Origin of the sequence: Burkholderia aenigmatica (genome assembly GCF_048627025.1) — a bacterium.
Lineage (GTDB): Bacteria > Pseudomonadota > Gammaproteobacteria > Burkholderiales > Burkholderiaceae > Burkholderia > Burkholderia aenigmatica.
Map to the genome: position 1 here is coordinate 794,790 of NZ_CP184468.1, position 114,659 is coordinate 909,448.

Here is a 114,659-nt window from a genome sequence, read left to right on the forward strand (position 1 = left end):
CGCGGTCATTGCTCGGGAACTCGCTCTTGCCGGGATGGACGTCGATATCTTTGAAAGTCGTGATCACCTTGCGGGGAACTGCCATTCGGAGCGAGACCCGGAAACCGGGGTGATGCTCCACGTCTATGGTCCGCATATTTTTCACACCAGCAACGAAAAGGTGTGGAACTATATTCGTCAATTCGACGAGTTCATGCCATTTACAAATCGGGTAAAGGCGATTGCCGGCGACAAGGTTTATTCGTTGCCAATCAATCTGTTCACGATTAATAATTTCTTCGGTAAGACTTTTTCTCCTGACGAGGCTAAGGAATTTATTGCCGAGCTTGGGGATAAAGATATTACAGAGCCGGAAACCTTTGAAGAGCAGGCGTTAAGATTCGTTGGCAAGGATCTTTATGAGGCATTTTTCAAGGGCTATACCAAGAAGCAGTGGGGGCTGCATCCATCTGCGCTTCCCGCAAGCATCCTGAAGCGATTGCCAATTCGTTTTAATTACGACGATAATTACTACGCAAGCAAATTTCAGGGGATGCCGAAGAATGGGTACACATATATCGTCGAGCGAATGATTGATCATCCGCGAATTAAGGTGCACCTCGGTACAAAAATTGAAAAAGATGCAATTGAAAAGTACGACCACGTGTTTTATAGTGGCCCGCTGGACGCATGGTACGACTTTGAGCATGGGCGCTTGGGTTATCGGACACTGGATTTTGTGACCGAGAGGCATGTTGGCGACTATCAGGGTAATGCTGTGATAAATTACTGCGAAGAAAATGTGCCCTGGACTCGGATTTCGGAGCATAAGCATTTTTCTCCGTGGGAAGAGCACGAAAATACAGTGATCTATAAGGAACACAGCCGTGCCTGTGGGCCGGATGACATTCCTTATTATCCGGTTCGTCTCGTCGATGACAAGGAACTGCTTGGGCGATACGTTGCACTGGCGCGTGAAGAGCAAAATATAACCTTCGTCGGCCGACTCGGAACTTATCGTTATCTAGACATGCACGTCACGATTGCTGAGGCATTGGATGTTGCAGAACAGTATCTCTCGACCGTTGAATCTGGTGCGCCTATGTCGTCTTTCGTCGTAGATCCGTTGGCGTAATTCAAAAAAATACTGTCTCAGCAAAACCCATCCCCGCAAATTGTTGCGGCACTGATTTGCGGGGTGTCGGTTGATGTGGTGGATCGAGAAACTCTATTTTGTAATTTTATTCGTCTTGGGATATTCCACTGTCGGTCGAAAAAATATACTTGCCAGTGATGCGTGAGTGTTGATAAGAACGGCGGCGAGTCGTGAATCTTTCCGACGCAGCACAATTTTAATATTGTCGATAAATAATCGCTCTACGAGACTCAGAAAAAATGCGGGAAGTCCATTTTTCATTCTTGTTCGAAATAAATTGTTTCTAATCCCGTAGCGGTGTTTTAGAAATGTTTTTCGGTCTGCGTCGAAAAAGTCATCATTCTCGTTTTTCTCTGTATGGTGCTCGACTATGCTCTTGAACGCATAGATGCCTAGCATTCCCCCGGTCGTAATTCGTTCGGTGTATTCGAGGTCGTCACCCCAGATAAACATTTCCTTGATCGGGAGACCGAAATTCAGTGCCGCATCTTTTGAGATGAGTACTGAAACGAACGAGCAGGATCGTATCAGTAGGCAGCTGTGCTCGAGATGCTTGTTAAATGGCTCCCCCGAGGCGTGAAGTCGAACCCCTGGGAGGTTCATTTCGTGCGGAGTGCCGTCTTTCCAGATTACATGGCTACAGACGAATCCTATATTATCAAGCGGGGCGCATGAGACTGTAATTAGTTCGGCGAGTGCTGTTGGCCGCGCCACGCAATCGTCGTCCAGAAGCCATAGCCAATCGTAACCGTCTTCAATTGCTTGCCGAATCCCTCGATGAAATCCACCAGCGCCCCCCTCATTAACGGGCAGGTTCAGTATTTTGAAATTTGGATTCGAATCAAACTTGGCTTCATTGAGATACCGTGAAGTATCGTCGGTACTCGCATTGTTGATGATATAAAAAGCATCCGGCAGAACGGTTTGCTTTGAAAGAGAATCGATGGCTTTTTTTAGATAGTCGCATCTATTATACGTAACCAAAATTACGGCAATTTTTGGTTTAGAGGCAGGTGCATTCGCGTGGATTACTGTACGCATCTTTGATTTTTCGATAGAGTCCAACTTTTCCATGCCACCATTTGCGATAAATATAGATGCTGCTATTGAGTGTTTCGAATTTTTCTTGTGCAACTTGGTACGAGCGAATTATAGATAATAGAGGATCGGTTGCTTCGAACGATGGGAGATGCCTGGAAAATGTCTCTGGGCGTTTGAAATCGAATCCACTGAAATGCATGAATATCAATTCTTCTCCATTGGCCTTGAGTTCGCCGTCCTCCTGGTGAATGTGACGCTCGTGTAAGTTCCAGTAGCCTATATTCATTCCAGGGTGCCGCGAAATCTTGCAACCCGAATACAGTGCCGGCACGAGGTCTAACCATCGCTGATCACCGCACATGCCGTTGTCAGGGTCGTTTCTTCCATGCACTGCTACGTGGTCAGCCCACCAATCCAGAAATGAGATTCCTCGTGAGTTTCCCTGAACTCCGAGGAAACCAGCGTTGAAGACGCCGCCGCGGAGAAGGCTTAGGGCTTTGACGCCAAATGATGTTTTGCAACCGAAGGGTTCGAGATAATGCGGGGTGAGTAGTATGTCGGCTGAACCAAGTTCGCCGAAAATTCCGCTGACTTTTCCCGTGAACCATATATCGGTATCAAAATAAAGCGCCGAGCTATGCACTTGCAGTAGATACTTAAATATCAAAGGCTTGAGTGCCCAGCAAAGCTCGGCGGGAGTGTACCGAGCTGCGATTTTTTGCAGCTTTGTCGCTTCTACGACCGTTTCAACACGGATGACCCTAGCATTGAGAGATTCGGTAATTGGAGGGTCGAATGATGCGCCGACGACAAAAAGATACTTATCGACGTTTTGCGAATTTTCGGCAGACGCGCTAATAAAGCTGCTGAAGAAGGCGGCGGCCTGGCCAATATAATTTGGCGTGCAGATTGAAAAAATTGCATTGTCGGCCACGTGCTGATTTTCCTTCATGAGACGTTCTTGCAAGATGATCAATTGCTTCCGAGGGAGCAATTTTTCGCTCGATGGTCAAAATGCATTCAGCCAAAATTTCAACAAACGACCGTTCGACGAGAAGTTCGAAATTTGAAAGGGAGAAAAAATCGATCTTCCCCATCTGAGATTCTCCGGTTCGAACGCCATTCTTTTTGCAATCGGCAATGCTGGCACCCTTGCGGTTACGTCGCTCGGGTTCGTCATTCGGTATGTCGCGATCGCAAGCTTCGAACTTCTTCAGAATCGACGATAAGTGTCGCGGAATCACGGCGTTGCGTCCAGTGCCTATGCCTTGCAACCGGCTGTCAATTCAGTCCTCGCCAGACAGGGCCTTCGAGCGGAACGCGGACGGTACAGGTCGTCGTTCGGTTGCTTCCATCTTCGGCGTCGGGTATCAGCAAGGGCACATCTTGTGGTGTTGGGGCAATGGATCTTTCGCCCCGCACTACTTCAGGCGCCCCGCTGCGCGAGTATAGATCATCTTGGTTGCTACATTGCCCAAGTACGGGAGGGGGGAGCTGCCGGAGAGCGGGGGAAGATTTCTTGGCGACGTGGTAGCTTGGTCTCTCCGATCGATGATGGATGTCGCGGGAGGGGGGCGGAGCAGGCCGTCTCGCGAGCCAAGTGCGAGAATAACCTGTTCTGCTCGGAAAACTACGCGAAGGGCATTCGTTTGGATCAAAACTGAATTACTATGATGCATGTAAATTGATAGCTGTCGAAGATTGATCGTGCATCTGACGATACATCCAGAATTCACTACGCGGCCCGGTGGGCTACCATGCCGTGACGAGAAAGGTTCACGGCTTGTCAGTCTCAGTGGAGGAGCAAAGGTGAGGCCGATTGGGTGGGATTGTTGAGGTGCTACATGTAATTTATAGTTGGATTATTGTTTTTTGTAATTCAAGTGAGCTGTGTTGAAGGTCGATTGCTTCAACATAAGGGTTGCTGGGAATTACCGAGTTTAAAAAAAGGATATGCGTTAATGATAATCGATTTTTCTGACCAAAACCTGCCGATTGGTGTTAGTGGTGTTTCTTTTACCGAGTCATTTGGGCGTTGGACTGATGGGCCGCAGGTCAGAATGACGGTGCCTATCAGGGCGCTGCCTCTGGATGCTCCGATTTTAAAATTTGATATTACTCTGTCCGCGTTTGTTCCGCCGGCAGTCGGGGTTCAAATCGTCGACGTCTTGGCAAATGGATCTCGAATTGCGTCGTGGACATTTCAAAAACATGCGGAATGGAGTACGAAACACTTCTACCTCGAAAGAAAGCGATATGAAAATGAATTTGAGCTGAAGCTAGAGCTCTTGATTCACTATCCTACGCGTCCAGCTGACCTGGGTGCCAATGATGATCCTCGGATGCTTGGTGTTGCAATCAAGTCTCTGATGATTAACGGTGTCGATTCTTTTGATAATGTGCACGGCCGGGCCGCAAGCCAGTCGGATTTTTCGATTTTGCCTGGAGGAGATGAGTCCGATGCCGAAAAAGCCAGGCGCGACGATCAGAAATGGTTCTTCCCGAACCAACTGACGGTCGGAGGACGGAGCGGAGGGAAGTTTGCGATTTTAGGTACTTGCGTGGCCGAGGCAATGGTCAACGATGTACGGATGTTTACGGGTAATGCGGCTGATCATTATCTTGTCGGCTCATCTTTAAATGACGTGACGCCGGATATTTCGGGGCGTGGCTACAACGCAGCTGTTGTGCATCTCACGTTGCGTCACGTTTGGCATTACATCATTCCTCGACCTTATGATGATTTGATGCATGCCAGAATGTCGGAGGATGAGCAGCGCTCATTGATTGATTCGGCGAGGGAGTTTCTTCATAAATTGGTTGCTAAGTTTATGGCGGAACTCCCTGCAGGTATGCCTGTGTTTTTTATGTCGTTCATAGAACCGCCGGCAACGCTCAGAGGATTGTTTTGGAATAATAGAAGAACGTCGCTATATTATCTCGTGCGATCGATGAACGATGTCTTGGCCGAAATTCTAGATAATATTTCGGGTGGATTTTATTTGGAAGTTAATGATATCCGCCAATATTACGGGGATATGTCTAGCTATGATGGCTATGAATCGTACTTTGTGCATGGCGCGAATTTCAGTGGGGAATTTTCCGCGGCACTCGGCAGTAGAATTGAACAGGCGCTTCGTGTTTTAAATCCAAATCAACCTATTAAGTTAATTGTTACAGATCTCGATAATACCTTGTGGAAGGGTGTTCTTGCGGAAGAGGAGGAAATTATTCCGAGTGAGCTGGTGGACGGTTGGCCGCTTGGATACGCAGAAGCTTTGCTTGAATGTAAGCGAAGAGGAATTTTGCTGGCAATTTCAAGCAAAAACGATGAGAAGTTCATTCGTGAAAATTTCGCCAAGGTATATGGCGAAAGGCTCGTGCTGGATGATTTCTGCTCTATAAAGGTGAGTTGGAATCCAAAGTCGGAAGGCATTCGTGAAATTTTGAGCGAAGTAAATCTTTTGCCGCAGAATGTGCTTTTTATTGATGACAATCCGCTTGAAATCGCTGAGGTGAAGCAGGCACTTCCGGATATTAGGGTTTTAACGGGTGAGCAGCGTTTGTGGAAAATGATTCTACACTACTCGCCTGAAACGCAAGTATCGGTTGTAACTGAGGAGTCTGCCAAGCGTACCGAATTGATTCGCGCGAAAATTGACCGTGAGCATGAGTCAAAGGGAACGGATCGATTGACGTACCTGAATTCACTTGGGATAAATGTAAAAGTATCGATTGTGAATTCGCGGGCTGATGCTCGATTTGCTCGATCTTTCGAATTGATCAATAAAACAAACCAATTTAACACTACTGGGAAGCGATGGAGCGAACAGGAATGTGAAGAATTGTTTACTGACGGTGGAGAGCTCGTTTCTATAAATGCCTCGGATAAACATGCTCAGCATGGGTTAATCGCAGTTGCAATTGTTCGGCATAATCATATTGAGCAGGTTGTGATGTCGTGCAGAGTTTTCGGTTTGGGTATAGAGACTGCCTTGTTGAATATTTTGATGACGAGGATGCTGACGATGTATTCAGAATCCTTCGGCCGCTTTCAGTCCACGGGGCGGAATTCGACTTGTGAAAATTATTTTCCCAATGCCGGATTTGAGCTTGTTAACGGAGTATATCGGGGAAACAAGACCCCTGAGTTCCCCGCCTGGATTGCAGTTGAGGAAATGGCTGGTAGCTGAAGATGTTGGTTTTTGTTTTTCTTGAGTTTCTGCCTGTCTAGGGATAGGTGTGGCCTCGTAAGGGTATATCTTACGATGGAAGCCGGGAAGTCGCATGTGCAGATTTCCCGGCGATGCATGCAGCTTGTGTACGCGACGGTAGCGTGTCGAAGTCCAAGGACTTGTGATCCAACAGAGTCGGTATTGGAATATTGCTCCTGATATTGATACTGTGCGTCAAACACCGATCAGACAGTTTGGTTGGTTATCCGGATACGTCCGGGAATATTTCATTTCGCTGCAGCGGTATATGGAGCAACTGCCCGAAAGGCTGCCACAAGCAATGGATTTCCGAGATGCTTGGCGCGGTGTTGAGTACTGAGCTACAACTGTCGACGAGTAACCGACCGGCAGGGAGCGGCAAAATGCGGCGTAATACGGGAAATGCCGCCTGGCTTAGCGAAAGGTTTTGAGATGAGCGGAGGCCGACGGCGACTCAACGAGTTGACGATAAAAGACTGGCGCAGGTGATATATAAGTGACCTCAGCGGGAAATGGACATTGTTCCGACGCGGAGGGTTGTAATTTCATCAAATTAAGCATATCTGGCATATTAACTGACCATGCGATTGCGGCGTATTTTGGAAAGACTGAAGGAAAGTCGGGCGAGGAAGGAGATGGTGAAAGTTCTGACGATTGATTTTTCTGACGAAATATTGCCGATCGCGAATAGTGGTATATGGTTTGCAGAGGCTTTCGGTCGATGGACCGATGGGCCTACCGCCAGAATTGATTTGCCTGGCAGTGCGATCTCCTCCCACGCTGTTATGCGGTTAGATATAAACGTTTCGGCGTTTATACCACCGAGTATCGGATGGCAAAAAGCAGATGTTTTGCTCAATGGTGTTCGGGCAACAACGTGGTTGTTCTCAAGAGGCGACAAGCCAAAGACTCGAAGTATTTATTTCAAGGTCTCGGCGAGTGGTGGGGATCTAGGCATCTCGCTTGAGTTGGTGATCCATTGTCCGACCAGGCCAATAGATGTTGATAATGCACTTAGTGATTGTCGCTCATTAGGTCTCGCACTCAAATCGCTCGATGTATATCAGGTTAAGTCAGAAGGAAGAATTGAGCATAATATTCTCGATCTTGGACTGTTTGAGGGGGAGAAGTTTTCGCCAAGGGGCGAGTTGAGGCGAGCTGATCCAAAATGGATGTGTCCAACGGATTTGAGGTTGGAGGAAGATGGCGCATCCAGGTATTTTGCTGTTATCGGTACGTGCACCGCCGAGACGTTGGTCGATATTGTCCATCGGACTTCACACAAAGCGGATCATTTTTTGATGAATTCGTGGTTGCCCAACGAGATACCAGATATATCGAGAGGAAAATACGATTCGATAGTGGTTCAGTTGACGCTGCGATTTGTTCTTTATCAAATAATTTCTCGTCATGAAGATGACCTGATGCACGTGAAAATGTCGGAGAGCGAACAGGCGACTGTACTGGGAGATGCGAAGGAACTCCTGAGGCTGTTGGTAGAAAAGTTTATGTCGGCTTTGCCTGTTGGTACCCCCGTTTTCTTTACATCATTCATTGAACCGTTGGCCACTCATCGAGGACTACTTTGGAATAATCGGAAGACATCTTTGTACTCCTTGGTTCGTTCGATGAATGATTTTCTGGCTGAGATTCTAGAAAATACACCGAGCGGCTACTACATCGAGGTAAACGATCTTCGTCAGTATTATGGAGATATGCTTAGCTACGATGGGTATCATAATCATTTTACACACGCGGCCAATGATGACGTCCAATTTTATTTGGCGCTTATTGAGCGTTTCGATCAGGTATTGAGAATTCTTGATTCGAAGCACCCGATCAAGTTGATTGTCACTGATTTGGACAATACGATGTGGAAAGGGGTGTTGGCCGAAGAGGACGAGATTGTCGCGACGTCGCTCGTTGAAGGCTGGCCGATGGGATACGTTGAGGCGCTTATGGAGTGCAAGCGACGTGGTATTTTGCTGGCAATATCAAGTAAAAACGATGAGCAATTCATATTGAAGAATTTCTCGAAGGTTTGGGGTTCGCGAATTACGCTTGATGATTTTTGCTCAATTAAGGCTAACTGGAATCCAAAATCTGATGCCATCGAAGAAATTCTACGGGAAGTGAATTTACTTCCGCAGAATGTGTTGTTTATTGACGACAATCAGCGCGAAGTCGATGAGGTCAAGCAAGCTTTTCCTGAGATTCGGGCGCTTTCAGGTGACCAGCGACTCTGGAAGATGATCCTTCATTATTCACCCGAAACCCAGGTTCGTGTCGTAACGGACGAATCCGCTCGTCGGACGGATTTGATTCGTGCAAAGATCGTTCGAGAGCGAAAATCGGAGGGCGTCGATCGCCTTGCTTATCTCCAGTCGTTGAATATCAAGGTGAAACCCAGCATAATTGCTAACCGTCATGACGCAAAATTCGCTCGCTCTTTGGAATTGATAAATAAAACGAATCAATTCAATACTACTGGAAAGAGGTGGACTGAGCAGGCTTGTGAGGAGTTGTTCGAGGGCGGTGGCGAGTTTGTAGTCTTCGATGTGACGGATAGGCACGCGGGACACGGAATAGTGTCGGTTGGAATTATCAGAGATAGTATAATCGAGCAAGTGGTGATGTCATGCCGTGTCTTTGGCTTAGGCGTCGAAACGGCAGTGCTGAACTTTGTCATGACCAAGCTGCTGAGCGAGCATGCCGAGGTGAAAGCAATATATAATGAGACCGAAAGAAACGCGGCGTGCAGAAATTACTTCGCTGGCAGCGGTTTCCATGTCTGTGACGGCGACTATCGCGGAAGCGTCGCCCCGGAGCTTCCTGCATGGATTGCTCTCGCACTCTTGAAATAATGTTGAGTTTTGCTTAGCTCCGGGATTTCTTCATCGGATGAGGTGGTGTTGCGTGGTATGGTTTAAAACTATTGTAAGTGAGTCCATCGATTTCTTGATCGTCATGCCGATGCCGCATGACGAATTTAAGTAAATTGACAGTTGTTGACGGCGCCTCCGAAGTTGAGGAATGCTGAAGTCGAGTTTACTTTTTGTGCTTGTTGGTTTGTTAAATTGTAATTTTAGCTGAGAGAGGAGCGCGTTATGCAGTCCGATGTTTTTCCGGGGAAAATACGGCAGACAATGGTTGTGGATTTTTCGAAAGATCCAGTGGCAATCGCCAACGAGGGTTTGTCATTTCCCGAGCCGTTTGGTCGTTGGTCTAGAGAGGCGGTGGTGCGATTCGTCATCCCTGGGCACGTGGTTGCGCCACGGACCTTGATGAGAATCGATATCAATATGTCTGCATTTGTGCCGCCGAATTCGAAAGAGCAAAAGGTTGATCTATTTGCGAATGGTGTTCGAGCCGCCGGATTCACATTTGTCGAGAAAGATGTGTGGGTCCAGGAGCAAATATTCTTCAAGCCCGCCGAGACGGATGCGACGAGCGGAATCACGCTTGAATTTCTGATCCATCATGCAACACGTCCCTCGGATATTGGTAAGAGTGATGATGAGCGCGCACTTGGATTGGCGTTTAAATCCCTGGAGGTCTATCAGGTCGAATCGCTCGGAAACAGGAAGGTTGACGTTCTTGATTTCCATCTCCTGAAGAAATTGGGTGCGTCCGTAAAGCGTCCTTTCGATTGATTGAGAGTGCTGATAATCGCTTGGCAATCGCTGTAATAATAAAAAATTGAAGCGGGAAGCGCTGATAAGTAGACTGATGTCTAGCGGGCAATGGAGGTACGTGCGCAGTTTGCCGAACTCGTAAAAATTTACGGTGAGCTCGATTTACTTCCTTTGCTTTTTTTGCGCCTCGTGAGACCACAAGATTGGCTACATCTTGCCAGTTCGAGATATTTCTGGATTCGGTAGAATTTGAATCCGTCGAGGCATGCCGTAACAGTTCACCTGTTTTCACGGCACGCCACGACCTGTTTCGAGCAAGCTATTAGAAAAAATCGACGCGCTGGCTTTGGCGACGTCGAACAGTCTCGAATCGATTCCGCGTTGACTGATGCGGTTTCCCGGGTACGGATTGCGATCGTACCCTTGCAGCCATCCGTTCGGTGCTTGCGCAAATGCTACCCGGAGTGAACTCTCAATCTCGACTCCGTGTGAATACGTTTTCATCTCGCGTGGGCATGTCTGCAACGTTTTCGCCGGTGCTTGAGAGAGTTTATATTTAATGAAATGTGACGAGCGGCGACAGCTCGTAACTCCGTTAATTGTCTAGCATCGATAGCACTTCTCATTGATGGACGCCCAAATCCATCCCTCGAGCAGGCAGAAATTTTTGCCGATGGGCGGTACTTCCAAAAAATTCATAGGTGAATCGCAAACCGGATCGCGAGCATTGCAAGCGGCCAGTTTGGCCGCCCTTGTGATTGCCTTTTAGATCGCGTGTGTCGGGGAAATTCGGCGGCTGACCCCGGAGTTTGGCAGATGCCCGGATTACATCTGACAAATCAAGAATACACAGGGTTATCCCCGAAATGGATTGCGCGATTCCACCACGAGATTGATTTCAGTATGTCAAGAAGCGTGGCGTATCTTTCGCCTTGGCGTGGCTGAATTGCAACATCTATGTGACATTTTGTTTCGTTTTCTTTCCTGTCTGTCGAGAAATCTCCATTTGCTATGTCAATATATGCAAATTGTAAGATTGTGTGCTTGAAAGCATAAGCCTGTAGAAAGCCTGGTTTGTCGAGCGGCCGGGTTACTACGGTCTACGGTAGCCGAACGGGAACGACCACGCAGCGGGCTGCCTGAGCCGGCGCGATCGTGGCAGTCGAGAGATCATGAGCATCAGTGAAATTTTCCGAGTGGTCAGAACCGACCTCACCGGGGGCGAGCAGGCTCCCGTGTCTGCTTTGCGGAAACCTAAAATATTGAGCATCGGTGGATGTGTGACCGAAGTGCTCGCCGGGAGGTTGAGTCTGCTCGCAAATGCCACGCATTTGTGGCGCGTCAGCGTACCTGGCTTGATGTCGAAGAAGGTAGATGGGCGTACTTACTTTGAATCACAAGATCACCGACTGTCTGAGCGCATAAATTTCGAGTTGACAAAGCAGGCGCTGCGAAAACTCAAATCGGGTGGATACGAATTTTTGCTTTTCGATCCAACCAGTGATTTCACTAACGATTTTTTCGAGAAAGACGGTTGCATTATTTCCGACATGGAGTCGGAGGCGCTAGGGCCGAATTGGAAGTGGCCTGATGGATTTATCGATGACGGGTGGGTCAGAATTTCTCCGAAAAGTCATCAATACTTGGAGATTTATTTTCATTATCTCAAAGAATTGATTGAATTATCTGATGAAATTGGTGTTCCGCTTATTATTATGCGGCGGAGAACTTGCGTCAACAAAATCACTGTCGATGGTGTGACTGGTTTGGGGGATCCGGAGTCATCCGAAATCAATTGGTGGGTTGATCTGCTTTGGAAAAAAATTGATAGCTTGCTGGCGAAATTGAACGTTCTTGATTTGAACGGGCGTTTTTCAGTCACATCCTTTGATGCTCCGTATGGTGAAGCGAAATTTCATCCAATTGATGAATTTTACGATTACGCGGCTTATAAATTGATGGGGCTGATGAGGTTTAGCGATGATCTAATTTCGGAAGTCACGTTCAATAAATATAGGGAAAGAGCGAGCCGCCGTTTGGCTATTCATTCAGAGCGAGATAGGCTGGTTCACGAGCGCGACGGGCTGGTTCACGAGCGCGACGGGCTGGTTCACGAGCGCGACGGGCTGGTTCACGAGCGCGACGGGCTGGTTCACGAGCGGGACGGGTTGGTTCACGAGCGCGACGGGTTGGTTCACGAGCGCGATGGGCTGGTTCACGAGCGAAACGGGCTGACCCACGAACGGGATGGGCTGACCCACGAACGGGATGGGCTGACCCACGAACGGGATGGGCTGATTCATGAACGAAATGCGCTGATCCACGAGCGAGACGGGCTGGTTCACGAGCGGGATGGGCTGTTTCACGAGCGGGACGGGTTGGTTCACGAGCGCGATGGGCTGGTTCACGAGCGAAACGGGCTGACCCACGAACGGGATGGGCTGACCCACGAACGGGATGGGCTGATTCATGAACGAAATGCGCTGATCCACGAGCGAGACGGGCTGATTCAAGAGCGCCATAGCTTGGTGCATGATCGGGATGCACTTCATTCGTCTCTCAGCAACCTTGTGACCGAGCGAGAATTCATTTCGGCTCGCGAGATCGAAAACGCGCGTATTGCAAGCGAATGTCATAGGCAGGAACTGACGACGATCTCGGAAGCTCGAGACGAGGCGCTTGCTGAAAATGCTGCGACCATCCTGGCGCTAGAAGAATTGCAAAAATCTTACGACGATCTCTCGCGCAGACATGATGAATTGAGTTCTCGACAGAACCGTCTTTTTAACGAATTGCGATTGGACGAAGGGCCCATGGCCTTGCGCGATGTGCTTCCGCTGGCCAGGGCATGGCGGCCTGTTATCAAGGGGATCGGGAAGACCAAGCGATTCTGGCGGCGATTGATCGCGGTGTAGCGGTAAAGGGGGGGGGCGAGTGTCCCGGTGACCAGTGCGCATCGGGATTTCGTGAGCCTGTCAGAGCGATTTGCTGCGATCGCCAGCCCCTGGGCAGTTCGACTTCAAATGTCATGCGCGATCTCGTTGTCGGCCACACCAGCTGAATAAGCGCTTGCGGCAGGGCGAGGGTGTGCGCCACCATGCCAAAGCCCGCATCGTGCCGGGCGATGCTGCCAGTGTGTTGCGCCGACGCTGGAATCTTGCCGCAACCGGGTATGTCGAGAGGCCCTTCTTGTTCCCCTTGGCTGGCGCGGATTAGTGGCTTGCAATCGTCATAAGAACGAGTGTGGAAGCCAATCGGTAGGGGTGTCGATACCCGGGGCGGCAGCTTCAGTGCCGCCCAATCTAATGCTGGCCGGTCCTCTGTCATGCACCTGATGAGTCCCTCGCCACTCCGTTTGCGAGTCGGCGTCTGGTAATGCATTCGCCAGGATGTGACGCAAATGAGACAAAGATATCTATTAACCCGACTGCAGGGCGCGCTGCCACGCCCGATGCCCGGTTGCGGTGAGCGATAGTGCGTGCAGCCCTAACGGCTCAGGGGCGGAATAAGGCATACTTCAGGGCGCTGCTTGCCGTCACATCCACAGCCTGGCAGTGGCGCTCCACTTACAGATCCACTACAACTCTCCGAATAAAAATAGCCATCTCTCAATGTGACAATCGATGAACAGCGGCAAGTTGAAAGGTGAGACGCGTCAACTCACTGATCTCCACCAAGATCGACACGACTCGGCAAGATGCCGGTTCACCGAACGCACCCATTGATATTGCCTGGATGGCGATGTTTGCCGGTTTTTCCATTACTGCATAGTTGATCTATGAGTCGTTCTTTCCTTGCCTTGCAAGGCACGGCGTCCCCTTTTTTCAGCCAGCTCGCACATGTTCTTGGCAGCCGCGGCCACCATGTGACCCGCGTCAATTTTTGTGGCGGCGACCTGGCCTACGCCGGTGGGGGCGCGGCTTGGAATTATTGTGACAAGGCGGAAGGCTTGTCGGCCTGGTACCGTCACATCGTCGAAGCCAACGACTTTACCGATGTCTTCCTGTTTGGCGATTGCCGCGAAATCCATCGACCGATACATGCAGTCGTTCAGGATCTCGGCCTGCGCGTACACGTTTTCGAGGAGGGCTATGTTCGTCCCCACTGGATCACGATGGAGCATCACGGCGTCAATGGTCGCTCGTTGCTGCCGCGCGACCCGGACTGGTATCGCGACCAACGCAAGCATGTCCCGCCCGCGGGCTTTGGCCACCCGACCGGCTATAACCTGAAGGTACGCGTGTACCACGATATCGCCTACCGTCTGGCGAACGCGTTGCACGCCCGCCGGTTTCCGTACTACCGGAGCCATCGCCCCAAAAATGGTTTCCAGGAATACGCGGGTCTGGCCTATCGCGCCGCCCAGTCGCGCGTTCATGCCTGGGAGGCCGATCGGGTCGTAAGGGAATTGCTGGACGAGAAGCGGGAGTATTACCTGTTCCCGCTTCAACTGAACTCCGACGCGCAGATCGTCGCGCATTCCCCATTCGACGGCATTTGCGCTGCCATTTCTGCCGTATTGCGTTCATTTGCCCGCTACGCCCCGTCGCACGCGTGGCTTGTCATCAAGAACCATCCGCTGGACACGGGCCTGATCGCCTACAAGGAATTCACAGCGACACTGGCTCGGGAACTCGGCATCGACCAGCGCCTGCAATTTATCGATGCCGGTCATCTTCCCACCTTGCTTGACCATTCCCGTGGGGTCGTCGTCGTCAATAGCACCGTGGGTTTGTCTGCGTTGCACCACGAGCGGCCCCTGATCGCGCTTGGCACGGCGATTTACGCGATACCCGGCCTGACCTGGCAGGGTAGTCTCGACGATTTTTGGACGCAGGCGGACGGCCCGGACATGCATCTCTATCGCGCCTTTCTCGATTACGTGATGCATCACACGCAAATCAACGGCGATTTCTACACGAAGTCCGGTATCGAGATGGCCGTGGCGGGCGTCGTCGCCCGTGTGGAGGAGGTGCATGGGTAGCCTTGCCCAACCACGTCATGTCGTCATCACCGGCGCAAGCGCCGGTATCGGCCGTGCGCTTGCACTGGCTTACGCCCGGCCGGGTGTCGTGCTCGGTCTCGTCGGCCGCGATATCGAGCGGCTCGATGCAAGTGCGTCGGAATGTCGTACACGCGGCGCGGTCGTTATTACGGGGCAGTTTGACGTGCGCGATGCCGATAGCGCAAAAGCGTGGCTTGATGGCTTCGACGAGACCTATCCGATTGATCTGCTGATCGCGAACGCGGGTGTGGCGAGTACGCTTGCCACCAAGAACGACTGGGAGGGGCTGGAGCGCACGGCGCGGGTAGTCGACACGAATTTTTACGGCGCCCTGCATGCCGTGTTGCCTGTCATCGACCGGATGCGCGAGCGAGAGCAGGGCCATGTCGTGATGGTCGCGTCGCTGGCCGCGCTGCGCGGGATGGCGATCTCGCCGGCTTATTGTGCGAGCAAGTCTGCGATCAAGGCGTATGCCGATTCCGTCAGGCCGTTGCTCAAGCGCAATGGCATCCGGATGTCGGTGGTCTTGCCCGGATTCGTTGAAACGTCGATGAGCGACGTATTTCCCGGCGACAAGCCATTTCTCTGGACAGCGAACAAGGCAGCGTCATATATCCGTCGCAAACTTGAAGCCGGGCGCACCGAAGTTGCGTTTCCCGGCCTGCTGGCGTTCGGAATGCGCTTGTTGCCGCTGTTGCCGCCGTCACTCGCCGACGCCATTCTCGACAAGTTGTCTTATTTTCCCAGGGAGGAGGACGTCAAGTGACTGCGATGCCCTGGCTGACATGTATTGCCGCCGCTGTCCTGTCGTTCGCGCCCGATCGCATCGCAGTGCCCCGTTTCCCGCAGCGTCGTTCGCTTGCCGGGGCATTCGTCCGTGCGCTCGCAGTTCTGTTCATCGCGTCGCTGCTCCTCTTCGTCACCGCCCGTCCGATTTTTTCCGCGTTCGTCGCGATCGCACTCGTTGGCTTGGTCGAGATAGTCAGCAACGCGAAATACGAATCCTTGCGCGAACCCTTTGTCTTTACCGATCTAAGCCTGTTCAGCCAGTTGTTTTCGCACCCGCGGCTCTACTTGCCGTTCCTGAGCCTCGACAAGGTGATTGCGATCGTGGCAGGCGTGCTGATCGTGCTGATTGGTTACCTGTCCGAGCCCGCTATCTCTCCGCGCCCATGGCTGGCTTTCGCGATTGCCCCCGGCGTCACATTCTTACTGTGTCGAGGGCTTGCCGCCCGCCTGCCGCTGACGCTTGATCCGATAGCCGATCAGCAGCGCCACGGCTTTTTTGCGGTGTTCGTGGCCTATCTGCTCAATGGTCTGCGTCCCGCGACGTTCGATTCGTTCGCGCGTGCCAACGAATCCAGTCCGTTTGCGACCGGCGAGCCGGTGAGGTGTCCCGACGTCATCGTGATCCAGAGCGAGTCGTACTTTGATGTGCGCCATGTCAGCGGGGCGGTGGAGTCGGCGGTGTACACGCGCTTCGATGAGGCGCGGCGCGAGTCGGTGTGCCACGGCAAGTTGACCGTGCCGGCCTGGGGGGCAAACACGATGCGCACCGAATTTGCGGTGTTGACGGGCGTGCCCCAGGCGGCGTTGGGGTATGCGCGTTTCTATCCTTACACTTTCGTGCGCAGTGTCTGCGCATCACTGGCCCGCTGGTTCGGGCGAGGAAATTACGAAACACTTGCGATTCACCCGTACTATGCGGACTTCTTCGGGCGCAATCGCGTATTCCCCATGCTTGGATTCGAGCAATTCCTCGATATCGAACATTTTGCGGCGGCGTCCCGCTCCGGGCCCTATGTTTCCGATGACGCGGTGACGGATGCGATTATTGCCGCGCTCGATGCGCCTGGCGGCCGCCCGCGCTTCATTTTCTCGATGACGATGGAGAACCACGGCCCGCTGCATCTGGAGCAGGTATTACCCGGAGAATCGTGTTCAAGGCATACTCTCGGCGAAGATGCCGCCTGGCAAGACCTTACAGCATACTTGCGGCACATTGAAAATGCGGACGCGATGATCGGACGATTGCTCGATCATTTGCGTACCAGCAATCGTGAAACGGTCGTTTGTTTCTACGGCGATCACGTTCCCGCGCTGCCTCATGTTTTTCATAAACTGGACGTTAATCCGCAACACAGCGATTATTTCATCTGGCGGAATTACGACGCAGTTGCTCCCGAATGCCGAAATTTGCCGGCGGAGGAGTTAGGGGCGGTATTGCTGCACGTGACACAAGACGACGGAAATCGTGCGGAAGAGCCGCGCGCATCCGAGAAAGCGACATAAGAGATGAACAGTAAGATTGCAATAATTGGGATAGCGTGTCGGTTTCCCGGGGGTGCAAACAACCCCGGCGACTTCTGGCAACTGCTGCGCGACGAACGCGACGCAGTGACCGAAATCCCGGCCGACCGGTTCGGCACCGATTTCTACCAGCACCCGTCCAAGCGCGAACCGGGCAAGAGCTACACGTTCTCGGCCGGCGTCCTCGACAACGTCGCCGGCTTCGACGCCGCGTTCTTCGGCATTTCCCCGCGCGAAGCGGCCCAGATGGATCCCCAGCAGCGCCTGCTGCTCGAACTCGCATGGGAAGCGTTCGAGGACGCGGGCGTGCGCCCGGCCGACATGCGCGGCAGCAACTGCGGCGTCTTCGTCGGTGCCGCGAGCATGGATTACGGCAACCGCAACATGGACGATCTGAACGTGATCGATCCGTATTCGGCGACCGGCAATACGCTGAGCATCGCGTCGAACCGCGTGTCCTACCTGTTCGACCTGCGCGGCCCGAGCATGTCCGTCGACACGGCCTGCTCGTCGTCGCTCGTCGCGCTCCACCAGGCGGTCAAGGCGCTGCAGTCCGGCGAAGCCGACGTGGCGCTCGCGGGCGGCGTCAACCTGCTGCTGCACCCGTTCGGCTTCGTCAGTTTCTCCAAGGCGTCGATGCTGTCGCCGCGAGGTCGTTGCCGCGCGTTCGATGCGACCGGCGACGGCTATGTCCGCTCGGAAGGCGGCGCGTTCGTGCTGCTCAAGCCGCTCGATCGCGCGCTCGCCGACGGCGACACGATCCATGCGGTGATCGCCGGCTCCGGCGTGAACTCGGTCGGCCATTCGCCGGGCGGCATCAGCGTGCCGGGCGCGGGCGCACAGGCGTCGCTGCTGCGCAGCGTGTACGCGCGCGCGGGCATCGATCCGCAGTCGCTGGCGTATCTCGAAGCGCATGGCACCGGCACGGCGGTCGGCGATCCGATCGAGGCGCGTGCGCTGATCGACGTCGTGTCCGGTGAGCGCCCGGCGGATCGTCCGCTGCTCATCGGTTCGGTCAAGACCAACATCGGCCACCTCGAGACCGCATCCGGCATGGCCGGGCTGCTGAAGGCCGTGCTGTGCCTGAAGCACCGCGCGGTACCGCGCTCGCTGCATTTCGTCACGCCCAATCCCGGCATCGATTTCGACGGCGGGCGTCTGCGTGTCGTCGATCGCTACATGTCGCTCGACGCGGGCGACGCACCGCTGACGGTGGGCGTCAACTCGTTCGGCTTCGGTGGAACGAACGCACACGTCGTACTGACCGAGGCGCCGGCTACAAACGAGGCGTCGACGGCCGCCCCCGAGCCGATTCACGCGCCGCTGTCTCCGCTCGTCCTGACCGCACGCAGCGCGAACGCGCTCGGCGCACTCGCAGGCCGCTATCTGGCGGCCCTCGACAACGGCGGCGACTGGCAGGCGCTGGCCGCCGCGGCCGCACGTCGTCGCCAATGGCTCGAGCATCGCGCGATCGTCGCGCCGGCCGACGCGGCCGAAGGACGCGCGGCGCTCGCGGCGCTGGCCCAGCCGGCGCCGGAAGGGCTGCCGGCCTGCGTGGCGACCGGCCAGGCGCCGGCTGACGCGGTGCGCACCGCGCTCGTGTTCTCGGGCAACGGCTGCCAGTGGGTCGGGATGGGCAACGAGCTCTATGCCGAGAACGCGGTTTTCCGCGCAGCGCTCGACGAAGTCGACGCGCTGTGGTGTGCCGACGGCAGCCCGTCGCTCGTCGACGTGATGCGCGGCGGCCCGAGCGCGGAATGGCTGGCCGGCGCGGGCGCCGAATGGCTCGCCGCGACGGAGAACGCGCAGCCGCTGCTGTTCGCGATCCAGGTCGGCATGATCCGCGTGATCGATGCTCGCGGGATGCGGTACGACGCGGCGATCGGCCATAGCGTCGGCGAGATTGCCGCGGCGTGGGTGACGGGCGCGCTGTCGCTGGCCGACGCGGTTCGCGTGATCAAGATCCGCAGCCGCGCGCAGGCCATGACGCGCGGCAGCGGCCGGATGGCGGCCGTCGGCATCGGCGACGCGGCGGCGCGCGAACTGATCGCGCGCCACGGGCTGGCGCGGTGCGTCGAGATCGCCGGCATCAACAGCCCCGATGCGGTGACGCTCGCGGGCGAGCTGCAGGGATTGCAGGCACTGGAGGCCGCGCTGCGCGGCAGCGGCAAGTTCTTCCAGATGCTGGATCTCGACTACGCGTTCCACAGCAGTCACATGGATCGCATCGAGCCGGTCGTGCTGGCCGAACTGGCCAGCCTGCGGCCGCAGCCGGGCAACGGCGCATTCGTGTCGACCGTGACCGGCGGCGCGCTTGCCGGCACCGAGCTCGATGCCCGCTACTGGTGGCGCAACATTCGCGAGCCCGTGCGCTTCGGCGACGGCATCGCGCATCTGATCGAGCAGGGCGTCCGGCTGTTCGTCGAGGTCTCGCCGCATTCGATCCTGCGCACGTACGTGAAGCAGGCATTCGCGGCGGCCGGTGCGACCGGCGTGGCGCTGCCGACGCTCAAGCGCGACCACGGCAGCGCGGCGACGCTGCGGCAAGCGATCCTCGCGGCGATCGCGCACGGTGCGAGCGTCGATCCCGACCGCTTCGCGCCGGGCGAATCGCGTGCTGCATTGCCGTCCTATCCGTGGCAGCGCGACCGTTTCTGGCTGACGCCGACCGTCGAAGGCTACGGTCTCGTCAATCGCCGTCGCGAGCATCCGCTGCTCGGCTATCGCCTGCATGAGCACGCATTCGCGTGGGAAAACCAGCTCGATCCGGCGAAGCTGCCGATGCTGGCCGATCACGTCGTCGACGGCGGTGTGGCGTTCCCGGGGGCCGGCTACGTGGAAATGGCGCTGGCCGCGGCACGCACCTTCTTCGACACGCCGGATGCGGCACTCGAAAACGTCGAGATCCGCACGCCGGTGGTGTTCCAGCCGCAGCAGGCGAAACTGTTCCGGCTCGTGATCGAGCCGCGCACCGCAACCTTCACGATCGAGACGCGCGACCGGATGTCCGACGGCTCGTGGACGATGAACGTGACGGGGCGGATGCTGGAAAGCGGCAACGCGCTCGGCGAGGCGAGCGTCGTGCCGTCCGATGCGCTCGCTCGTCTGCTCGCGCTGCCCGCAGCCGACGGCGACACGCTGTACGCAAACACGGCGGCCATCGGCCTCGGCTACGGGCCGGCGTTCCGCTGGGTGCGCACCGTGCGGGTCGCCGCGGACGACGGCGCGGCGCTGGCCGACGTCGCCGCGCCAGCCGCATGTGGCGATGCGCGGGCAGTGTCCGCCTATCTACTGCATCCGGCGCTGATGGACAGCGGGTTTCATCCGCTGTTCGCATTGCTTGCGGCGCACGCGCGCGACGGTGAACATCCGGCTTACGTGCCGGTGCAGATCGGCCGGGTCGACTATCTGCGTGGCGACACGGTCGAGCGGGTGCTCGTGCGAATCGACCGGCACAGCCCGCATTCGATCGTCGCGCATTTCGAATTCCTCGACGCGCGGGGCGCGATCGTCGCACGGCTCGGCGGTTGCCGGTTCCGGCGCGTCGATCTCGTCGGCCGTCGGCAGAACCTGCCCGCGCGCTTCGTCTACCGCCTTGAAGAAGTGCCGTTGCCGGGCGACGTCAACGCAGCCGGTTTGCCGGCTCCCGACGCGCTGCTCGCGCAGGCCGTCGCACGGCTCGATGCGACCGGGCACGACGGTCGCCGGACCCAGCATCTGACCGAAATCCTGCCGCTGCTCGACGTACTGGCGAGCCTCTACGCGCTCCGCGCGTTCGATGCGCTCGGCGCATTCGCCGGCACGTGGCAGCCGGCGGCCGGGCATGCGGCGCTGGCCGCGCGTCTTGCCGACATGCTGATCGAGGATGGTCTCGCTCATCGCGATGGCGCGCTGCTCGTGCGCGACGACGCGGCGTGCGCGGCGTTGCCGCCGCTCGACGAGCTGTGGCGCGGGCTGCTGGCCGAATCGCCGGGGCACGTGGCCGAGCTGACGCTGCTCGCGCATTGCGGCGCGGCATTGCCCGACGTGCTGGGTGGCGCGAAGGATGGCGCCCGCCTGCTGTCGCCGACCGGGCACAGCCTGGTCGAACAACTCCTTGCCGCATCGCCGACGTGGCAGCACGTGCACGCGTTGCTGACCGCAAGCGTCGAGCAGGCCGTCGACGAATGGCAACCGGCGCGCCGGTTGCGCGTGCTCGAACTGGTCGCGACGGACGGCGACGTGCTGCAGACGCTCGGCATGCATCTCGCGGCTGCGCGTTGCGATCACACGATCGCCGCGACTGCCGGCCAACTGGCCGGGTTCGACACGGATGCGGAAGCGGCGGTGCGCACGGTTGCGCTGCAGTCGGGCGAGCGGCTGTCGCTGGCGGCCGACGAAGCCGGCCCTTACGACCTGATCGTCGCGAACCGCGCGTTGAGCGGCCGTCATGACGTGGCCGACGCGCTGAATGCGATGCGCTCATGGCTGGCGCCGGGCGGCTTGCTGCTGCTGGCCGAGTCGCGCCGCGGCCGCTTCTCCGACATCGTATTCGGCGCGCAGTCTGCGTCGACGGAAGCCGACGCGCCGGTGCCGCTGGCGCCGGCGGATCTCGATGCGGCGCTCGAGCGTGCGGGTTACGTCGACGTCGTGCGGCACGTCGAGCAATCGCTCGATCTGGACGGCACGCCGACGTTCGTCATCGCACGTAACGCCGCGAGCGCCGTTGCCGCGCAACGCGGCGACGATCCGAGCGATCTCGATACGCTGGCGCGCAGCGAGCAATGGCTCGTGATGCATGCACCGGATGCCGCCAGCCATTTCGGCGGGCAGCTGGCGGATGCGCTGGCACGCGCGGGCTATCCGGCCGATATCGTCGACATGACGCACGCGGCCGATGCGATCGCGTCGCTGCCGGCCGGGCAGCCGGCGCATGTCGTGTTCTGCGCGCCCGAAACGCCGCTCGCCGAATCGGCGACGGGAGACGGCCTGATGGCCGCGCAGCGTAACGGTGCGATTGCGCTGGCGGCGCTCGTTCGCGCGCTCGGTGCGCAGCCGAACGCGGCCACGCGGCTGACCGTCGTCACGCGTGGCGGCGCGCCATTCGCCGGGACCGCGAATGCGCATCCGGAACAGGCCACGCTGTGGGGCCTCGGTCGCGTGCTGGCGAACGAGCATCCCGAGCTCGCGTGCCGCCTGATCGACGTCGATCGAGCGACTGACCGGATCCCCGCTGCGCTGATTCACGAACTGACCGGCGCAGCGGTCGAGGAAGAAGTCATCCTGGGTGCACACGGGCGGCTGGTGCCGCGCATGCTGACGGCTGCGCAGGCCGCGGCCCGCAACGACGGCGCGATCGCGCGTGCGGCCGTGCTCGCGTTCGATGCGCCGGGCTCGTTGCGCAATCTCGAATGGTTTGCATTGCCGGAAAACCCGCTGGGCGCGGACGAGGTGGAAATCGAGCCCGTTGCAACCGGCCTCAATTTCCGCGACGTGATGTATGCGATGGGGCTCTTGTCCGATGAAGCGGTCGAGACCGGCTTCGCGGGCGCGACGATCGGCATGGAGTTGTCCGGCCGCGTCGTCCGGGTGGGCGGCGCCGTGACGGAATTTGCGCCGGGCGATGCGATTCTCGGCTTCGCGCCGGCCTCGTTCGCGACGCGCGTCAGGACGCGCGCGCAAGGGATCGCGCTGAAACCCGAGCGTCTGTCGTTCGAGGAAGCGGCGACCGTGCCGACCACGTTCTTCACCGCGTATTACGCACTCGTCGAACTCGCGCGTCTGCGTCGCGGCGAGCGTGTGCTGGTGCACGGCGGCGCGGGTGGCGTCGGGATCGCTGCGATCCAGCTCGCGCGCCACTTCGGCGCGGAAGTGTTCGCGACGGCCGGCAGCGACGAGAAGCGCGAGTTCGTGCGCCTGCTCGGCGCCGACCACGTGCTCGATTCGCGCAGCCTGGCGTTCGCGGACGAGATTCGCGTGCTGACGGGCGGTCAGGGCATCGACATCGTGCTGAATTCGCTCGCGGGCGAAGCCATGGTGCGCAGCATCGATACGCTGCGGCCGTTCGGTCGTTTCCTCGAGCTCGGCAAGCGCGACTTCTACGAAAACAGCCATATCGGGCTGCGGCCGTTCCGCAACAACATCAGCTATTTCGGCATCGACGCCGACCAGTTGATGGGGGCGCTGCCGGAACTGACCGCGCGCCTGTTCGGCGAAGTGATGGCGCTGTTCGAGGCAGGCGTGCTGCATCCGCTGCCGTATCGCGCGTTTCCCGCCGAACGGGCGGAGGATGCGTTCCGCTACATGCAGCAGGCGCGCCAGATCGGCAAGGTGCTCGTGACCTATCCGTCCGGCACGCCGGCCCCGACGCGCGGCGTCACGCGCGCGGGTTCGCTCGCGCTCGATCCGCATGGCACGTACCTGGTGGTCGGCGGCACGGGCGGGCTCGGGTTCGCGAGCGCACGCTGGATGGTCGAGCGCGGCGCACGCCGGCTGACGCTGGCGAGCCGCTCCGGCGAACTCGCTGCTGCCGCACGCGAGGAAGTCGAGCAGTGGCGCAAGACGCTCGGCGTCACGGTCGATGTCGTGTCGTGCGATGTGACCGACGCGGCGGCAGTCGACGCGATGATTGCCGCGATCGTCCAGCGCGACATCCCGCTCAAGGGCGTGCTGCATTCCGCGATGTCGATCGACGACGGCCTCGTGCGCAATCTCGACGATGCGCGCATGGCCGCGGTGCTCGCACCGAAGGTGGCCGGCGCGTGGAACCTGCATCGCGCGACGCGCGCGTTGCCGCTCGACCTGTTCGTGGTCTATTCGTCGGCGACGACCTATCTCGGCAATCCGGGGCAATCGAACTACGTCGCGGCCAACAGCTTCCTGGAGGCGCTCGTCGAACATCGCCGCGCGGCAGGCTTGCCGGGCACGTTCATGGCCTGGGGGCCGCTCGAGGACGTCGGCTTCCTCGCGCGCCACGCGGATACGCGCGAGGCGTTGCAGTCGCGGATCGGCGGTGCATCGATCACGTCCGACGAGGCGATGGTCGCGCTCGAGCGCGCGCTGGTGGCGGGTGCGGCCGGCGAAGCCGTGGTCCGGCTCGACTGGCACGCCGTTGCGCGCGGGATGCCCGCCGCGAAGGCGCGCCGGTATTCGCTGCTGCAATCGCATGCGAAGGGCGGCGATGCGCGCGACGGCGGCACGCAGCTGCGGGAAGAGGTGCTGGCATTGCCGCGTGACGAAGCGATCGCGCTGGCGGCCCGGACCCTGCAGGGACAGATCGCACGGATCCTGCACATGACGCCGGATCGCATCGCGCTCGACAAGTCGGTGCTCGACATGGGCATGGATTCGCTGATGGGGATGGAGCTCGGTCTCGCGGTCGAGGAAGCGTTCGAGGTCAAGCTGTCGGTGATGGCGATTGCCGAGGGCGCGTCCGTGACGACGCTGGCCGGACGCATCGTCGATTCGATCGGTGCGTCGACCGACGCCGATACCGATGCCGGTTCCGCAGCCGATGCCGTCGCTGCGCTGGCGGCAAAGCATGCAATCGACGGCGAAGCGCGCGCGATGCTCGATACGCGGCCGGCGCCCGTCGCGGGCCACGCCTCGCCGACGCTGGAGGTCGCGCGATGAGTGCGCCGTCCGGCTGGGCGACGAGTCAGGGCACGCTGGCGCGTCCGCTGGCGATCGACGGTCACGGGCTCCACACCGGGCGCCGGGTGGGCGTGCGGATCCTGCCCGCGCGTCCGGAAGACGGCGTGACCGGCGTCGCGTTCCGTCGCGTCGCGCAGGGGCGCACGCTCGCGACGCTGCCGGTCGATCCCGCGCTGCGCCGCGCCCAGCCGCTGTGCACGATGCTGCGTAATGCCGACGGCGTCGGCGTTCGCACGGTCGAGCATCTGCTCGCGTCGCTGCTCGCGTGCGAGATCGATCACGCGATCGTCGAGATCGACGCCGAGGAAGTGCCGATTCTCGATGGCAGCGCCGCGCCGTGGGTGGACGCCATCCGCGCGTGCGGCCGCGTCGCGCTCGATGCGCCGAAACGCTTCATCCGCGTGCTGCGGCCCCTCGTCGTCACGGACGGCGAGGGCGACCAGCGGCGCGAAATGCGGATCGAACCGGCGCCGCGTTACGAACTGAGCGTGCGCAACGACCTGCGCGGCTTCGGCGACATGCACTGGGATGGTGCGCTGACGCCGGCTGCATTTGCGACTGAAATTGCGCCATCGCGCTCGTATGGCCGCGTGAAGTGGGCGGTACCCGCGATCGTCGCCGGTTATCTGCGCGGGGTACCGATCCTGCGCGGCGCGCGGCCGTCGTGTACGGCATCCATCGTCGGCAATCGCGTGCTGGGCGGGATGCGGCTGCCGGAGGAGTTCGTCCGGCACCGCGTGCTCGACCTGGTCGGCGACCTGGCACTGGCCGGTGCGCCGCTGCTGGCACGTGTGAGCGCGCTGCGGCCGAGCCACGAGATGAATTTCCGGCTGGTGGACGCGCTGTTGGCCGAACCCGATGCGTGGCAATGGGCCGAGTTTCCCGACGCGTGACACCACGCTTTTTCATGACGCGCGGCGTAACATAGCGTCTTTTCGAGAAACAGCGAAGGAAGCAATGGCACTGGGAGAGCATCTTCGCCAGCAACTGGCGGCGAAAGCGCTGAAACGGCAACTGGAGCGCGCGACCGATGCGGCCGCGGCACCGGGCGTGCCCGGCACGCTGGCAGCGCAGACCGCATCGGCGCGCAGCCGCTTCGAGTCGATGCCGCAGTATCAGCAGGTCCGGATCATGCGCGAGATGGGCGAGAAGCTGCGCGTCGACTCGCCGTTTTTCCGCGTGCACGACGGCGTGGCCGGTGCGACGACGCAGATCGGCGGCCGCGAATACCTGAACTTCGCGAACTACAACTACCTCGGCCTCGCCGGCGATCCGGCCGTGTCGTCGCGCGCGAAAGCCGCGATCGACCGCTACGGCACGTCGGCCTCCGCGAGCCGGATGGTCGCGGGCGAGCGCCCGGTGCAGCGCGACCTCGAGCGCGCGCTGGCCGCGTTCTACGAGACCGACGACTGTGTCGCGTTCGTGAGCGGCCACGCGACGAACGTGACGGTGATCGGCGCGCTGTTCGGCCCCGGCGATCTGGTCGTCCACGATTCGCTCGCGCACAACAGCATCGTGCAGGGCGCGCAACTGAGCGGAGCGAAGCGGCTGAGCTTCGCGCACAACGACTGGCAGGCGCTCGATGACCTGCTGTCGCGCGTGCGCCGCGAATACCGGCACGTGCTGATCGCGATCGAAGGGCTGTACAGCATGGACGGCGATTTCCCCGACCTGCAGCGCTTCGTCGACGTGAAGACGCGCCACGGGGCGTTCCTGCTGGTCGACGAGGCGCATTCGCTCGGCGTGCTCGGCGCGACCGGCAAGGGCATCCGCGAGCATTGCGGCGTCGCGCCCGACCAGGTCGACATGTGGATGGGCACGATGAGCAAGACGCTGGCCGGCTGCGGCGGCTTCATCGCCGGCTGCCAGCCGCTCGTCGACATGCTGCGCCACCTGGCGCCGGGCTTCCTGTACAGCGTCGGGCTCGCGCCGACCCTCGCCGAAGCGTCGCTGGCCGCGCTCGAGCGCCTGCAGGCCGAGCCGGAGCGCGTCGCGCAACTGCAGGCGCGCGGGCGGCAGTTCCTGACCGAAGCGCGCGCCGCCGGGCTGAATACCGGCACGAGTGCCGGATTCGCGGTCGTGCCGGTGATCACGGGGAGCTCGCTGAAGGCCGCGCAGTGGGCCAATGCGATGTTCGACGAAGGGATCAACGTGCAGCCGATCTTCTATCCGGCCGTCGAGGAAAAGGCTGCGCGCCTGCGCTTCTTCATCTGCTCGACGCACGAGCCGGAGCAGATCAGCCGGACGGTTGGCGTGTTGTCGCGTCTCGCGGGGCGCGGCGCATGACGCTGGCCGGCGCGTTCGCGCAGGCGGCGCCGCGCGCCGGCGAGCGCGTGCGGTTTCGTGCGGCCGAGGCGGCTGACGCGGCGGCGTGCGCGCCGCTCGTGTTTGCGTCCGGCGTGGCCGAATTCGGGTTCTTTCTCGGCGAAAGCGACGCGCGTTGCATCGCCTTCCTGCAGCAGGCGTTCCGGTCGCGTCACGGGCGCTTCTCGTGGCGCCGTCATCGTGTCGCGATGGCCGACGACGGCGCCGTGCTCGCCGTGATGGCGATTCACGACGGGCGGCAGACGATGTTCGACGACGTGCATGTCGTATGGGCACTGGCGCGCTTCTTTGGCGTGCGCCGCACGATTGGCCAGTTGTTGCGCGGGCTGATCCTCGAAACGGAAATTCCGGCGCCGAAGCGCTCGCAGATCCTCGTCGCGCATTGCGCAACCGACGAGCGGCAGCGCGGCACCGGCATCTTCAGCGCGCTGTTTCGCAACGCGCAGGACACCGGCGCATTGCCCGCCGACGGCAGCCGCGACGTCGTGCTCGACGTGCTGACCCGCAACGTGCGGGCCCGCGCGCTGTACGAACGGCTCGGGTTCACCGCACTGCCGCGGCGGAGCGCTCGTTCGCGCCGGCTGCCCGCCGAACTCGATTCGATCCGGATGCGGTTGTCGCGTCGCGCCTGACGGCGCGTGCGGTGCCCGACGCGCTACTTGTGCCGCGGGCTGAACGGCCGCTGCTGCACGTCGGCGCCCTGCGCGACGATCGCCATCCCCTCCGGCACTTCCTCCCATGCCCCCCGCAGGTCGACGAGCGGCTCGGACACGACCATGAACGCGTCGTCGCCGGCTTCGGCGATGCGCGGGTTATGCGGATACAGCTCGTGCAGGTGCTTGAACGACGTGCTGTGGAACAGCGAACGCGATTGCCGTTCGCTCGAATAACGCACCGCGATGATCCGTTCGCCGTCGGTCGCGCAGATCGTCATGTTGAGCGGGTCGGCGACGCGATGCCGCGCGGCGGTCTCCTCGACTACGCCGACCATCCGCTCGAGCGCCGGCAGCGGCGTCTGCTCGAGGCCGTAGGTCAGCGCGAGGCGGAACATCAGTTCGGAGTCGGTCGAGCCTTCGAGCGTCGGGAACAGCGCGGGGTCGACCTTCAACGTCAGGTCGCGGCGCAGCTTGTGGAAGTCGCGGATCAGCCCGTTGTGCGCGAACAGCCAGCGGCCGTGACGGAACGGGTGGCAGTTGGTTTCCTGCACGGGCGTGTCGGTGGCCGCGCGGATGTGCGCGATGAACATCCGCGAACGGATCGCGCGCGCGGCTTCGCGCAGGTTGCGGTCGTTCCACGCGGGATGCACGGAGCGATAGCGGAACGGGAGTTCGTCAGCGTGCCCGTACCAGCCGATACCGAAGCCGTCGCCGTTGGTGGTCGTCGCCCCCAGCTCCGAATGCAGGCTCTGGTCGATCAGCGAATGTTTCGCGCGGAACAGGACGGTCTCGAGATGAATCGGATTACCCGTATAGGCGAGCCAGCGGCACATGGAGCGCTCCTTCACGATGGATCGTTCGCGCATGGTAGCCGACTTCGCGGCGCGTCCGTGCCGGTGCGTGCCGGGCTGGTCATTCGGGCGGGTACGCTGGCCAATCTTCATACATCGCCTGCCCGGCGGCGCGCTGCGCAACCGGGCAGCCACGCAGCCGTTCGGCCGGGCGCCGCCATGCGACGGCAGCGCCGCGGCCGTCAGCTTCAGTCGCCGAGCGCGTCCATCACGCGTGCCGAATAGACGAGCGCCGCACCTGCGTTCAGCGCAATCGCGACGCCGAGCGCTTCCGCCACTTCTTCCTTGGTCGCACCATGCTTGGCTGCTTCTGCGGTGTGCACGGCGATACAGCCGTCGCAGCGCGTCGTGACGGCGACCGCGAGCGCGATCAGTTCGCGCGTCTTTGCGTCGAGATGGCCCGTCTTGGCCCCGGCGCCGGACAGCGCCTTGTAGCCGGCCAGCGTATCGGGCGACAGCTTGGCGATCTCGCCGATGCGCGTCGAGAGTTCCTTCCGGTATTCGTTCCAGTTCAGCATGATGTGTCCTTTCGAGAAGAGGTGAGGAGAGCGGCGCACGCCGCGATCTCGGGCGATGCAGGGCTATTCTGATCGTTCGCGCTGAGGGTTTCGATACGCTAGAGTGTCAATTTTTAGCGGGATCGTCTCATGGATGCGTTGAGTCAACTGCTGTCGCTGGGCCGCAGCCATGTCGAACTCGACGTGCGCTGCCTGCTCGACGGGCCGTTCGCGATGCCGCACGACCCGTTGCCGCCCGGCGAGGCGGCGTTTCATCTGGTGCTGGCCGGAACCTGCCGGCTGCGTACTGCGGACGGGCGCACGCTGCAGCTCGCCGACGGCGATTTCGTGCTGTTGCCCGCGGGGGGCGCACACGACCTGCTCGACGCAGGGGCAGGCCGGTCGCGGCCGGTTGCGGCGTTGCGCGAGCAGGGCGCCGGCGGCGGCGCGGTGCTGCCGGTCAAGTCGAATCTCGATCCGGTCGAACCGGGCGGCGCGAGCGTGGACCTGCTGTGCGGACGGTTCGTCTATGCGCGCGGCGCGGGCGAACTGCTGATGCGCACGCTGCCGCACGTGCTGCACGTCGGGCTGCGCGAGGCGTCGGGGTTCGCGCCGCTGCAACTGCTGACGAGCGTGCTGCGCACCGAGGCGTCGAACGGGCAGCCGGGCGCCGGCGCGATCGTCAACGCGCTCGGCCAGGCGCTGCTCGCGTACGCGTTGCGCGCCTACGGTCGGGGTGCACGCGTGCCGTCCGGCTGGCTCGCACTTGCGGCCGACGCGCGGCTCGGCCCGTCGGTGCAGGCCGTGCTGCAGGCGCCGGAGAAGCCGTGGACGGTCGAGTCGCTCGGCGACGCCTCGGCGATGTCGCGCGCGACGTACGCACGGCATTTCCGCGAGCGGGCCGGGATGAGTGTCGGTGCGTTCGTTGCGCAGATCCGGATGATGCATGCGTGTGCGCTGCTGCAGGACACGCAGCGCGGGCAGGCGGAGATCGGGCAGGCGGTCGGTTACCAGTCCGAGGCCGCGTTCGGCAAGGCGTTTCGCGCGGTGCTCGGCACGACGCCGGGGCGCTGGCGGCGGGCGCAGCGCGAGTTGTAAGACTGCAAGCCAGCCGTCTTGCCGCGTGCCAAAGCTGCTACCATGCGCGAAACGCAGTTCAACGAAAACGATTTCGAACAAGAAGAAAGAGAGGGCAAAGCAATGAACCAGACCACCATCCAGCAGCCGTCGTTCGCGTTCGTGGCCGCGTCGTGGGCCGCACTGCTCGCCGGTTTTGCAGCATTCCTGATCGGTCTCTGGAACGCCGGCATGCAGCTCAACGAGAAGGGCTACTACTTCACCGTGCTGGTGTTCGGCCTGTATGCGGCGATTTCGCTGCAGAAGAGCGTCCGCGACCGCGCGGAAGGCATTCCCGTCACCGGCATCTACTACGGCCTCAGCTGGATCGCGCTGCTGCTGTCGATCGCGCTGCTGATCGTCGGCCTCTTCAACGCAACGCTGCAGTTGAGCGAGAAGGGCTTCTACGCGATGTCGTTCGTGCTCGCCCTGTTCGGTTCGGTGGCCGTGCAGAAGAACACGCGCGACCTGCAGAATGCGAAGCCGCGCTATACCGACGCCGAATCGGCGCCGTCGGTCCAGGAGTGACGGCACGCGAAGCGGGCGCCTTCGCGGCCGCCCGTTTTGCGACGACGGTCGCGGGCGATCCGCATTCGCCGATGCGCCGCGGGCTCCCTGCCCATTCGTTTCATCGATGCCGATGCGCATGACGATGGAGATATTCCGGATGCCAGACTTCCCAGAAACCACACGGCCCACCCGCGCGGCGGCCCGTTCGGTGGCGGCGCGGGCCGCGCTCGTGCTGGAGACGAACAACCTGCGGGGCGGCGCGGGGCTCGCGCAAGCCGTCGACAGCCTGAAGCGCCTCGTATCGGCGCTGTCGAAGCAGACCGTGCCGCCCGCGGCACTCGCGCAGTGGATCATCACGCACGATGGCCTGCCCGCCGATGCGTGCGCGGAGATCGCCGTGCTGGCCGGCCGCCCGATCGACTTTGTCGAGATCGGCGCGAGCACCGGCTACTACGATGCGAAGAACGACGGGTTCGATCGCGTCGACGCGGCCCGCTGCGACATCGTCGTGTTCGGCGATGCCGATTGCCGGCCGGCCGATGACTGGCTCGAGCACCTGCTCGCGCCGTTCGCGCGCGACGCCGGCGATGCGCCCGTCGCGGTGGCCGGGCGCACCAGCTATGCGCCGAACGTGCTCGGCATTGCGCTGACGTCGATTGACTTCATGTATTTCCCGAGCCCGCTGCGCGATGGCGCGACGCGCAACTTCTACGCGAACAACGTCGCGTTCCGGCGCGATGTGTTCGCGCAATTCCGTTACGAGCCGCTCGACGGCGTCTATCGCGCGCATTGCCAGGTGATGGGGTTGCGGATGCAGGCGGCCGGTGTGGCCGTCGAGTTCGCGCCGGCCGCGCACACCGAGCATCGGCTGCCGGACACGCATCGCGAATCGCTGAAGCTGCGCTGGATGCGCGGCGAGGACAGCGTCGGGCTGACGCCGTATCTCGTGAACGCGTACCTGCCGCGCGGGTGGCAGTGGCTCGGCCGCAGCGGCCCGCTCGGCCCGCTCTGCGTGATGACCATGCGGCTCGGCTACAGCCTGCGCGCGCTCAATCGCCAGCAGTTGCCGCCGCTGGGCGCGGTTCGCTATCTCGCGGCCGTCGGCGTCACGATCGCCGCGTCCGCCGTCGATACGCTCGGCGCGCTCGCGCGCGGGTTCGGTCTCGCCGGGCGCGCGTCGGCCCGGCGCGATCTCGAAGCGCTGTCCTATCACCGTCATTGAACCGGCGCCGCGCATCGCGCGCGGCCATGACACGCCGCCCCCCGGCATCCATTCCGACAACGATCATGTCCTTCCTCGCCACCCGTGTCGCCTGCCTCGCCCTGTTTGCCGCCAGCGCCGGCGTCCATGCCGCGCCGGTCGATCACACTGGGCGCGGGATTTACCACTTCGCGTCGCAAAGCGGCTGCCCGTTCGCAAACGCGGCCGCGACGGACTGCAACCGCGTCGCGCTCGATGCGCCCGACGTTCACGCGCGCATCGATGCCGATGCGCACGCGATCGTCTTCTCGAGCGATGCGACGCGCCGCACGAAGGACGTGCTCGGCGACGTGCTGCTGCAGGGCACGGGCGTCGACGGCGAGGGCCGACGCGTGCCGCTGAGCGTGCACGTGCTGTTGCGTCGCGACGGCGCGAAATGGGACCGCGACGTGTACGTCCATGCGCCCGTGCACGGCACGTTCACCGATGTCCGGATCGATCCATATCGCGTGCGGGTGAAGGAGGGCGAGGGCGAGCGCGACGTGCTCACGCCGGACGAAACGCTGGCGCTGTTCGCGCATCCGTCGCTTGCATCGCGGCTCGCCCGGCATCTCGTGAAGGTGCGTGCGACCGATCCGAAGCAGCCGTCCGCGGACGACATCACGGTCGCGCTCGGCGTCGGCGGCCTGACGAAGTCGGTCGCGCGTGCGAGCTTCACGTCGAACGCGCCGCACGATGCCGACGTCGATCGCGCACTCGCGTCCGGCACGTGGGCGATTCGTTTCGACGCATTGAGCAATCACATTCCGGTGTGGGTCGCACAGCGCGAGCTGTACCTGTTCGGCCTCGACGGCAGCGCGCTCGTGACGGACATGCGCGCGCGCGGCTTCAGGAAGAGCGACCGGATCGAATTCGGCGCACGCGACGGCAACGGCTACCTGCGCGTGAACGGCCGCGAGGAGGCATTCGCGGGTGCGACGGCGTCCGCCCATGCGTTCATGCAGGAAAGCTTCATCGGCCTGATCCTTGGATGGCGTCGCGATCCGGCCGCCGCTGCGGCATCCGCGACGAAATCCGCGTCCGTACCGGGCGTGCCGGCATGAGCGCGGCAGGCGAACTGCCGGCGTCGCCGCAGGCGGCGCACGACGCGTGCTTCGACTGCCTCGATGCGCCCGTGCCGCGCGGCGCGGCGCGGGTGCGTGCGTTCCTCGTCGATCGGCTCAAGCGGGCGGCGATCCGGCAGCTTCATCGCAGCACACATGGCGAGCGCTGGGTGCTGCGCATGTACCTGATCGGCGAGGAGGCGACCGAGTGCGCGTTGCACGAGGACTGGACCGGACAGCCGCCGGACTGGCTCGCGCCGCGCATCGAGCAGCATCTCGCGGACGAGCGCCGCCACGCGGCCGCGTTCGCCGATGCGCTGCGGGTGCGCGGCGTCGCGCCGTCGACCGCGCCGCACGAGCCCGACTGGCTGAGCCGGCGCAAGATCATGCGATGGCGCCGGCTCGCGCAGCGCCATGCGTCGCATTTCGCGCAAGGCGTGCTCGTGCCGGCCTATGCGACGGGGCTCTGCGCGGAACAGATGGCGATGCGCGTGCTCGCGCGCCACTGCGACACGATCGGCGATGCGCACCCGCTGTATCCGCTGCTTTCGCGCGTGCTCGCCGACGAGACGCGGCACGTCAGGCTCTGCGCGGATACGCTGCGGCGTCTCGTTGCACCGTCCGAGGCCGCGCATCTCGCCGTGTTGCTGAACGAGATCCGCGCGATCGAAGCCGGTTTCGGCGTGACGGGTGCGCTGGCGATGGTCGCGGCCGGATGGATCCAGTCGCTTCGTCCGCGCGCATGATGCCGCGGATCGTCTACCTGGCGACGGCCGACGCGCGCGGTCACCTGATGCGCGCGCAACTGCTGGTGCATGCGTTGCGCGCGGCCGGCGCGCGGGTCGACGTGCTGACGACGTCCGATGCGGGGCAGGCATTCCTGGCTGCGTTCGGCATCGATGCGACCGTGCTGTCGCGTCACTACGCGGTGCAGTTCGACGACTGGCAGAACATGTTGCGCGATGCGACCGATCGCAATGTCGCGCACTACGTGTTCAGGCCGACGCGCATGCTGCGCGACATCGCGCGGCTGCGTGCAATCGCGCGCGATGCCGATCTCGTGATCAACGACTCGTTTCATCCGGCGCTGCTGTTCATGGGCGCGATGCCGGGCTGGCGGCGCCGCGTCGTCCACGTGTATGGCGGCAGCCTGCGCCGCGCGTTGACCGCGAATTTCGATGCGCGGCTGCCGCGCGCCCTGGCGCGTGCGTTCGCACGGATCGTCGACTGGCAGATCGATTCGGCGCGGTGCTGCATCGAGCACGATTTTGCGTATGACGCCGCCGACGATGCGCAGCGATCGCACCTCCATTGCCGGCTGCCGACGCCGGTGCCGGTCGTCGCTGAGCGTCCGGCTTCGGAACCGGCTGCCGCAGCCGTCTATCTGAATCCGCACTTCCGCGATATCGCGCTCGCCGACGCGTTGTCGGCCGGCATGCGCGACGCGGGGCTCGCCACGTACCGTGTGGGCGAGGGCTATGCCGGGCACGACGGCTGGACCGGCGTCGACGCCGACTGGGCGACGCGCGCTGCCCATGCACCGTTGATCGTGTCGGCACCCGGCATGGCTGCGTTGTCGATCGCGCGCGTGTATCGCCGCCCGATCCTGCTCGTGCAGTCCGATCAGCCCGAGCAGGCGAGCAACGCCGCGCGCGCCGCGCGGCTGCACCTCGTGCACCGTGTCGTCACGTGGCGCGGCGATGCGGTCGCGTTCCGGCGGGAAGTCGGGCAGGCCGCCGCCGAACTGATGCGCGATCCCGGCACGCAGGCAGGAACGATCGCCGGCCACGAGCATGCGCGAGCGCGGGTGGAAGCGTGGACGTCGCGCCTCCTCGCACTGCGTGCGCGTGCGCAGGTGGCCGATGCGGATACGCGATGCGAGGCGCCGGCACCGCGATGAATTCGCTGTCGTTTCGTGACGATCGCCGGCCCGATATCCGGCAGATGCTGGCCGCGACGTTCGGCATGGCAGCCGGCCTCGCGATCTTCTTTCTGCTGGAGCGCGGCGTCTCGCCGCGCTACGTGTTTGCCACGGCGATCGATGCGCGGATCCCGTTCATCGCGTGGTCGTGGTTCGTCTACGTCGGCTTCTTTCCGTTCGTGATTGCGCTTGCCGCGTATGCGCGGCCGCCCGCGTTCGCCGCGTTCAAGGAGGCCGTGCTGATCGCGTTCGTGTTCGGTGTCGTGTGCTTCCTGCTGTTTCCGGAAGCCGTGCCGCGGCCCGACGTCGCGGAGATCGGCAACGTGTTCGTGCGCCACCGTCTCGCGCGCATGTGGCAGCTCGATCTCGCGGCCAACGGCTTTCCGAGCCTGCATGTCGCGGTGACGTGTCTTGCCTGCCGGATGCTGGCGGACCGGCGGCGGAACGTGACGGTGGCGATCGGCCTGCTGATCTGCACGTCGACGCTGACGCTCAAGCAGCATACGGTTGCCGATGTGCTGGGCGGCGTGGCGCTTGCGGTGGCCAGTGCGCTGTGGGTCGAACGGCGCTCGCTGCGCGGGAGGTTCGCGTGACGGATACCCGCGCTCACCTTGCCGGGCCGGAGGCCGAGCTTGCGCGGTTCGTGCCCGAGCCCGCGCTGTATCGCGTGAGCGCGTTGCGCGTCGGTGCGGCGCTGGCAGGCGACTGGTTGATGATTGCCGCTGCGTTCGCGGTGGCGATCGCGTTTCCGCATCCGCTCGTGTACGTGTTGGCCGCGATCGTGATCGCGCGCAGCCAGCTTGCGCTTGCGGTCATGATGCACGAAGGCTCGCACGGGTTGCTGGCACGGAACCGGCGCGCCAACGATGCGCTGGGCCAACTGTTCGCGGCCGGCCCGCTGTGGCTGTCGCTGCGCACGTATCGTGCAGGCCATCTGAAGCACCATCGCGCACCGATGCAGTCGGACGATCCGGTCGCGCTGCTCTTTGGGGTACGCGACTATCCGGTATCACGCGGGCGACTGATCGGCCGCCTGCTCGCGTACGCGTGCGGGATCGGCTACGTGACGAGCGTCGTGAAACTCGCGCGCGGCGAGTTTGCGCATGCGTTGCCGAAGGTCGCGAAGTCGCGTGCGTATGCCGCGTGGGAAGTCGCGTGGGAAGTCGCGTCGATGCTGGCCGGCAATGGTGCGCTGTTCGGTGCGCTCGCATTGGCCGGACATCCGCTGTTGTACGTCACGTTGTGGATCGTGCCATCCGTCACGCTGCTGCCGCTCGCCGGACAGGTGCGCGCGATCTTCGAGCACGCGGGGCTGCCCGCGTGTGCCGATCAGAGCCGCAACGCGCGCACGATCGTCCGGCGTTCGTGGCAGACGTTCCTGTTCGGCCCGCACGCGATTCATTTTCATATCGAACATCACCTGTTCACGCGGATGCCGTTCCATAACCTGCCGGTTGTGCATCGGCAGCTCGCGCAGCGGCAGTTGCTGCCTGGCGGCAATCTGTACGCCGGATATGGTGCGGTGCTGCGCGACGTGAGCGTGCGCTGATACGCGGGCGGGGGAGGCGTGAGCGGATCGATACAGGGGAAACAGGATGGCCGACAAGACCGGGAGGTTCAATTACTTTGCGCTGGCGATCGGCGTGGTCGCGGCGATGTGCAGCGCGACATCGATCGACGAACGTTTCTCTTTCATCGGGTCGTCCGTTGCCGTGCAGGGAACGGTGGTCCGGTTGACCCACGGCGAGCATCACCCGCTGATCGAGTTCGTGACGAACAGCGGCGAGCGCGTATCGTTTCCGGGGAGCTTCGTGACGGTGGAGGTCGGTGACACGGTTCCGGTTCGCTATGACCCGGCCAGGCCGCTAACCAGTGCAGAAGTCGATACGTTCACGAACACCTGGCTCGAGTCGATCATCTTGATCGCTTTCACGATCGCATTTCTTTACGCAGGATTGACGGGAAAATCGCTTCGACCGGAATCGGAAGCCGGGCGCGACTGAGTGCGTCGCGAGCGCCATCGGGATTGCGCGCTCGACCCGGCAGGCGACAGACGCAAAAAAGCCTCCGCTTGGGAGGCTTTAATTTGCACTATCAAAGATAGTTGGTAGGGTGGGAGGGACTCGAACCCTCGACTCTCTGATTAAAAGTCAGATACTCTAACCAACTGAGTTACCACCCCACGTTCTTGAAACCTGTTTGGCTCGTTGCTTCAACAACTTCTGAAACGACCCAAAGAGCAAAAGATTATAGCGACGGAATGCTGGACTGTCAACAACCCGCCGCGATAATTATTTGATCGTCTCAAGCTTGCCCTGCGCCGTCTGCGCAGCGTTCGACCCGGCGTACTGCGAGACGACCTGCTCGAACGTCTTCTTCGCGGCAGCCTTCTGCCCTTGCTCCAGCTGGTTCGTGCCGATTGCCACGAGGGCGTCCGCTGCGCGCGGATGCTGCGGGAACTTGCTGACGATCCCTTGCCACGTTGCGGTCGAACCACGGTAGTCGCGCAGTGCGTACTGCGCATTGCCGTACCAGTACTGCGCGGTCGGCTGGTAGGGGCTCTGCGGATACTTCGCGATGAACGCACGGAACGAAGCCGCCGCCGCCTTGAAGTTGCCGTTGCGGAACTGCTGCTGCGCCGCACTGAGCGCATCCGTTTCACCCGGCTGCACGGTGCCTTCGACACCATCGATCGTCGTCTGCTGCGGCTCGAACTTCTTGAGTCGCGTGTCGAGATCCTGGTAGTACTCCTTCTGCTGCCGCTCGAGCGTCGTCAGCCGGTTCGTCAGATCCTCGTTCTCGCCGCGCAGCGTCGCGACCTGCTGGTTCAGCTGGTCGAGACGGCCGGATTGATCGAGGATCGTACGCTGGGCGGCCGACAGCTGGCTCGCCAGGTTGTCGGTTTTGCTGCGCAGATCGAGCACGGCGCGGCGCGCTTCGTTGTCATCGAACACGCCGGCGTGCGCCGGCGCGGCCGACCACGCCGCGCCGGCGACGCAGAATGCTGCGGCAACGCGCAGCAGGGATACACGGTGCGTCATGCGGCGATTCTTCCGTTACTTACTGTTGGTAGACGAGGTCGGCGCGACGGTTCTGCGCCCACGATGCTTCGTCGTGACCCGATGCCTGCGGCTTTTCCTTGCCGAGGCTCACGGCTTCCATTTGCGAATCGTTCACGCCGAGCAGTGCCATCGCACGGCGGACGGCTTCCGCACGCTTCTGGCCCAGCGCGAGGTTGTACTCGCTCGTGCCGCGTTCGTCGGTGTTGCCCTGGATCAGCACGTGGCGCTGCGGGTGGCTCTTCAGGTACTGAGCGTGCTGCTGCATCAGCGGCTGGTACTCGTCCTTCACCGAATAGCTGTCGAAGTCGAAGTAGATGCTGCGCTTCGCGAGCGGGCTGTTCGGGTCGTTCAGCGGATCGACGTTCACTTGCGCGACGTTGTCGGCGCTCGGCTGCGTGCTCACCGCACCGCCGGCATTCGCCTTGTCGTCGAGCTTCACGCCCGACTTACACGCTGCGAGCGCGCTGATCATCATCACGGCCAGGGCCAGACGAGCTTTATTCGACATCATGGTTACTCTCCTTGTGGTCATTGCATGAAGGGCCCCCACGACGGCTCACGAACGGAGCCGCCCTGGACGGACAGGATTTGCGGCGGCGCGCTGCCGTCGGAGGGCACTGCTGCCAGAACATTGCGACCACCCGACTGGGTAGCGTACAGAAGGTACTGGCCGTTTGCCGCGAAGCTCGGCGATTCGTCGCGATTCGTATTCGTGATGGCGTTCGCCGCGCCGGACTGCAGATCCTGAACGTACAGCTTGAAGCCCCCACCCGTGCGGGAGATGTAAGCGAGCAGCTTGCCGTCCGGGCTGATGCGCGGACTCGTGTTGTAGCTGCCCGTGAAGGTCACGCGCTGCGCGGCACCGGCGCTTTCACCCTGGGCGGGCATCCGGTAGATCTGCGGCGCGCCGCCGCGATCGCTCGTGAAGTAGATCCAGCGACCGTCCGGCGAGTAGAACGGCTCGGTGTCGATCGAGCTGCTCTGCGTGAGGCGGCGCAGGCCGCCGCCCGTCGAGTTGACCGTATAGATTTGCGTATTGCCCGTCAGCGACAGTGCGACGGCCAGCGTGTTGCTGTCCGGCGACCAGGCCGGTGCGCTGTTGTTGCCCTTCTGGTCGGAGACGATGTAGCGGCGGCCGGTCGGCAGGTCGTGGATGTAGACGATCGGCTTCTTGCGCTCGAACGACACGTACGCGACCTTCGTGCCGCTCGGCGACCACGACGGCGAGATGATCGGTTCGGTGCTCGACAGCGCGATGCGCGCGTTCTGGCCGTCCGAATCCGAGATCTGCAGCTGGTAGCGGTTACCGGTCTTGATCACGTACGACAGGCGCGTGGCGAACACGCCGCGCACGCCCAGCAGCTTCTGGTAGATGTAGTCGGCGATCTTGTGGCCGGCCGTGCGCAGCGTGGTGTCGGTGGCCGTCAGCGACAGGCCGCCGAGGCTTTGCTGCTTCACGGTGTCGTACAGGATGAAGTTGACCTTGTACTGGCCGTTCGCCTCGCGGTTCACGCTGCCGGCGACGAACGCATTGGCGCCCTTGGCCTTCCATGCGCCGAGATCGACCGAGGCGCTCTCCGGCACCGGCGTGCTGCCGGCGTCGATGTTGGTGAATTTGCCGCTGCGGGCGAGGTCGGCGCGGACGATCGACGTGACCTGCTGCGGCAGGTTCGCCTCGTTCGCGAAATTCGCGGTGGCGATGGGGAACTGGGTCGACCCGACACCGGTGATCAGCACGTTGACCTGGGCGTTAGCGGCGCTGCCCGCCGTAATCAGACACGAGGCCACGAGTGCCCTGAAACCTAGCTTTGTCATCAAACTCATGCTTCTTGCTTCCCGTATGACTTGGATCGCTGCGCAACGGCAGAGACAGTAAAAATACCCGATTCGTTCCCGTCCGACAGCGACGCCCGGAGTGTAAGCGCATTTCTTTTCACTCCGCCGCCTTGAAGGTAATCGTAATGTCCGACGGGGTACGACCGTTAGAATCGGGCGGCAACGGGACCGATGCGTGGATCGCATTGACCACGGCTTGATCCCACCCCGAATTCCCGCTTGAGCGGGAAACCGATGCGCTCAATACGTCACCGGACGGCGTGCACCGAATCTTGACGACGGTGGTCAGGCCTGCTCGCTCGCCGCCCCAAACGATGTTCGGTTTGACGCGGCGGCGCACCTTGTCGGCATAGCCGGGCGTCGCGGCATTGCCGCCGGAGCCCGTGCCCGTGCCACTTTTCGCGAGGCCTTCGCCGCCGCCTTCACCGGCGCCGGACAGGCCCTGCATCTGCGCGAGACGCGCGCTGCGCTCGCGGTCGAGCTTGGCGTTCGCCGCCGCGCTGGCCTTCGCGCGCGCCGTGGCTTCGGCCTTCGCCTTGGCCTGGGCTTCCGCCTTTGCCTTCGCGGCCGCGTCGGCCTTCGCCTTCGCCGCTTGCTGCGCTTCGAGCTGCGCCTGCTTCTGTTGCTGGAGTTTCTGCTGTTCGAGCTTCTGCTGTTCGGCGAGCTGCTGTTGCTTGAGCTTGTCGGCCTGCTTCTGCCGGTCGCGTTCCGCGGCCTTCTGCGCGGCGAGTGCCGCTGCCTGCTGCGCCGCGAGTTGCGCACGCCGGGTTTCCTCTTCCTGCTGGGCCTTCAGTTGCTGCGCGCGGCGCTGCTGCTCGAGCAGCGCTTCACGCGCGGCCGCTTCCTGCTGCCGCTTCTTCTGCTGCAGCGCGATATCGGCCTGCTCGTCGCGCACCGGGGGAGGGGGCGGCGCGACCTTCACCGGCGGCGCGGGTGTGACAACGGGCCGCGGTGCGGGGACATCGGGCACCTCGGTCCACAGCTCGGCTTCGGCGCCGGCCGGCGTGCTGTTCTGCCACTGCACGCCGTGATAGAGAAACAGCGCGAGCAGCACGTGCATCAGCGCGGCGAGCGCGAAGGCGCGCCAGGTGCCGCGCTCGCGGGGAGGCTGAGGCGGGTAGGCGGAGCTGCGCGTGGATTGCTGCCGGTTCATTGCGATTTGACGAGGAGGCCGACGCGCTTGACGCCGCGCGCCTTCAGATCGGACATCACGGTCATGACTGCATCGTACTGCACGGTCTTGTCGGCCGCGATCACGACCGGCTGGTCGGGATGGTCAGCCTGCCGGGCTGCGATGAAGCTGTCGAGCTCGGCCTTCGTCATCGTGTCTTCCTGGGTTGCGCCCGAGTCGCCCTTGTACTTGACGCTCATCGTGCGATCGGCCTTGATGTTGACGACGACGGGCGGCGTCTGTTCCTGCGGCGCGGCGTTGCCGACGGTCGGCAGGTTGATGATCGACGGGGCGACGAGCGGTGCGGTGACCATGAAGATCACGAGCAGCACCAGCATCACGTCGATGTACGGCACGACGTTGATGTCGGCCATTGCGCGGCGCGAGCGGCCGCCGCGCATGCTGGATCGGATGGGACTTCCTGCCATGGCGCGCTCCTTACTGGGCCTGACGCTGCAGGATGTTCGAGAACTCTTCGATGAAGGTCTCGAAGCGGATCGCGAGGCGGTCGATGTCGTGTGCGTAGCGGTTGTACGCGACCACCGCCGGAATCGCGGCGAACAGGCCGATCGCGGTGGCGACGAGCGCCTCGGCGATGCCCGGTGCGACGTTCGCGAGCGTGGCTTGCTGCACGTTCGCGAGGCCGCGGAACGAGTTCATGATCCCCCAGACCGTGCCGAACAGACCGATGTACGGGCTGACCGAGCCGACCGACGCGAGGAACGCGAGGTTCGCTTCGAGCACGTCCATTTCACGCTGGAACGACGCGCGCATTGCGCGGCGTGCACCGTCGAGCACGAGGCCCGGATCGCTGATGCGCTTTTCCTTCGCCTTCAGGAACTCGCGCATGCCCGATTCGAAGATCCGCTCGAGCGCGCCGATCGTGTGGCGGTTGTTGGCTGCGCTCTGGTACAGCGCCTGCAGGTCGCCGCCCGACCAGAAATCCTTCTCGAAGCGTTCGGTCTGCGCGCGTGCGCGGCGGATCGCAAACCACTTGCGGAAGATGAAGGTCCACGACATCAGCGACAGCAGCAGCAGCAGCCCCATCACGGCCTGGGCCAGCACGCTCGCATTGAGGACGAGGGAAATGATCGACAGGTCTTGAGAAGTGTTCATAGAGGTTTGAGTAACGTCCCTTCGGGGCGCCCGGTATGCGTGCGGCGCGGCGCGCCGGCCATGCCTGACGCCGAACCTTGCTTAGTATCGAATCAGAAAGGCAAGTTCATAGGCTTTGTCTAAACGGCGCTCATGCGAGCTTCGTTGACAGTGCAGTGTGCCCGTCGTCGATGACGGGCCCGCGCTGCAGCGCGTCGAGCACGGCCGGCGGGATGGCCGCGGGCCGGATGCCGGTACGGTCGACGCAGCCGAGACGGATGTGTCCGGCCACGAGCAGCGTGTCTCCGCACCAGGCTTCCTGCGTGAATTCCACCGATGCGCGGCCGATGCGTCCGGGCCGGCTCGTGATCGCCAGGGTATCGTCGAGTCGCGCCGGCGCGCGGTAGTCAAGCGACGTGCTGCGGACGACGAAGATCGCGTCGGTATCGTCGGCGAGCTGACGCTGGTCGATGCCGCACGCGCGCAGCCACTCGGTGCGGGCGCGTTCGAAGAACTTCAGGTAGTTGGCATAGAAGACGATGCCGCCTGCGTCGGTATCCTCGTAGTACACGCGCACCGGCCAGATGAAGCCGGAGGGCGCTTCCGGGGAGCGGGTAGGCTGGGTCATGGCGCGCATTCTACCGGAAGGCAAGAGCCTGATTCGTAACCGATTCGTAACGGAATGTAGTATGCCGTAGCACACTGCGGGCCGGCCCGAGGGGGCCGGGCCCGCGTGACTTCAGCCGCGGTGGACGGTTGGGCCGCCGGGTGCTTGCGCGATCGGCATCAGCTCGATCGTGTTGACGTTGACGTGCGCCGGGCGCGTCGCGATCCAGTAGATCGTGTCGGCGATGTCCTCGGGCATCAGCGGCTGGACATTGTTGTAGACGTTTGCCGCTTTTGCGTCGTCGCCGCGATAGCGGATGTTCGAGAACTCGGTGCCGCCGCACAGGCCCGGCTCGATGTCGGTGACGCGCAGCGGCGTGCCGAGCAGGTCGGCGCGCAGGTTCAGGCTGAATTGTCTGACGAAAGCCTTGGTCGCGCCGTAGACGTTGCCGCCCGCATAAGGGTACGAACCCGCGACCGAGCCGATATTGAAGATGTGACCGCGACCGCGGTCGACCATGCCGGGCAGCAGCGCATGCGTGACCGTGACGAGGCCTGCGCAGTTCGTATCGATCATCGTGTGCCATTCGTCGAGGCTGGCCTTGTGGGCCGGCTCGACGCCGAGCGCGAGGCCGGCGTTGTTGACGAGCACGTCGAGTGCCGCGAATTCGGCGGGAAGGGCGGCCGGCACGGCCTCGACGGCCGCGCGGTCGCGTACGTCGAGCTCGAGCGGCAGCAGGGAATCGCCGAGTTCGGCGGCGAGCGCATCGAGGCGATCCTTGCGGCGCGCGGTCGCGACGACGCGGTGGCCTCCCTTGACGAAGGCACGGGCGATGGCGGCGCCGAAGCCGGCGGACGCGCCTGTGACGAACACGATCATTGCTGCTCCTGGTCGATGACAAAATAGCGGGTGGTATCCCGCAAGCCTACTGAGATTGCCGCACCGCGGCAAGGCGGCAAAGCGTTCCGGCACGGGCGCGTAGAGTCTGGCCCCAATTTCTTCCGGCGCACCGCCGTGCGGTTGCCTATTCATGACGCATCCAATACACTAACGCGCTCATCACCCCCGCGTGACTGGCGATAGAACCCTTCGGGTTCAAGGTGGAGCATCCCACCGTGAAGCGCGGGGCGCCGTTTTTGCCGTTCGCCTGGGCAGCCGTTGTATGCCGTCGCGTGCATCGCCGGTGGCTGTCCTGCCTCGCGTCATACGGATTCTTCCGCCACGTCGAGCTGGTCCCGCCAGCAGCGCACCGTACTCGGCCGCTCCGGTCAACCTGTACACACTTAACGGAAACCGTATGTTTGACAGAGCCCAAAGCACCATCGCGAACGTCGATCCCGAAATCTTTGCCGCGATCGAGCAGGAAAACCGTCGCCAGGAAGATCACATCGAGCTGATCGCGTCGGAAAACTACACGAGCCCGGCCGTGATGGCTGCGCAGGGTTCGCAACTCACGAACAAGTACGCGGAAGGTTATCCGGGCAAGCGCTACTACGGCGGCTGCGAATACGTCGATGTCGTCGAGCAACTGGCGATCGACCGCGTGAAGCAGCTGTTCGGCGCGGAAGCGGCGAACGTGCAGCCGAACTCGGGTTCGCAGGCGAACCAGGGCGTGTTCTTCGCGATGCTCAAGCCGGGCGACACGATCATGGGCATGAGCCTCGCGCACGGCGGCCACCTGACGCACGGTTCGCCGGTGAACATGTCGGGCAAGTGGTTCAACGTGGTGAGCTACGGCCTGAACGAGAACGAAGACATCGATTACGACGCGGCCGAGCAGCTCGCGCAGGAACACAAGCCGAAGCTGATCGTCGCGGGCGCATCGGCGTTCTCGCTGAAGATCGACTTCGAGCGTCTGGCGAAGATCGCGAAGTCGGTCGGTGCGTACCTGATGGTCGACATGGCCCACTACGCGGGCCTGATCGCAGCGGGCGTGTACCCGAACCCGGTGCCGCACGCGGACTTCGTGACGACGACGACGCACAAGAGCCTGCGCGGCCCGCGCGGCGGCGTGATCCTGATGAAGGCCGAGTACGAGAAGCCGATCAACTCGGCGATCTTCCCGGGGATCCAGGGTGGCCCGCTGATGCACGTGATCGCGGGCAAGGCGGTGGCGTTCAAGGAAGCGCTGTCGCCGGAGTTCAAGGCATACCAGGAGAAGGTGGTCGAGAACGCACGCGTGCTGGCGGAAACGCTGGTGAAGCGCGGTCTGCGGATCGTGTCGGGCCGTACGGAAAGCCACGTGATGCTGGTCGACCTGCGCGCAAAGAACATCACCGGCAAGGCAGCGGAAGCGGCACTGGGCGCGGCGCACATCACGGTGAACAAGAACGCGATCCCGAACGATCCGGAAAAGCCGTTCGTGACGAGCGGCGTGCGCCTGGGTTCGCCGGCAATGACGACGCGCGGCTTCGGTCCGGCGGAAGCGGAACAGGTGGGCAACCTGATCGCGGACGTGCTGGACAATCCGGAAGATGCAGCGACGATCGAGCGCGTGCGCGCGCAGGTCGCCGAGCTGACCAAGCGTTTCCCGGTCTATCGCTGATCGACGATGCGCTGCCCGTTCTGCCGGCATGACGACACGCAGGTCGTGGACTCGCGCGTGTCCGAAGATGGCGCCGCGATCCGGCGGCGCCGTCGCTGCTCGGCTTGCGACAAGCGCTTCACGACGTACGAGCGGGTTGAGCTGTCCCTGCCGTTCGTCGTGAAGAAGGACGGCAGCCGCACGGAATTCGACCGTCGCAAGATCGTCGCCAGCATGCAACTCGCGCTGCGCAAGCGGCCGGTTGCTGCCGACGCGATCGACGCGGCGGTCGCCCGCATCGAGTATCAACTGCTCGCGACAGGCGAGCGCGAAGTGCGTAGCGAGAAGCTCGGCGAACTCGTGATGAACGAGTTGCGCGGCCTCGATACGATTGCTTATGTCCGCTTCGCATCGGTGTATCGCCGGTTCGAGGACGTTTCCGAATTTGCCGACGTGATCGAAGAGTTCCGTCGCGCCTCTCCCGCCAAGACTCCGCGTAAGCGCTGACGCGCTGCGTCCGTTCATCGTCTTCTCCGTTGGGTCAGTTCGCGCCGATTGTGTCGGTCGCGATCGCATGCCACCAGTCGGCCATTCGGCAAATGGTGCGCGTCCGCACACGTCGCTACAGTCGTCGCATCACCCCGGCGAAGGACGACTGCGATGGCACTGCACGCTCAACCCCCGAAATATGTGATGCAACGCTCGGGCGGGTTCACGCTCGTCGAGCTGATGGTCGCCATCTCGCTGGCGGCCGGGCTCGCGCTCTATGCGGCACCCGCGTTCGACCAGTGGCGCATGCGCGAACGCGTGGATGCGCGCTCGCGCGCGTTGCTCGGCGCGCTGTCGTTTGCGCGCACCGAGGCGACGCGTCTCGGCGTGCGCGTCACGCTGTGCCGGGCCGGGAGCGGCGGCACCTGCCTGCGTGCCGGTGAGCGATGCGATCCGGCCGAATGGTCGTGTGACTGGATCGTCAGCGGGCAGGTCGACGGGCAGTCGCGCGTGCTGCGGCGCTATCCGCACGATGCCGAAGTGGCCGTCGCGGGCGCCGCGCACGATCTCGCGTTCGCACCGCCGGTCGGTCAGGCGATCGGTGGCATCCGGCGTTTCGAATTGCGTCCGCGACGCGACGGGCCGGGGGCTGGCGACGCACGAGTATCGCGTTGCGTGCGGATCGCGGCAGGCGGCCGGGCGCGGGTTGTCGCCGGCCGTTGCGATGCGGCGTGAGCATCATGCGCAACGCCATGCGCGGCACGTCGCTGATCGAAGCGATGCTGGCCATCGCGCTGCTTGCGACCGTGATGCTGGCCGTAGCGGGCAGCCAGCTTGCGATGGCGCGTGCGCAGCGCGCGACGATCTGGCGCGAACGCGCGCTGTGGCTGGCCGATGCGCGTATCGAGCGCTTGCACGTAGCCGCCGGAGCCGACGATGGCCTCGCGGCGCGGGCTGCGGCGTCGCTGCCCGGCGGCGCGATGACGCGCGGTGACGGGCCGGATGGCGTCCGCTACGCGGTTGTCGGCTGGCGCGGCGGCAATGCGGCTACCGGGCCGCGATGCGAAGCGGCGGGCAGGTCGGTGCAGCCGCCGTCATGCGTCCGGATTCCGTATCGGGAGGCCGACGCCGATGAACGCTGATCGCCGCATGCGCGCACATACGTTGCTTGAAGTGTTGATTGCGATGACCGTCGGTCTGCTCGTGCTCGTCGCGGCCGGTGCGTTGTACCACGCGCAGCGCGTCGCGCAGCGGCGCGCGGACGACGGGTTCCGGATGCGCGATGCAGCCGCCACGGCACTGATGCTGATCGGCCAGCAGATCCAGATGGCCGGTTTCCGGCCGCTCGATGCGGATGGGGTGTCGTCATTGCCGCCGGTGTTCGGCTGCTCGATGGCGCGCGTGAGGGGCGATGGCGCACAGGTACGGTGCGAGCCCGTGCGCGCTGCGTCGGACGCGTTGCTGATCCGGTATGTCGGCGATGCCGTGTCGACGTGGCCCACGGTAAGCGGCCAGGTGTCGGATTGCCTCGGGCAGGGTGTCGGCGTGTCCGGCGAGCGTGCGCCCGTGGAGAACCGCTTCGACGTCCATGTCAGTCCGTCGACGGGCGAGCCCGAACTGTATTGCGAAGGAAACGGCCGTCCGGGTACGCCGCAACCGGTCGTGTCGGGAATCGATCAGCTACGGGTGCGCTATCTTCGCCGCGGCGGCACGCAGTTCGTCGATGCCGGTGCAATGCGGGGCGACGATTGGCCCAATGTCGTGGTCGTGCACGTCTGCGTGCGTGCGCGCGGCGAACCGGCGGGCGAGCCGGCGCGACACGTCGATTGCGACGGCCGCACTGTCGTTGCGCAAGACGGCCGCGCGCGTCTGACGCTCGATCGCATCGTCGCGTTGAGGAATGCCGAACACGCAGTCGACGATACGTTGCGCGATGCAACGGATGAACGCGAGGTGCCGCGATGAACGGAGCCGGGCAGTACACCGCGAAGAGATTGCGATGCGTCGCGGCAGGCGATACGCATGAGCATATCGCGATGCACGGCGACGAGCCGCTGCAGGCTGCAAGTGCGGAAGCCCCGACAACGAGCCGGCGAGCGTCGCGCATACGCTTGCGGTCAGCCAGCCGCGATTGGCATCGCGATGCGGGCCTTGCTTTGCCCGCGGTGATCGCGGTTGGCGCGGCGGTTGCGGCGCTGACAGGCACGTGGTTCGAGGCCGCCCTGACGGAATCGCGCCGCACGCGTGCGTTGTCCGATCGGCTGGTCGCATTCCACGCGGCAGATGCCGCGCTTGCTGCGTGCACCGCACGATTGCGCCGGGGTTCCGCGCCCTACGTGAGCGAACGCGAGTCGCACACGGAGCCGGACGCGTGGCGGCGCATGCCTGCGCTGGCGGCCGCCGAAGCGTTTGCGCCGTTCGCCGGCTGGCCGATGGCTGCGCAACCGCCGCGATGCCTGATCGAAGCATGGCGCGGGGCAGGGCCGGCAGGCGGCCGCGCTTATGTCGTCACTGCGCGTGGCGTCGGTGCGCATGCATCGAGCGCCGTCTGGCTGCAGCATCAGGTCGCGATCCGCGACGGACACATCGTCGCCTTACACTGGCGTCGCGTCGCGACGGTGCTTCGATGAACGGCCGCACGTCGGTGTACCGTTCGGCGGGATTCACGCTGATCGAGTTGATGATCGTGCTCGCGATCGTCGCGGTACTGGCCGGATGGAGCATCCCGTCGTATCGGGAGCATGTCGTGCGCGTTCATCGCGCGTCGGCGGTCGCCGCGCTGTACCGGGCGGCCCAATATCTCGAAACGCGGGACGGTGCGCCGCCTTCGGCATTACCGGACGCGCTCGCGCAGGCGCCGCCGGACGGGCGCGCGGTCTATCGATTGGCGCTCAGGCGGCCGGACGGCGACGATTCGCCGGTGAGCTACGCACTGGAAGCCATCCCGCTCGACGCGGGCCCGATGCACGACGACGCGTGCGGTGCCTTCACGCTGCGCTCGGACGGGACGCAAGGCAATGTGCGAAGTGATGGCGCCGATGGACAGGTCGCAGCGTGCTGGGGTGTGCGTTGAGGTCGGATGGAAGGCGCGCCACGGCGCGTGGCCGTGCGCGCAGGATGCCGACGGTCAGTCGTCGTGCGTGTCGAGCCCACGCTCGTTGCGGGACTGCTTCCAGATCCGGTAGACCTCCCATGCAGCGAAACCGAGGGTGCCCCACTTCAGCGCGGGCCCCGCGCTCGCTCGCAGCAGCGAGCGAACGGGTTTGGCGAGCACGAGCGATGCGAGCGAGCTCAGCATCGGATACTGGTTGACGAGCTGGCCGAGGCTCGCGTTCAGGTTCTTGGCGGACTGGCTGAACTTGTTGCTGGACAGGCCGGGGATGAACACCTTGAGCCAGCTGAAGCGCGTGACGGCTTGGCGCATTTCGCCGGCGGCTTCCGCAAGTTCGAGCCGCTCGACTTCGGATCGCAGGATCAGCAGTTCCTTGCGGAGCGCGCGATGTTGCGACGCGCTCCAGTTCGATCGCGACGAATGGGAGCGGGGTGAATTGCCCGTGATGTTCTGGCTCATGGCGCGTCGGCGAAGTAGGTGGAAGGGGTGAGCGCGATTGCGTTCACGGCTTGCCGCGGAACAGTTCGCGGTCTTTCTCGATCTCGGCGAGCGTTGCCTCGAATACGGTCGGCGCATTGCGCAGGCCCGAGCGGGCCTTCAGTGCGCATACGATGCCGCTTGCGGCATACAGCGCGGTGATCGCCGCGAGCGACTGCCAGCGGTAGGTATCCCAGAACGCGATCGCGACAAGCACGGTGAGGCTGATCAGTGCCATCGTCGCGAGCATCATCGCGGCGAGCCCGAGGAACAGCACGCCCAGCAGGCGCTCCTTCTCCTCGGCAAGCTCGATGCTCACCAGTTCGAGGCGCGTTTGCAGAAGTCCGATCGCGGAGCCGACGAGGCGGCGCAGCGGTCCTTGGCCGGACGGCTGCGAGGTGGTGTCTGTCGTCATGGGTGAGGTGCGTGCGCGTGCAGTGTGCAGCTAGGACAAAGCCGGCCGGCGGAAACCGCCGGCTGGCTTCGACGCCCGCAGGCCGCGCGACGCGGCCAACGGGACGAAACGGCGCGGAGCGCGTTACTTGCGGTTGATCAGCAGGCCGATCAGCACGCCGACGCCTGCGGCGACGCCGATCGATGTCCACGGATGCTCGTGCACGTAATCGTCGGTCGCGCGTGCGGCCTTCTTGCCTTTTTCGACCACCACGACCTGGACGTCGGCCGCCTTTTCCTTGGCCTGCTTCAGGCGCGACATGGCTTTTTCGCGCAGCTCGGCCGCACGGTCGCCCGTGCTGCTCGCAGCTTGCTTGAGCAGGTCTTCGGCGTCCGAGAGAACGGTTTTGATATCCGACATCAGTTTCTCCTTGTTGATTTCCGACATTGCAACTCCCTTCATGCTGTCATGCTGCAGGTTCACATCGTAGCGAAACGCCTGCCTGCTGGCGAGCCGGGAAGACACACGACGGCCGTGCAAGACCGCATGGTAAACGACTTGTAATCATCAACAGAGCGGCAAACGGGGTGAAAAGTTTCCCGCGTGGTCGCGCGTCCTGCACCGACGCCAGGCAAAAATGACAAAAAAGTATGAATATCAAACGGAATAATCGTTCGCACGACCCATTGCTTCCCGTAAGCTGACAGACTTTCCCGCGCCGATCCGGGCGCGGTTTCAACCAGCATCGTTCGAGGAGGGAACATCATGAGTCTGCGTCTTGGCGACATCGCACCGGATTTCGAGCAGGAATCGAGCCTGGGCCCGATCAAGTTTCACGACTGGCTGGGCGACAGCTGGGGTGTCCTGTTCTCGCATCCGGCCGATTACACGCCGGTGTGCACGACCGAACTCGGGCTGACCTCGAAGCTGAAGGGCGAATTCGAGAAGCGCAACGTGAAGGTGATCGCGCTGTCGGTCGACGGTGTCGAATCGCACAAGGGCTGGATCAACGACATCAACGAAACGCAGTCGACGGTCGTCGGCTTTCCGATCATCGCCGATGCGGACCGCAAGGTTTCGCAGCTGTACGACATGATCCACCCGAACGCGAACGAAACGCTGACGGTGCGTTCGCTGTTCGTGATCGACCCGAACAAGAAGGTGCGGCTCACCATCACGTACCCGGCCAGCACGGGGCGCAACTTCGACGAAGTGCTGCGCGTGATCGACTCGCTGCAGCTGACCGACAACTACAAGGTCGCGACGCCGGGCAACTGGAAGGATGGCGACGACGTCGTGATCGTGCCGTCGCTGCAGGATCCGGAAGAGCTGAAGAAGCGCTTCCCGAAGGGCTTCAACGCAGTGCGTCCGTATCTGCGCCTCACGCCGCAGCCGAACAAGTAAGCGTCGGCTGAGCGTGAACGCGGTACCGGGCCGGCGGCCCGGTGCGCGGCTCCGATGAAAAAACGGCCCGCCCGGCAGTCATGCCGGGCGGGCCGTGTCTTTTGCGCGTGCTCGTGCGCAGCATGGCTGCCGCGCACGCCGCACCCGGACGATCAGAAGAACGCCTGGATGCCCGTCTGCGCGCGGCCGAGGATCAGCGCGTGGATGTCGTGCGTGCCTTCGTATGTGTTGACCACTTCGAGGTTCACGAGGTGGCGTGCGACGCCGAATTCGTCCGAGATGCCGTTGCCGCCGAGCATGTCGCGCGCGAGCCGGGCGATGTCGAGTGCCTTGCCGCACGAGTTGCGCTTCATGATCGACGTGATCTCGACGGCCGCCGTGCCTTCGTCCTTCATCCGGCCGAGACGCAGCACGCCTTGCAGGCCGAGCGTGATTTCGGTCTGCATGTCCGCGAGCTTCTTCTGGATCAGCTGGTTCGCGGCGAGCGGCCGGCCGAACTGCTGGCGGTCGAGCACGTACTGGCGCGCGGTGTGCCAGCAGGACTCGGCGGCGCCCAGCGCGCCCCATGCGATCCCGTAGCGGGCCGAGTTCAGGCACGTGAACGGGCCGCGCAGGCCGCTCACGTTCGGCATCAGGTTCTCTTCCGGGACGAATACCTCGTCGAGGACGATCTCGCCGGTGATCGACGCGCGCAGCCCGACCTTGCCGTGGATCGCCGGTGCCGACAGGCCCTTCCAGCCTTTCTCGAGGATGAAGCCGCGAATCGCGTCCTTGCCGTTTTCTTCCAGCTTCGCCCACACGACGAACACGTCGGCGATCGGCGAGTTCGTGATCCACATCTTCGCGCCGGACAGCGAGTAGCCGCCGGGCACCTTCTTCGCGCGGGTGACCATGCTGCCCGGATCGGAGCCGTGGTTCGGCTCGGTCAGCCCGAAGCAGCCGATCCATTCGCCGGTCGCGAGCTTCGGCAGGTATTTCTGCTTCTGCGCGTCGGAGCCGAATTCGTGGATCGGCACCATCACGAGCGACGACTGCACGGACATCATCGACCGGTAGCCCGAATCGACACGCTCGACTTCGCGGGCGATCAGCCCGTAGCTCACGTAATTGAGGCCGGGGCCGCCGTATTCCTCGGGAATCGTCGGGCCGAGCAGGCCGACTTCGCCCATCTCGCGGAAGATTTCGGCGTCGGTACGTTCGTGGCGGAACGCTTCGGTGACGCGCGGCGCGAGCTTGTCCTGCGCGTAGGCTTGCGCGGCATCGCGCACCATCCGCTCTTCTTCGGTCAGTTGCTGGTTGAGCAGCAGCGGATCGTCCCAATGAAAAGTTGCAGCACTCATCGTCTCATCTCCTGTCGGCCCGAGTTGGCGCTTCAGCGCTTACTCGGGTCCCATGCTTTGCGGTCGGCCCGAGTTGGCGCTTCAGCGCTTACTCGGGCCCCATGCCTAAAGTTCGCTTGACTCAAGTTCCGCTGTGCGGAACAATGTTTTGCAAATCGAACCCAGTGTAGCACCAGATGACACTTTCAACCATCGACGAAACCACGATCGACGAACGCAAGTTCGTCGTCGCGCTCGCGCGCGGGCTCGACCTGCTGCGCGCATTCCGGCCCGGCGAGACGATGCTCGGCAACCGCGACTTCGCGGAGCGCACGGGGCTGCCGAAGGCGACCGTGAACCGGCTCGCCTACACGCTGACCGTGCTTGGCTACCTGCGCTACGACGAGACGCTCGGAAAGTATGCGCTCGACGCCGGCGTGCTGTCGCTCGGCTACGCGCTGCTGTCGGGTTCGGGGACGATCGACCTCGCGCGGCCGCACATGCAGGCGCTTGCGCGCGACATCGGCGCGGCCGTGTCGCTCGGCTGTCGCGACGGGCTCGACATGATCTATCTGGAGACGATCCGCAGCGAGACCGCGCTGACGCTCGGGCTCGCGCCCGGTTCGCGACTGTCGATGCTGACGAGCTCGATGGGGCGCGCGTACCTGGCCGTGCAGCCGGAGGACGTGCGCCGCGCGCTCTATGCGGAGCTGCATCGAGCGGCGGGCGGTGCGGCCGACGCCGATGCGCTCGTCGCCGCCGCGCAGCACGCGGTGGCCGAGTTCTCGGCAGGCGGTTGCTGTTATTCGTTCCGGGCGTGGCACATGGACGTCAACGCGGCGGCCGTACCGTTTCGCGAGCCGCGCGAGGGGCGCTGGCTGATTCTGAGCTGCAGTGGCCCCGCGTCGTCGATGGACGAGGACGTGTTCCGGACGCAGATTGGACCGAAGTTGAAGACGCTCGCGCAACGGCTCGGGCAGACGGCCTGAGCACGGCGGCGCGCGGTACGGGGCCGTCGTCGGTCCGGACGGTCACGGGCGAGGGCGGCACCGTCGCCGGCGGTTGTGCCGCACGCGAACCGCGCGCATGATCGTTCGCCAACTCACCGACGAAGAGGCTGGCCATGTCTCACGCAGAACCGATGGAAGGCGGATGCGCATGTGGCGCGATCCGGTACCGGATCGCCCACGTTCCGGTCGACGCCGGTTTTTGCCACTGCCGGCTTTGCCAGCGCACGACCGGCGCGGCGGTCGTCGCGTCGGCATCGGTGCCGATCGACGCGTTCGCTTACCTGCAAGGTGAGCCGACGGTCTACGCGTCGAGCGCGTGGGGCGAGCGACGCTTCTGTGGCCGCTGCGGCGCGCAGCTCGAATACCGGCTCAGCGATACACCTAAAACCGTCGAGATCAATTGCGCGACGCTCGATGAGCCGGCGCGGCTGCGTCCGGCCTGGCATGTCTGGTACGGGGATCGCTATCCAGGCATCGAGATCGACGACGATCTGCCCAAGTACGACGACGGCGGAAGGGTATAAGCGGTAACCGCCGGCGCCGGAAGCGAAGGGCGCCCACGAAGCCGGTCTTTCAGCGAGGTCAGCAACAACCCGCCGGACATCGGACGGCCGGTCAAGCCAGACGACCCGATCCTCCCGACACATCACCCGCGCCCCACATCGGGCGTGCCGGCCACCTCATCCACTCACGCCGTCACGACCTTCGCAAACACGGGCCCCTGCATGAACCGCACGTCGTGCTGGCGCAGCAGTTCGCACTGCGTTTCGTCGACGACGCCGTCGAAGATCAGCGGAATCCGCACGCGCTGCGCATACGCGACGAGCGCCTTGACCATCCCGTCGCGCAACGCAATGCCCGCATCCATCTTGATGTAGTCGGGGCGCGCCATCTCCGATTCGACCGCGAGGATGCGGCCCGGGTCGGGCAGCTTGTCCGCGACCTTGAAGCCGTGATGCTGGTAGCTGCGTGTCAGGTAGCCGAGGAAGGTCTTGTGCGCGACCGCGACCGCCGGCAGCTCGATCACGATCCGCTCGCTCGGCAGCCCGAAGCGCTGCAGCACCGACGAGAAATGCTTGCCGTGGTCGTACTTCACGCTCTTCAGCAGCCGTTCGTGCACGCGCAGGAACAGCAGCCCGTGGCGCTGCGCGCCGAAGAAGTTGATCGAGTGCAACGTGCGCGACAGGCGGTCGATCGCTACGAGCGTCTGGTCGTCGACGGCCGAGTCGACCGGATCGTGCGGCGCGCCCGTGACGACGGTGACGGCCTGGAACCCGAGCTCGTCGCCGTAGCGCTCGATTGCGTCGGCGAACGACGTCGATTGCGGCGCACCCGGCATCGTCACGTCGTAGATCGGTTCGTAGGCGCTGCCGAGCGTGCGCTCGGGCAGGTTCGCGCTGGCGGTGCCGCCATCGGCGAGCATGAGGTGATCCCGCAGATACGGCAGTTGCCCCGCACGGGCGACCAGCTCGGGAATGGTGGGCGGAATCATCGGCGTAAGAAGGAAAAACGGCGGCCGAACGGGCCGCCTCGTAGCTTGATATTAGCAGCGCCGGCCAAGCTCGGCTTGGCGTTTCGTTCATATGGTTATCCCGTCCTCGATGCTTCGCCTAGGGTTTACGTTGATTTCACTATTCGTAATTGGTTTTACTATTCGTAAATCCAAGATTTGTCGCCGATCAAGAAATGCGGCATGCGGGCGCCGCGAAACGGCGCCGTTCACGAATCAACAGGAAGCAAGGAGCGAGACGTGGCGGTTGACAGGAATGGCACGCGGGACGGCGGCGCGGCGCGCCGGCAGGCGACGGACGGGATGACGGGCGGCCCGGCGCGCGCCCGGCTGGGTTGAGGGGTGGATGGCGACCATGAGCATCGATTACCAGACGCTGAAGTTCGAATACCGCGCGCGTGCGCAGGACACCGCCGTTCACCCGGTGATCGTCGTCGGCGCGGGCCCGGTGGGCCTCGCGGCCGCGATCGACCTCGCGCAGCAGGGCGTGCCCGTCGTGCTGCTCGACGACGACGACACGCTGTCGACCGGCTCGCGCGCGATCTGCTTCGCGAAGCGCACGCTCGAGATCTTCGACCGGCTCGGCTGCGGCGAGCGCTTCGTCGACAAGGGCGTGAGCTGGCACGTCGGCAAGGTGTTCCTGCAGGACGAGCAGTTGTACGCGTTCGACCTGCTGCCCGAGGAAGGGCATGCGCGCCCCGCGTTCATCAACCTGCAGCAGTACTACGTCGAAGGCTATCTGGCCGACCGCGCGTTCGAGCTGCCGAACATCGACATCCGCTGGAAGCACAAGGTGACGGGCATCGACCAGTCGGCCGAACACGCGGTGCTGACGATCGAAACGCCGGAAGGCGTCGCGACGCTGCGCGCGCAGTACGTGATCGCGGCCGACGGCTCGCGCAGCCCGATGCGCACGATGATGGGCCTCGAAAGCCACGGCCGCACGTTCAAGGACCGCTTCCTGATCGCCGACGTGAAGATGAAGGCGGAGTTTCCGACCGAGCGCTGGTTCTGGTTCGATCCGCCGTTCCATCCCAATCAGTCGGTGCTGCTGCATCGCCAGCCCGACAACGTGTGGCGCATCGACTTCCAGCTCGGCTGGGATGCCGACCCCGTCGCCGAGAAGCAGCCGGAACGCGTGATCCCGCGCGTGCGCGCGCTGCTCGGGCCGGACGTCGAGTTCGAGCTCGAATGGGTGAGCGTCTATACGTTCCGCTGCCAGCGGATGGAATCGTTCCGTCACGGCCGCGTGCTGTTCGCGGGCGATTCCGCGCACGGCGTGTCGCCGTTCGGCGCGCGTGGTGCGAACAGCGGCGTGCAGGATGCGGACAACCTCGCGTGGAAGCTGAAGCTCGTGCTCGACGGCCGTTCGGCCGACAGCCTGCTCGACACGTATGCGAGCGAGCGCGAGTTCGCGGCCGACGAGAACATCCGCAACTCGACGCGCTCGACCGACTTCATCACGCCGAAGAGCCCGGTGTCGCGCGTGTTCCGCGACGCGACGCTGAAGCTTGCGCGTGACTGCGAATTCGCACGCAAGCTCGTGAACAGCGGCCGCCTGTCGGTGCCGGCGGTGCTGGCCGATTCGCCGCTGAACACGCCGGACCGCCACGGCGACGCCTTCGCGGGCGCGATGCGGCCGGGTGCCGCGGCAGCCGATGCGCCGGTGCGGACGCAGGGCGCGTCGGGCTGGCTGCTGCAGCATCTGGGCAGCGGCTTCACCGGCGTGCTGTTCGGGTTGCCGGGCGATGCGGCCGCGCTTGCGCAGGCGCTCGACGGCCTCGCGCTGCCGGTGCGGCCCGTGCTCGTCGTGCCGGCCGGGCACGCGCAGCCGGTCGCGGGTGTCGTCGTCGTGGAGGACGTCGACGGCTTTGCCGCGCAACGCTACGACGCGAAGCCCGGCACGTTCTACCTGCTGCGCCCCGACCAGCATGTCTGCGCCCGCACGCGCGCGCTCGACCGTCAGGCGCTTGCCGACGCCCTGGCGCGCGCGACCTGCGCACGCTGAAAACGATAAAGACACCGGAGACTCCGTCATGCCCTCACTCGACACCCGCCCGCGCCTGGCTGACCCGGACGCGTTCTACGAAGCGCTGATCGACATGCATCGCGACCTGTCCGACGCCGACAGCCAGCTCGTCAACGCGAAGCTGATCCTGCTGCTCGCGAACCAGATCGGCGACGCCGACGTGCTGCGCGAAGCGATGACGCTCGCGCGGCAGGGCGTGACGCCGCACGTGCATCCGGCTGCCGAGGTCGCGCAATGAGTGCGGCGCCGGCCGACGCACGCGTGCTCGAAGTCGAGTGCGTGATCGACGATACCCATCGCCCGGGCTTTCACTGGATGTTGCTCGTGTTGTGCGGGCTGTGCCTCGTGATCGACGGTTTCGATGCGCAGGCGATGGGCTACGTCGCGCCGAGCGTGATCGCCGAATGGGGCGTGCCGAAGCAGGCGCTTGGGCCCGTATTCAGCGCGAGCCTGTTCGGGATGCTGCTGGGCGCGCTCGGGCTGTCGGTGCTGGCCGACCGGATCGGGCGGCGCCCGGTGCTGATCGGCTCGACGCTGTTCTTCGCGGTGACGATGCTCGCGACGCCGTTCGCGGGCTCGATCCCGGTGCTGATGGCGCTGCGCTTCGTCACGGGCCTCGGCCTCGGCTGCATCATGCCGAATGCGATGGCGCTGGTCGGCGAGTTCAGCCCGGCTGCGCATCGCGTGAAGCGGATGATGATCGTGTCGTGCGGCTTCACGCTCGGCGCGGCGCTCGGCGGCTTCATCAGCGCCGCGCTGATTCCGGCCCTCGGCTGGCGGTCGGTGTTCTTCGTCGGCGGCGCGGTGCCGCTCGTGCTGACGGTCGCGATGATCGCGCGGCTGCCCGAGTCGCTGCAGTTCCTGGTGCTGAAAGGGCGCGTCGCGCAGGCGCGCGACTGGCTCGCGCATTTCGCGCCGCAGGCCGGCATCGATGCGAATACGCGGCTCGTCGTGCGCGAGCGCGCCGCGACCGGCGCACCGGTCGCCGAGCTGTTCAGCCATGGGCGCCTGCCGGTCACGCTGCTGCTGTGGGCGATCAGCTTCATGAACCTGATCGATCTGTACTTCCTGTCGAACTGGCTGCCGACCGTGATGCGCGACGCGGGCTATTCGCCCGGCACGGCGGTGATCGTCGGCACGGTGCTGCAGACGGGCGGCGTGGTCGGCACGCTGTCGCTCGGCTGGTTCATCGAACGCCACGGCTTCGTGCGCGTGCTGTTCGCATGCTTCGCGTGCGCGGCCGTGTCGGTGGGGTTGATCGGCTCGGTCGCGCATGCGCTGCCGTGGCTGCTGGTGGTGGTGTTCGCGGGCGGGTTCTGCGTGGTCGGCGGGCAGCCGGCCGTCAACGCGCTCGCGGGCCAGTATTACCCGACGTCGCTGCGCTCGACGGGCATCGGCTGGAGCCTCGGCATCGGCCGGATCGGCTCGGTGCTCGGGCCGCTCGTCGGCGGACAACTGATTGCGCTCAACTGGTCGAACGGCGCGCTGTTCCATGCGGCCGCGGTGCCCGTATTGTGCTCGGCGCTGTTCGTCCTCGGGCTTGCCGGTGTGACGCGGCGCAACGGCGCGCAGGCGCCGAACGCCGCGATGAATTGAGGGAGAAAGGAAACGATGACGCTTGATCTGTCGAAACCGGCGACCGCCGGCTACCTGAGCGGTTTCGCGAACGAGTTCGCGACCGAGGCACTGCCCGGCGCGTTGCCGCACGGCCGCAACTCGCCGCAGCGCGCGCCGTACGGGCTGTATGCGGAGCAACTGTCGGGCACGGCATTCACCGCGCCGCGCGGCCACAACCGACGCTCGTGGCTGTACCGCATCCGCCCGGCGGCCGTGCACCGGCCGTTCGAGCCGTACGCGGGCCCGCAGCGGCTCGTGTCGGAATTCGGCGATTCGGTCGACGTGCCGCCGACGTCGCCGAACCAGCTGCGCTGGGATCCGCTGCCGATGCCGGTCGATCCGACCGATTTCGTCGACGGTCTCGTGACGATGGCCGGCAACGGGTCAGCCGCCGCGATGAACGGTTGCGCGATCCACCTGTATGCCGCGAATCGCTCGATGCAGGATCGCTTCTTCTACAGCGCGGACGGCGAACTGCTGATCGTGCCGCAGCAGGGGCGGTTGTTCATTGCGACCGAATTCGGCCGGCTCGACGTCGAGCCGTTCGAGATCGCGGTGATCCCGCGCGGCGTGCGTTTTTCCGTCGCGCTGCCGGACGGCGACGCACGCGGCTACATCTGCGAAAACTTCGGCGCGCAACTGCGCCTGCCGGATCTCGGCCCGATCGGCTCGAACGGTCTCGCGAACCCGCGCGACTTCCTGACGCCGCAAGCCGCGTACGAAGACCGCGAAGGCGCGTTCGAGCTGATCGCGAAGCTGAACGGCCGCCTGTGGCGCGCGGACATCGGCCATTCGCCGCTCGACGTCGTCGCATGGCACGGCAACTACGCGCCGTACAAGTACGACCTGCGCCTGTTCAACACGATCGGCTCGATCAGCTACGACCATCCCGATCCGTCGATCTTCCTGGTGCTGCAGTCGCAGAGCGATACGCCGGGTGTCGACACGATCGACTTCGTGATCTTCCCGCCGCGCTGGCTCGCAGCCGAGGATACGTTCCGCCCGCCCTGGTTCCACCGCAACGTCGCGAGCGAGTTCATGGGGCTCGTGCACGGCGCGTACGACGCGAAGGCCGAAGGCTTCGTGCCGGGCGGCGCGAGTCTGCACAACTGCATGTCGGGCCACGGGCCCGACGCGGACACGTTCGAGAAGGCGTCCGCGAGCGACACGACGAAGCCGCACAAGGTCGACGCGACGATGGCGTTCATGTTCGAAACCCGCACGCTGATTCGGCCGACACGCTACGCGCTCGACACCGCGCAGCTGCAGGCCGACTACTTCGAATGCTGGCAAGGCATCAAGAAACATTTCAATCCGGAGCAACGATGAGCGATACCCAAGACTGGCGCGCGACGCTCGACCCGGCTCGCAAGAGCTGGGTCGAGACGGCGAACGATCCCGCCTGCGATTTCCCGATCCAGAACCTGCCGTTCGGGATCTTCAGCGATGCGAAGCAAGCGTCGCGCCGTGCAGGCGTGGCGCTCGGCGACCAGATCGTCGATCTCGCGGCGCTCGCGCGCGCGGGCCTCGTTACGCTGCCGGCCGGCGCCGATGCGTTCGCCGCGCCGACGCTCAACCCGTTCATCGCACTGGGCCGCGACGCATGGCGCGGCGTGCGCGTGCAGCTGTCTGATTTGTTTTCGCGCGACAACGCGCGGTTGCGCGACGATACGGCGCTGCGCGCGCAGGTGCTCGTCGCGCAGCGCGACGCGACGCTGCATCTGCCGGTCGACATTCCCGGCTATACCGACTTCTATTCGTCGAAGGAGCACGCGACCAACGTCGGCTCGATGTTCCGTGATCCGAAGAATGCATTGCTGCCGAACTGGTCGGAGATGCCGATCGGCTACAACGGCCGCGCGTCGTCGGTAGTCGTGAGCGGCACGCCGGTGCGGCGTCCGAACGGGCAACTGAAGCTGCCCGACCAGGAGCGTCCGGTGTTCGGTGCATGCCGCAAGCTCGACATCGAACTCGAGACGGGCTTCATCGTCGGCCAGGGCAACGCGCTCGGCGAGCCGATCGCGTGCGAGGATGCGGAAGCGCATATCTTCGGGATGGTGCTGCTGAACGACTGGAGCGCGCGCGACATCCAGCAATGGGAATACGTGCCGCTCGGCCCGTTCAACGCGAAGACGTTCGCGACGACGATCTCGCCGTGGATCGTCACGCTCGACGCGCTCGAACCGTTCCGCACTGCGCAGCCGGAGCAATCGCCGCAGCCGCTCGCGTACCTGCAGCATGCAGGCAAGCATGCGTTCGACATTGCACTCGAAGTGACGCTGCGCGAGGAAGGGGCGGCCGAAGCAACCTCGATCTGCCGCACGAACTTCAAGCACATGTACTGGACGATGGCGCAGCAGCTCGCGCATCACACGGTCGCGGGCTGCAACACGCGAGTGGGCGACCTGATGGGTTCGGGCACGATCAGCGGGCCGACGAAGGATTCGTTCGGCAGCCTGCTCGAACTGACGTGGAACGGCAAGGAGCCGGTCGCGCTGAACGGCGGCGGCAGCCGCGCGTTCATCGAGGACGGCGACGAGCTCACGCTCGCCGGCTGGTGCCAGGGCGACGGCTATCGCGTCGGCTTCGGCGCGTGTGTCGGCACGATCCTGCCGGCGTTGAAGGCGTAACGCGCAACGTGGCGCGAGCATGAGCGAGACGGCCCGCATTGCGCGGGCCGTCGTCGTTTCGAAGTGAGCGTATTTAGTGAAAGGGCGGCGCGCGGTGGCGTGCTCGCGCCCGCGTCAGACCGCGCGTTGCAATGCGGCGCGACGTTCCCACAGCGCGGCCGCGACGAACGCCGCGACGCAGACGACCAGCACGCCGACCAGCGCGTTGCTGCCCAGTTGCTCCATCAGCGCACCGGCGACCAGCGGGCCGCCGAAGCTCGCGGCGCTCCACGATGCCGACACGAGCGAGCTTGCGGTGACGAGCGCCGCACCGCGGAAGCGTTGGCCGCACGCGACGAGCGACAGCGTATAGATGCTGCCGGCCGCCGCGCCGAGCACGAACAGCAGCGGCCAGCACAGCCACGGATTCGCGATCACGAACGGCAGCAGCGGCAGGCCCGCGAGCACGATCCAGCCTGCGCCGAGATGCACGCGTTCGCGGCCGAGCTTGTCCGCGAGCCAGCCGATCGGGAACTGCATCGCGGTATCGCCGAACAGCATGATCGACGCGAGCAGCACGGCCGTGGCACTCGCGACGCCGTGATCCATCGCGTAGAGCGGCAGCAGCGACAGCGCGAGCGTATCGAACAGCGCGAAGAAGCCGGTGCCGATGATCAGCGCGGGCATGCGCGGCAGCACGGCGAGCCAGTGATCGTGCTGCGCGTGATGCGCGTCGTCGCCGGCGAGCGGCGCGCGACGGATCGTCGCGAGCGTCGGCAGCGCGAGCAGGAACAGCGCGCCGCACAGCGCGAAGCGGATGCTCGTCGCGCCCGCGATCTGGCTCACGAGCACGGGGCCCGCCATCTGGAACAGCGTGAAGTTGGTCGCGTAGATCGCGACGACGCGGCCGCGCGTCGAATCGTCGGCGAGCTGGTTGACCCACGCTTCGCCGATCGTAAACAGCAGCATCAGCGCCGCGCCGCACAGCACGCGCAGCGCGCCCCACAGAATCAGGTTCGACGTGAACTGCATCAGCGCGGTGGCGGCCGCGAGCAGCACGACCGACACGACGATCGCGCGGCGCGAGCCGATGTGTCGTGCGAGCGCGGTGACGAACGGGACGATCGCAAGGCCGCCGAGGGCCTGCGCGGCCGTCAGCATGCCGACGACGTTGGTGCCGTGCCCGGCTTCGGTCAGCGCGAGCGCGGTGAGCGGCAGCGTGGCGCCGGTGCCGAGACCGACGACCGCGACGCTCAGAATGAGGGCGAGGAAATCGCGATTAAGAATGGCTTTCATCGGGCGCGATGCTACACCTCGGACCTTGAAAGGTCCATGAAGGCCATCAGCTTCGAGTGGAGTTGTGTACGCAACGATTTCAACAGGGTTGAGTTACACGTATTCGGTCGGCACGGCCACCGGGCGGCGTTCGAGCGACGCCGACCACAGCGTGAGCGCGAGTGCCGCGACGGCCATCGCGACGCCGACCCACGGCAGGTTCACGAGCGACATGCCGGAGCCGATCGCCATCCCGCCGAGCCACGCGCCGGTTGCGTTGCCGAGGTTGAACGCGCCCTGGTTCAGCGTCGACGCGAGGTTCGGCGCGTCGCTGGCGCGGTCGACGATCAGGATCTGCAGCGGCGGCACGATCGCGAACGCGAGGATGCCCCACACGAAGATCGTCGCGAGCGCGGCGAACGGCAGGTGCATCGTGCCCGCGAACAGCGCGAGGATCACGCCGATCAAGGCGAGCGTCGCGATCAGCGACGGCATCCGGCGCCAGTCGGCGAGCTTGCCGCCGAGCGTGCCGCCGACCGTCAGGCCGAGGCCGAACAGCAGCAGCACGTAAGTGACCTGGCGTGGCGAGAAGCCCGTCACGTCCTCGAGGATCGGCGTGATGTACGTGAACACGCTGAACAGGCTGGCCGATGCGAGCACGCTGATGCCGAGCACCATCAGCACCTGCGGATGCTTCAGCACGCTGAATTCGCGCGTGATGCTGGTGTCGGGCATCGCGAGGTTCTTCGGCAGGCAGACGGCGAGCGCGGCGGCCGCGGCAATGCCGATGCCGGTGACGGCCCAGAACGTCGCGCGCCAGCCGAACGCCTGGCCGAGCGCGGTGCCGAGCGGCACGCCGAGCACGTTCGCGAGGGTGAGGCCGGTGAACATCAGCGCGATCGCCTGCGCGCGACGGTTCGGCGCGACGAGGTTGCTCGCGACCACCGAGCCGATCCCGAAGAACGCGCCGTGGCAGAACGCGGTGACGACGCGCGCGACCATCAGCACCGCATAGCCCGGTGCGATCGCGCAGAACAGGTTGCCCGCGATGAACAGCCCGATCAGGCCCATCAGCGCACGTTTGCGCGGCATCTTTGCGGTGACGATCGCGAGGATCGGCGCACCGATCGTCACGCCGAGCGCATAGCCGGACACGAGCATCCCGGCGGCCGGGATCGACACGCCGAGGTCGCGCGCGACATTGGGCAGCAGCCCCATGATCACGAACTCGGTGGTACCGATTCCAAATGCGGCGACGGCGAGGGCGAAAAGAGGTAAAGGCATCGCGGTAGGCTCGGGAAAAGCCGCCGCTCGGGCGGGCGCGGGATGCGCGGGACGGGCGGACGGTAAGGCGAACGGTAAGGCGAACGACAGCCGCGATTCTACTTCAGTGAAAACCCCTATGCTTGGGGCCAAAACGGATGTTGCCGGCGTGCGACTGGGCAGTGCGCGAGACGCTCACAGTGTGGGATTCGACGCGGTTTGCGGCGGCGAATGCGCCGTGGGCGGAGCGATGACGGCGGCGGGGTGCTCGTCAGGCGGCGCGTTCGGGGGATCCGTCGACACGGGTGGGTGAGGCGCCTGCTGCGTCCGCGTCCGCATCCACGGGCGACGACGGCGAGCCGGCGGCATCGCTCGCGGCCGGATCGTCCCAGCCGTTTTCGAACAGGCACGCTTCGATCGGCATCCGCGCAGCCCAACGCTCCTGCTCGAGCATCGGCTTCGCGTAGAACGCGTCGACGTGCCCGACGCACAGCACGGCGATCGGCTTCGCACCGTCGGGCATCCGCAGCAGCGCGCGCAGCGCGTCGACGTCGAACAGCGATACCCAGCCCATTCCGAGCCCTTCGGCGCGGGCTGCGAGCCACATGTTCTGGATCGCGCACGCGGCGGACGCGAGATCCATCTCCGGCAACGTGCGGCGGCCGAACACGTGGCGCTCGCGGCCGTCGGCGAGCGCGACGACCAGCAGCTCGCCGCATTCGCGCACGCCTTCGACCTTCAGCCGCATGAACTCGTCCTGGCGCTCGCCGAGTGCGTCGGCGGTCGCGCGGCGCTCGGCCTCGACCAGCGCATGGATCGCGGTCCGCAGCGCGGGATCGGTGATGCGGATGAAGCGCCACGGCTGCATGAAGCCGACGCTCGGCGCGTGATGCGCCGCGCGCAGCAACCGTGCGAGCACGGCCGGATCGACAGGGGCCGGCGTGAAGTGGCGCATGTCGCGCCGTTCGAAAATGGCGCGGTAGACGGCGGCGATGTCGGAGTCGTCGAAACGCATGAGCGGGAGGGGGGCGGGATAACGTCGGCGCAACGATAGCAGACGGCGCGCGGGAATCGTTACATCAGTCGAAACAAAGCGCGAAATTGTTGATGCAAAAGATCGCGTTTTCAGTGCCGATCAAAAGCAAACGATTGCGGTGGCGCCGGTCACCGTGAAATGGGCCGATTTCGTCGATTTGTCAGCGATTCGCCGTCACGACGTTCTGCGGCGTGCCCGCATGCCACGCCTCGATGTTCAGCAATGTGGTGTGCGCGATCTCGGCGAGCGCCTCGCGCGTGAAGAACGCCTGGTGCGACGTGACGATCACGTTCGGGAACGTCAGCAGGCGCGCGAGCACGTCGTCCTGCAGCGGCAGGTCGGAGTGATCCTCGAAGAAGAGCCCGCTTTCCTCTTCGTACACGTCGAGCCCGAGATGGCCGAGCTGGCCGCTCTTGAGCGCGTCGACCAGTGCCTGCGCATCGACGAGGCCGCCGCGCCCGGTGTTGATCAGCATCGCGCCGTGCTTCATCCGCGCGAGCGTCCGTTCGTTGATCAGATGGTGCGTCGACGGCAGCAACGGGCAGTGCAGGCTGACGATGTCGGCGTGGTGCAGCAACTCGTCGAGCTCGACATAGCGTGCGCCGAACGCGATCAGCTCGTCGTTGTACGGCGGCACCGAGTGCGCGAGCACATGCATCCCGAAGCCCATCATGATCTTCGCGAACACGCTGCCGATGATGCCGGTGCCGATCACGCCGACGGTCTTGCCGTGCAGGTCGAAGCCGAGCAGGCCGTTCAGCGAGAAGTCGCCTTCGCGGGTGCGCGCGACGGCGCGCGGCAGGCGGCGGTTGAGCGCGAGGATCAGCGCGACCGCGTGCTCGGCCACCGCGTGCGGCGAATAGGCGGGCACGCGCACGACCGTGATGCCGAGCCGCTCGGCGGCGGCCAGGTCGACATGGTTGAAGCCCGCCGAGCGCAGCGCGATCAGGCGCGTGCCGCCGTCCGCCAGCCGCTCGAGCACCGCCGCGTCGACGGTGTCGTTGACGAACGGGCAGACGACGTCATAGCCATGCGCGAGGATCGCGGTTTCCGCGTCGAGGTGCGACGGCTGGAAGTGCAGCCGATAGCCGAACCGCCGGTTGGCGGCAGCAAACGAATCGTCGTCGTACTGCCGGCTGCTGAACAGGATCACGCGCACGCTGCACCTCCGATGGCTGACGCGCGCAGTTTACTGCAGGCCCGTGACGATGTCGGCGCGCTCGGGCCCGCGCGGCGGCAGCAGGAAGCCGTAGTCGGTGCGTTCGCGGGCCGGCTGCGCGCTGAAGTGATCGAGCGCGTGCTCGACGAAGCTGCGCGTCCGGGCGGGCACGTACTGGCGGTTCGGGTAGACGAGCGACAACTGCGTGTCGGGATCGTCGATCCGGTAGCCGGCCATCAGACGCACGAGCGTGCCGTTTGCGAGCGCGCTGGCGACGCACGGCTCGGGCAGCACCGCGATGCCGGCACCGGCCACGGCGGCCGCCTGGACGAGCGCGAGCTGGTTGACCGTGCAGGCCGGGCGCACCGTGACGGAATGCGCGATGCCGTCGTGGCCGACCAGTTGCCACGCGGGCGCATGCTGGTGCGGCGCGAGCGTGACCCAGTCGTGGCCCGGCAGGTCGTCGGGCACGCGCGGCTCGCCGCGTCGCTCGAGATAGGCCGGCGCCGCGACCGCGACGAACGGGTTCGGCGCGAGCGCGTGGCCGACCAGCGTCGGGTTGCCGTCGAGCCGGTTGCCGGTGACGATGCCGACGTCGTAACCCGAATCGAGCACGTCGAGCGGCCCCTCGGCGACGGTCAGTTGCACACGCAATTCGGGGTAGCGATGCCGGAAGCTGCTGACGAGCGGCGTCAGCGCAAGCGGCGACAGCAGGCCCGACGCGACGACGCGCAGCGTGCCGGCCGGTTCGCGCACGGCATGCGCGACGGACGATTCGAGGTGGTCGAATTCCTCGAGCAGCGCGCGACACCCGTCGAGGTAGCGCACGCCGGCCTCGGTGAGCGACAGGTTGCGCGTGGTGCGGTGGATCAGCCGTGTGTTCAGGTGGCCCTCGAGCATCGCGATCGAACGCGTGACGAGTGCATTGGACACGCCGAGATGGTGCGCCGCGCGCCGGAAGCTCTGCTGCTCGGCGACGCAGACGAATACACGCATGGTCTGAATCTGGTTCATGGCTTGCGTATTTCTGGCCCGGTTGATTGATTATGGTTGTGGTTTTTCGTCGCGCAACCCCGAAAGCGCATCGCGCGACACCCAGTTCTCCCTCGTATCGAAAAATCGCTTTTTTCGATTCCGCAGACGATTGTTCAATACGGAAGCGATATCCGTCAACCTGAGAAAAGGGGCGGGTTGCGAAAAATCGAATTCGGGGGTAACGCGCTAAACCCGGCGCTGTCTCGCACGTCTGCCGTTCAAAGACGGCGGGGTATTCGAATAACCATGGAGGTATCGAATATTTCGTATGTTAATCAATAGGTTGCAATCCAGAGTGGCAGACTTGTTCCGGTATTGACGGGAAGCGATACCCAATACATGCCGGAATAATGGATGTTTTTCGCCCGTGCGCGGATTTTTCGTATCGGATTCCGTTCGGCGATTTTTATCGTGGATCCGGTCTATTTCGCTCGATACAAAGTCTCGCTGAACCGGCGATCTCGGCGAATCGCGCTGTTATTGACGGAGTAAATCGTGTACTTGCTGCACGAATGGAACCGTTTCACAACCCGGCCGGCAATCTTTTTTCAATCCGGATGATTGGCGTGCGACCCGCGCGCGGCCGGCTGGCCCGGTGCGGCGACCGGGCCACCGTTACGCTGTCCGGCCGCGGGTGCCTCTTGCGCGAGGCGGCGGAACGCGGAATGATCGATCAGTTCGCCATGTCGTGCGGCGGGCGCCCGTGCACTTCCTTTCCTCACTTTTTACCAGCCATGTCCATCGATTACTCGCCGATTCCCTGTCCCGTCGTCGTGCCGCTCGACGCGATCCTGCCCGAAGAACCGCTGCTGATGATGGGGGCCGGCCCGGTTCCGATCCCGGCTGCCGTCGCGAAGGCGAACACGATCGTGATCAACCATCTCGGCGCGACGATGGCGAAGATCATCGAGCAAGTGAAGGAAATGGCGCGCTACGTGTTCCAGACCCGCACGAAGTGGGTGCTCGGCGTCGCGGGCCCCGGTTCGGCCGCCATGGAAATGGCGATCTCGAACCTCGCGTGGCGCGGGACGCGCGTGCTGTCGATCCGCAACGGCTTCTTCAGCGCGCGGATGGCCGAGATGGCCACGCGCGTCGGCGCCGACGTCTCGACGCTCGAAGTGGCCGACCGCGCGGTCGCGAGTCTCGACGAGATTGCCGACGCGATCGCCCGCGAGCGGCCCGAGATCGTCACGATCGTGCAGGGCGAGACGTCGAACACCGTGTGGAACCGCGACCTGCGCGACATCGCGGCGCTCGCGAAGGCGGCCGGTGCGCTGGTGGTCGTCGATGCGGTGTGCACGCTGTCGACGATGCCGCTCGAAATGGACGCGTGGGGCATCGACGCGGTGATCACCGGCGGGCAGAAGGGGTTGTCGTCGATCCCGGGCGTGTCGCTGATCGCGTTCTCCGACGCCGCCTGGGACCGGATGAAGCAGCGCCCCGAGCCGAATGCGCACTGGTGTCTCGACATGGCGCTCGCGGAAAATTTCTGGCACAACGCGGGCTATCACTACACGGCGCCGGTGTCCGGCGTGCTCGCGCTGCACGAGGCGCTGCGGCTCGTTTGCGCGGAAACGCTCGAAAGCCGCTTCGCACGCCACCTGCGCTGCTCGCTCGCGCTGCAGGCGGGCGTCGAGGCGATGGGGCTCAAGCTCTATGCGCCGAAGGACTGCCGGCTCAATTCGGTGGTCGGGATCGAGACGCCCGAGGGGCTGACGCCCGGGATGGTCTGCGGCCATATCTCGAAGCAGTACCAGGTCGAGATTTCGGGCTCGTTCGGGTTGCCGATCGTGCGGATCGGCCAGATGGGCGAGCAGTGCCGCGAACACAACCTGTTCCGCACGCTGCACGCGTTCGGCCGCACGATGGTCGACCTGAAGGTGCCGGTCGATCTGCCGGCCGGTGTCGCGGCGCTTGAACAGGAACTGTCGCAGCGCGGCGCGTAAGCCGCGAAACGACGAGAGGGGCCGCGCTCAGCGGCCCTGCATCGCGCGCCGGTACGTATTCGGCGTCGTGCCGTGCGCGTCGCGAAAGCGATGGCTGAAGTGGCCGGCGTTCGCATAGCCGCAGTCGGCCGCGATCTGCGCGAGCGGCAGCGCCGTCGTGCGCAGCAACTCGCGCGCTCGCGCCAGCCGTTGCTCGGCCACCCACGCGTGCGGTGCGCGGCCGAACGACAGCCGGAACATCCGCGAGAAGTGGTACTCGGACAGCGCGGCGACGTCGGCGAGTTCGCCGAGCGTCAGCGGTTGCGTCAGGTAGGTGTCGATGTAGTCGCGCACGCGGCGGCGCACGGCCGGCGCGAGCCCGCCGCGGAACGACGTGTCGGTGCGCGTCGTGCTCTGCCCGCGCAGCAGCAGGCTCAGCACCTCGTGCGCGGTCTCGTTCACGCGCAGCCGTTCGTCGGCATCGTCCCAGCCGTCCAGTGCGAGCGAACGCAGCAGCGTCGCGACGCGCGCATCCTCGAAGTAGGTGCGGTCGGCGAGCTTCAGCTCGCGCGGCTCGCGGTCGAGTTCGCGGATCGCGCGCTGCGTGAAGTGTTCGGGCAGGAAATACAGGTGGATGAAGTGCATCTCGCCGCGCACCCACCAGCGCGATTCATGGTCGCCCGGCAGCGCGCACAGCAGGCTCGGCGCGCCGTAGCGCGGCACGCGCTGGCGTTCCGTCCGGTAGCCGCCGTCGAGGTAGCACGACAGCGTATGGTGGCCGGGCTGTTCGTAGACCGTCTCGCTTTCGTCGGTGATCCGCGTCCATTCGGCGATCGCGAGATGGTCGCCGAGCCACGCGAAGCGCTCGAGCGTCGCGTTCGCGTCGGCGAGCGTGCGGCAGACCGACTGCAGGCCGAACGGCAGATCGCCGCCGGCCAGGGCGGCGGGGTGATCGACGGGCGGGGCGGACAGGGAGAGGCTCATGATGGGCCGAGTATAAGCGGGTGCGCGGCGCCGCGTGCGGCGACCCGAAAAAGACCGCAATTCCGGACAATCGGCGCGCGCCGGGCGGCGGCATAGTCGGGATCCGTTTCACCTGTTTTTTCGGATCGTTGCCACCATGAACCTGTCGCTTTATTTCGTCACCGTGCTGATCTGGGGCACCACCTGGATCGCGATCAAGTGGCAGCTCGGCTCCGTGCCGCCGCCCGTGTCGATCGCATGGCGCTTCTGGCTCGCGGCCGCCGTGCTGTTCGCGCTGCTGCGCGTGATGCGCCGGCCGGTGCGCCCGCCGCGCGAAGCGTGGCGCTTCCTGCTGGCGCAGGGCTTCGCGCTGTTCTGCCTGAACTTCCTGTGCTTCTACTATTCGGAGCAGGTCGTGCCGAGCGGCCTCGTCGCGGTGATTTTCTCGACTGCGCCGCTGTTGAACTCGATCAACGGCCGGCTGTTCATGGGCCGTCCGCTGCGGCCGTCGGCGATCGCCGGTGCGCTGCTCGGGCTCGCCGGCATCGCGTGCCTGTTCTGGCAGCAGATGGCCGGCCATCTCGACGACCACGCGACCTGGACGGGGCTCGCGATCGCGTTCGCGGGCACGATGTGCTTCTCGGCCGGCAACCTGCTGTCGAGCCGGATGCAGTCGATGGGGCTGCACCCGCTCGTGACCAACGGCTGGGCGATGCTGATCGGCGCCACGATCCTGACCGTCGGCAGCGCGGTGGCCGGGTTGCCGTTCACGCTCGACACGAGCCCGCGCTATCTCGGCGCGCTCGTCTACCTGGCCGTGCCGGGCTCGGTGATCGGCTTTACCGCGTATCTGACCCTGGTCGGCCGGATTGGGCCGGAGCGTGCCGCGTACTGCACGGTGCTGTTCCCGATCGTCGCGCTGGCCGTGTCGACCGTGTTCGAGGGCTACCAGTGGTCGCCGCTCGCGGTGGTCGGGCTGCTGCTGGTGGTGGCCGGCAATCTGGTCGCATTCGACCTGACGCGGCGGTTGTTTCTGCGCACGGCCTGACCGGGAGGCGGCTGTCTGCGGGGGCCCGATGCATCGGTCGTCCGCCCGGAGCTGGCAGTCTTGGGTACGCAGAAAAGTTGACGCGGTTGACTTGGTTGCGAGGCTGACCTATCCTTCATCCTGATCGTGAAAGGAGGCGATGATGGTTCGGCATGCGCAAGCGCTCGAGGGCGCCGATGTCATCCTCGATGTGGATACCGAAGTGGCGCTGCGCTGCGCCGTCGGCGCAGCGACCATGCTCGGGCCGGACAAGGCCCGCGCATTGCTCGAGCTGTCCGACGCGCAACTGGGCCATCTGTTCAAGGTCGGTATCGCTCAGGTCATCGATCTTGCCGGTGTCGTCACTTTCGGGATCGCCGCCGCGGCGACCCGCGACAGGAAAGCGCCCGGCCGCGCGAAGCCGAATCCGAAGCCGGCCGCGTACGAGGGCGCCGTGCTTTCCGAGGTCGAGCGGATTGCGTTGTCCGAGCGGCAGGCGCTGGTGGCCGCCGGCAGGTTGTTGCCGGCCGCCGAACTCTGGGCGGGGCTGGGCATTACCCGGCAGGCGCTCAACAAGGCGCTCGTGTCGGGGCGGATTTTCACGGTGGACGTCGGGGCCGCGCAATACTATCCGGCCTTCTATCTGGCAGGCGACATCGATCGCAAGACGCTGGGCAAGGTGACGCAACAACTGGGCAGCCTGCCGGGCTGGAGCAAGTGGCAGTTTTTTACGACACCGAAGGCTTCGCTCGGTAACGTCACGCCGCTGAAAGCCTTGTCGCAAGGGCAGGTCGAGCGGGTGGAGCGCGCGGCGGCAGCCTTCGCGGAACGCTAGGAGCGCGCGGTTGACGCTGGCGGCGCCGGGCAGGCATTTCGCGCATGCAACGCTGACGACGAAAGAAGTCGCGCCTGCCACGCTGCTCCGTATTTCACGCTACGACACCGACGAGCCCTACTTCGGCAGGTCGGGTGGTAACCGGTTCGACGATCCGCGCAAGCGGGGCAGGTTCGGCACCTGCTATTTCGGCTTCGACCTGCATTGCGCGTTTGCAGAGACGGTGCTGCACGACGAAGTCGCGGATCTCGAACTCGGCGGGTTCCCGCTCGTGACGGCGGAATTGGAGCGCTACGTGCTGTCCTTTACGGGTTCGCCACTGAACGTGGCCGTCCTGCACGGTCTGCCGCTGAAGAATCTTGGCGGAGACGGGGCGCTGTCGACTGTCGTGCCCTACGACATCCCGCAACAATGGTCCGCCGCCGTGCACCGGCACGACCAGCGGGTCGACGGCTTCCTGTACATGTCGAGGCACCTCAACACGTCGGAAGCGCTTGTCCTGTTCGATCGCGCCGCGTCCAAGCTTGAACGCGCGGCTGCAGTGCCGTTTCGCCATCATCCGGAAGCCGCCCGCGTGCTGCGCGAATTCAACATTCTGCCGCGCTAGTCTGTGCCGCAGCGGCCGGCGGATGGCTGATGTACCCGCCCTTTGCGCCCGGCGGGCTGAGCCCGCCGAACCTTGCTCCGTCAGGCCGCCGCGCTGCTCCCTTCGACCCGCGCCTGCCGCTGGTACAGCACCATCGACAGCGCCACGCCCGCGGCCGCCGCCGCCGCCGCGAACAGGAACACCTGCGGGTAGCCGAACGCGCCCGCGACATAGCCGGCGAGCGGGCCCGTGATGCCGAGCGACAGGTCGAGGAACACCGAATACGCGGACAGCGCCGCGCCGCGGCTCGCGGGCGGTACGAGCGCGACGGCCTCGACGCCGAGCGCCGGGAAGATCAGTGCGAAGCCGAAGCCCGTCAGCGCGGCGCCGACGAGCGCGACGTGCGGCACGGGCGCGAGCCACAGCAGCACGAGGCCCGAACATTCGAATGCGAACGACACGATCGCGACGCGGAAGCCGCCGTAGGTCTTGATCGTGTTCGCGAACAGCAGGCGCGCACCGATGAACAGCGTACCGAACACGGTCAGCGACAACGCGGCGTTCGGCCAGTGGCGCGCCGCGTAGTACAGCGTGACGAAAGTCGCGATCGAGCCGAAGCCGGCCGAGCCGAGCGCGAGGCCGAGGCCGTGCGGCAGCACGCGCGTGAACACGCTGGCATACGACATCCGCTCGCCGTGCACGAGCGGCACGGAAGCGATCAGGCGCGCGAGGTAGAAGCCGGTTGCGGCCAGCGCGATCACGATCACACCGATCAGCGCCGGATTCAGCGTATGCGCGATCGCGACGCCGACCGGCGCGCCGAGCGCGAGCGCGCCGTAGGTCGCGATGCCGTTCCACGAGATCACCTTCGCGTTGTGCGTGACACCGACCCGGCCGATGCCCCACAGGATCGCGCCGGTGCCGCACAGGCTCTCGCCGACGCCGAGCACGAGCCGGCTCGCGACCAGCAGCACGAGGCTCGCGACCGGCCAGTGCGCGAGCAGCAGCGCGACGAGCAGCAGCACACCCGACACACCGCAACCGACCAGCCCGCGCGACACCGTCTGCTTCGGGCCGAGCGTATCGGCCAGGCGCCCGGCGAGCGGCCGCGACGCGAGCGTCGCGAAATACTGGACGCTGATCGCGCCGCCCGCGACGATCGCGGAAAAACCGAGGTCGTCATGGACGAAGCCCGGCAGCACCGCGAGCGGCAGGCCGATGGTCAGGTAGCAGATGAACGTGAAGCAGACGACGGACACGATTTGCAGCGTGACCGCGAACCCGCTGCGCGGCGGTGTGGCGGAATCGGTTGACATGGGGTCGGAACGAATGAACGAAACGGACGGGAGACGGCGAAAAAGGGAATCGGGATTTTCCCATGGAACCGGTTTTCACGCAGGTACCATTTAGTTAATCGCGACCTGTTTTTGAGGATGACGGACGGTTGCGGGGGCGCAGGGAAGGGACCGGGAGCCCCGCGTGGAAAGGCCGCCGGGCGGCCCCGGCGCTCATATCGCGGCAGTTATATGGGCCCCATGCGTGATGGGCTATGGGTTGCGGAATTTGATGGTGATAGCGTGCAAACTGTCAGAAAAACGTCGGTCGAGCGCACTGCGCAGGCCGCCTTGCCCCCCATTTGAAGAACCATCGAGACATGAGTGAGCCGATCCGCTTCTACCATCGTCACGCGATCCGCGAAGTCAGCGGCGCGGACGTTACCCGCACCGTGCTGCAATACCTGCGCGAGGACGCGCATTGCACCGGCACCAAGGAAGGCTGCGCGGAAGGCGACTGCGGCGCGTGCACGGTCGTCGTCGGCGAGCTGACCGACGCTGGCGCGGTCGAGTTCAAGGCCGTCAACGCATGCATCCAGTTCCTGCCGACGCTCGACGGCAAGGCGCTGCTGACGGTCGAGGATTTGCGTCAGCCGGACGGCTCGCTGCATCCGGTGCAGCAGGCGATGGTCGATTGCCATGGTTCGCAATGCGGGTTCTGCACGCCCGGCTTCGTGATGTCGATGTGGGCGCTGTACGAGAAGCACGGCCACGAAGGTTGCGGCAGCGCGTGTGCGAAGGCGAAGGACGTGCCGACGCGCACCGAGATCGCCGATGCGCTGACGGGCAACCTGTGCCGCTGCACCGGCTATCGCCCGATCGTCGATGCGGCCGTGCAGATGTTCGATGCGCCGGCGCCGTCGGCGCCGGTCGACACGGCCGCGCTGGCCCGCACGCTCGCGTCGCTCAAGCGCGACGATACGTTCGACTACACGACGATCAACGGCGCGCGCTTCGCGGCGCCGCGCACGCTCGACGCGCTGGCCGCGCTGAAGGCCGAGCGGCCCGACGCGCGCATCCTCGCAGGCAGCACCGACATCGGCCTGTGGGTCACCAAGCAGATGCGCCGGCTCGACGACCTGATCTACGTCGGCCAGATCGCCGAACTGCAGCGCCTCGTGGAACGCGGCGACTGGATCGAGATCGGCGCGGGCGTGACGGTCGAGAATGCGTATGCGGCGCTGGCTGGTACGTATCCGGAGCTGATCGAGATGTGGAAGCGCTTCGCGTCGTTGCCGATCCGCAATGCCGGTACGATCGGCGGCAACGTCGCGAACGGCTCGCCGATCGGCGATTCGATGCCGGGCCTGATCGCGCTCGGCGCGCGCGTGGTGCTGCGCGGCGGCGACACGGTGCGCGAGCTGCCGCTCGAGGCGCTGTACACGGGCTACCAGCAGAAGGACATGGCGCCGCACGAATTCGTCGTCGGCCTGAAGGTGCCGACCCGCACCGGCGCGCGCGAGAAGCTGCAGTTCCGTACCTACAAGCTGTCGAAGCGGTTCGACTCCGACATCTCGGCCGTGTGCGCGGCGTTCGCGTTCATCGCGGACGGCGACATGATCCGTGAGCCGCGCATCGCGTTCGGCGGGATGGCCGCGACGCCGAAGCGCGCGGCCCACACGGAAGCCGTGCTCGACGGCGCGCAGTGGCACGAAGCCACCGCGCAGGCCGCGATGCAGGCGCTCGAGCGCGACTACCAGCCGCTGTCCGACATGCGCGCGACGAACACGTACCGCCTCGATACCGCGAAAAACCTGATGTACCGATTCTGGCTGGAGACGCGCCCGCACGACCCGCTGCCGCCGCAAGCCCTGAATGTGCGTGAAGTGGCCGCCGAAGTCGGCACCGACGCGGCGCGCGTCTGAAGACGGAGAACACCGAACATGAACCAGCAAGCAGAACCGTTCCTGAGCACCCTCGACCCGCAAGCCGACGCCGCGCAGGTGCACGTCTCGCGCGCGCACGAATCCGCGCACCTGCACGTCAGCGGGCGCGCCACCTACACCGACGACATCCCGGTCGTCGCCGGCACGCTGCACGCGGCGCTCGGCCTGTCGGCGAAGCCGCACGCGCGGATCGTGTCGATGAACTTCGACGCGGTGCGCGCGACGCCGGGCGTGGTCGCCGTGTTCACGGCCGACGACATCCCGGGCGTCAACGATTGCGGCCCGATCATCCACGACGACCCGGTGCTCGCGAAGGGCATCGTGCAGTTCGTCGGCCAGCCGATGTTCATCGTCGTCGCGACGTCGCATGAAACCGCGCGGCTCGCCGCGCGCCGCGCACAGGTCGACTACGAGGAGCTGCCGGCGATCCTCACCGCGCAGGAAGCGCGCGCGGCCGAAACCTACGTGATCCCGCCGCTGAAGCTCGCGCGCGGCGACGCGGCTGCGCGGCTCGCCGTCGCGCCGCACCGCGAGTCGGGCGAAATGCTGCTCGGCGGCCAGGAGCAGTTCTACCTCGAAGGGCAGATCGCGTACGCGGTGCCGAAGGACGACGACGGGATGCACGTGTACTGCTCGACGCAGCACCCGAGCGAGATGCAGCACCTCGTCGCGCACGTGCTCGGCGTCGCGTCGCACAACGTGCTCATCGAATGCCGCCGGATGGGCGGCGGGTTCGGCGGCAAGGAATCGCAGTCGGGCCTGTTCGCGTGCTGCGCGGCGCTCGCCGCATGGAAGCTGCTGTGCCCGGTGAAGCTGCGTCCGGACCGCGACGACGACATGATGATCACCGGCAAGCGGCACGATTTCCATTACCGTTTCGACGTCGGCTACGACGACGACGGCCGCATCGACGGCGTGGCGCTCGACATGACGTCGCGCTGCGGTTTCTCGGCCGACCTGTCGGGCCCGGTGATGACGCGCGCCGTGTGCCACTTCGACAACGCGTACTGGCTGGGCGACGTGAACATCGCCGGCTACTGCGGCAAGACCAACACGCAGTCGAACACCGCGTTCCGCGGGTTCGGCGGCCCGCAGGGCGCATTCGCGATCGAGTACATCCTCGACGACGTCGCGCGTTCGCTCGATCGCGATCCGCTCGACGTCCGCTATGCGAACCTGTACGGCAAGACCGAACGCAACGTCACGCCGTACGGGCAGACGGTCGAGGACAACGTGCTGCAGGAACTGCTCGGCGAACTCGAAGCGACGAGCGACTACCGCGCGCGGCGCGCGGGCGTGCGCGCATTCAACGCGCGCAACACGGTGCTGAAGAAGGGTATCGCGATCACGCCGGTGAAGTTCGGCATTGCGTTCAACGTCACGCACTTCAACCAGGCCGGCGCGCTGGTGCACATCTACACCGACGGCTCGGTGCTCGTGAACCACGGCGGCACGGAGATGGGGCAGGGGCTCAACACGAAGGTCGCGCAGGTCGTCGCGCATGAGCTCGGCATCCGCTTCGGCCGGATCCGCGTGACGGCGACCGACACCAGCAAGGTCGCGAACACGTCCGCGACGGCCGCGTCGACGGGCTCGGACCTGAATGGCAAGGCCGCGCAGGATGCGGCGCGCCAGTTGCGCGAGCGGCTCGCGGTGTTCGCGGCGAAGCAGTTCGGCGACGGCAAGGTCGATGCGGCCGACGTGAAGTTCGGCAACGACTTCGTGTGGGTCGGCGGCAACGGCGTGCCGTTCGGCGAAGTGATCGCGAAGGCGTACCTCGCGCGCGTGCAGCTGTGGTCCGACGGTTTCTACGCGACGCCGAAGCTGTACTGGGATCAGTCGAAGCTGCAGGGCCGGCCGTTCTACTACTACTCGTACGGCGCGGCCGTGTCGGAGGTCGTGATCGACACGCTGACGGGCGAGATGCGCACGCTGCGCGTCGATGCACTGCACGACGTGGGCGCGTCGCTGAACCCGGCGCTCGATATCGGCCAGGTCGAAGGCGCGTTCATCCAGGGGATGGGCTGGCTCACGACCGAGGAGCTGTGGTGGAACAAGGGCGGCAAGCTGATGACGCATGCGCCGTCCACGTACAAGATCCCGACGGTGAACGACACGCCGCCCGAATTCAACGTGCAGCTGTTCAAGAACCGCAACGTCGAGGACAGCATCCACCGTTCGAAGGCCGTCGGCGAGCCGCCGCTGCTGCTGCCGTTCTCGGTGTTCTTCGCGGTGCGCGACGCCGTGGCCGCGGTCGGCGACTACAAGGTGAACCCGCCGCTCGATGCGCCGGCTACCGGCGAGTCGATCCTGCGCGCGGTCAGCGCAGTGCGTGCGGCGAAGGCAGGCTGAGATGAAACGGCTCTCACGCTCTCTTCGTTCACTGTCGACTGGAGTTGGCGCTTCAGCGCTTACTCCGGTCCCATGCACGGCTCCCCCCGAGGGGGTGGTCAGCCTCCTTGGGGCGGCCCGGCGGAGGCTGATATGAACGGCCCCGCACGCTCGCTCCGCACCGCGTCGACCCCGGCGTTCGCGTCGGGCACCGGCCAGCGCAACCGTGCGACCGGTACGCCGGCGCCGATGCACATCGTGCTGTTCGGCGCCGGGCACGTCGGTCACGCGCTCGTCACGCTGCTCGGCGCGCTGCCGTGCGTCGTGCAGTGGGTCGACACGCGCGACGAGCTGTTCCCGGACGAATGTCCGCCGAACGTGCAGCCGGAGCCGACCGACACGCCGGAGGCCGTCGTCGACGCGGCGCCGCCCGGCGCGTACTTCCTCGTGATGACGCACAACCACGCGCTCGACTTCTCGCTCGCCGCGCAGATCATGCGGCGGCGCGACTACGCGTACTTCGGGATGATCGGCTCGCGCACCAAGCGCGTGAAGTTCGAGCGGCGGCTTGCCGCGCGCGGCGTCGATCCGGCGCGGCTCGTGGAGATGGTGTGCCCGATCGGCGTCGCGGGCATCGTCGACAAGGCGCCGGGCGCGATCGCGGTGGCCGTGTGCGCGGAGCTGCTGCAGGCGCGCTCGGGCATGCCGGTGGCCGACGCGAAGGCAGCCGCAGCGGGGCGGGCGCGCGACGACGTGTCCTGCGCGCGGTAGCGCCGCGCGGCCAGCGCAGGGCCGCGCGTTTTTGCATACACTGCACGACGACGCGCGGCATCGGGCCGCGCCTTACCGTGCACGTGCCATGTCCGATCATCAGGTTTATCTCGACACGCTCGAATCGAGCCTCGTCGCCATCGAGCGCTGGCTATCCGGCCTCGATACCGCGCCCGAGGCGCTCGACGCGATGCTCGCGCCGTTCTCCGCCGATTTCACGATGATCCTGACCGACGGCCGCGAGATCGACCACGACGGTACGCGCGCACTGTTCGCCAAGCTCGCCGGCGCGAAGCCGGGGCTGCGCATCACGCTGTCGGACACGCGCGTGCTCGCAGCCGACGCGTCGCATGCGACGCTCACCTATCTCGAAGCGCAGCACGCGGCTTCGGGCGAACTGCCCGCGCGCCGTGCAACCGCCGTGTTCGAGCGCGACGCGGCGGGCGTCGTGCGCTGGACCCATCTGCAGGAAACCTTCTGCACGGCCTGAACTCGAGCGGCCGTGCCGCGCTTGGTGCCGCGGCTCAGCGCTTGCGGCTGCGGGGAACCGTCAGCTCGTCGGACACGCTCTGCATCAGCGCGCACAGCCACGCGATGTCGGTCGGGCGGTCGGGCTGCGGATGCGTGAGCAGGTAGCTCTTGATGCGCGGGAACGGCACGGGCGGCGTGACGACCACGAGCGGCAGCAGCTGCGCATAGTGCGTCGCGAAGCGGCGCGTCGTCGTGAAGATCAGGTCCGACTGCAGCAGCACCTGCGGGACGATCCCGAAATACGGCAGCGTCGTCACGATGCGCCGCGTGAGGCGCGCGCGAGCGAGGCCGATCTCGATCGCGTTGCGCTTGTCGCCGGTGTACGGCGTCGGCGCGACGTGCGCGGCCGACGCATACGCTTCACGCGTGAGCGGCACGCGTGCGAGCGGATGCGCATCGCGCATCAGGCACACGATCGTGTCGGAGAACAGGTCCTGGCGCGCGAACTGCGGGTCTGGCTTCGGCCAGTTGCCGATCACGAGATCGAGCGCGCCGGATTCGAGCGCCCCCGCGTGATCGAGCGCGGGATTCAGCGAATCGATTTCCAGATGGGCATGCGGCGCCGCGTCGCGAAAGCGCTCGATCAGCGTCGGCATGAAGAAATCGTTCAGGTAGTCGGGCGCGGCGACGCGGAACGTGCGCCGCGCGGACGACGGATCGAAGTCGCCATGCGGCGTCGCGATGAAGTCGACCTCGCGCAGCGCGCGCTGCGCGGCCTCGAGCAGCGACGCGCCGTATTCGGTTGGCACCATGCCGGATTTGCCGCGCACGAGGATCGGGTCGTTCAGCGTCTCGCGCAGCTTGCGCAGCGCGGTGCTGATCGCGGGCTGGGTCTGGTTCAGCCGCAGCGCGGCCTGCGTGACGCTGCGCTCGAGCAGCAGCGTGCGCAACACGCGCACGAGCCAGATATCGAGCGAGGCGGTACGGTCGTCGTCTTCCATCGGTTGGGGTGATTCAGGTGAAGCCAAGGGTCTGTTTTCAAATGGAACGTGCATGCGTTGCCACGAGAACGGCCGCTCGCGAGGCGTGCGACGCCGCGAATACTGACGTATTCGCAAGGAGCACAACGTGGCGAGCGGCCGTTCTCGTGGCAACCCCAAATTAACTATTTATTCCACGGGAATGCCCGAAATCGCCCGCATGGCGGCGTCGCTCGTCGCTTGTTTGGCTCGGCCAAACGGCGCTCCTCACTTCTTGCCTGCGCCCCGTAAGGAAGTCCCCTTGGGGGACGAGCGATTTCGGGCATTCGCATGCACGTTCCATTTGAAAACAGACCCTTACCTTACCGCAGCCGCGCGTTGGCGTGCGTGATACCGGCCATCACGCACGGCCCTTCGGCAGCGCGCTGATCCGCTTGACCTCGCGCGATTCGAGCCAGTTCGGCGTGCGCGCGCAATACAGCACCATCGGCAGCGCGTCCTCGCCCCAGAACAGCTGCTGGTTCATCCAGAACGTCGGCACACCGAACACACCGAGCGCGATCGCGTCGGCGTTGTTGCGGGCCAGTTGCGCGGTGGTCTCCTCGAACTCGATCAGTTCATCGCCGTGGCCGACGCCGACCCGCTCGCACAGTGCCGCGAAGCCTTCCGGCGTCGACGGATCGTTGCCGTCGCGCCAGATGAATCGGAACATCTCCCGCACGGTCGCGATATCGGCGCGCAGCGCGATCGCGAGGCGCAGCAGCTTGTCCGATTCGAACGGGTGCGCGGGCGGCATCTTGAAGCGGATGCCGAGCTGCTCCGCGCGAAACAGCGCGTGACGGTACGTGAACACGCGCTTGGCCGGCACGTCGGCGCCGGAGCGCTGCCCCCAGTGACGCTGCAGGTCGATCAACGACACGGCGACGGGTTCGAACGGCACGTCGGGCCACTTGTCATGCTGTTCGAGCAGCAGGTAGGAGAACGGCGACACGAAGTCGAAGAACCAGGCGGGCTGGGTGGTATCGAGGCCGGTTGTCATGTCGATCTCCAGTGGGTGGGGCGTGCGGCGCCTGGCGGCGGCCTCCATGTTACGCGGCGGCGCGCGCATGCGGCAATGATCGCGGATCGTCCGCTCACGCGGAACCGGGAGTCGCCCGGGGGGGATCGCCAGCCTGCGGCGGCGCAGTGTCGGCACGTGCGTGCGGCTGTCCACCGGCGCCGGGCGGGTTGGCCGTCGGGTCCTGGTCGTGCGCGGTGAGCCGTTCGCGCACGAAGCCGATGTGCTCGCGCAGCACGTAGAACTGCCCGGCATAGGCGAGCGGCATCTTCATCCGGTTCACCGCCTCCTCGATGTCGTCGAGCTCGTCGAGCAACTGCACGCGCTCCTCGGCCGTGTGTTCGCCGAGCGCGCTGCGCTCGAGCGAAATCAGCGCGCCGTACCAGCGGTAGATGCGCGAGCGCACGCGCCAGCCGTACAGCGACGGCACGAGCCGCAGCCCGGGGATCAGTACGACGATCAGCGGCACGGCCACGACGAGCAGCCGGTCGACGAGGCTCGCGACCCAGAACGGCAGCCGCCGGTACAGGAAGGTCTTGCCCGATTTGTAGTAGCGCGCGGCGTCGTCGGAGAGCGGGAAGCCGCGCGTGACGGGCGACGGGAATTCGCCCGCGTGCTGCAGGATCGTCGCGTGGCCGTGCACCTCGCGGGCGGCCTCGATCAGCAGGTCGGACAGCGCCGGGTGCAGCGAGTCGCGCGCGACGAGCTCGATCGTCGGCGCAACCGTGTGGATGTCGGCGGGCGGCAGGTTGCGGCCGAGATCGTAGACGCCCATCGGCAGCGTGATCGCGGTCAGGTACGGAAAGCGCCGCGCGTACGCCTCGGCCTGCGTGAACGAATACACGTGCACGCCCGGCGCGCGGAACAGCTTCGCCATCACCGGGATCTGCGTCGAGTCGCCGGACAGGAACGCCGCGTCGATCTTGCCGTCGAGCAGCGCGGTGGCCGCGTCCTCGCCGGCGGTGGGCAGCAGCTCGGTCGAACCGCCCGGCACGATGCCGTTCATCTTCAGCAACGCGAGGCTCAACTCGCGCGCGCCGCTGCCTTCCGCGCCGAGTGCGAGCCGCTTGCCGTTGAAGTCGGACAGGCGGGCGACGACCGGGCCACGATACATGATCGCGAGCGGCACGTAGCCGATGCTGCCGAGCGACACGAGGTGTTCGTCGCGCTCCTTCGGGCCGATGCCGCTCTGCACGAAGCCGACGTCGACCGGCGCGTTCGGGTTCGACAGCCTCGAGAGGTTCTGGGCCGACCCTTCGGACGACTGGACGTCGAGCGTGACGCCGTTCTTCGCGAGGATCGTCTTGTACTTCTGCGCGGCGTTCCAGTACGTGCTGCCGGGCGGCCCGGATGAGATCACGAGCGTGGACGGCGGTGCCGGCTGGATCAGCTTGACCGCGAGCCAGACGGCCGCGACGGCAAGCAGCACGGTGGGGCCGATCGACAGCGCGAGGTCGCGCCACGACACCGCGACGAAGCGGGCGAGGATGCGGCGAGGCGGGCGAGGGCGGGCTGGCTTCATGGGGGCGGCGGATGACGCTGGCGTGACGGATCGGTGACCGTCGTCGCGGACGATGGGGATTCTCGCGGCGATGGTACCCGGTTTCGCCGCATGTGCGCGAGTGGGGCGGCCTGGCGCGGCACCGCGGCGACAGTGGCGCGCGGCCCGCGTCAAAAGCTTTGCGCTTCCGCGGGCGCTGGATTACATTGTGCGACGCAGCCGCGCCCGATTTGCGCGCGACCCGGCACGCAATCAGACCGGGCGCGTTCGGCCGGCGGCTGTCCGGCCCGGCCGGCCCGCTTTTCGCGTGCGCCGACCGCCAGCCCGTCTCGCCTCTCTCGTATCGCCGTGGAAAACACCGGCTGTCCCGCCCGTTCGCGCGTGGGCCGGCTGTTTTTGGGGGTATCCGGCCGTACTGTGCACGGCCGTTCCGGAGTGATAAGGAGATAGCATGAAGTCGATCGTGTTGAGAGCGTTGGGCGTCGCCGCCGTGGCGGCCTGTCTGTCGGGCAGCGTGTATGCGCAGTCGAGCGATGCGGCGGCAACGGAAGCGCCCGCGGCCGCGACCAGCGCGCCGAAGGCCGCCGCGAAGACCGCGAAGAAGGCGAACCGCAAGCTCGGCTACGCGGTGCGCAAGGCGATTTCGAAGGAAGCCGGCGTGAACGTGTCGAACCTCGTCGTGCGTTCGAAGGGTGGCGCGGTCACGCTGGAAGGCACGATGCCGGCCCAGGATCAGATCGACAAGGCCGAAGCTGCAGCCAAGGGCGTGAAGGGCGTGACGTCGGTCGCGAACAAGCTGACGGTTCAGCAGCAGTGATGCCGGGCCGCGGCGCGCGAGCGCCGCGTGCGCCCGTGTTCAGGCGGGCCCCGGCATGCCGGGGCCCGTTTGCGCTTGAGAGGCCGCGAGCCGCATGAAGCGGCGGCGGACCGATAACGATATCGAGAGGGCGGCGATGACGAGACTCGGGTGGGGCAGGCGGATGGTTTTCGGCGCGGCGCTGGCCGCGGTTGCGATACTCGGCGCCTGTAACGGCGACGAGTCGGCCGAGCGCAACCGGTTGCCCGGTTTCGTGTCCGGCAGCGTACGCACGACGGCCTATGACGGCGCGAGCGACGACCTGCTGACGGCCGGCCTCGGCAAGACCGGCCTCGGCTCGGCGAGCGCCCCCGCTTTCGCGAATGCCGCCCGGCCGACGAGCGCCGAGCTGCGCCGCGTCGCGATCTGGTCGAACTATCGCGCGCTCGTCGACATGAGCGCGAACGGCGGCTACGGCCGCTTCTGGGGGCCGAACGTCGACCTCGACGGCAACGACACGCTCGGCGAAGGCAAGATCCCCGGCACCGAATATCTCGCGTATTCCGACGACGGCAGCGGCAGCAAGAACGTCACGCTGCTGGTGCAGGTGCCCGCCAGCTTCAATCCCGCGCAGCCGTGCATCGTCACGGCGACGTCGTCGGGTTCGCGCGGCGTGTACGGCGCGATTTCCGCGGCCGGCGAATGGGCGCTCAAGCGCGGCTGCGCGGTGGCCTACAACGACAAGGGCGGCGGCAACGGCGCGCACGAGCTGATGTCGGATACCGTCACGCTGATCGACGGTACGCTCGCCAACGCGGTGCTGGCCGGCACCGCGAGCCTGTTCACCGCGAACGTCACCAGCGGCGATCTCGCCACGTTCAATTCCCGCTTCCCGAACCGCTACGCGTTCAAGCACGCGCATTCGCAGCAGAACCCCGAGCAGGACTGGGGACGCGTGACGCTGCAGTCGGTCGAGTTCGCGTACTGGGCGCTCAACGAGCAGTTCGGACCGCTGATCGACGGCTCGCACCACGGCGTACGCTATCGCGCGGGCGACATCACGACGATCGCCGCGTCGGTCAGCAATGGCGGCGGTGCGTCGCTCGCGGCGGCCGAGCAGGATAGCCGCGGCTGGATCACCGCGGTCGTGGTCGGCGAACCGCAGATCAACGTGCGGATGGCGCCGAATGCGGTCGTGCGCTCCGGCGGCCAGACCGTGCCGTCGTTCGGCCGGCCGCTGGCCGATTACGCGACGCTCGCGAACCTGCTGGAGCCGTGCGCGGCCGCGTCGGCGTCGCTCGCCGGCGCGCCGTACCTGAGCGCGCTGCCGGCGGCGACCACGCAGTCGATCCGCACCCAGCGCTGCGCGACGCTCGCCGCGGCCGGGCTCGTGTCGGGCGCCGATACGCAAAGCCAGGCCGCCGACGCGCTCGCGCAGCTCCACGCGGCCGGCTACCTCGCCGATTCCGACCTGCTGCAAGCACCGATGTGGGATTCGCAGGCGATGCCGGCGATCGCGGTCACGTATGCGAACGCGTACACGCGCTCGCGCGTTACCGACAACCTGTGCAATTTCAGCTTCGCGACGACGAACCCGGCGACGGGCGCTGTCGCCGCGCCCGCCACGTCGCCGATGCCGGCCGTGTTCGGCGTCGGCAACGGCGTGCCGCCCACGGCCGGCATCGACCTCGTGTTCAACACGGGTGCGGGCGTCGACCACCGGCTCGCGACGCCCGATGCGAGCTTCGCGGGCGCGTTGTGCCTGCGCCAGCTGTGGACGAACGGGATGCTCGGGATGCCCGCGAACGTCGACGCGGTGCGCGTGAACGCGAACCTGCAGGGCAAGCCGGCAATCATCGTGCAGGGCCGCAGCGATGCGCTCGTGCCCGTGAACCACGCATCGCGCGCGTATGTCGCGCAGAACGGCATCAGCGAAGGCGGGCGCAGCCAGCTCGTGTTCTACGAGGTGACGAACGGCCAGCATTTCGACGCGTTCCTGCCGGTGCCGGGCTTCGACACGCGCTTCGTGCCGGTTCACTACTACAACCTGCAGGCGCTGAACCTGATGTGGAAGCACCTGAAGAACGGCGCGCCGCTGCCGCCGTCGCAGGTGATCCGCACGGTGCCGCGCGGCGGAACGCCGGGCGCCGCGCCCGCGCTGACGAGCGCGAACCTGCCGCCGATCTCGGCGGCGCCGGGTGCGAACGCGATCACGGTCGGCGCCGGCGCGATCGACGTGCCGCTCTGACGGCGTCCGCCGCGCCGCCCTCACCAAGCCGGACAGTCGTCCGGCTTTTTCTTTTGGGTGGTCTGGAATCGGTCCCGCACTGCCTTTTATCGGAATGGCGAGCGCCGTAACAAATTATTACTTTACGGTGGTAAATCGGGGCCCTAATATGCGCCGGTATTTTCACTTAATTTAATAAATTCTAGATACGAGGCATTCCTTTCCATTTGGTTAATCGATCCTTTCGATTTTATTAAATCGGCTCGAGTCGCGATTGATCGCAGATTTGCGATTAATCGGCACCTCGCCGAGGGGGATTGTTCGTCTGTTCGAAGCGAGGTGCCCTTGTTGGGCGGGCCTTGCGGGGCATGTTTTTGCCATCGATTTTGTGCAAGTGCAAATTCGTTGAGTGAATTCGTATTGCTGCGGATTATTGAATTGTCGTTTGCAGTGGAATGGATTTCATTGTGCAGTCGCAAAAAAATATGGGTGGGGTAAATCGTGCCGATCGGTATTTTCCGATCCGGTAAAAAACTCGGAGTGCGTCGCATAACGAATGCATTCCTGGTGCGGAGCGCCGGCGCAAATGATCCTTTGCGACCGGCGGTATTTATCGTTCTGTTCGAGAGGCAATAATGACGACACGGAAGTCCTTGAAAGACGGTTTCGCGCTATTCGGAACGACACTGAGCGTGCCGCTCGCCGCAGCGGCGGCCGCAGCGCTGCTCGTCACGGGGTGCGGCGGCGACGACGGGTCGAGCCCGGCCGCGGCCGCCAACGCGGCCGCGACGACGTCCAACGGCAGCACGTCGGCCAGCACCAACGCAACGAATGCCACGCCGGTCGACCAGCCGTACGTCGACAACGACGTGTACGGCACCGGGCCGAACGACGCGGTCACGGATTCCACGGAAGGGGCGGCCGTCGTGCACCGCACGGTCACGGTCGGCGGCAAGACCATCAACTACACGGCCACCACCGGCCACCTGACGACGATCGACCCGACCACGTCGGCGCCGAACGCGAAGATGTTCTACGTCGCGTACACGCAGGACAATCCCGATCCGTCGAAGCCGCGCCCGGTCACGTTCTTCTACAACGGCGGCCCCGGCTCGTCGTCGGTCTACCTGCTGCTCGGCTCGTACGGGCCGAAGCGCCTGCAGTCGTCGTTCCCGAACTTCACGCCGCCCGCGCCGTACAAGCTGCTCGACAACCCGGACAGCCTGCTCGACCGTACCGACCTCGTGTTCATCAACCCGGTCGGCACCGGTTACTCGGCGGCGATCGCCCCGGCCAAGAACAAGGACTTCTGGGGCACCGACCAGGATGCCCGCTCGATCGACCGCTTCATCCAGCGCTACCTGACCAAGTACTCGCGCTGGAACTCGCCGAAGTTCCTGTACGGCGAGTCGTACGGCACCGCGCGCAGCGCGGTCGTGTCGTGGGTGCTGCATGAGGACGGCATCGACCTGAACGGGATCACGCTGCAGTCGTCGATCCTCGACTACGCGAACGCGCTGTCCGCGCCGGGCACGTTCCCGACGCTCGCGGCCGACGCGTTCTACTGGAAGAAGACGACGCTGAACCCGACGCCGACCGATCTCGACGCGTACATGATCCAGGCCCGCAACTACGCGGACAACACGCTCGCGCCGCTCGCGCAGAAGCCGAACCCGCAGGACGGCGGCTTCGTGAACGTGCGCCTGAACCTGAACCTGCAGACCGCGCAGCAGATGGGTTCGTACATCGGCACGGATCCGACGTCGCTGATCCAGACGTTCGGCAACCCGGCCGCGCTCGGCAACGTGCCGTCGTCGGACGACAATCCGCCGTACACGTTCTTCCTGACGCTCGTGCCGGGCACGCAGATCGGCCAGTACGACGGTCGCGCGAACTTCACGGGCAAGGGCATCGCGCCGTACATCCTGCCGAACTCGGGCAGCAACGATCCGTCGATCACGAACGTTGGCGGCGCGTACACGGTGCTGTGGAACAGCTACATCAACACCGACCTCAAGTACACGTCGACGTCGTCGTTCGTGGACCTGAACGACCAGGTCTTCAACAACTGGGACTTCAGCCACATCGACCCGACCGGCGCGAACAAGGGCGGCGGCAATACGCTGTACACGGCCGGCGACCTGGCGTCGACGATGAGCGTGAACCCGGACCTGAAGGTGCTGTCGGCCAACGGCTATTTCGACGCCGTCACGCCGTTCCACCAGACAGAGCTGACGCTCGCGCAGATGCCGCTCGATCCGACGCTCAAGGCGCAGAACCTGACGATCAAGAACTACCCGTCGGGCCACATGATCTACCTGAACGACGCGTCGCGGACCGCGCTGAAGGGCGATCTGGGCAACTTCTACGATGGCATCCTGGCCAACCGCACCGCGCTGCAGCGCGTGCTGAAGCTGCAGATGCGCACGCAGCAGCTCAAGCAGCAGAAGCTGCAGCAGCAGGGGCAGTAAGCGCAGCGGGCGGCGTGCACCGCCCGCTGCAATGCGATGCGATGCGTGTCGCCCGGTTCGCCGCCGGGCCGTGCGCGGATCGCATCGCCCCGGATGGACGACAGCCCGATCGGCGCAGGCCGGTCGGGCTGTTTTTTTGTGAAGCGGGAGACGGGCCGGCGCATCGTGCGCCGGCGGAAAAGGGGGGGTAACTGCGGGTGAGGGGCGGCCGCGCCGCTTACGCGAGCACCAGCCGCACGCCGACCGCGACGAGCGTCGCGGCGAGCAGGTTGCGCAGCAGCCGCTCAGGCGCGCGCGCCGACAGCAGGCTGCCGAGCACGATGCCGGGCAGCGAGCCGAGCAGCAGCGACAGCAGCATCGACCAGTCGACCGAGCCGAGCAGCCAGTGGCCCATGCCCGCGACGAGCGTGAGCGGCACCGCGTGCGCGATGTCGGAGCCGACGATGCGGGTTGTCGCGAGCGCCGGATACAGCAGCAGGAGCACGGTCACGCCGATCGCGCCGGCGCCGACCGACGTCATCGACACGAGCACGCCGAGCACGGCACCCGTCAGCACGGTCGACCACAGCGTGCGCGCGGGGCTCGGCGCGAGCGGGTTGCGCGCGGCGAGCGCGGTGAGCTGCGGCCGGAAGATCAGCGCGAGCGACGTGAGCAGCAGCGCGACGCCGAGCACGAGTTGGATCATCCGCGCGGTGCCCGGCGCGTTCATCCCGTGCGTATGCAGCCACCACAGCGTGACGGCCGCGGCCGGGACGCTGCCCGCCGCGAGCCGGCCCGTGATGCGCCAGTCGATCGACCCCTTCAGGCCGTGGACGAGCGTGCCGGTGGCCTTGGTCGCGGCCGCGTACAGCAGGTCGGTACCGACCGCCGTCGCGGGGTGGACGCCGAACAGCAGCACGAGGATCGGCGTCATCAACGAACCACCGCCAACGCCCGTCAGGCCGACGAGGATGCCGACGAACAGGCCGGACAACGAGTACAGCAGATCGATATGGGGAAGCGACATCGGAAGCAGACGGTTATGCGGCGTTCGGCGGCGGCGCGTGGATCAAAGTCCGCCATTGTCGCAAAAGTGGCGCGTGGATGTACGACTGCGTTAAAAATCGGTGGGGAAAGCCCGTGGGGCGGGCATCCGGAGCGCGGGTGAAACAGGCGTTTGAACAGCGGCGGGGCGTGGTGGCCGGCGCGATCGCGCCGATCGGCCCGAAAGACCTGGAGAAGCGGGGGGCGGGTGCCCGAGCCCGGCGCGCGTAAAAAGGGCGCGACTGTGCGCGCCCGGGTTCGATGGCGGCGGCCGACGCCGCCGGCCACCGGTCAGTGCATCGCGGGGCCGACGCCTTCGACGGCACCCTGCTGCCGGATGCGCAGCGCGAGGCCGATCAGCGCGGCGGCGGCGGCGAACGCCGCGCCGAACGCGAAGGCCGCATGGTAGCCGCCGTTCAGCGCGACGAGCGGCGCGTGCGTCGCCGCAAGCACGTCGGTACGGGCGGCCGCGAGGCTCGCGAGCACGGCGAGGCCGAGCGCGCCGCCCATCATGAACGCGGTGTTGACGATCCCCGACGCGAGCCCGGAATCGGCCGGATCGACGTCGTTCATCGCGGCGAGCAGCATCGGGTTGAACGCGACGCCCGCGCCGATGCCGAGCAGCGTCATGCCGGGCAGCACGTGCCAGACGAAGCCGCCGTCGACCGGCGCGCGCGAGAACAGCGCGAGGCCGCAGGCCGCGATCAGCAGGCCGGCCGCGATCGGGCCACGGATCCCGAAGCGCATCACGATGCGCGCGGACAGCCCGAGCGAGAACGCGGCCATGATCAGGTTCGCCGGCAGGAACGCGAGACCGACCTGCAGCGGCCCGTAGCCGAGCACGCGCTGCATGTATAGCGCGGACAGGAAGAACCACGCGAACATCGCGGCTGCCCACAGCACGCCGATCACGTTCGCGAGCGCGACGTTGCGCGCGGCGAACAGCGTGAGCGGCATCAGCGGATGCGCGGCGCGCGCCTCGATCGCGATGAACAGCGCAAGCAGCGCGACGGCCGCGCCGATCAACGCGATGGTCTGCAACGACAGCCAGCCGGCTTCGTTGCCGCCGACGATCCCGTAGACGGCCAGCATCAGCGACGCGGTCACGGTGATCGCGCCCGCGACGTCGAGCCGCGCGGTACCGGCCGGCGCGCGCAGGCGCGGCAGCAGCGCGACGCACATCGCATAGACCGCGATGCCGATCGGCAGGTTGACGAGGAAGATCCAGTGCCACGACAGCGAGCTCGTCAGCAGCCCGCCGAGCAGCACGCCGATGCTGCCGCCACCTGCGCAGACGAAGCCGTACACGCCCATCGCGCGGGCGCGTTCGCCGGGCTCGGTGAAGAGGTTCATGATCAGCGACAGCGCGACGGCCGAGACGACCGCACCGCCGATCCCCTGCACCGCGCGCGCGGCGATCAGCATCGTCTGCGACTGCGCGAGGCCGCACGCGAGCGACGCGAGCGTGAACACGACGAGGCCCGCGAGGAACATGCGCCGCTGGCCGTACAGGTCGCCGAGCCGGCCGCCGAGCAGCAGGCAGCCGCCGAACGTCAGCAGGTACGCGTTGACGACCCACACGAGGGCGGTTTCGGTGAAATGGAGGTCGGTGCTGATCGACGGCAGCGCCACGTTCACGATCGTGCTGTCCAGCACGATCATCAGCACGCCGAGGCAGAGGACGATCAGCGCGTACCAGCGCTTCTCGCCGTGAATCCCGTGGGTCATGGGCTTGCAGCCTTCTGATAGTTATTTGAAAGGATGCATTGTAGACCCCATCGGCGCAGGCTTCCTGCCGGTTTGTGGCAGCAGCGAAGCGTAGTCGCGCGTCCGGGCGGGACGCGCGCGATGGATGCGACGGGCGTTACGAGCGCGCCGGCAGTGCGCAGCCGTCGGGGCCGCAGGCGGCCGCGTCGTCACCGTCGAGTTCGACGATGCCGTCGCGCCATGCCTGGTCGAGCGCCTGCGCAAACGCGTCGGCCGGCTGCGCACCCGACACCGCATAGCGGCCGCCGAACACGAACAGCGGCACGCCGCGACCGCCGATCTGCGCGGCGCGCGCGGCGTCGGCTTCGACTTCGTCGCGGTACAGGTCACTACGCAGCACGGCTTCGACGGCCGAGCGCTCGAGTCCGGCTTCGACCGCGAATTCGGTCAGCTCGGCGTGATCGAACAGCGAGCCGTGCTCGCAGAAATACGCGCGGTACAGCCGCTCGGTCAGTGCGTGCGCGCGGCCCGTCGCTTCCGCGAGCTTCACGAGCCGGTGGCCGTCGAGCGTGTCGCCGACGAGCGTGCCGGGCAGGTCGTAGCGCAGCCCGACGCTCGCGGCCGCGTCGGTCACCTGGTGCAGCATCTGGTCGACCTGCGCGGGCGACATCCGGTACTTGCCGCCGAGCATCGCCTCGACCGGCTCGACCGGCTGGCCGGGCATCAGCCGGTACGCGCGCAACGCGACGTCGACGCGGTCGGCGTGCGCGAACGCGGCGAGCGCCTCGTCGAAGCGGCGCTTGCCGATCCAGCACCACGGGCAGATCAGGTCGGACCAGATTTCGACGGTCAGGGTCGGGCGGGCAGTCGGGGCGGGAGCGGTCGTCATGGGCGGTTCCGGGCAGCAAAAAAATGTAACCGGGACTATATCACTTTGTGCTTCGGCGCTTGGGCTTGCCCGGGCGGCCGTGTGAAACGGACGCCCGGCGTATCACGAAGCATAGACACGGAAGCGGCGTCCCGATAGCGATTGCCGATGCCGGCCGCCGCCGCGCGTCGCGGCGAACCGGCCCGCGGGGCGGGTCGCTTACGCGTCGCCTTGCGTTTCCTTCAGGTGCTTGAGGTGCTTGTAGACCGTCGCGCGGCCCATTCCGAGCACGTTCGCGACGTAGTTCGCCGCGCTTTTGCCGCGAAACGCGCCCTCCGCATAAAGTGCTTCGACGAGCTCGCGCCGGTGCTCGCGCGTAAGCCCGTTCAGCCCGACCTGCCGTTCGTGCAGCCAGCTGTGAAGGAACGTGTTGATGCGCTCCTGCCAGTCGTCGCGGAACAGCTCGTCCGGCTGCGCGACGACACCCGCGCCCTTGATGAACAGGTCGAGCGTCGCGCGCACCTCGTCGAACACCGCGATGTTGAAGTTGATGCACATCATCCCGGCCGGGCGGCCTTCGTCGTCGAACAGCACGTTGCTCACGCAGCGCATCCGCCGGCCGTCCCAGTTCAGCTTCTCGTACGGGCCGATCACGCGCTCGCGGGCGGAATGATCGATTTCCTCGAGCGCGGAATCGTCGCCGACCTCGCGCTTCGACAGGTTGTTCGCGAGATACAGCACGGTCTGGTCGTGCAGGTCGTGGATCACGACTTCCGCGTACGGGAAGAACAGCGCGGCGATACCGTCGGCGATCGGCGCATAGCGGGTGAGCAGCAGGTTCTTGACGGGGGATTGCTTCTTGCGCATCGGGTTCGCCATCTCGGGTGGGCGGGGGCCGGGCAGCGCATCGGGCCGGCGTGCCGGCGCACCGTTGGCCGGCATGCCCGTGCGCCCGCGCGCGGCCGCCGCGGCGGTTGCGCCATTGTATCGGCCCCGCGCGCGCGTGCCGCTCATGCGCGCGTCAGGTGCGTGTACAGCGCGTGTGCGATCGCGATGTCTTCCAGCCCGAGGCCGATCGAGCGGAAGAAGGCATGACGGGCGTACGACGGTGCCGGGCAGGAGCCGGCGACGAGCGCGGGCAGGTCGCCGACGATCCGCGCGGCGTCCCAGCCGTGTTCTGCCGTCGCGATCTGCATCTCGCCGGCGCTCGCGGGCGTCGTGTGCCGGTAGTCGCAGTACACGTCCATGTCGGGCAGCCACGCGGGCGGGATCTCGTGTGCGCGCGCGACGTTCGTGCTGATCGACGTGACGAGCGCGGGGCGCGTGAGCATCCCGTCGCCGAGCACGGGCGTGCCCGACGACGTGCACAGCATCACGACGTCTGCGTCTCGTACGCAGGCTTCGATGCTCGCGGCGGCCCGGGCGCGCGGATCGAGCTGCGCGAGCGTCGCCTGCTGCGCCGCGTCGCCGGCGAGCGCGGGCGAGTACACGCGGATCGTTTCCCAGTCGCGCAATCCCGCCGTGTGCCGCAGATGCGCGAGGCCGACCGCGCCTGCGCCGACGATCGCGAGATGGCGCGCGTCGCGCGGCGCGAGGCAGTCGACCGCGAGCGCGGTCGTGCCGGCGGTGCGCTCGACGGTCAGCAGGCCCGCGTCGCACCACATCAGCGGCTGGCCCGTGCGCATCGACATCAGCGCGGTCCACGCGGTGACGATCGGCTTGCCGCCCGTCACGACATACGGCGACAGCTTCGCGCCGAACACCTGCGCGTCGGCGAGCGCGCCGAGATACGTGATGAAGTCGCCGGCCTGGTCGGGAAACAGCGTGAGCGTTTGCGGCGGCTGCACCGCGCGTGCCGCGGCGAGCGACGCGAACATGCTGCGCAGCGTGCCGAGCACGTCGAGCGACGGCAGGGCCGCGCGCACCGCGGCTTCGTCGACGGTCAGCGGCAGGGTCGGGGCGGTTTGCGTCATGGGGACATCTCCGGTCGGGGCCGGACAGGACTGTCTCGTTTGACGATGTCCGGCGGTGTTCGTGATGGACGAAAAGTCTAATATAGACAAACGAAGTCGGGAGAGTTTTTCTTTTCGAGACCCCATTTCGCCGCGTGGTGCTGAAAAAGCATCAATAAATCAAATGCATTCCGGGTGGTCGGCGGCATTTCGAGGCGGTGTATCGGGGCACGATTCTCGTATCCCCTATAGTCTATAGTAGACTTTGAGTCTATATTTCGCGTGCAGGATACGACGCGTCGCCGCGTGGCGGCCGCCTGCTTCGAATGCCGATCCGGCGCCCGGCCGAGGCCGTCGTGCGACCGATCCTCATCGCCTCAATCCAGAACGGAAGGACCGTCATGAACTGGAAGCTCTCCCTCTGCGCCGCTGCGGCGCTTGCCTGCGCGGCCGTCACGGCCCACGCGGATCAGACCACGTTGCGCTTCGGGATCGAAGCCGCCTATCCGCCGTTCGAGAGCAAGACGCCGGCCGGCCAGCTGCAGGGTTTCGACGTCGACATCGGCAACGCGGTGTGCGCGAAGCTGAACATGAAATGCGTCTGGGTCGAGAATTCGTTCGACGGCCTGATCCCGGCACTGCAGGCGCGCAAGTTCGACGCGATCAACTCGGCGATGAACATCACGTCGAAGCGCCGGCAGAGCATCGACTTCACGCCGGCGATCTACGTGGTGCCGATCGTGATGATCGCCAGGCACGGCTCGCCGCTGCGGCCCGACGTCGCGAGCCTGCGCGGCAAGCACGTCGGCGTGCTGCAGGGCTCGTCGCAGGAGGATTTCCTGAAGGCGCACTGGGCCAATGCCGGGGTGGCCGTCGTGTCGTACCAGGATCAGGACCAGATCTACGCCGATCTCGTTGCCGGTCGTCTCGACGCGGCCGTGCAGGAAGCCCAGACCGCGCAGGACGGTTTCCTCGACAAGCCGGCCGGCCGCGACTACCAGATCGTCGGCGAACCGCTGAAGGATCCGGCGACGCTCGGCGAAGGCACGGGCTTCGGGATGCGCAAGAACGACAAGGCGCTGCAGGCGAAGATCGTCGGCGCGCTCGATGCGCTGAAGAAGGACGGCACGCTCAGCGCGCTGTCGCAGAAGTACTTCAAGCGCGACATCGTCGCGAAGTAACCACCGCCGCGCGCCGGCCGCCGCGCCGGCGCGCGTCGCTTCGAATCTCGACGCAGTACGGGGAACCATGGATTTCGACGTCATCGTTCTGGGGGCCGGCATCGTCGGCGTGTCGTCGGCGCTGCATCTGCAGGATCGCGGGCTGCGCGTCGCACTCGTCGACCGGCGTGCGCCCGGCGAGGAAACGAGCCACGGCAATGCGGGGCTGATCGAGCGCTCGTCGGTCGTGCCGTACGCGTTTCCGCGCCGGCTCGGCACGCTGTTGCGCTACGCGCGCAACCGCTCGGTCGATCTCTACTGGGACTACCGCGCGCTGCCCGCCTATGCGGGCTGGCTCGCGCGCTTCTGGCGCGAATCGTCGCCGCAGCGGCTCGCGGCCGCCGCGCGCGACCTGTTGCCGCTCGTCGCGGCGAGCGTCGTCGAGCACGACGCGCTGCTCGCGCGCACCGATGCGCAGCCGCTCGTGCACGACGGCGGGTGGATCGAGGCGTTCCGTTCGCCCGCGCTGTTCGATGCGGAAACCCGTGCGCAGCAGCGCGTGGCCGACGCGCACGGGCTGCGGATGACCGTGCTCGATGCGCGTGCGCTGCGTGCGAGCGAGCCCGGTATCAGCGACGCATTCTGCGGCGCATTCCACTGGCAGGACCCGAAGACCGTGTCGAGCCCGGGCGGGCTGACCAAGGCCTACGCGCGGCTGTTCGAGCGCGACGGCGGCACGTTCGTGCGCGGCGACGCCAAGACGCTCGCGCAGGTGGGGGACGGCTGGCAGGTCGGTACCGAACACGGGCCGATCTCGGCGCGCTCGGCCGTGGTGGCGCTCGGGCCGTGGTCCGATCACGTCTTTGAGCCGCTCGGCTACCGGATTCCGCTGCGCGCGAAGCGCGGCTACCACATGCACTACCGGCCGACGCGCGCGCCGTTGAACGTGCCCGTGTGCGATACCGAGGAAGGTTTCGTCGTCGCGCCGATGGAAGGCGGCCGCCTGCGGCTCACGACCGGCGTCGAGATCGCGCTGCGCGGTGCGCCGCCGACCGGTGTGCAGCTCGCGCGCGCCGAACCGCTGGCGCGCGACGCGTTCGGCATCGGCGAGCGGCTCGATCCCGAGCCGTGGCTCGGGATGCGGCCGTGCACGCCCGACATGCGCCCGGTGATCGGGCCCGCACCGCGCCATCGCCACCTGTGGTTCGCGTTCGGCCATTGTCACCACGGGCTCACGCTCGGCCCCGCGAGCGGGCGCCTGCTCGCCGAAATGATGACCGGCGCGCCGACCTATATCGATCCCCATCCGTACCGGCCCGCGCGCTTCGGCTGAACGCGCGGGGCGCAACGACGCCGCTCCGGCCATCGTCGCGCGCCGCATCGCGCTCCGGTGGCGCGTTGCGGCCGTCACAGTTTTTCATTCTGCTATCCGTATTAATGGCGGCTACGCAATCGGAAATGATCTGCGTAATCGTCAAGAAAGAAATCGCGCGATAAATAAAATAAGCAAATTCGCGATTCGGCAATACATTTTCATTTCGCTGAAATACGTAATGGGCAGCCGGCCCTGACGAGATGTGGCACCGTCGGGAACGGCCGTTCCGGTGTCCCGCAGGATGTACCGGAACACGTTACTACGGGGCTCGCAAACGTTACGTTACATCCGCGCTCCGTCGACCTTTTTCGTCCGATGATTCGGGCTCCACATCCCGTGCTTTTCGTCAGAAATCCATTAAAAAAACGTTATTGCCACGCAATAGGCAGACGAATGAATCCATTTTTTGAATTGGCACGCTTCGTGCAATCCGTCCCCATGCTTTATCAACGTGGTGCCAACCGAGATGGGGAAAATAAAGATGGGACAAAATCTTAAATTGACGGGTGTGGCGCTGTCGGTCGCGACGGTGTTCGGGGTGCTGGCTTCGGGTTCCGCGATGGCGGGGGCCCTTGATGCGCTGCCGATTCCGCAAGTGATCGTCAACCCGCAGACGAACGGCGTGTCGGTCGGGCTGGTCGCGACGGGTACGTCGCCGCTCGGCTCGGTCACCTTGGCGGCAGGTGGGGCGGGCGCGATCCAGACGTCGCTTGGCGATCCCGGCCAGGCACTGTCGGGCGCCGTGGGGGCGGTGACGGGGGCACTCGGCGGTGGCGGCGGCACGGTGCAGCCGCTGGCGCCGGTACAAGGCGTGGTGAATCAGGTGACGGGGGCACTGAGCGGCGGCAACCCCGCCGGCGCGCTGACCGGTGCGCTGAATACGGCGACGGGGACGCTGAGCAACGCGGTTGGCACGGCAACGGGGGCACTGGGTAATGTCGGCGGCGGGTCGAACCCGCTGGCGCCGGTGCAAGGTGTCGTCAATCAAGTGACGGGTGCGCTCGGTGGTGGCAACCCGGCTGGTGCGTTGACGGGTGCACTCGGCACGGTGACCGGTGCGCTGGGCAATGTTGGCGGCGGGTCGAACCCGCTGGCGCCGGTTCAAGGCGTTGTCAATCAAGTGACCGGCGCGCTCGGTGGTGGCAACCCGGCAGGCGCGTTGACGGGGGCACTCGGCACGGTGACCGGTGCGCTGGGCAATGTTGGCGGCGGGTCGAACCCGCTGGCGCCGGTGCAAGGTGTCGTCAATCAAGTGACGGGGGCGCTCGGTGGCGGCAACCCGGCAGGCGCATTGACGGGGGCACTCGGCACGGTGACCGGTGCACTGGGTAATGTCGGTGGCAGTTCGTACCCGCTGGGCGCGGTTCAAGGCGTCGTCAACCAAGTAACGACGGCGCTCAATAGCGGCAACCCGGCAACCGCGTTGACGGGTGCGCTCGGTACGGTGGCGGGTGAGCTCGGTGCCGGCAATCCGGCAGGCACGGTGACCGGTGCGATCGGTAACGTGACGGGAGCACTAGGCGCATTGGGCGCTATCGGCGGCGGCGCGAATCCGCTGGCGCCGGTCCAGGGCGTCGTCAATCAGGTGACGGGCGCTTTGAGCGGCGGCAATCCGGCGGGTGCGCTGACGGGCGCACTGAACACGGCGACCGGGACGTTGAGCAACGCACTCGGTACCGCAACGGGCGCACTGGGCGGCATCGGCGGCGGTTCGAGCCCGCTGGCGCCGGTGCAAGGCGTGGTGAACCAGGTGACGGGGGCGCTCGGTAGCGGCAACCCGGCAGGCGCACTGACCGGCGCACTCGGCACGGTGACGGGCGCACTGGGCGGCATCGGTGGCGGTTCGAGCCCGCTGGCGCCGGTACAAGGCGCGGTGAACCAGGTCACGGGCGCACTGGGCGGCATCGGCGGCGGCGCGAACCCGCTGGCGCCGATCCAGAGCGTCGTCGACCAGGTCACGGGTACGCTCGGTAGCGGCAACCCGGCCGGCACGCTGAGCAACGCGGTCAACACGATCACGGGCACGCTCGGCAACGTCGGCGGGGCAGGGAGCCCGCTGGCGCCGGTGCAGGGTGTCGTCACGCAACTCGCGGGCACGCTCGGCGGGTCGAGCCCGCTGGCGCCGGTGCAAGGCGTCGTCAACCAGGTCGTCGGCACGCTGTCCGGCGCAGGTGGCGGTAGCCCGATCACGCCGATCACGAACCTCGTCAACGGCCTGCAGAACGCGCTGCCGACGGGCGGCAACCCGGCCGGTGCGCTGACCGGCGCACTCGGCTCGGTGACGGGCGCGCTCGGCAACCTCGGCGGGTCGAACCCGCTGGCGCCGGTGCAGGGCGTCGTGAACCAGGTCGTCGGCGCGCTCGGCAACAGCAATGCGGTCGGCACGGCCACGAACGCACTGGGTAACGCGGTCGGCTCCGTCGTGGGCGCGCTCGGCAACGTCGGCGGGTCGAACCCGCTGGCGCCGGTGCAGGGTGTCGTGAACCAGGTTGTCGGTACGCTCGGCAACGTCGGCGGCACGAACCCGCTGGCGCCGGTGCAGGGCGTCGTCAACCAGGTTGTCGGCACGCTCGGCAACCTCGGCGGATCGAACCCGCTGGCGCCGGTGCAAGGCGTCGTGAACCAGGTCGTCGGTACGCTGTCGGGCGCGGCGGGCAACAACCCGATCGCACCGATCACGAACCTCGTGAACGGCCTGACCGGCGGCAGCAACCCGGCCGGTGCCCTGACCGGGGCGCTCGGTTCGGTGACGGGCGCACTCGCGAACGGTCCGGTGGCCCTCGGGCAGGCGGCCGGCGCGCTGTCGGGCGCGGCCGGTTCGACGGCAGCGGCGGGCGGCAGCCTGCTCGGCTCGGGCGCGAATGCGGCCGGCGGCACGGCGGGCGCGGCCGGCTCGCTGCTGTCGACGGGCGCCAACTCGACCGCGACGGTCGTCAACGCAGTCGGCACGACGGTGGGTACGGCGCTCGGCTCCGCGCCGGGCCTGTCGGTCACGCCGCATTCGGGCAGCAGCGCGCCGGGCAACCCGCTCGCACCGGTGTCGTCGCTGCTCCAGTCGTTGACGGGCGCACTGCCGAAGTAACCGGCCGGACACGCACGGCGGCGCCGGATCGGCCGCCGTGCGCAACGGGTCGCGCAACGCGGCATGACAGCGATGTCATGCCGCGTTGTCTTTGGGTGTCGCGCTTTCTTTCGTCGCATGAATGGCCGCGGCCGACGCTCGTCGGCCGGCGTGGAATAACCGGTCGCCTCCATCCGTTTACCTACCGAATCCCGGCAGCGCCGGCCGGCAGGATAATGGCTGTGACGAAGCCGATCGACCCGGCCGGTGCCGCGCTGTCGCGATGCCGTGCCAAGGAGAACGGGCATGAAACGGATATTCGCCGCCGCCGCGCTGGCGGCGGCAATCGTGCGGCCGGCCGCCGCGGAACCGCCCCGGGCCGGCGACGGGAAACTGGTCGACGAAGATCACATGACGCTGTACGTGTTCGATCGCGATGCGCCCGGCAAGAGCGCGTGCGACAGCACGTGTGCGACCAGCTGGCCGCCCGCGCGCGCCGACGCGTACGACAAGGCCGCGGGCGCGCTGAGTCTCGTCGCACGCGACGACGGCAGCAAGCAATGGGCGTACCACGGGCGCCCGCTGTATCGCTGGAAGCAGGATCGCAAGCCCGGCGACGCGGGCGGCGACGGGATCGGCGGCATGTGGCACGTCGCGCGTCCATGACGGCGGGGCGGTGCGCGAGGCATCCTGATGAGCTACGAATCGGATCTGCTGGTGTGGTTGCCGCATCTCACGCGCTATGCGCGTGCGCTGACGGGTGACCGGGCCTGGGCGGACGATCTCGTGCAGGACACGCTCGAGCGTGCGCTGAACCGCCCGCCGCGCGATGGCGGCAACCTGCGCGCGTGGCTGCTGACGCTGCTACGGCACCGTTTCATCGACCAGTTGCGTGCGCGGCACGAGATTGCAGTCGATGACGCGACGGCACCGTGGCAGACGATGGCCGCGCCGGCCGGCGAGATCGGCGGGCTGGTGCTGCGCGACGTGCAGCGCGCGCTGTATCGGCTGCCGGTCGAGCAGCGCGAGGTGCTGCTGCTGGTCGCCCTTGAGGAATTGAGCTATCGCGATGCCGCAGAGGTGCTCGGCGTACCGGTGGGAACGGTGATGTCGCGGCTCGCACGGGCGCGCGGGCAGATGCGCGCGCTGCTGTCGGACGAGCCGTCGGCGCACGGCACGGCCGCGTTACGGGTGATCGGGAAGACATGATGGATGATCCGCACAAGCCTTCGAACGAGCGGGACGACGATGCGTCGGCGCAACTGCTGTCCGCGTTGCTGGACGGCGAGCTGTCCGGGCATGAGCGCCGCGAGGTGCTCGAGCGCGTGCTGGCCGATCCGGAGGAAGCCGAACGATTCGCGCATTACCGTGCGCAGCGCGATGCGCTGCAGGCGCTGTTCCCGCTGCCGGGCGCCGCGCCCGCGCTGTTCGTGCAGCGCGGTGCGCCGCGACGGCGCGGGATCGCCTATGCGTTCGCGGGGCTCGCGGCCGGGCTGCTGATCGGCGTCACGCTGCATGCGGGCTGGATGGCGTTCGGCCGCGAACCGGCGTTTGCCGCGCGCGCGGATGTCGCGTACACGACTTACGTGGCCGACCGCGAACATCCGATCGAGGTCGGTGCAGGCGACCCTGAACGTCTCGTCGCGTGGCTGTCCGCGCGTCTCGGGCGCCCCGTGCGTGCGCCGTCGCTCGACGAATACGGCTACGCGCTGCTCGGCGGCCGGCTGCTGCCCGGCGAAGCGGGGCCGGCCGCGCAACTCATGTACCAGCGCGCGGACGGCGAGCGCGTGACCCTGTACATGACGGTCTACGATGCACGGCGCCTCGCGCCGCAGGCGATGTCGGCCGGCGATCGCTACACGTATTTCTGGTCGGATCGCGGGATGGGTTACGCATTGTCCGGCCAGGGCGACGAACGGCGCCTGCGCGAACTCGCGATCGACGCGTGCGGTGCGCTCGGCGGCCCGACCGACGCGTGGAAGGGGTGACGCGCGCGGCACCGGTACGGAGCAGGCGATGAAGACGACGATGACGAAGGGGCTCGTGCTGATGCTGGTGCCGGCGGTGTTCGCCGTGGGCGCCGCGCTGGCGCGGGCGGACGGCGACGCGCCGGTGCGTGTGCCCGTCGACGCCGACGGCGTGCAGCGGGTGGCGATCGTCGGCGGCAGCTATTTCTTCCGGCCGAACCACGTGATCGTGCGGGCGCACGTTCCGGTCGAGCTGACCGTGTCGGCCGAACCCGGCCTGGTGCCGCACAGCTTCGAAATCGATGCGCCGCAGGCCGGCATCGCAGTGCACACCGAGCTCGCCACGACGCCGAAGACGTTTCGCTTCACGCCCACGCAGCCGGGCCGGTTCGCCTACTATTGCACGCATCGGCTGCTGTTTTTCAGGAGCCATCGCGAGCGCGGGATGGAAGGCGTGCTCGATGTCGAGGCGGCGCCGTGATCGCCGCGTTGCTGGCCGCGAGCCTGATAGGAGCGAGCATGACCGCCGATCCCGTGACCGTCGCGCAGGCGCATTTCGACCACGTCCGCTCGTACCGCGCGACGATCCGCTCGTCGGCGCGCGGCGGCGAGCACACCGAAATCCGCTACGCGTACCTGAAGCCGGGCTTCGTCCGGATGGATTTCGTGTCGCCGCATCACGGCGCGGTGCTCGCCTACGATCCCGGCGACGGCAAGGTGCGGCTGCGTCCGTTCGGCGCGCACGCGCCGCCCGCGTTGACGCTGTCGCCGTCCAATCCGCTCGTGCGCGACCGCAGCGGCCACCGGGTCGACCGGTCGGACGTCGGCGAACTGCTGCGCAACGTCCATGCGCTGCAGGAAGGCGGCGCGACGGTGACCGAAGGCGAGGAGGCCGTCGGCGGCCGGACCGCGCTGCGCGTGTCGGTCACGGGCGCGCCTGCGCACGCGGTCGATGGCGTGCATCGCTACCGGCTGTGGCTGGACACCGAGGACGGCTTTCCGCTGAAGGTCGTCAGCTTCGCGGACGATGACGACGTGCCGCTCGAAACCGTGACGCTCGATGACGTCGAGATCGACGTCGCGTTTCCCGAACGCTTCTTCGCACCCTGAGCGGTGCGCTGACTCATGCCCCTGACGGGCAGGCCGGAGGCTGCATGGCGGAATACCGGTTCTCGACGACCTGGCGCGTGGACGCGCCGCTCGCGGTGGTGTGGGACGCGATCTACCAGGTCGACCGCTGGCCCGGCTGGTGGAAGGGCGCCGTGAGCACCGTCGAGATCGAGCCGGGCGATGCGCGCGGCGTCGGCGCGCTGCACCGGTACACGTGGAAGGGGGCGCTGCCGTACCGGCTGACCTTCGACATGCGCGTGCGACGCGTCGAGCCGCCGCATCGGCTCGAAGGCCGCGCGAGCGGCGCGATCGAAGGCGACGGATGCTGGACGTTCGCCGCCGACGGCGCCCGCACGATCGTGCGCTACGACTGGCACATCCGCACGCACGTGCGCTGGATGAACCGGCTGGAGCCGCTTGCCCGCCCGCTGTTCCGATGGAATCACGACGTCGTGATGCGCGAAGGCGCGAAGGGGCTCGCGCGGCTGCTGGGCGCGGCGGTCGAGACGGATGGCCGGACCTTCCGGCCGTTGCCGGATGCGGACTGCGCGGACGCCTGATCGCGTGTGAATGCGTGTGAAAGCGCTGAGCGACGGACCGCGCCGCTCAGCGCGCGTACGCCATCACCGCACCATCCACCACCAGCGCGACACGTTCGCCGACGGCGGGACACCGGTGTCCCGGCACGCGTACGCGCACGAGCACGTCGAGATCGGCCTCGAGGCGTACGACCACGTCGGCGTCCTGGCCCGCGAACTGCGCGGCTTCGACGCGCGCCGTATGGCCACGCGCCGCATCGGCCTGCGCAACCGGCACGATCCCGATCTGCTCGGGACGCAGCATCGCATCGGCCGGCCCGTCGGGCAGCGACGCGACGAGCGGCAGTTCGCCGAGCGCGCACGCGATGTGCCCGTTGCGCACACGGCCGGCGAGCAGCACGGCCTGCCCGACGAACGACGCGATGTCGCGCGTGACCGGCTGCCGGTACAGCGTCTGCGGCGCGGCCGTCTGTACCAGCCGGCCGTGCCACATCACCGCCACTTCGTCGCCGAGCGTCATCGCCTCGGGCTGGTCATGCGTGACGAGCACCGATGTCGCGCCTGCCGCAGCGAGCGCATCGGCGACCGCGCTGCGCGTTTCGTGGCGCAGCGACGTATCGAGCGCGGAGAACGGTTCGTCGAGGATCACGAGCGACGGCTCGGGTGCGAGCGCGCGTGCGAGCGCGACGCGTTGCTGCTGCCCGCCGGACAGTTGCTGCGGCGCACGGCTCGCATACGACGCGGGCAGCCCGACCATCTCGAGCAGTTCATCGACGCGGTGATGGCGCCGCCGCGCCGCGCGCGGCAGCCCGAATGCGATGTTGTCGGCCACCGACAGGTGCGGAAACAGCGCGCCTTCCTGCGGCACGTAGCCGATCCGGCGCTGCTCGGGCGGCAGGTGTACGTCGGGCGCCGCCACGCGGCGTCCGTCGATTTCGACGGTGCCGCGCTCGGCGCGTTCGAAGCCGCACAGCACGCGCAGCAGGGTGGTCTTGCCGCTGCCGGACGGACCGAGCAGCGCGAGGCGCGAGCCGCGCCGCACCGTGAGATCGATGTCGTGCAGGACGGTATGCGATCCGAACGATTTGGACAGGCCGTGGATGCGTAGTTCGCTCATGGGCGGTTCCGGTGAAAAAGGGCGGCGCTCAGTCGCGCACCGACGCGCGGCCGAGCAGCACGAACAGCAGTCCCGACGCGCCGAGCGACAGCGCGACGAGCAGCGCCGCGTAGGGCGCCGCGGCGGCGAACGCAAGCGTTGCCGTATCGCTCCAGACCTGGGTCGCGAGCGTGCGGGTGCCGATCGGCGACAGCAACAGCGTCGCGTTGAGTTCCGTCATGACCGAGATGAACACCATCGTCGCGGCTGCGCCGAGGCCGGGTGCCGCGAGCGGCAGCACCACGCGCGTGAGCGTCGCGCGCCAGCCGAGACCGAGCGCGCGCGCGGTTTCCTCGAGCCGGGCCGGCACGTGCGACAGCGCGGCGCGCACGCTGACGACCGCGAGCGGCAGGAACAGGATCGCGTACGCGGCGACGAGTGCCGGCGCGCTCTGGTAGAGCGGCTGCAGCAGCCGTACCGTGATCGACACGATCGCCAGCGCGACGACGATGCCCGGCACGCCCTGCACGGTCATCGCGGTGCGCTCGAGGAGCGTCGCGACGCGTCCCGGATAGCGGACCATCAGGAACGCGAGCGGCAGCGCGAGCAGCGTCGTGACGGCTGCCGCCATCAGGCCGTAGCCGGACGACGCGAGCGTGGCCTGCCACAGCAGCTCGGGCGACACGTCGGCCGGCGTGACGGCGGCCGCGCCCTGTTGCGTGAGCCAGTAGCCGATCATCGCGAGCGGCACGCCGAGCGTCGCGGCTGCAAGCGCGGCGAACGCGACGGTGACGGGGCCGCGCAGATGGCCCAGCGGATAGCGCATCGCGACGCGGCGCGCGGCGCGGTGCGTATGACCGTAGCGCGCATGACCGCGTGCGCGTGCCTCGATCGCGAGGCACAGCAGGCACAGCGCGATCAGCACGCAGCCGAGCAGCGATGCGCCGCCGCCGTCGAACGCGGTGCGGTATTCGGCGTAGATCTCGGTGGTGAAGGTGCGAAAGCGCAGCAGCTGGAACGCGCCGAACTCGGACAGCACGCCGAGCGCGACCAGCAGCATCCCGCCGCACAGCGCGGGGCGCAGCTGCGGCAGCACGACGCGGAAGAAGGTGCGCCACGGCGAGCAGCCGAGCGTGCGCGCGCTTTCCTCCAGCGCGGGATCGAGCTCGCGCAGCGCGGCGGCCACCGGCAGGTAGACGAGCGGGAAGTAGGCGGAGGTCAGCACGATCAACGCGCCGAGAAAATCCTGCAGGTCGAGGCTCAGCGACACCCACGCGTAGCTCGTGATGAACGGGGGCACCGCGAGTGGCGCCGCCGCGAGTGCGGTCCACAGCGGCCGGGCCGGCAGGTCGGTGCGCTCGATGAACCACGCGACCGCCGTGCCGAGCAGCGTGCACGCGAGCGTCGCGGCGAGCGTGATCGACAGCGTGTTGACCAGCAGTTCGCCGACGAGCGGGCGCCATATCAGCTCGATCGCATCGTCGAGGCCGAAGGTGGCCGCGCGGTACAGCGTGAAGCCGAGCGGCAGCAGGATCGCGAGCGGCCCGCACGCGGCAGCGGCGACGAGCGCGCGCGACGGGCGCCGCCGCGTCGCGGTGCGCTCGCCGTCGCGCGCGGTGCGCGCCGTGCGGGACACGGCGTCGCTCATGGTCAGAGCAGACCGGCCTGGCGCAGCAGCTTGCCGGCCTGGCTGTCGTCGCCGAGCTGTTCGAACGTCAGCGCCGGCGGGCTCAGTTCGTTGAACGGCTTCAGGATCGGATCGGGGGCGACGCCCGGATGCAGCGGATACTCGAAGCTGATATGGCCGCCGGCCATCAGCTTCTGCGCGCGCTCGCTGACGAGATACGCGACGAACTTCTGCGCTTCCGGCTGGTGTTTCGAGGCCTTCAGCACCGCGGCGCCCGATACGTTGACGGCACCGCCGACGTCACCTTTGCCGAAGTGGTAGATCGCGCTGCGGGTCGACTTGTCGCCGAGCTCGGCGTGCAGGCGGTCCCAGTAGTAGTTGTTGATGATGCCGGTCAGCACGCCGCCGCGGTTGACGGCCGCCGTCACGCCTTCGTCGTCGTCGAAGATCTGCGCGTTGGCCTTCAGGCCCTTCAGCCATTGCAGCGTCGCGGCTTCGCCGTGCAGCGCGAGCACCGCGCTCACGAGCGGCAGGAAGTCCGCGTCGCTCGGCGCGACGCCGACCTTGCCCTTCCATTCGGGCTTCGCGAGATCGAGCAGCGAAGCGGGCAGCTGCTGCGGCTGGATCTTCGCGGTGTTGTAGACGAGCACGTTCTCGCGCGCGAGCACGCCGACCCAGTTGCCGTCGGCCGGGTTGAAGCGCGCGGGCACCGACTGCAGCGCGGCCGCATCGGTCTTCGCGAGCAGGCCCTTGCGGTCGAGCAGCACGAGCTCCGGCGAGTTCTCGGTGAAGTACACGTCGGCCGGCGTGCGGTCGCCTTCCGTGGCGAGCTGCGCGGCGAGCGCCGGGCCTTCGCCCGAGCGCACCTTCACGGTGATGCCGCTCTGTGCTTCGAAGTCCTTGACGAGCTGGTTGACGACTTGCTCGTGCTGCGCGTTGTACAGCGTGAGCGTCGCGGCATGCGCGCGTGCGGCGTGCAGTGCGCCGGTCAGCATCAGCGCGGCGGCGGCCGCGGAAATCAGGTGCCGCAGCGGGCGGCTAACGGGTGAAGTGTTCATGTCGTGTTTAGCAGGTTGCACCCGGCCGGGCCGGGAAGGAGTGCCTTGGCTTGCGTTGCGTGTCGTCATGCGTCGAACAGCGCGGCGCCGATGTACGAACCAGGTTGCGCGCCCGGCGGGCACGCGAAGATCGCGCTGCCGACGTGCGTGGTGAACTGGTTCATGATGTCCAGCTTCGCGAGCTTCTCGTTGATCGGAATGAAGCCCTTGCGCGGGTCGCGTTGGTGCGCGACGAACATCAGCCCCGCGTCGTACTCGGTCTGCTGGCGCCACGGCGGCCAGCGTTCGATGTAGAAATTCGTGCTGTCGTTGTACGAGTACGCGCGGCGCAGGATCTGCGCGCCGTTGTTCAACTGCGGCGATGCGAGGCGCGCGTGCGCGTTGTCGGGGATCACCGGGTTGCCGTCCTTGTCGGCCGCGTCGAGATCGAGTGCCTCGAACTCGTGCTTCTGGCCGAGCGGCGCGCCGCTGTACTTGTGACGGCCGACCACCTGCTCCTGGAAGCCGAGCTCCGTGTTGTCCCAGTGTTCGAGCGTGATGCGGATCCGGCGCACGACCGTGTAGGTGCCGCCGTTCATCCATGCCGGGCCTTCGCTGCCGGCCCACACGAATTCATCCATCGCGGCCGGATCGGACATCGGCGGATTCATCGTGCCGTCCTTGAAGCCCATCAGGTTGCGCGGCGTCTCGCCGGGCTTGCCCGACGTGAAGCCGGCCTGGCCCCAGCGCATCTGCGTCGCCTTCGCGCCGAGGCGCACGAGCTGGCGTACCGCGTGGAACGCGACCTGCGCGTCGTCCGCGCACGCCTGGATGAACAGGTCGCCGCCGGTCTTTTCGGGCAGCAACTGGTCGCCATTGAAGCGCGGCAGGTCGACGAGCGCGGCGGGGCGATGCTTCGCGAGGCCGTAGCGGTCCTTGCCGGCGAGCGCGAACATGCCGGGGCCGAAGCCGAACGTGATCGTCAGGCGCGCAGGGCCGAGGCCGAGCGCGTCGCCCCCGTCGGCCGGCGCGACTTCGTCGTTGCCCGTCGCGGCGAGCGGCAGTGCGGTATCACCGCGCGTCATGCGCGCGGCGGCGTCGGTCCAGGTTTTCAGCAGCGCGATGACGTCCGCGCGCTGCGCCGTCGTCAGGTCGAGCGCCGCGAAATACGCGTGGCGCTGCTGCGGTGTCGCGATGCCGCTCTGGTGCTTGCCATAGAACGGCTCGACGCCGTCATGCGCGGAAGCGGGGGCGGTGGCGGGCGCATCCGCGGCCTTCGCGGCCGGGATCGACGCCGCCGCGAGGCCGGCGGCCACCGCGGCGCCGCCCGCCTTCAGGAAGCCACGCCGCGCGGGGCGGGGTGGCTGGTTGGAATCGTCTGCCATGGTTGGCTCCATTACTTCGCGAGCAACAGCGTGTTGACGTCGTCCGCGACGTAGTAGAAGCCGTCGCCTTCAGGCGTCATCGCGATGCCGAACAGGTTGCCGTTGCCGGGGGGCGTCTGCGCCTTGTCGGTATTGATCCAGCGCGCGTAGAGCTGCTTGCCGGCGACCGGGTCGATCTCGACGACCTGGCCGTTCTGCGCGTTGGTCGCGAGCAGGTGGCCGTTCGGCGCGGTCGCGAGCGCGAGCGGGCGGCGCAGGAAGCCGTCGGCGGTGATCTGGCGGCCGACGCCCGCGCTGGTGTCGCGCGTGAGCGGGTCGTCGATCTCGACGATGCGGTTGCCGATCGCGTCCGACACGTACAGCTTCTTCTGGTCGCCGGACAGCGCGAGGCCGGTCGGGCCGACCAGGAATACGCCCTTGTCGGCCTGCGCACCGAGGCCGCTCGCGACGACCGTTTCCTGCTTGATCACGGGCGGCTTGCCCGCCGCCACGTCGAGGTCGAGACGCAGCACGGTCGCCTGCTTGTAGACGGGCGGATTGCCGTCCGCGCCGCCGACGCCGAAGCCGGCCATGCTGACGAACAGCGTCGCGCTGTCGCCGCGGTCGACCACGGCCATGTTGCCCCACGGGTCGTTGATGTTCGGGGTCGACCACGTCGACGCGATCTTGCCTTGCGGATCGAGCACGATCAGGCAGCCGGCGCCCTTGGTGTTGGTCGTGCCGTCGTTGCTCGGCGTGCTGCCGACGATCACCCAGCCGGATTTCAGCATCGTCATCGCCGTCGACAGGCCGACGCCGCCCGGGCACGCCTTCAGGTCGCGCGGGATCGATGCGAACAGGCTCAGCTGCTTCGTCGACGGGCGGTAGTTGACGATCGTGCTGCCGGTACCTTGCAGGTTCGCCGAGTTGTTGAAGTTGTCGACGAGCACGTCGCCCGCCTGGATCGTGCCGGCCGACACCGGCGCGACCGCGATCGCGTACGGGTTCTGGTCGCCGTTGTCCGGCACCGTGTTGACGAGCGTGGTGTGGCGATGCAGCGTCTCGAGGAAACCTTGCGGCTCGGCGAGTGCGCCGGCAGCGGCCGTCAGTGCGGCGGCAGCCAGTGCGCCCGTCGCGAGGCGGCGAAGCGGGGCGGATGGATTCATGTGACTCTCCTGGGGAGCGCGCCGTCCGGGTGGCGCGCGAAAATGGGCAGCGTGCGCGTCGCTCAGAACGTGATCGTCGTACGCGCGCCGAGCACGAACGTATTGCGCAGCGGCTGGGTCGCGTCGCTCGGGTTCTGGCCGGCGCCGGCATTGAACGTGTACTGCGCGTCGGCCTGGACGATCCACCACGGGTTGACCTGGTACTGGTAGGTCGCTTCGAGCGTCGTCTCGCGGGTGCGCACGCCGTACGGGCTGGCTGCGAACGTCCGCGCGGTCTGGTCGAGGTCGGTCACGTGGTTGCCGACCTGGATGTACGTGACGCCGAGGCCGACGCTGTCGTTGTCGCGGCCTTCGAACGGCGCCTTCAGCACGATCCCGGCGTTGGCCGAGAAGCTCACCAGGTTGCGGTCGCCCGGCGCGCCCATCACGCGTGCGAACACGCCGAGGCTTCGCGGGCCGGTCGGGTCGGGGCGCCAGATCATCTGGTCGGCCACCGCGTAGAAGCTGTAGTTGCCGTGACGCTGCTGCGCGTTGCCGTTCGATGCGGGGTCCGCGAGCGACAGGCCGTCGGTGCCGACGTTCTGGTCCGCGAAGCGGCCGTTGTGATACCAGACGCCGATCTTGTAGGTGCCCGGCAGCCCGTTCGAGTGGCCGGTGTCCATTTCGCCGTCGGACGGCTGGTTCAGCGCGTACTGCAGTTCGCCGATGTAGAGCGCACCGTTGTGCAGGTTGAAGTTGGTGCCGCTCAGGTTGCTCGGATTGTTGCCGAGCGGATCGCCGTCGAACACGCCTGCGAGCGCGGTGACCTTCGGCGTGATCTGCGCACGCACGCGCACGCCGAGGCCGGCGAGCGGATACGCGGGGCCGCCGTTCGGCAAGTCGTACGACGGCAGCGCGGGCCAGCCGAACATCGTGTTGACGAACGTGTTCGCATACGTGCTGACCATGAATTCCTGGTCCAGGCTCTGCTGGCCGACCTTCACGTCGACGCGCTTGTCGAGGAACGACTGCTGGTACCAGAGCTCCCACAGGCGCGTCGTGCCCTGTGCCTCGATGCCGCTCGCGGTGTTGAGCGTGCCGAGGTTTCTCGTGCTGAGGTTGGTGCCGTGGATCTGCAGTGCGCTGACGTTGAACGTGCCGCCGGGCAGGCCGATCGCCTTCTGCGTGTCGACCGTCAAGGTGGCCGTCGTCAGTCCGTCGTACGCGCCGCCACGGTTCAGGCCGCCGCGCAGGTTCGCCAGGTATTCGCTGGTTTCGGTGATCTGCAGCGTCGCGCCGTACTTGCCGAGCCACGGACGGATGCCGCCCATGTCGCCAAGCAGGTTCTGGCGCGTCCAGATGCCGGTCAACGCGTTGGTCGGCTTCGCCTGGATCGCGAGGTCGGCCTCGGGCGCTTCGGGCTGCGCGTCGACGGGCGTGTCGGCGAAAGCTGCGCCGCTCGCGAACGAGGCGCACGCGAGGACGGCCGCACAGGCGGCGGGGCGCATCCGGGCGCGGACGCTGTCTCCCTGGAACGACGCAAACGTCATATCAAATCCCTGGTTTTATTTGGTAAGGAATCCTGCTTGTCGGTCACTATCCGGACGCTCGGCACCGATCGGCCAGGGCATGAAGATGAACGCAACGCGGCGCATCGTAGGAGTGTCAAATGGGAAAGTCAATGTAAACGAGAATGATTCGCATCTAAATTACTGTCTGTAATCCGAACCCTTACGGATGGGGCCTGACACGTGTTTTCGCAGAGGTAAATCGTAAATATTTGTGTAATGCAAATGTATGATTAGATGCGGATCGATGGATCTGCGGGAGGGGGGATGAAGCGGCCTAGGCGGGCGGGGACGGGCGCGTCGCGGCGGACGGAATCGACGCCCGCGCAGGTTTTTTCATGCGATCCCGCCGATCGCAGGAACTCCGTGCTTACCCGGTGTCCAAACGGGGCTGAATGAGATTCGCGGGCCGCGCGGGCCCGCCGGCCAGGCCGGGCAGAGTTCGTCAGGATATTGTTTTAAAAGGGTTTTTGATTGTTTTCACGTGCCTTTCCCGCCGCATCGCCACCCTGATGTCGAGGTTCACTTGACTTGGAACTGTCCCCGTTGCGACGACAGGGATTTGCCGTGGTAATGCTCACGCAGCGTTGAACCTATTGACCGCTTAAGTCTGAACTATCCGCATTCAGGCGCATTTAACTTTGAACGTCGTCGTTGGTGGGCTAAGTCATTCGATCGAGGGGCGCGTCACATCGAGCCTGACTCGTTGTAGACCGGTGCCACCTCAGTTCAAACCATCAATGAGTGAGGCTACAACCCTCTAAAGGTCGGACGATTGCCGCCGTTATTGCGTAAGGTGTTCTCTCTAATCCAGCGCAGTTCTTGATCGTATAACGAATGACAGCTTTCGGTACCATTTTTGCTTATAAAGCTTCACGTAACAGCGCAGAGAGCGAGGACCCTGTTCTCGACTTTGATCGAATTGCGTCGAATCAACGGAGAGGAATCGAGACAAACTTCGTTGCTGATACGAACCTCATGATTCAGGTTGATGAAGCATTGGATGCGGCCCGCCCGGCGGCAGATACAACGCTCAAGGATCTTGGCCTTTTGGAATGGGTGACATTTCTTCGCGAGTGTGACAAGCGTGGCCTCCACTACGCTTTCTCCCCGTTTTTCGCATACGCGGAAATGCCTGCGAAGTATGCGCAACTACGGGCGGCACGTTTGCAAACGTTCGCGGAGAAGTTCGGCCTACTCTGGGCCGACGATGAGATCTCAGTCGAGGACGTTTCCACGCTTGGGCGCGAAGACATGACGTTCGACGGGCTGTCCGAGCATCATCAGATGCTTTTGGCCATCTCTTTTTCAACGCTACTCCTCATGCTAACGGTGCAACGTGATGGGGCCGAGTTCTCGTCGGTGGGAAAGTATCGTCGCTTTCTTCGGGAACACAAGGCTCATATTGGTACCGTATCTGTGCGAGAACTTGCGATTGCTCGATATGTCTTCGCGTCCCCTGAGGACTGTCCCGGTCAGCTAAACGAGCTTCGGGCGAAGGTGAAAAATAACTTCGCCGCGGTACCTCGCAAAGGTCGTGCTCCGAGGGATCATGCAGAGATGTGCGCCACGGCTCTTAATGGTGCGTTGGACCTAATGCTGTTTCATGCTTTGAATGTTGCCGACACCAACGGCCTGGATGGGCGCAAGCTAGATTGCTGGTTGCATAGTTCCGACGGAAAGCTAAGAGCGTTCAATGAGCTTTGCTTCAACTTAGATCTGGGAACCGGGCAAGCGGGTCTTTTTACTGCTGTAAGCACGCATGAGGACGCAAGTGAGTATTGGAGTCAAACAAGCGAGAATCTTCACAAATTGGCTAGAGTCGGATCAAGGCGCGCGATTCACGGCATGATCCGTAACATGTTGGGCATCGATGACGATGCTGAAAATCTCGAGAAGCTTCGTAAGCTGCCGGATCTCGCCAAGCGGATGATCGAGCTTTCGGCCCTCAATCTTGACGAATTCAGTAGGGCACCTCCCGTCAGAAAGTGATAAAAAATCGAAGGGAGCGACACGTGCGATAAGGGCGAGTTACCGATCGTGCGTGTGTCGTTTCTAGATATGGGTGCGATATCGACCTTGAGTCGCGTGAAATCAATTCGACATACGTTTCGCCACAAACCAGCCATGCTGATCGGGAGCATCGACTCCGCGCGATATTACCGACTCAGCAGGAGACCGCTCAGTGCCCGACACCAGTGTGCGAGTTCTCATGCAATAAGGGTGGACCGTTCCGTACTCAATTCACGTTTCCTTCTTATCCTCGTGAATTTCGAGGACAGCCATTTATGAGCTTTGCTTTGTTCGGTTACCAGCCACCGCCCTCCGAGGCGCTACGTGTGTATGCGCGCGCGCTCTACGAACGACGCCAAGATGCAGCACCTGTGTCGCGCGTAGAAGTGGCCGATGAGGGATGGCGCCCTGGTGTCAATCGGTGTCACGAGAACGTCGAAGAATGGTGTATCTTGCATCCGGACCACCAGATCGTGCGGGGCTGGCTGTTCTTCTCACTTCCGGGTCTGGCCTATTGCCAGTTCGTATCTCATTCGGTGGTGCGTCGACCGGACGGTACACTGATCGACATCACGCCAACCGGGCCGCTTGCGAATGCGGACCCATATCCTTTTCTTCCGGCTGGCGTTAGCGAAGAAGAATACGGCGCCGTCGCAGGCGAGCTCTACAACACCACTGGCAGTGGAAACCTCTACTGGCAGCACACCGGGGCTTGATTCAGGACGGGGAGCGCGGCGCCGTTAACGGAGAAAACAAGATGCTCCAGTTTGACAGTGCACTACGCTGGACCTCACCGGGCGAGATGCCTGTCGAAGTCGTGGACGATGTGTTCACAGAAATTGTGATGCGCATTGTCGCGCAGGCAGATGCTCAAACCGTATACGAACTTTTCAAGCGGCGCTTCGCGCAGGCGTCGGGCCGTACCGCGTCGCGCAGTTCGAGCGAGAGCTGGGCCGAAAGCGATCTGCGATCTTACATGACACATGCGGCCGACAACGCTGCGCTATTCGTTGAGGCTCTGCATGACGGCATGTGCGATGTCGAGCGACTGCACCCATCCGTCGGTCTACCACCCTGGCACTATGTGAACCGGGTACTCTTGCCCAGCGGGTGTGCGATTGATCCACCGAATCTGATCGTCGGCATAGTGGGATCCTCCGTCACGGTGCCGCAGAACGTCCCGTCGCTGGATGTCCAGGCAAACGAGCTGATCCAGCGTTCACTGGTTCAGTCTGAAGATCTGCTCAACAGTGGCCTTTACCGCCAGGCGGTTCAGGAAATACTGTGGCTTCTCGAAACCATCTCGACGGCATTCGAAGGGTCAACCCACGGTGCTGGCACGGTGCAGGGCAAATACTTCAACCACATCATCGGTGAACTGAAGAATTTCAATCGTGGAAGGATGCTTGCTCAAGTGGCGACGTGGATGCAGAACCTGCATGGGTACCTGTCGTCGCCCAGCGGTGGAGGCGTTCGGCACGGCACGGTGCTAAACGATGCGTATGATCTGAGCGAAGGCGAAGCAAGGCTGATTTGTGACCTCACGCGAAGCTATATCTCCTACCTCCTGCATGAGCATCAACGTCTAGGCCTGCGGTGATCGACGTTAACGTACGGGAATCGCCAGCGCGCTAGAGGTCAGGGTCTCCAGTGAGGCATTGGATGTAGCAGTGCGACACGAATATAGACCGTATCAAAGCT

The 114,659-nt window shown here is 65.3% G+C and carries 97 protein-coding genes, 1 tRNA gene and 1 riboswitch (1 of these 99 only partly in view); of the genes, 59 read left to right on the forward strand and 39 right to left on the reverse strand.

Going from position 1 to position 114,659, the window contains the following annotated elements; translation table 11 throughout:
* Positions 1-1,114 carry the 3' portion of a UDP-galactopyranose mutase gene (glf, locus tag ACN8ZM_RS03775; protein ID WP_420210573.1) on the forward strand. 38 nt of this gene lie to the left of the window's left edge, so only the last 1,114 of its 1,152 coding nucleotides appear in the window; its start codon lies beyond the left edge, outside the window; the stop codon is at positions 1,112-1,114.
* 93 nt (positions 1,115-1,207) lie between these two features.
* Here glf and ACN8ZM_RS03780 read toward each other — a convergent pair whose 3' ends face one another.
* Together ACN8ZM_RS03780 and ACN8ZM_RS03785 are read right to left on the reverse strand one after the other, a co-directional pair.
* Positions 1,208-2,209: a glycosyltransferase family 2 protein gene (locus tag ACN8ZM_RS03780; RefSeq protein ID WP_420210574.1), complete on the reverse strand. Its 1,002-nt coding sequence runs from the start codon at positions 2,207-2,209 to the stop codon at positions 1,208-1,210.
* A complete protein-coding gene (locus ACN8ZM_RS03785; RefSeq protein ID WP_420210575.1) occupies positions 2,139-3,128 on the reverse strand; it encodes a hypothetical protein in 990 nt (329 codons plus the stop codon). The genes ACN8ZM_RS03780 and ACN8ZM_RS03785 overlap by 71 nt, the downstream gene beginning before the upstream one ends.
* Positions 3,129-4,137: 1,009 nt before the next feature.
* Between ACN8ZM_RS03785 and ACN8ZM_RS03790 the strand changes: the two genes are divergently transcribed.
* The 11 genes from ACN8ZM_RS03790 to ACN8ZM_RS03840 all read left to right on the forward strand — a co-directional run bounded on the left by ACN8ZM_RS03790 (position 4,138) and on the right by ACN8ZM_RS03840 (position 27,929).
* Positions 4,138-6,369 carry an HAD-IIIC family phosphatase gene (locus tag ACN8ZM_RS03790; protein WP_420210576.1) on the forward strand — a complete coding sequence of 744 codons (2,232 nt, stop codon included), beginning with the start codon at positions 4,138-4,140 and terminating at the stop codon, positions 6,367-6,369.
* Positions 6,370-7,025: 656 nt separating this feature from the next.
* A complete protein-coding gene (locus ACN8ZM_RS03795; RefSeq protein WP_420210577.1) occupies positions 7,026-9,254 on the forward strand; it encodes an HAD-IIIC family phosphatase in 2,229 nt (742 codons plus the stop codon).
* 243 nt (positions 9,255-9,497) lie between these two features.
* Positions 9,498-10,043 (forward strand): hypothetical protein, encoded by a 546-nt coding sequence (locus tag ACN8ZM_RS03800; protein ID WP_420210578.1) that lies wholly within the window; start codon positions 9,498-9,500, stop codon positions 10,041-10,043.
* Between the two features lie 1,154 nt (positions 10,044-11,197).
* Positions 11,198-12,940, forward strand: a complete 1,743-nt coding sequence (locus ACN8ZM_RS03805; RefSeq protein WP_420210579.1) for a hypothetical protein — start codon at positions 11,198-11,200, stop codon at positions 12,938-12,940.
* Between the two features lie 863 nt (positions 12,941-13,803).
* Positions 13,804-15,009: a capsule biosynthesis protein gene (locus ACN8ZM_RS03810; protein WP_420210580.1), complete on the forward strand. Its 1,206-nt coding sequence runs from the start codon at positions 13,804-13,806 to the stop codon at positions 15,007-15,009.
* Positions 15,002-15,796, forward strand: a complete 795-nt coding sequence (locus ACN8ZM_RS03815) for an SDR family NAD(P)-dependent oxidoreductase (protein ID WP_420210581.1) — start codon at positions 15,002-15,004, stop codon at positions 15,794-15,796. Before ACN8ZM_RS03810 ends, ACN8ZM_RS03815 begins: the two co-directional genes overlap by 8 nt.
* A 5-nt stretch (positions 15,797-15,801) precedes the next feature.
* The gene (locus tag ACN8ZM_RS03820; RefSeq protein ID WP_420210975.1) at positions 15,802-17,322 is read left to right on the forward strand and encodes an LTA synthase family protein; all 1,521 of its coding nucleotides are present in this window, start codon (positions 15,802-15,804) and stop codon (positions 17,320-17,322) included.
* Between the two features lie 3 nt (positions 17,323-17,325).
* Positions 17,326-24,951, forward strand: a complete 7,626-nt coding sequence (locus ACN8ZM_RS03825; protein WP_420210582.1) for a type I polyketide synthase — start codon at positions 17,326-17,328, stop codon at positions 24,949-24,951.
* Entirely contained in the window at positions 24,948-25,865 is a 918-nt protein-coding gene (locus ACN8ZM_RS03830) for a UDP-3-O-acyl N-acetylglycosamine deacetylase (RefSeq protein WP_301769969.1), read from the forward strand. The genes ACN8ZM_RS03825 and ACN8ZM_RS03830 overlap by 4 nt, the downstream gene beginning before the upstream one ends.
* Positions 25,866-25,929: 64 nt before the next feature.
* A complete protein-coding gene (locus ACN8ZM_RS03835; protein WP_043189459.1) occupies positions 25,930-27,258 on the forward strand; it encodes an aminotransferase class I/II-fold pyridoxal phosphate-dependent enzyme in 1,329 nt (442 codons plus the stop codon).
* Positions 27,255-27,929, forward strand: coding sequence for a GNAT family N-acetyltransferase (locus ACN8ZM_RS03840; RefSeq protein WP_420210583.1), 675 nt, complete (start codon positions 27,255-27,257; stop codon positions 27,927-27,929). The genes ACN8ZM_RS03835 and ACN8ZM_RS03840 overlap by 4 nt, the downstream gene beginning before the upstream one ends.
* 23 nt (positions 27,930-27,952) lie before the next feature.
* Here the strand turns inward: ACN8ZM_RS03840 and ACN8ZM_RS03845 are convergent, their stop codons facing one another.
* A complete protein-coding gene (locus ACN8ZM_RS03845; protein ID WP_043189453.1) occupies positions 27,953-28,786 on the reverse strand; it encodes a class II glutamine amidotransferase in 834 nt (277 codons plus the stop codon).
* 206 nt (positions 28,787-28,992) lie between these two features.
* On the reverse strand, positions 28,993-29,322 hold the full coding sequence (locus ACN8ZM_RS03850; RefSeq protein WP_043189451.1) for a carboxymuconolactone decarboxylase family protein: 330 nt from the start codon (positions 29,320-29,322) through the stop codon (positions 28,993-28,995).
* Between the two features lie 129 nt (positions 29,323-29,451).
* Here ACN8ZM_RS03850 and ACN8ZM_RS03855 point away from each other — a divergent pair, with 129 nt between their 5' ends.
* The 9 genes from ACN8ZM_RS03855 to ACN8ZM_RS03895 all read left to right on the forward strand — a co-directional run bounded on the left by ACN8ZM_RS03855 (position 29,452) and on the right by ACN8ZM_RS03895 (position 37,155).
* Positions 29,452-30,399, forward strand: a complete 948-nt coding sequence (locus ACN8ZM_RS03855; RefSeq protein ID WP_420210584.1) for a cupin domain-containing protein — start codon at positions 29,452-29,454, stop codon at positions 30,397-30,399.
* Between the two features lie 102 nt (positions 30,400-30,501).
* Positions 30,502-30,945 carry an inner membrane protein YiaA gene (yiaA, locus tag ACN8ZM_RS03860; RefSeq protein ID WP_027788274.1) on the forward strand — a complete coding sequence of 148 codons (444 nt, stop codon included), beginning with the start codon at positions 30,502-30,504 and terminating at the stop codon, positions 30,943-30,945.
* 139 nt (positions 30,946-31,084) lie between these two features.
* Entirely contained in the window at positions 31,085-32,149 is a 1,065-nt protein-coding gene (locus tag ACN8ZM_RS03865) for a glycosyltransferase (RefSeq protein ID WP_205822804.1), read from the forward strand.
* Between the two features lie 65 nt (positions 32,150-32,214).
* Positions 32,215-33,231 (forward strand): hypothetical protein, encoded by a 1,017-nt coding sequence (locus ACN8ZM_RS03870; protein ID WP_420210585.1) that lies wholly within the window; start codon positions 32,215-32,217, stop codon positions 33,229-33,231.
* Positions 33,228-33,977 (forward strand): hypothetical protein, encoded by a 750-nt coding sequence (locus tag ACN8ZM_RS03875; RefSeq protein WP_420210586.1) that lies wholly within the window; start codon positions 33,228-33,230, stop codon positions 33,975-33,977. The genes ACN8ZM_RS03870 and ACN8ZM_RS03875 overlap by 4 nt, the downstream gene beginning before the upstream one ends.
* The gene (locus ACN8ZM_RS03880) at positions 33,974-35,131 is read left to right on the forward strand and encodes a hypothetical protein (RefSeq protein WP_420210976.1); all 1,158 of its coding nucleotides are present in this window, start codon (positions 33,974-33,976) and stop codon (positions 35,129-35,131) included. Before ACN8ZM_RS03875 ends, ACN8ZM_RS03880 begins: the two co-directional genes overlap by 4 nt.
* Complete coding sequence (locus tag ACN8ZM_RS03885; protein WP_420210587.1) at positions 35,107-35,745, forward strand: phosphatase PAP2 family protein; 639 nt, start codon at positions 35,107-35,109, stop codon at positions 35,743-35,745. Before ACN8ZM_RS03880 ends, ACN8ZM_RS03885 begins: the two co-directional genes overlap by 25 nt.
* A complete protein-coding gene (locus ACN8ZM_RS03890; protein ID WP_420210588.1) occupies positions 35,742-36,701 on the forward strand; it encodes a fatty acid desaturase family protein in 960 nt (319 codons plus the stop codon). The genes ACN8ZM_RS03885 and ACN8ZM_RS03890 overlap by 4 nt, the downstream gene beginning before the upstream one ends.
* Positions 36,702-36,747: 46 nt before the next feature.
* Complete coding sequence (locus tag ACN8ZM_RS03895) at positions 36,748-37,155, forward strand: DUF3592 domain-containing protein (RefSeq protein WP_051890344.1); 408 nt, start codon at positions 36,748-36,750, stop codon at positions 37,153-37,155.
* A gap of 102 nt (positions 37,156-37,257) precedes the next feature.
* Here ACN8ZM_RS03895 and ACN8ZM_RS03900 read toward each other — a convergent pair.
* From ACN8ZM_RS03900 to ACN8ZM_RS03940, 9 genes are all read right to left on the reverse strand, one after another.
* A tRNA-Lys gene (locus ACN8ZM_RS03900) sits at positions 37,258-37,334 on the reverse strand.
* Between the two features lie 109 nt (positions 37,335-37,443).
* Positions 37,444-38,193: a tol-pal system protein YbgF gene (gene ybgF / locus ACN8ZM_RS03905; protein WP_420210589.1), complete on the reverse strand. Its 750-nt coding sequence runs from the start codon at positions 38,191-38,193 to the stop codon at positions 37,444-37,446.
* 19 nt (positions 38,194-38,212) lie between these two features.
* Positions 38,213-38,725, reverse strand: coding sequence for a peptidoglycan-associated lipoprotein Pal (gene pal / locus ACN8ZM_RS03910; protein ID WP_043189435.1), 513 nt, complete (start codon positions 38,723-38,725; stop codon positions 38,213-38,215).
* A gap of 17 nt (positions 38,726-38,742) precedes the next feature.
* Positions 38,743-40,038, reverse strand: a complete 1,296-nt coding sequence (gene tolB / locus ACN8ZM_RS03915) for a Tol-Pal system beta propeller repeat protein TolB (RefSeq protein WP_043189432.1) — start codon at positions 40,036-40,038, stop codon at positions 38,743-38,745.
* A 109-nt stretch (positions 40,039-40,147) separates the two neighbouring features.
* Positions 40,148-41,203 carry a cell envelope integrity protein TolA gene (gene tolA, locus ACN8ZM_RS03920; RefSeq protein ID WP_089449981.1) on the reverse strand — a complete coding sequence of 352 codons (1,056 nt, stop codon included), beginning with the start codon at positions 41,201-41,203 and terminating at the stop codon, positions 40,148-40,150.
* A complete protein-coding gene (gene tolR / locus ACN8ZM_RS03925; RefSeq protein ID WP_031399575.1) occupies positions 41,200-41,649 on the reverse strand; it encodes a protein TolR in 450 nt (149 codons plus the stop codon). Before tolR ends, tolA begins: the two co-directional genes overlap by 4 nt.
* Positions 41,650-41,659: 10 nt before the next feature.
* Positions 41,660-42,337: a protein TolQ gene (tolQ, locus tag ACN8ZM_RS03930; protein ID WP_021157170.1), complete on the reverse strand. Its 678-nt coding sequence runs from the start codon at positions 42,335-42,337 to the stop codon at positions 41,660-41,662.
* Between the two features lie 130 nt (positions 42,338-42,467).
* Positions 42,468-42,953, reverse strand: a complete 486-nt coding sequence (gene ybgC / locus ACN8ZM_RS03935; RefSeq protein ID WP_089449982.1) for a tol-pal system-associated acyl-CoA thioesterase — start codon at positions 42,951-42,953, stop codon at positions 42,468-42,470.
* Positions 42,954-43,055: 102 nt separating this feature from the next.
* The gene (locus tag ACN8ZM_RS03940) at positions 43,056-43,802 is read right to left on the reverse strand and encodes an SDR family NAD(P)-dependent oxidoreductase (protein ID WP_043189421.1); all 747 of its coding nucleotides are present in this window, start codon (positions 43,800-43,802) and stop codon (positions 43,056-43,058) included.
* 180 nt (positions 43,803-43,982) lie between these two features.
* A riboswitch (ZMP/ZTP riboswitch) is annotated at positions 43,983-44,083 on the forward strand.
* A 137-nt stretch (positions 44,084-44,220) separates the two neighbouring features.
* Here ACN8ZM_RS03940 and glyA point away from each other — a divergent pair.
* From glyA to ACN8ZM_RS03975, 7 genes are all read left to right on the forward strand, one after another.
* A complete protein-coding gene (glyA, locus tag ACN8ZM_RS03945) occupies positions 44,221-45,468 on the forward strand; it encodes a serine hydroxymethyltransferase (RefSeq protein WP_420210590.1) in 1,248 nt (415 codons plus the stop codon).
* A gap of 6 nt (positions 45,469-45,474) precedes the next feature.
* Positions 45,475-45,954: a transcriptional regulator NrdR gene (gene nrdR, locus ACN8ZM_RS03950; RefSeq protein WP_006476792.1), complete on the forward strand. Its 480-nt coding sequence runs from the start codon at positions 45,475-45,477 to the stop codon at positions 45,952-45,954.
* Between the two features lie 153 nt (positions 45,955-46,107).
* Positions 46,108-46,671 (forward strand): GspH/FimT family pseudopilin, encoded by a 564-nt coding sequence (locus ACN8ZM_RS03955; RefSeq protein WP_420210591.1) that lies wholly within the window; start codon positions 46,108-46,110, stop codon positions 46,669-46,671.
* Between the two features lie 5 nt (positions 46,672-46,676).
* Positions 46,677-47,078 carry a type IV pilus modification PilV family protein gene (locus ACN8ZM_RS03960; RefSeq protein WP_420210592.1) on the forward strand — a complete coding sequence of 134 codons (402 nt, stop codon included), beginning with the start codon at positions 46,677-46,679 and terminating at the stop codon, positions 47,076-47,078.
* The gene (locus ACN8ZM_RS03965) at positions 47,068-47,901 is read left to right on the forward strand and encodes a PilW family protein (RefSeq protein WP_420210593.1); all 834 of its coding nucleotides are present in this window, start codon (positions 47,068-47,070) and stop codon (positions 47,899-47,901) included. Before ACN8ZM_RS03960 ends, ACN8ZM_RS03965 begins: the two co-directional genes overlap by 11 nt.
* A gap of 203 nt (positions 47,902-48,104) precedes the next feature.
* Positions 48,105-48,566 carry a hypothetical protein gene (locus ACN8ZM_RS03970; protein ID WP_420210977.1) on the forward strand — a complete coding sequence of 154 codons (462 nt, stop codon included), beginning with the start codon at positions 48,105-48,107 and terminating at the stop codon, positions 48,564-48,566.
* Positions 48,563-49,009: a type IV pilin protein gene (locus ACN8ZM_RS03975; RefSeq protein WP_420210594.1), complete on the forward strand. Its 447-nt coding sequence runs from the start codon at positions 48,563-48,565 to the stop codon at positions 49,007-49,009. The genes ACN8ZM_RS03970 and ACN8ZM_RS03975 overlap by 4 nt, the downstream gene beginning before the upstream one ends.
* Before the next feature lie 54 nt (positions 49,010-49,063).
* Here ACN8ZM_RS03975 and ACN8ZM_RS03980 read toward each other — a convergent pair whose 3' ends face one another.
* The 3 genes from ACN8ZM_RS03980 to ACN8ZM_RS03990 all read right to left on the reverse strand — a co-directional run bounded on the left by ACN8ZM_RS03980 (position 49,064) and on the right by ACN8ZM_RS03990 (position 50,366).
* Complete coding sequence (locus ACN8ZM_RS03980; protein WP_043189413.1) at positions 49,064-49,507, reverse strand: DUF3318 domain-containing protein; 444 nt, start codon at positions 49,505-49,507, stop codon at positions 49,064-49,066.
* 43 nt (positions 49,508-49,550) lie between these two features.
* The gene (locus ACN8ZM_RS03985) at positions 49,551-49,940 is read right to left on the reverse strand and encodes a phage holin family protein (protein WP_420210595.1); all 390 of its coding nucleotides are present in this window, start codon (positions 49,938-49,940) and stop codon (positions 49,551-49,553) included.
* A 123-nt stretch (positions 49,941-50,063) separates the two neighbouring features.
* Positions 50,064-50,366, reverse strand: coding sequence for a DUF883 family protein (locus tag ACN8ZM_RS03990; protein WP_006494044.1), 303 nt, complete (start codon positions 50,364-50,366; stop codon positions 50,064-50,066).
* Between the two features lie 318 nt (positions 50,367-50,684).
* Here ACN8ZM_RS03990 and ACN8ZM_RS03995 point away from each other — a divergent pair, with 318 nt between their 5' ends.
* Positions 50,685-51,323: a peroxiredoxin gene (locus tag ACN8ZM_RS03995; protein ID WP_043189406.1), complete on the forward strand. Its 639-nt coding sequence runs from the start codon at positions 50,685-50,687 to the stop codon at positions 51,321-51,323.
* A gap of 152 nt (positions 51,324-51,475) precedes the next feature.
* Here the strand turns inward: ACN8ZM_RS03995 and ACN8ZM_RS04000 are convergent, their stop codons facing one another.
* Positions 51,476-52,663: an acyl-CoA dehydrogenase gene (locus ACN8ZM_RS04000; RefSeq protein ID WP_043189404.1), complete on the reverse strand. Its 1,188-nt coding sequence runs from the start codon at positions 52,661-52,663 to the stop codon at positions 51,476-51,478.
* Positions 52,664-52,839: 176 nt separating this feature from the next.
* On the opposite strand from ACN8ZM_RS04000, the gene ACN8ZM_RS04005 reads away from it, so the two are divergent.
* Both ACN8ZM_RS04005 and ACN8ZM_RS04010 read left to right on the forward strand, forming a co-directional pair.
* Positions 52,840-53,631, forward strand: coding sequence for an IclR family transcriptional regulator (locus ACN8ZM_RS04005; RefSeq protein ID WP_043189403.1), 792 nt, complete (start codon positions 52,840-52,842; stop codon positions 53,629-53,631).
* A gap of 134 nt (positions 53,632-53,765) precedes the next feature.
* On the forward strand, positions 53,766-54,176 hold the full coding sequence (locus ACN8ZM_RS04010) for a GFA family protein (protein WP_205822789.1): 411 nt from the start codon (positions 53,766-53,768) through the stop codon (positions 54,174-54,176).
* A 164-nt stretch (positions 54,177-54,340) separates the two neighbouring features.
* On the opposite strand, the gene ACN8ZM_RS04015 is transcribed toward ACN8ZM_RS04010, so the two are convergent.
* Positions 54,341-55,144, reverse strand: coding sequence for an EAL domain-containing protein (locus ACN8ZM_RS04015; protein ID WP_420210596.1), 804 nt, complete (start codon positions 55,142-55,144; stop codon positions 54,341-54,343).
* A gap of 364 nt (positions 55,145-55,508) precedes the next feature.
* On the opposite strand from ACN8ZM_RS04015, the gene ACN8ZM_RS04020 reads away from it, so the two are divergent.
* Genes ACN8ZM_RS04020 through fahA form a run of 5 tightly spaced genes read left to right on the forward strand, consistent with a single transcriptional unit; the run spans position 55,509 to position 61,438 of the window.
* Positions 55,509-57,170 carry an FAD-dependent oxidoreductase gene (locus ACN8ZM_RS04020; protein WP_420210597.1) on the forward strand — a complete coding sequence of 554 codons (1,662 nt, stop codon included), beginning with the start codon at positions 55,509-55,511 and terminating at the stop codon, positions 57,168-57,170.
* Between the two features lie 28 nt (positions 57,171-57,198).
* Positions 57,199-57,429 carry a DUF2783 domain-containing protein gene (locus ACN8ZM_RS04025; RefSeq protein WP_420210598.1) on the forward strand — a complete coding sequence of 77 codons (231 nt, stop codon included), beginning with the start codon at positions 57,199-57,201 and terminating at the stop codon, positions 57,427-57,429.
* Positions 57,426-58,787, forward strand: coding sequence for an MFS transporter (locus tag ACN8ZM_RS04030; protein ID WP_043189392.1), 1,362 nt, complete (start codon positions 57,426-57,428; stop codon positions 58,785-58,787). Before ACN8ZM_RS04025 ends, ACN8ZM_RS04030 begins: the two co-directional genes overlap by 4 nt.
* A gap of 15 nt (positions 58,788-58,802) precedes the next feature.
* Positions 58,803-60,137, forward strand: coding sequence for a homogentisate 1,2-dioxygenase (hmgA, locus tag ACN8ZM_RS04035; RefSeq protein WP_175222314.1), 1,335 nt, complete (start codon positions 58,803-58,805; stop codon positions 60,135-60,137).
* Positions 60,134-61,438, forward strand: coding sequence for a fumarylacetoacetase (gene fahA / locus ACN8ZM_RS04040; protein WP_420210599.1), 1,305 nt, complete (start codon positions 60,134-60,136; stop codon positions 61,436-61,438). The genes hmgA and fahA overlap by 4 nt, the downstream gene beginning before the upstream one ends.
* Before the next feature lie 114 nt (positions 61,439-61,552).
* Here fahA and ACN8ZM_RS04045 read toward each other — a convergent pair whose 3' ends face one another.
* The 5 genes from ACN8ZM_RS04045 to ACN8ZM_RS04065 all read right to left on the reverse strand — a co-directional run bounded on the left by ACN8ZM_RS04045 (position 61,553) and on the right by ACN8ZM_RS04065 (position 67,164).
* A complete protein-coding gene (locus ACN8ZM_RS04045; RefSeq protein WP_089449992.1) occupies positions 61,553-62,713 on the reverse strand; it encodes an MFS transporter in 1,161 nt (386 codons plus the stop codon).
* Between the two features lie 93 nt (positions 62,714-62,806).
* The gene (locus tag ACN8ZM_RS04050; RefSeq protein ID WP_420210600.1) at positions 62,807-63,976 is read right to left on the reverse strand and encodes an MFS transporter; all 1,170 of its coding nucleotides are present in this window, start codon (positions 63,974-63,976) and stop codon (positions 62,807-62,809) included.
* A 250-nt stretch (positions 63,977-64,226) separates the two neighbouring features.
* Positions 64,227-64,970, reverse strand: coding sequence for a 5,6-dimethylbenzimidazole synthase (gene bluB / locus ACN8ZM_RS04055; RefSeq protein ID WP_420210601.1), 744 nt, complete (start codon positions 64,968-64,970; stop codon positions 64,227-64,229).
* A 181-nt stretch (positions 64,971-65,151) separates the two neighbouring features.
* Entirely contained in the window at positions 65,152-66,150 is a 999-nt protein-coding gene (locus ACN8ZM_RS04060) for a 2-hydroxyacid dehydrogenase (RefSeq protein WP_043189380.1), read from the reverse strand.
* 30 nt (positions 66,151-66,180) lie between these two features.
* Positions 66,181-67,164, reverse strand: a complete 984-nt coding sequence (locus tag ACN8ZM_RS04065) for a LysR family transcriptional regulator (RefSeq protein WP_205822783.1) — start codon at positions 67,162-67,164, stop codon at positions 66,181-66,183.
* Positions 67,165-67,919: 755 nt separating this feature from the next.
* Between ACN8ZM_RS04065 and ACN8ZM_RS04070 the strand changes: the two genes are divergently transcribed.
* Positions 67,920-69,131 (forward strand): pyridoxal-phosphate-dependent aminotransferase family protein, encoded by a 1,212-nt coding sequence (locus ACN8ZM_RS04070; protein WP_089449996.1) that lies wholly within the window; start codon positions 67,920-67,922, stop codon positions 69,129-69,131.
* Between the two features lie 27 nt (positions 69,132-69,158).
* Here the strand turns inward: ACN8ZM_RS04070 and ACN8ZM_RS04075 are convergent, their stop codons facing one another.
* The gene (locus ACN8ZM_RS04075; protein WP_043189372.1) at positions 69,159-70,094 is read right to left on the reverse strand and encodes an AraC family transcriptional regulator; all 936 of its coding nucleotides are present in this window, start codon (positions 70,092-70,094) and stop codon (positions 69,159-69,161) included.
* 136 nt (positions 70,095-70,230) lie between these two features.
* On the opposite strand from ACN8ZM_RS04075, the gene ACN8ZM_RS04080 reads away from it, so the two are divergent.
* The 3 genes from ACN8ZM_RS04080 to ACN8ZM_RS04090 all read left to right on the forward strand — a co-directional run bounded on the left by ACN8ZM_RS04080 (position 70,231) and on the right by ACN8ZM_RS04090 (position 72,542).
* Positions 70,231-71,121 (forward strand): DMT family transporter, encoded by an 891-nt coding sequence (locus ACN8ZM_RS04080; protein ID WP_043189370.1) that lies wholly within the window; start codon positions 70,231-70,233, stop codon positions 71,119-71,121.
* Between the two features lie 142 nt (positions 71,122-71,263).
* Positions 71,264-71,935 (forward strand): hypothetical protein, encoded by a 672-nt coding sequence (locus ACN8ZM_RS04085; protein ID WP_420210978.1) that lies wholly within the window; start codon positions 71,264-71,266, stop codon positions 71,933-71,935.
* A 10-nt stretch (positions 71,936-71,945) separates the two neighbouring features.
* Positions 71,946-72,542 carry an RES family NAD+ phosphorylase gene (locus tag ACN8ZM_RS04090; RefSeq protein WP_420210602.1) on the forward strand — a complete coding sequence of 199 codons (597 nt, stop codon included), beginning with the start codon at positions 71,946-71,948 and terminating at the stop codon, positions 72,540-72,542.
* A gap of 80 nt (positions 72,543-72,622) precedes the next feature.
* On the opposite strand, the gene ACN8ZM_RS04095 is transcribed toward ACN8ZM_RS04090, so the two are convergent.
* The gene (locus ACN8ZM_RS04095) at positions 72,623-73,837 is read right to left on the reverse strand and encodes an MFS transporter (protein ID WP_043189362.1); all 1,215 of its coding nucleotides are present in this window, start codon (positions 73,835-73,837) and stop codon (positions 72,623-72,625) included.
* Between the two features lie 338 nt (positions 73,838-74,175).
* Here ACN8ZM_RS04095 and xdhA point away from each other — a divergent pair, with 338 nt between their 5' ends.
* The 4 genes from xdhA (at position 74,176) to ACN8ZM_RS04115 (ending at position 79,333) form a co-directional block, all read left to right on the forward strand.
* Complete coding sequence (gene xdhA / locus ACN8ZM_RS04100; RefSeq protein ID WP_420210603.1) at positions 74,176-75,720, forward strand: xanthine dehydrogenase small subunit; 1,545 nt, start codon at positions 74,176-74,178, stop codon at positions 75,718-75,720.
* Between the two features lie 18 nt (positions 75,721-75,738).
* The gene (gene xdhB / locus ACN8ZM_RS04105; protein WP_420210604.1) at positions 75,739-78,093 is read left to right on the forward strand and encodes a xanthine dehydrogenase molybdopterin binding subunit; all 2,355 of its coding nucleotides are present in this window, start codon (positions 75,739-75,741) and stop codon (positions 78,091-78,093) included.
* Between the two features lie 132 nt (positions 78,094-78,225).
* A complete protein-coding gene (gene xdhC / locus ACN8ZM_RS04110; protein ID WP_420210605.1) occupies positions 78,226-78,843 on the forward strand; it encodes a xanthine dehydrogenase accessory protein XdhC in 618 nt (205 codons plus the stop codon).
* Between the two features lie 88 nt (positions 78,844-78,931).
* Positions 78,932-79,333 carry a nuclear transport factor 2 family protein gene (locus tag ACN8ZM_RS04115; RefSeq protein WP_420210606.1) on the forward strand — a complete coding sequence of 134 codons (402 nt, stop codon included), beginning with the start codon at positions 78,932-78,934 and terminating at the stop codon, positions 79,331-79,333.
* A gap of 34 nt (positions 79,334-79,367) precedes the next feature.
* Here ACN8ZM_RS04115 and ACN8ZM_RS04120 read toward each other — a convergent pair whose 3' ends face one another.
* From ACN8ZM_RS04120 to ACN8ZM_RS04130, 3 genes are all read right to left on the reverse strand, one after another.
* Positions 79,368-80,315 (reverse strand): LysR family transcriptional regulator, encoded by a 948-nt coding sequence (locus ACN8ZM_RS04120; protein WP_043189348.1) that lies wholly within the window; start codon positions 80,313-80,315, stop codon positions 79,368-79,370.
* A gap of 379 nt (positions 80,316-80,694) precedes the next feature.
* Positions 80,695-81,333 carry a DsbA family protein gene (locus tag ACN8ZM_RS04125; RefSeq protein WP_301809487.1) on the reverse strand — a complete coding sequence of 213 codons (639 nt, stop codon included), beginning with the start codon at positions 81,331-81,333 and terminating at the stop codon, positions 80,695-80,697.
* Between the two features lie 94 nt (positions 81,334-81,427).
* A complete protein-coding gene (locus ACN8ZM_RS04130; RefSeq protein WP_043189342.1) occupies positions 81,428-82,873 on the reverse strand; it encodes a TAXI family TRAP transporter solute-binding subunit in 1,446 nt (481 codons plus the stop codon).
* A gap of 430 nt (positions 82,874-83,303) precedes the next feature.
* Between ACN8ZM_RS04130 and ACN8ZM_RS04135 the strand changes: the two genes are divergently transcribed.
* From ACN8ZM_RS04135 to ACN8ZM_RS04145, 3 genes are all read left to right on the forward strand, one after another.
* Positions 83,304-83,669: a BON domain-containing protein gene (locus tag ACN8ZM_RS04135; protein WP_043189339.1), complete on the forward strand. Its 366-nt coding sequence runs from the start codon at positions 83,304-83,306 to the stop codon at positions 83,667-83,669.
* A gap of 136 nt (positions 83,670-83,805) precedes the next feature.
* Complete coding sequence (locus ACN8ZM_RS04140) at positions 83,806-85,896, forward strand: D-(-)-3-hydroxybutyrate oligomer hydrolase (protein ID WP_420210607.1); 2,091 nt, start codon at positions 83,806-83,808, stop codon at positions 85,894-85,896.
* 614 nt (positions 85,897-86,510) lie between these two features.
* The gene (locus tag ACN8ZM_RS04145; protein WP_420210608.1) at positions 86,511-88,346 is read left to right on the forward strand and encodes a S10 family peptidase; all 1,836 of its coding nucleotides are present in this window, start codon (positions 86,511-86,513) and stop codon (positions 88,344-88,346) included.
* 217 nt (positions 88,347-88,563) lie between these two features.
* Here ACN8ZM_RS04145 and ACN8ZM_RS04150 read toward each other — a convergent pair whose 3' ends face one another.
* The 5 genes from ACN8ZM_RS04150 to ACN8ZM_RS04170 form a co-directional block, all read right to left on the reverse strand.
* Positions 88,564-89,352 (reverse strand): sulfite exporter TauE/SafE family protein, encoded by a 789-nt coding sequence (locus ACN8ZM_RS04150; protein WP_043189331.1) that lies wholly within the window; start codon positions 89,350-89,352, stop codon positions 88,564-88,566.
* Between the two features lie 308 nt (positions 89,353-89,660).
* On the reverse strand, positions 89,661-91,097 hold the full coding sequence (locus tag ACN8ZM_RS04155) for a DHA2 family efflux MFS transporter permease subunit (protein WP_420210609.1): 1,437 nt from the start codon (positions 91,095-91,097) through the stop codon (positions 89,661-89,663).
* Positions 91,098-91,233: 136 nt separating this feature from the next.
* Positions 91,234-91,965, reverse strand: a complete 732-nt coding sequence (locus ACN8ZM_RS04160) for a DsbA family oxidoreductase (protein ID WP_420210610.1) — start codon at positions 91,963-91,965, stop codon at positions 91,234-91,236.
* A gap of 198 nt (positions 91,966-92,163) precedes the next feature.
* The gene (locus ACN8ZM_RS04165; RefSeq protein WP_043189322.1) at positions 92,164-92,958 is read right to left on the reverse strand and encodes a helix-turn-helix transcriptional regulator; all 795 of its coding nucleotides are present in this window, start codon (positions 92,956-92,958) and stop codon (positions 92,164-92,166) included.
* The gene (locus tag ACN8ZM_RS04170) at positions 92,955-93,917 is read right to left on the reverse strand and encodes an ornithine cyclodeaminase family protein (protein WP_420210611.1); all 963 of its coding nucleotides are present in this window, start codon (positions 93,915-93,917) and stop codon (positions 92,955-92,957) included. The genes ACN8ZM_RS04165 and ACN8ZM_RS04170 overlap by 4 nt, the downstream gene beginning before the upstream one ends.
* A gap of 380 nt (positions 93,918-94,297) precedes the next feature.
* Here ACN8ZM_RS04170 and ACN8ZM_RS04175 point away from each other — a divergent pair, with 380 nt between their 5' ends.
* From ACN8ZM_RS04175 to ACN8ZM_RS04215, 9 genes are all read left to right on the forward strand, one after another.
* Positions 94,298-95,077, forward strand: a complete 780-nt coding sequence (locus ACN8ZM_RS04175) for an ABC transporter substrate-binding protein (protein ID WP_089450007.1) — start codon at positions 94,298-94,300, stop codon at positions 95,075-95,077.
* 67 nt (positions 95,078-95,144) lie between these two features.
* The gene (locus ACN8ZM_RS04180; RefSeq protein ID WP_089450008.1) at positions 95,145-96,389 is read left to right on the forward strand and encodes an NAD(P)/FAD-dependent oxidoreductase; all 1,245 of its coding nucleotides are present in this window, start codon (positions 95,145-95,147) and stop codon (positions 96,387-96,389) included.
* Positions 96,390-96,912: 523 nt separating this feature from the next.
* Positions 96,913-99,513: a beta strand repeat-containing protein gene (locus ACN8ZM_RS04185; RefSeq protein ID WP_420210612.1), complete on the forward strand. Its 2,601-nt coding sequence runs from the start codon at positions 96,913-96,915 to the stop codon at positions 99,511-99,513.
* 285 nt (positions 99,514-99,798) lie between these two features.
* A complete protein-coding gene (locus ACN8ZM_RS04190) occupies positions 99,799-100,158 on the forward strand; it encodes a hypothetical protein (protein ID WP_420210613.1) in 360 nt (119 codons plus the stop codon).
* Positions 100,159-100,185: 27 nt separating this feature from the next.
* Complete coding sequence (locus tag ACN8ZM_RS04195) at positions 100,186-100,701, forward strand: sigma-70 family RNA polymerase sigma factor (protein WP_089450011.1); 516 nt, start codon at positions 100,186-100,188, stop codon at positions 100,699-100,701.
* The gene (locus ACN8ZM_RS04200; protein ID WP_420210614.1) at positions 100,698-101,480 is read left to right on the forward strand and encodes an anti-sigma factor family protein; all 783 of its coding nucleotides are present in this window, start codon (positions 100,698-100,700) and stop codon (positions 101,478-101,480) included. Before ACN8ZM_RS04195 ends, ACN8ZM_RS04200 begins: the two co-directional genes overlap by 4 nt.
* Before the next feature lie 28 nt (positions 101,481-101,508).
* Positions 101,509-101,940 carry a quinol oxidase gene (locus tag ACN8ZM_RS04205; protein WP_089450013.1) on the forward strand — a complete coding sequence of 144 codons (432 nt, stop codon included), beginning with the start codon at positions 101,509-101,511 and terminating at the stop codon, positions 101,938-101,940.
* Positions 101,937-102,569, forward strand: a complete 633-nt coding sequence (locus ACN8ZM_RS04210; protein WP_043181564.1) for a LolA family protein — start codon at positions 101,937-101,939, stop codon at positions 102,567-102,569. The genes ACN8ZM_RS04205 and ACN8ZM_RS04210 overlap by 4 nt, the downstream gene beginning before the upstream one ends.
* A gap of 44 nt (positions 102,570-102,613) precedes the next feature.
* The gene (locus ACN8ZM_RS04215; RefSeq protein WP_089450015.1) at positions 102,614-103,129 is read left to right on the forward strand and encodes an SRPBCC family protein; all 516 of its coding nucleotides are present in this window, start codon (positions 102,614-102,616) and stop codon (positions 103,127-103,129) included.
* A 46-nt stretch (positions 103,130-103,175) separates the two neighbouring features.
* On the opposite strand, the gene ACN8ZM_RS04220 is transcribed toward ACN8ZM_RS04215, so the two are convergent.
* The 6 genes from ACN8ZM_RS04220 to ACN8ZM_RS04245 form a co-directional block, all read right to left on the reverse strand.
* Positions 103,176-104,225 carry an ABC transporter ATP-binding protein gene (locus ACN8ZM_RS04220; protein ID WP_205824945.1) on the reverse strand — a complete coding sequence of 350 codons (1,050 nt, stop codon included), beginning with the start codon at positions 104,223-104,225 and terminating at the stop codon, positions 103,176-103,178.
* Between the two features lie 28 nt (positions 104,226-104,253).
* A complete protein-coding gene (locus ACN8ZM_RS04225; RefSeq protein WP_043181568.1) occupies positions 104,254-105,852 on the reverse strand; it encodes an ABC transporter permease in 1,599 nt (532 codons plus the stop codon).
* Between the two features lie 2 nt (positions 105,853-105,854).
* A complete protein-coding gene (locus ACN8ZM_RS04230; RefSeq protein ID WP_043181570.1) occupies positions 105,855-106,889 on the reverse strand; it encodes an iron ABC transporter substrate-binding protein in 1,035 nt (344 codons plus the stop codon).
* A gap of 65 nt (positions 106,890-106,954) precedes the next feature.
* The gene (gene efeB, locus ACN8ZM_RS04235) at positions 106,955-108,253 is read right to left on the reverse strand and encodes an iron uptake transporter deferrochelatase/peroxidase subunit (RefSeq protein ID WP_420210615.1); all 1,299 of its coding nucleotides are present in this window, start codon (positions 108,251-108,253) and stop codon (positions 106,955-106,957) included.
* Positions 108,254-108,264: 11 nt separating this feature from the next.
* Entirely contained in the window at positions 108,265-109,398 is a 1,134-nt protein-coding gene (locus ACN8ZM_RS04240) for a hypothetical protein (RefSeq protein WP_420210616.1), read from the reverse strand.
* 62 nt (positions 109,399-109,460) lie between these two features.
* Complete coding sequence (locus ACN8ZM_RS04245; protein WP_043181576.1) at positions 109,461-110,927, reverse strand: carbohydrate porin; 1,467 nt, start codon at positions 110,925-110,927, stop codon at positions 109,461-109,463.
* An 855-nt stretch (positions 110,928-111,782) separates the two neighbouring features.
* On the opposite strand from ACN8ZM_RS04245, the gene ACN8ZM_RS04250 reads away from it, so the two are divergent.
* From ACN8ZM_RS04250 to ACN8ZM_RS04260, 3 genes are all read left to right on the forward strand, one after another.
* Positions 111,783-112,937, forward strand: coding sequence for a hypothetical protein (locus ACN8ZM_RS04250; RefSeq protein WP_420210617.1), 1,155 nt, complete (start codon positions 111,783-111,785; stop codon positions 112,935-112,937).
* 296 nt (positions 112,938-113,233) lie between these two features.
* On the forward strand, positions 113,234-113,674 hold the full coding sequence (locus ACN8ZM_RS04255) for a hypothetical protein (protein WP_420210618.1): 441 nt from the start codon (positions 113,234-113,236) through the stop codon (positions 113,672-113,674).
* A 41-nt stretch (positions 113,675-113,715) separates the two neighbouring features.
* Positions 113,716-114,558, forward strand: a complete 843-nt coding sequence (locus ACN8ZM_RS04260) for a hypothetical protein (RefSeq protein WP_420210619.1) — start codon at positions 113,716-113,718, stop codon at positions 114,556-114,558.
* The last annotated feature ends 101 nt before the right edge of the window (positions 114,559-114,659 follow it).

Coding starts and splice junctions, on each gene's coding strand:
- ACN8ZM_RS03780 (WP_420210574.1), bottom strand. CDS start 2,209: ATGGAAAAGTTGGACTCTATCGAAAAATCAAAGATGCGTACAGTAATC.
- ACN8ZM_RS03785 (WP_420210575.1), bottom strand. CDS start 3,128: ATGAAGGAAAATCAGCACGTGGCCGACAATGCAATTTTTTCAATCTGC.
- ACN8ZM_RS03790 (WP_420210576.1), top strand. CDS start 4,138: ATGATAATCGATTTTTCTGACCAAAACCTGCCGATTGGTGTTAGTGGT.
- ACN8ZM_RS03795 (WP_420210577.1), top strand. CDS start 7,026: ATGGTGAAAGTTCTGACGATTGATTTTTCTGACGAAATATTGCCGATC.
- ACN8ZM_RS03800 (WP_420210578.1), top strand. CDS start 9,498: ATGCAGTCCGATGTTTTTCCGGGGAAAATACGGCAGACAATGGTTGTG.
- ACN8ZM_RS03805 (WP_420210579.1), top strand. CDS start 11,198: ATGAGCATCAGTGAAATTTTCCGAGTGGTCAGAACCGACCTCACCGGG.
- ACN8ZM_RS03810 (WP_420210580.1), top strand. CDS start 13,804: ATGAGTCGTTCTTTCCTTGCCTTGCAAGGCACGGCGTCCCCTTTTTTC.
- ACN8ZM_RS03815 (WP_420210581.1), top strand. CDS start 15,002: ATGGGTAGCCTTGCCCAACCACGTCATGTCGTCATCACCGGCGCAAGC.
- ACN8ZM_RS03820 (WP_420210975.1), top strand. CDS start 15,802: ATGCCCTGGCTGACATGTATTGCCGCCGCTGTCCTGTCGTTCGCGCCC.
- ACN8ZM_RS03825 (WP_420210582.1), top strand. CDS start 17,326: ATGAACAGTAAGATTGCAATAATTGGGATAGCGTGTCGGTTTCCCGGG.
- ACN8ZM_RS03830 (WP_301769969.1), top strand. CDS start 24,948: ATGAGTGCGCCGTCCGGCTGGGCGACGAGTCAGGGCACGCTGGCGCGT.
- ACN8ZM_RS03835 (WP_043189459.1), top strand. CDS start 25,930: ATGGCACTGGGAGAGCATCTTCGCCAGCAACTGGCGGCGAAAGCGCTG.
- ACN8ZM_RS03840 (WP_420210583.1), top strand. CDS start 27,255: ATGACGCTGGCCGGCGCGTTCGCGCAGGCGGCGCCGCGCGCCGGCGAG.
- ACN8ZM_RS03845 (WP_043189453.1), bottom strand. CDS start 28,786: ATGTGCCGCTGGCTCGCCTATACGGGTAATCCGATTCATCTCGAGACC.
- ACN8ZM_RS03850 (WP_043189451.1), bottom strand. CDS start 29,322: ATGCTGAACTGGAACGAATACCGGAAGGAACTCTCGACGCGCATCGGC.
- ACN8ZM_RS03855 (WP_420210584.1), top strand. CDS start 29,452: ATGGATGCGTTGAGTCAACTGCTGTCGCTGGGCCGCAGCCATGTCGAA.
- yiaA (WP_027788274.1), top strand. CDS start 30,502: ATGAACCAGACCACCATCCAGCAGCCGTCGTTCGCGTTCGTGGCCGCG.
- ACN8ZM_RS03865 (WP_205822804.1), top strand. CDS start 31,085: ATGCCAGACTTCCCAGAAACCACACGGCCCACCCGCGCGGCGGCCCGT.
- ACN8ZM_RS03870 (WP_420210585.1), top strand. CDS start 32,215: ATGTCCTTCCTCGCCACCCGTGTCGCCTGCCTCGCCCTGTTTGCCGCC.
- ACN8ZM_RS03875 (WP_420210586.1), top strand. CDS start 33,228: ATGAGCGCGGCAGGCGAACTGCCGGCGTCGCCGCAGGCGGCGCACGAC.
- ACN8ZM_RS03880 (WP_420210976.1), top strand. CDS start 33,974: ATGATGCCGCGGATCGTCTACCTGGCGACGGCCGACGCGCGCGGTCAC.
- ACN8ZM_RS03885 (WP_420210587.1), top strand. CDS start 35,107: ATGCGAGGCGCCGGCACCGCGATGAATTCGCTGTCGTTTCGTGACGAT.
- ACN8ZM_RS03895 (WP_051890344.1), top strand. CDS start 36,748: ATGGCCGACAAGACCGGGAGGTTCAATTACTTTGCGCTGGCGATCGGC.
- ybgF (WP_420210589.1), bottom strand. CDS start 38,193: ATGACGCACCGTGTATCCCTGCTGCGCGTTGCCGCAGCATTCTGCGTC.
- pal (WP_043189435.1), bottom strand. CDS start 38,725: ATGATGTCGAATAAAGCTCGTCTGGCCCTGGCCGTGATGATGATCAGC.
- tolB (WP_043189432.1), bottom strand. CDS start 40,038: ATGAGTTTGATGACAAAGCTAGGTTTCAGGGCACTCGTGGCCTCGTGT.
- tolA (WP_089449981.1), bottom strand. CDS start 41,203: ATGAACCGGCAGCAATCCACGCGCAGCTCCGCCTACCCGCCTCAGCCT.
- tolR (WP_031399575.1), bottom strand. CDS start 41,649: ATGGCAGGAAGTCCCATCCGATCCAGCATGCGCGGCGGCCGCTCGCGC.
- tolQ (WP_021157170.1), bottom strand. CDS start 42,337: ATGAACACTTCTCAAGACCTGTCGATCATTTCCCTCGTCCTCAATGCG.
- ybgC (WP_089449982.1), bottom strand. CDS start 42,953: ATGCGCGCCATGACCCAGCCTACCCGCTCCCCGGAAGCGCCCTCCGGC.
- ACN8ZM_RS03940 (WP_043189421.1), bottom strand. CDS start 43,802: ATGATCGTGTTCGTCACAGGCGCGTCCGCCGGCTTCGGCGCCGCCATC.
- glyA (WP_420210590.1), top strand. CDS start 44,221: ATGTTTGACAGAGCCCAAAGCACCATCGCGAACGTCGATCCCGAAATC.
- nrdR (WP_006476792.1), top strand. CDS start 45,475: ATGCGCTGCCCGTTCTGCCGGCATGACGACACGCAGGTCGTGGACTCG.
- ACN8ZM_RS03955 (WP_420210591.1), top strand. CDS start 46,108: ATGGCACTGCACGCTCAACCCCCGAAATATGTGATGCAACGCTCGGGC.
- ACN8ZM_RS03960 (WP_420210592.1), top strand. CDS start 46,677: ATGCGCAACGCCATGCGCGGCACGTCGCTGATCGAAGCGATGCTGGCC.
- ACN8ZM_RS03965 (WP_420210593.1), top strand. CDS start 47,068: ATGAACGCTGATCGCCGCATGCGCGCACATACGTTGCTTGAAGTGTTG.
- ACN8ZM_RS03975 (WP_420210594.1), top strand. CDS start 48,563: ATGAACGGCCGCACGTCGGTGTACCGTTCGGCGGGATTCACGCTGATC.
- ACN8ZM_RS03980 (WP_043189413.1), bottom strand. CDS start 49,507: ATGAGCCAGAACATCACGGGCAATTCACCCCGCTCCCATTCGTCGCGA.
- ACN8ZM_RS03985 (WP_420210595.1), bottom strand. CDS start 49,940: ATGACGACAGACACCACCTCGCAGCCGTCCGGCCAAGGACCGCTGCGC.
- ACN8ZM_RS03990 (WP_006494044.1), bottom strand. CDS start 50,366: ATGTCGGAAATCAACAAGGAGAAACTGATGTCGGATATCAAAACCGTT.
- ACN8ZM_RS03995 (WP_043189406.1), top strand. CDS start 50,685: ATGAGTCTGCGTCTTGGCGACATCGCACCGGATTTCGAGCAGGAATCG.
- ACN8ZM_RS04000 (WP_043189404.1), bottom strand. CDS start 52,663: ATGAGTGCTGCAACTTTTCATTGGGACGATCCGCTGCTGCTCAACCAG.
- ACN8ZM_RS04005 (WP_043189403.1), top strand. CDS start 52,840: ATGACACTTTCAACCATCGACGAAACCACGATCGACGAACGCAAGTTC.
- ACN8ZM_RS04010 (WP_205822789.1), top strand. CDS start 53,766: ATGTCTCACGCAGAACCGATGGAAGGCGGATGCGCATGTGGCGCGATC.
- ACN8ZM_RS04015 (WP_420210596.1), bottom strand. CDS start 55,144: ATGATTCCGCCCACCATTCCCGAGCTGGTCGCCCGTGCGGGGCAACTG.
- ACN8ZM_RS04020 (WP_420210597.1), top strand. CDS start 55,509: ATGGCGACCATGAGCATCGATTACCAGACGCTGAAGTTCGAATACCGC.
- ACN8ZM_RS04025 (WP_420210598.1), top strand. CDS start 57,199: ATGCCCTCACTCGACACCCGCCCGCGCCTGGCTGACCCGGACGCGTTC.
- ACN8ZM_RS04030 (WP_043189392.1), top strand. CDS start 57,426: ATGAGTGCGGCGCCGGCCGACGCACGCGTGCTCGAAGTCGAGTGCGTG.
- hmgA (WP_175222314.1), top strand. CDS start 58,803: ATGACGCTTGATCTGTCGAAACCGGCGACCGCCGGCTACCTGAGCGGT.
- fahA (WP_420210599.1), top strand. CDS start 60,134: ATGAGCGATACCCAAGACTGGCGCGCGACGCTCGACCCGGCTCGCAAG.
- ACN8ZM_RS04045 (WP_089449992.1), bottom strand. CDS start 62,713: ATGAAAGCCATTCTTAATCGCGATTTCCTCGCCCTCATTCTGAGCGTC.
- ACN8ZM_RS04050 (WP_420210600.1), bottom strand. CDS start 63,976: ATGCCTTTACCTCTTTTCGCCCTCGCCGTCGCCGCATTTGGAATCGGT.
- bluB (WP_420210601.1), bottom strand. CDS start 64,970: ATGCGTTTCGACGACTCCGACATCGCCGCCGTCTACCGCGCCATTTTC.
- ACN8ZM_RS04065 (WP_205822783.1), bottom strand. CDS start 67,164: ATGAACCAGATTCAGACCATGCGTGTATTCGTCTGCGTCGCCGAGCAG.
- ACN8ZM_RS04070 (WP_089449996.1), top strand. CDS start 67,920: ATGTCCATCGATTACTCGCCGATTCCCTGTCCCGTCGTCGTGCCGCTC.
- ACN8ZM_RS04075 (WP_043189372.1), bottom strand. CDS start 70,094: ATGAGCCTCTCCCTGTCCGCCCCGCCCGTCGATCACCCCGCCGCCCTG.
- ACN8ZM_RS04080 (WP_043189370.1), top strand. CDS start 70,231: ATGAACCTGTCGCTTTATTTCGTCACCGTGCTGATCTGGGGCACCACC.
- ACN8ZM_RS04085 (WP_420210978.1), top strand. CDS start 71,264: ATGGTTCGGCATGCGCAAGCGCTCGAGGGCGCCGATGTCATCCTCGAT.
- ACN8ZM_RS04095 (WP_043189362.1), bottom strand. CDS start 73,837: ATGTCAACCGATTCCGCCACACCGCCGCGCAGCGGGTTCGCGGTCACG.
- xdhA (WP_420210603.1), top strand. CDS start 74,176: ATGAGTGAGCCGATCCGCTTCTACCATCGTCACGCGATCCGCGAAGTC.
- xdhB (WP_420210604.1), top strand. CDS start 75,739: ATGAACCAGCAAGCAGAACCGTTCCTGAGCACCCTCGACCCGCAAGCC.
- xdhC (WP_420210605.1), top strand. CDS start 78,226: ATGAACGGCCCCGCACGCTCGCTCCGCACCGCGTCGACCCCGGCGTTC.
- ACN8ZM_RS04115 (WP_420210606.1), top strand. CDS start 78,932: ATGTCCGATCATCAGGTTTATCTCGACACGCTCGAATCGAGCCTCGTC.
- ACN8ZM_RS04120 (WP_043189348.1), bottom strand. CDS start 80,315: ATGGAAGACGACGACCGTACCGCCTCGCTCGATATCTGGCTCGTGCGC.
- ACN8ZM_RS04125 (WP_301809487.1), bottom strand. CDS start 81,333: ATGACAACCGGCCTCGATACCACCCAGCCCGCCTGGTTCTTCGACTTC.
- ACN8ZM_RS04130 (WP_043189342.1), bottom strand. CDS start 82,873: ATGAAGCCAGCCCGCCCTCGCCCGCCTCGCCGCATCCTCGCCCGCTTC.
- ACN8ZM_RS04135 (WP_043189339.1), top strand. CDS start 83,304: ATGAAGTCGATCGTGTTGAGAGCGTTGGGCGTCGCCGCCGTGGCGGCC.
- ACN8ZM_RS04140 (WP_420210607.1), top strand. CDS start 83,806: ATGACGAGACTCGGGTGGGGCAGGCGGATGGTTTTCGGCGCGGCGCTG.
- ACN8ZM_RS04145 (WP_420210608.1), top strand. CDS start 86,511: ATGACGACACGGAAGTCCTTGAAAGACGGTTTCGCGCTATTCGGAACG.
- ACN8ZM_RS04150 (WP_043189331.1), bottom strand. CDS start 89,352: ATGTCGCTTCCCCATATCGATCTGCTGTACTCGTTGTCCGGCCTGTTC.
- ACN8ZM_RS04155 (WP_420210609.1), bottom strand. CDS start 91,097: ATGACCCACGGGATTCACGGCGAGAAGCGCTGGTACGCGCTGATCGTC.
- ACN8ZM_RS04160 (WP_420210610.1), bottom strand. CDS start 91,965: ATGACGACCGCTCCCGCCCCGACTGCCCGCCCGACCCTGACCGTCGAA.
- ACN8ZM_RS04165 (WP_043189322.1), bottom strand. CDS start 92,958: ATGAGCGGCACGCGCGCGCGGGGCCGATACAATGGCGCAACCGCCGCG.
- ACN8ZM_RS04170 (WP_420210611.1), bottom strand. CDS start 93,917: ATGACGCAAACCGCCCCGACCCTGCCGCTGACCGTCGACGAAGCCGCG.
- ACN8ZM_RS04175 (WP_089450007.1), top strand. CDS start 94,298: ATGAACTGGAAGCTCTCCCTCTGCGCCGCTGCGGCGCTTGCCTGCGCG.
- ACN8ZM_RS04180 (WP_089450008.1), top strand. CDS start 95,145: ATGGATTTCGACGTCATCGTTCTGGGGGCCGGCATCGTCGGCGTGTCG.
- ACN8ZM_RS04185 (WP_420210612.1), top strand. CDS start 96,913: ATGGGACAAAATCTTAAATTGACGGGTGTGGCGCTGTCGGTCGCGACG.
- ACN8ZM_RS04190 (WP_420210613.1), top strand. CDS start 99,799: ATGAAACGGATATTCGCCGCCGCCGCGCTGGCGGCGGCAATCGTGCGG.
- ACN8ZM_RS04195 (WP_089450011.1), top strand. CDS start 100,186: ATGAGCTACGAATCGGATCTGCTGGTGTGGTTGCCGCATCTCACGCGC.
- ACN8ZM_RS04200 (WP_420210614.1), top strand. CDS start 100,698: ATGATGGATGATCCGCACAAGCCTTCGAACGAGCGGGACGACGATGCG.
- ACN8ZM_RS04205 (WP_089450013.1), top strand. CDS start 101,509: ATGAAGACGACGATGACGAAGGGGCTCGTGCTGATGCTGGTGCCGGCG.
- ACN8ZM_RS04215 (WP_089450015.1), top strand. CDS start 102,614: ATGGCGGAATACCGGTTCTCGACGACCTGGCGCGTGGACGCGCCGCTC.
- ACN8ZM_RS04220 (WP_205824945.1), bottom strand. CDS start 104,225: ATGAGCGAACTACGCATCCACGGCCTGTCCAAATCGTTCGGATCGCAT.
- ACN8ZM_RS04225 (WP_043181568.1), bottom strand. CDS start 105,852: ATGAGCGACGCCGTGTCCCGCACGGCGCGCACCGCGCGCGACGGCGAG.
- ACN8ZM_RS04230 (WP_043181570.1), bottom strand. CDS start 106,889: ATGAACACTTCACCCGTTAGCCGCCCGCTGCGGCACCTGATTTCCGCG.
- efeB (WP_420210615.1), bottom strand. CDS start 108,253: ATGGCAGACGATTCCAACCAGCCACCCCGCCCCGCGCGGCGTGGCTTC.
- ACN8ZM_RS04240 (WP_420210616.1), bottom strand. CDS start 109,398: ATGAATCCATCCGCCCCGCTTCGCCGCCTCGCGACGGGCGCACTGGCT.
- ACN8ZM_RS04245 (WP_043181576.1), bottom strand. CDS start 110,927: ATGACGTTTGCGTCGTTCCAGGGAGACAGCGTCCGCGCCCGGATGCGC.
- ACN8ZM_RS04250 (WP_420210617.1), top strand. CDS start 111,783: ATGACAGCTTTCGGTACCATTTTTGCTTATAAAGCTTCACGTAACAGC.
- ACN8ZM_RS04255 (WP_420210618.1), top strand. CDS start 113,234: ATGAGCTTTGCTTTGTTCGGTTACCAGCCACCGCCCTCCGAGGCGCTA.
- ACN8ZM_RS04260 (WP_420210619.1), top strand. CDS start 113,716: ATGCTCCAGTTTGACAGTGCACTACGCTGGACCTCACCGGGCGAGATG.